Origin of the sequence: Sporomusa sp. (genome assembly GCF_035561155.1) — a bacterium.
Classification (GTDB): Bacteria; Bacillota; Negativicutes; order Sporomusales; family Sporomusaceae; genus Sporomusa.
Genome location: NZ_DATMYD010000153.1, coordinates 57,495 through 143,896, shown reverse-complemented (window position 1 = coordinate 143,896; position 86,402 = coordinate 57,495). Strand labels below are relative to the sequence as shown.

Sequence of the window (86,402 nt, the reverse complement as noted above, 5' to 3'; positions counted from 1 at the left end):
TGGGCTCACACGCAGGGGATCGCGAGCCTAATTGTCAATCAGGCTGTTATTCCGCCGCATTTAATACCTTTAAAAGGAGCAATGCTGGATAAATCAATAGAGTTGCTGATTGACGGGCTCATAGCGGCATCCCGGAAAAGTCAAAAAACTCCAGACGGTGAATAGGCCGTTGCATCGCCAGATGATTCTTCTAAGCCATCCATCGGTGGAGTTCCATACTTTCCTGCCAAAAATCTGACAGCAGGAACCGCAGATTACTCTACCCGCAAAAGGATTGGTTCTGGTGCGAAAATTATACAAAGGCAAAGAGGCCCTATCTTTCACAAGAAGATCAAGCTACGATACCCATAATCTTGTTTATAAATTCAACTTCAGAAAGGACACGTTGAATTTCTTCAACCTGCCCCTTTCTAATCATATGCATGGTCTCAATTCCACAAATTGTTTTCTCAGCAGTCTCAAAGTTGCCAAACCCAAGCTTTAGTTTGACTTTTCGTTTAATAAACCGGTGGTCTTGTTCAATTATATTGTTTAGATATTGTACTTTCCGGAGTGTTGTTCCGACTGAAAGAGTTCCACTATAAATCATTTCATGAATAGCAATTTCAGTTGCAGCATACTTGTCAGTCGTTATTACTCTTGGGTGCTGATTATGTATGGCTTTCAGAGCCTTTTTGAAGAACTTCTTCGCTGCATCTTTATCACGATGTTCAGACACAAAAAAGTCGATGGTATTTCCTGCAGAGTCTACAGCTCTATATAAATATGCATTTTTACCCTTAATCTTCAGATACGTTTCATCCATCCTCCACGAATCATTTGTTGGTCTAAGATGTTTTCTGACTCTGTCGCTAATAATTGGAGAATACTGATGTACCCATCTCATAATAGTGGTGTGGGCTAAATTTAAGCCTCTTTCTTCAATCATTTCAACAAGCATCCTATAACTTAACGGGTATTTGAGGTACCATCGAACGCACACCATTATAATATCTGACTCGAAATGCTTCCATTTAAATACGTTTTGTGACATTCTCTTTACCCCGAATTTCAAGTTTTGGGTTAGATTGTATCACGGCTTTATTTTTTGCACCAGAACCCAAACTATTACTATTCCTGGGCTTTCCGTTCTATCACCGCAACTGACTCAACGTGAAACGTCTGCGGAAACATATCAACAGGCTGAATCTCCCGTGCCACATAACCCAAGCTGCTCAAAACAGCCAAATCACGGGCCAGTGACGCGGGATTGCAGGATACATAGACAATACGCTTTGGTTCCATGCGCACAAAGGTCTCCAGAACTTTTTGCTCACAACCGGCACGGGGTGGATCGACGACAATGACGTCTGGTCTGATGCCCTGTTTAAACATGCGCGGCATAATGTCGATGGTATCGCCGACAATAAACTCGACGTTACGCACATTGTTGGTGACGGCGTTTTTGCGGGCGTCGATGATGGCCGGTTCGACGATTTCAATGCCGTATACCTGTGCGGCTTGGCGGGCTAGGAACAGGGTAATGGTGCCTGTGCCACAGTAAGCGTCAATGACTGTTTCAGCGCCGGTCAAGCCGGCGTACTTGACGGCCTGGTTATAGAGCACCTCGGCTTGGGACGTATTAACCTGAAAGAATGACCTTGCCGATATGGCAAAACTAAATTCGCCCATCTTGTCGGTGATCGTGTCGCGTCCCCAAAGAGTAACCGTTTCATTACCCATTATGATATTGGTGCGCTTAGAATTAACGTTTTGAACAATACTGACAAGTCCTGCTATGTTGCTTTTTAGCCGTTCAATCAGCGCTTCACGCTGCGGCAGGCGGTCAGTTGCTGTTACCATTACTACCATGACTTCGCCTGTAGCCGTACCTACCCGTCCCAGGACATGACGAATAATGCCTTGACCGGTAAGCTCGTCATAGGGTTCAATGCCGAGTTCGCCAATCACTGACCTGACTTCCCGGACGATATCGTTATTGACCTGATGCTGGATCAAACAATTATCTGTATCTACAATATCATGGCTGCCTTGGGCATAGCAGCCTATAAGGATTTCGCTATTTTTATGCCCCACAGGAAACTGCATCTTATTGCGGTAATACCAGGGAGTATCAGCACCGAGTGTCGGATGAACGACGACCTCAGGCAATTTGCCAATACGGGTAACAGCATCAACCACCTGCTGCCGCTTGCTATGTAATTGTTCCTCATAGGTTAAATGCTGCAGCTGGCAGCCGCCACATTTATTGTATATGGCACATTCCGGAGTAATCCGGTGAGGTGACGGGGTGCGAACGGTTACAAGGCGGCCAACAGCATATGTTTTTTTGACTGTAGTAATGACTGCTGATACTGTTTCTCCTGGTAAGGCGTGCGGCACAAATACTGTGAAGTCCTGGTAACGGCCTACGCCCTCACCGCTATGGCCTAGTCCGGTAATCTCGATACTATAGCTTTGTCCTTTTTCTACAGGAACTAATGAAACTTTATTTACCACGAAATGTCACCTTTTCTTCAATATGTTAAATAGAGGGCGGAGATATCCGCCCTCTTTGCTCAATCTTTCTTATCCTGTTAGAAAGGTTAACTTTCCGCCTGGATAAGGGCAACATCGGCTTTCGCTTTCGCTAACGCTCGGCGGAAGCCGTGTTTTCTTTATCGTCTGAAGACTTTCCTAGTTTTATCAGAGTATCGGTGTATTCTTTAAGTTTTTGACTGACAAGAGCATTAACGGTACCAGCAGGATAAGTACTATCAGCGTTTAGTTCACCGGCTGGTGTTCCTGTCAGGATTTCGATGCCTTGATCGATAGTCTTAACCGGGTAGATATGGAATTTACCCTGGCGTACTGCTTCAATAACTTCATCACTCAATTGGAGGTTGCTGACATTTTGGTGTGGAATCATGACACCCTGGTTGCCTGTCAGCCCTTTTAGCTTGCATACTGAGAAAAAGCCTTCGATTTTTTCTGTCGCGCCGCCGATAGGCTGAATCTCGCCTTTCTGGTTAACAGAGCCGGTGACAGCGATATACTGCTTGATCGGCAACTCTGACACACTTGACAAGATGGAGTACAGTTCAGTGCTTGACGCGCTATCGCCGTCAACGCCGTCATAGAGTTGTTCGAAGGTCAGACTGGCAGTCAGTGTCAGCGGATGTTTCTGCGCATATTTTTGCCCCAGATAACCGCTTAAGATGAGCACCCCTTTAGTATGACTGGTACCACTGGTCTTGGTCTCACGCTCAATATTGATTATACCGCTTTTACCAAGATAGGTATTGGCGGTAATACGGGACGGCTTGCCAAACATGTACTCGCCGACTGACAGAACTGCCAACCCGTTGACTTGGCCTACTTTTTCACCCTCTGTGTCAATTAACAGATGCCCTTCGGCAAACATCTCCTGCAGGCGTTCTTCATATTTATTGGCACGGTAGCGTTTTTCTTCAATCGCTTTTTTAATATGATCTGCGGTAACGATCTGGCTGTTATCCATGGTAGCCCAGACATCGGCTTCGCACAGGATCTCAACAACATCATTAAACCGGGTGGTAAGTTTGTTCTGTGACCCGGTCAAGCGTGAGCTGTATTCAACAATCCGGGCCACTGCCGACTTGTCAAAATGCTTGAGTTTCTCCCGGCTGACAGTTGAGCTGATAAAACCTGCCAGTTTTTGAATATTGACAGGATTGTTCTCCATAACAACATCAAAATCGGCATGGGCTTTAAACAATTTCCGGAAATCCTCGTCATAGTTGTATAAAAGCTGGTAGATGTATGGATTACCAATTAATACGACTTTTACGTTGATTGGAATGGGCTCTGGCTTTAGCGAGGCCATGGCCAACACGCCATATTGCTCACCCAGATTCTCAATTTGCAGTTTTTTGGTCTTGAGCACCCGTTTTAATGCTTCCCAAGCACCGACATTTGCCAACACATCACGGGCATTTAAGATTAAGTAGCCGCCATTGGCCTTGTGTAAAGCTCCTGGCTTGATCATCGTATAGTCGGTGCTGACGACGCCCATACGGGTTTCGTATTCAGCCCGCCCCACTAGATTGTAATAGGTGGGGTTAATTTCAACAATGACAGGTGCGCCCTGGGTCTCCCGATGCTCTACTAAGAGATTGACATTGTACTTATCTTTGGCGTCTTGGGCAGGCCGTTTAAATATAGCCAAAGGATTATTGTCTTCTTCAGGCTGCGGCTTAAATTCGTTGACATTTTTTGATACATCTTGCTTGATGGCCTCCAAGTAATCGACAACCGTCTTGTGTCCATCGTACTTGGCTTTAAGTTCATCAACCAAATTTCCGGCAGCATACAGTCCGATTTTGATATCAAGCTGTTTTAATTCTTCGCGTGTTCCCCGTTCCAGCAGTTGAATACGACGAACAACATCCATACCTTTTTCATGGACGGCAAACAAGTTTTTCTCAATCGCATCACGCTGTTCTTTTTCCAATTTTTGAAAATCTTCAGGAGCTAATGCCTTCCCGTCCACCATCGGCAGACCAACAAAACCTGTTGAACTCCATTGTGGAGAAATCCCCTGTGATTCAGCGTATTGAGTAAACTCTTCAACCATTACTGACCGTTGTTCCTGGTATTGTTTTAGCAAGCTTTGCTTGGCCTGCTCATAATCCTCACTGCTAAATACCTTAGGAATATTAGTTTTCAAGTCCTCAACAAGCTCTTTCATGTCTTGCTTAAACTCATGCCCCATCCCAGCAGGCAACGCTAAGGCAATGGGTTGTCCGGGGGTTTCTAAATTATTTACATAACACCAGTCGTAGGGAAGTTCCTGCTGGCTGGCCACTTTCTTAACCGCAGCTTCGGCATACGTAATCTTACCAGTGCCGACTAAACCAGAGATGAAGATATTGTAGCCGGGATTTTTGGTAAACAGGCCAAATTCAACGGCTTTTACCGCCCGTTCCTGACCAATCATGACCTCAAGCGGCGACACTGTTTCCGTTGTAGCAAAGTTAAACACGCTGTCATCACAGTTAAAGCGGAGTTTTTCGACCGGCAATTCCTGACTTATGGTCATGAAAAGAAGTCCTCCCTTTGTTTTCATCTACCCAAGCATAAGCGCCGCAGACCCGCTTTTGTGATTACTTGCTAACAAGCGCGGCCATACAGGCTGTTGGACTACCATTGGCGCGGTGAATTGACACACATTTGCAGCACTGCGAAAAGTTGTCACATTCAGTTTTAGGGCATGGACAGTTGACATCAGGCTTAAGGCAGCTGGCTTCTTGCTCTTTACACATCATCATCACTCCATCTATGCAAATTTAGTCACATAGATGTTTTTTTCTACTGCCTGCCAAAAAAATCCTGCTAAATGAGCGGCACACCCAGGTACATCATAACTATTTTGCTGGTATTTATGAAAGAATGTGCCGTAATCGAGGTTATTAAGGACCCTGTCCAAAAATACAGTAAGGCAAAACCTATGCCAACAATAATCATCTCAACAAGCCAATAGGCGTTGAAATGGAACAGGGCGAAAATTGCGGCACTGAATAAGGCTCCGCCCCACAGCCCCCACTTGTCTTTCAGAGGAAGAAATGTAAATAGTCGATAAAGCATTTCTTCCGTAACCGGTGCAGCAATACCGGCCAGAAACAACGGAATAACAAGCTGCTGCCAGGACCAGGCTGCCTGTACCTGGGCTACTATCGGGTGCTGGGTCGGTGAAACCAAAAGCACTGTGGTATACAGGCGCTCACTATAGAGGCTGATAAATAATAGTGCCAGCCCGCCTGCCAGACCTTTCACGATATTTCGCCCCCAGTTGTTTAACGAAAGCCCCAGCGCTCTCAAGTCACCCCTGGTATCGCGGACTTTCCACAGCACTAAAGCCAGTACAATCAGGCGATCAGTCAGTTCGATGACCAACGGACTCGCCTTGAAAAAAAGCGGATATACCAGCCGCACAATGAGTATTCCGACTGCCAGGCGCAAGATATGGACAGATAATACGGCTCGTAAATCCCAGGTAGCTTTTAGCATGATAATAACCTCATTTTTAGGCGTATCAATACCATTATGCGCGGTCAGATAGGCTTTCATGCAAAAAAAGGACGCGGAAAACCGCGCCCTGTCTGGGAATTTATGCTTATATTACAGTAAGGACAGTCGATCTTTTAACAGCTTATTTACAAGCTCCGGATTAGCACGGCCTTTGCTTTGCTTCATAACCTGACCGACCAGGAAGCCAATTGCTTTTTCTTTACCGGCTTTAAAATCAGTCACTGACTGCGGATTGGCGGCAATAACACCGTCAACTATGGCAACAATAGCGCCTTCGTCACTGATTTGGACAAGCCCCTGTTCTTTCACAATGACCTCGGCATCTTTGCCGCTGTCCCACATGCCTTCAAATACTGTTTTGGCAATCTTGCCGGAAATAGTACCTTTAGTGATCAGTGCAATCAAACCAGCCAACTGCGCTGGCGCAACAAGGCAATCCTCTACAGATTTACCGGCAGCGTTAAGATGCTTGGATACATCGCCCATCAGCCAGTTAGCTGCCGCCTTGGCATCAGCTCCAGCCTTAACGGTGGCGTCATAATAGTCAGCCATGGCACGGCTGACAGTGATGGTCTCAGCATCATAGGCCGACAGACCGTAGTCTGCCATCAATCTGGCCTTGCGGGCATCAGGCAATTCAGGCAGGCTGGCCCGGATACTTTCCACCCTGGCCGGGTCAACAACGATAGGAACAAGTTCAGGTTCAGGGAAATAGCGATAATCATGCGCCTGTTCTTTGTTGCGCATCGATAATGTTATCCCCTTATTTTCGTCCCAGGAGCGTGTCTCCTGAATGACGCGGCCGCCCTCTTCCAGCAGCTCGGTCTGGCGTTCTACCTCATACTCAAGACCACGCTGCACTGACCGGAAGGAGTTAAGGTTCTTTAATTCAGCCTTAGTTCCAAAGGGCTCGGTGCCGGCAGGCCGGAGCGAGACGTTGGCATCACAGCGTAGGCTGCCTTCTTCCATCTTGCAGTCAGACACATCAATGTATTGCAGGATAGCCTTGATTTTTTCCAGATAAGCCTTGGCTTCTTCAGGTGACCGCAGGTCAGGCTCGGACACAATCTCGATCAGCGGCACACCTGTCCGGTTATAGTCAACCAAGGCATACTCACTATTGCTGATAGTACCTGAGTGAACTAGCTTGCCAGCGTCTTCTTCCATATGTACACGGGTTATCCCGATGCGTTTGGTCTCGCCGTTCACTTCAATATCCAGGTAACCGTTGACAGCGATCGGCAGGTCATACTGCGAGGTCTGATAGTTTTTGGGCAGGTCAGGATAATAGTAGTTTTTGCGGTCAAATTTACTGAACGGCAGGATTTGGCAGTTGAGAGCCAAGCCTGCCCGGACAGCGAACTCCACTACTTTTTCATTAATGACCGGGAGCACACCCGGCAGCCCTAAGCATACCGGGCATACGTTAGTATTCTGATCGGCGCCGAATCTGGTGCTGCAGCCGCAGAATATTTTAGATTCGGTTTTAAGTTCTGAATGGACTTCAAGTCCAATAACTGTTTCATATTTCATGGCGTTAAACCTCCCCCAGCGGCGCAAAACGCGTATGGTAATCATTAGCCTGTTCGAAGGCGTAAGCCGCCTGAATAATGGTGGCTTCTGCCAACGGTTTGCCGATGATCTGCATACCGACAGGCAGACCCTGAACAAAGCCGCAAGGTATTGATATACCTGGCAGACCGGCCAGGTTAACCGGGATGGTGCAGACATCCTGCAGGTACATAGCCAGTGGGTCGCTGAGTTCGCCAATTTTGAAAGCGGTAGTCGGTGCTGTCGGCGTAATCAGGATATCCACCTCGGTAAAGGCTTTGTCAAAGTCTTGCTTGACCAAGGTGCGCACTTGTAAGGCTTTCAGATAGTAGGCATCATAATAACCTGAGCTTAGGGCGTACGTGCCGAGCATAATGCGGCGCTTAACCTCAGGGCCAAAGCCTTCACTCCGGGTTTTCTTATACATATCAATAATATCGTTGCCTACCGCACGATGGCCAAACCCTACGCCGTCATACCGGGCCAGATTGGAGCTGGCCTCAGCCGGGGCAATCAGGTAATAGGCAGGCAGAGCATACTCGGTGTGCGGCAGGGACACTTCCTTGACCTCAGCACCCATGGCAATCAGCTGGTCAACAGCCTTTTTAATGGTCGCGGCGACTTCCGGCTGAATACCGGCGCCAAAATACTCTTTCGGCAGGCCAATCTTGAGACCTTTGACATTGTTTACGAGCGCCTTGGTATAGTCAGGGGCGTCGATATTAATGGAAGTAGAGTCTTTAGCGTCATAGCCGGCGATCGCATTAAGCACAAGGGCGCAGTCGGTGACATCCCGGGTAAAGGAACCAATTTGGTCAAGCGACGAGGCATAGGCCACCAGGCCATAGCGGGATACACGGCCATAGGTTGGTTTAAGGCCGACATTGCCGCAGTAAGCAGCCGGTTGGCGGATGGAACCGCCGGTATCTGAGCCGAGGGCCCAAATAGCCTCACCGGCTGCCACCGCCGAGGCTGAGCCACCGCTTGAACCGCCGGGCACACGGTCAGTGTCCCAGGGGTTGTGGGATACAAAAAAACCCGAGTTTTCCGTAGAGCCACCCATAGCAAATTCGTCGCAGTTTGCTTTACCTGTCAGAACAGCGTCCTGCGCCGCCAGCTTGTCTACAACAGTGGCGTCGTAAGGCGGAACAAAGTTAGCAAGAATCTTGGAAGCACAGGTAGTCTTAATCCCTTTGGTACAGATGTTGTCTTTGAGCGCGCCAGGAATTCCGGCCAGTGGCGCAATTGTCTCGCCACGCCCAATTTTAGCGTCAACGGCGGCTGCCTGAGACAGCGCTTGTTCTCTTGTCTCAGTTATGTAGGAGCGTATCTTAGATTCGACATCGTCTGTTCTGGCAAATATGTTCTTTGCCAGCTCAACGGCCGATATTTCTTTTTTTACCAACATGCCGTGCAGAGCATGTGCAGTCTGTTTAAATAATTCCACTTCTTGACCTCCAATCCTTACCCTTCCATTATCTTCGGAACCTTAAAGTAGCCATCCTCAGCCTCTGGCGCATTTGATAATGCCAGTTCCCGCGGCAGTGAAGGCTTGACCACATCAGGCCGCATGACATTCTTGAGCGGTAAAACGTGGGCAGTCGGCTCGACACCTTTGGTATCAAGCTTATTTAAAACATCAGCGTATTCTAAGATAGCGTTAAGCTGTACAGCATACGCATCCAATTCCTCGGGTGCCATCTCCAGCCGGGATAACAGGGCTACATTTTCTACAGCTTGGCGGTTTATTTTCATATTATCACCTTCCTAAAGGCAAATGTGCCAATATTTTCAATAACAGATATTATATCATGCCTGCGGCTTTTGCACCAGCGTCCGGAACTGTTCTTCGTCCAAGACAGTGATGCCCAGTTCATTGGCTTTGTCCAGCTTGCTGCCGGCCTCAGTACCAGCAACAACATAGCTGGTCTTTTTGCTAACAGCTGACGACACCTTGCCGCCGCAAGCGGTGATAAGCTCTTCGGCTTCTTTGCGCGCCATCGACAACGTTCCTGTCAATACAAAGGTTTTGCCAGCCAGTTCCTGACTTACAGTGGCTTTACGTTCCTCTGTCAGCTTTATGCCAGTTGCCTTGAGTTTTTCAATATATGCCAAGTTATCGGGATCGGCAAAATAGTTTGCCGCACTTTCGGCAATCTTGGGGCCGATCTCGTCAATTGTCATCAGCTCTTCAGCACCGGCTGCAGCCAGTCTGTCAATGTCGCCATACCTCTGGGCCAGAATTGTCGAGGCTTTGGCACCAACATATCGTATGCCAAGAGCAAACAGCGCGCGGGCTAAACCTGCGTCTTTACTGGCGTCAATGGCTGCGACCAGATTTTTGGCCGATTTTTCGCCCATACGTTCAAGGGCGGCTAGGGCTTCCGGCTTTAGGCTGTATAGGTCGGCTGCATCCTGTACAAGCCCGGCTTCCAGCAGACTGGCAATGACAGCCGGCCCCAAACCGTCTATATTCATGGCATCACGGGAAACAAAGTGGATCAATCCTTCACGGAGAAGCGCCGGGCAGCGGGGGTTGACACACTTATGGGCCACCTCCCCCGGCTCGCGCACAATAGGCTTGTCGCATTCCGGACATGCGGCCGGCATAATAAAGGGCTGCTCACTGCCTGTGCGACGGTTAGTCACAACCGATATCACCTCAGGAATAATCTCCCCGGCTTTATGCACAATCACAGTGTCGCCAATGCGAATGTCTTTTTCTTCAATATAATCAGCGTTGTGCAGGGTAGCCCGGCTGACAGTACTGCCAGCCAGCCGTACCGGCCTCAGTACAGCCGTTGGGGTCAGTGCACCGGTGCGCCCTACGCGTACAAAGATATCTTCGACAACGGTGGTTGCCTGCTCTGCCGGGAACTTATAAGCAATCGCCCAACGCGGATCTTTGGCTGTCGAACCCAAGACGCGCTGGCTGGCCAGGCTGTTGACCTTAATCACTAAGCCGTCAATATCATACGGCAAGTCAACCCGCTTTTCGGCCCAGCTTTCACAATATGCTGCAACATCCTCAATGTTATTAAATAGCCGGTAATTAGGGTTTATTTTGAAACCCAGTGTCTGCAGCTTTTCCAGCATGGCAGAATGGGTTGTCACACCAAGTCCCTCTTCCGTCCCTAAGCCGTGCATGAAAATATCGAGAGCCCGCTCAGCCGTGATTTTGGGGTCAAGCTGGCGGATAGAACCGGCGGCCGCGTTCCGGGGATTGGCCATTAGTGCTTCGCCGGCCGTCTCCCTGAGTGTGTTAAGCCGGTCAAATTCGCGCCTGGGCAAATATACTTCGCCGCGCACCTCCAAAAGTGGCGGAATACCGCCATCCTCATGCAACACCAGTGGCACCGACCTGATGGTACGGATGTTTGTTGTCACATCTTCGCCGAACGTACCATCGCCCCGGGTAGCGCCCCGGCTGAGTCTGCCTTGTTCATACACCAGATTCATAGCCAAGCCATCAATCTTGAGTTCAACAACATATTCTACGTCGGCACTGTCAAGACCGCTTCTAACCCTGGCATCAAAACTCCTCAGCTCGCCGGCGGAAAAAGCGTTGCCTAAGCTAAGCATCGGCGTTAGGTGGGCTACCCGTTCAAACCCGTCAGCCGGAGCCCCGCCCACGCGCTGGCTAGGTGAATCAGGCGTAATGAGCGAGGGGTAGGCTGTTTCAATATCAATGAGCTGTCTGAGCAGGCGGTCATATTCAGCATCACTAAGTTCAGGATTATCGAGCACATAGTAGCGGTGGCTATGATAATGAATGGTTTTTCTTAGGTCTTCAATTTCTTGCGCGGCAGCAGCTAAGCTAGCCGGTATCACTGTATTCATGCCTCTAACCCCCGAAAAGAGTGTATTAGACTCTGCTGATTGGCGCCATTTGGGCCAGTAGTTTTTTTATGCCTTCATTGGGAAAAGCAATACTAAGCTGCAGGTTGCTGCCGCTGCCAGTAACAGCAACAATCGTGCCTGTGCCCCACTTAGCGTGATATACCTTTTCGCCGGGCTTCCAGTCGGTATTGCTCGACTGTGCCGTAGAAAGAACCGGGTCTTTAAGAAGGATCAGTTCCGGTTTAGGCATGGTCGTAGGCGGCGCCATAGTCGCGGCAGCCGGACGGCTTTGCATCGGCGCTACATAGCTGGGCCGCTTCGGCGCATAGCGTTCGATAAGCTCAGGCGGAATTTCATCTAAAAAGCGGGATGGCGAATAGCATACTGAATTACCATAGATCATGCGCTGTCTGGCATTTGAAATATAAAGCTTGCGCTCGGCCCGGGTGATACCCACATAGCATAACCGGCGTTCTTCCTCCACTTCACGTTCGTCCATGAGGGTACGGACATGCGGGAAGATCCCTTCCTCCAAGCCAGCCAGAAATACAGTGGGAAACTCCAACCCTTTGGCTGAGTGCAATGTCATAAGGGTAACTTTATCATCGCTTTCTTCAGACTTATCGGTATCTGTCAATAGGGCCACATGGCTCAAGAAGTTTTCCAGCGTGTTGTCCTGCTCGTTCTCAGCGAATTTTTTGGCATCACTCTTGAGTTCTTTCAGGTTTTCAATCCTGGTCTCTGACTGGGGGTCATCGTCGGCTTCAAGTTCAGCCAAATAGCCTGAGTCGCGCATGACTTTCTCCACTAGATCGGCAACAGCTAGTGTATGCTGACAGGCCATTAGGTTGAAAATAAGCGCAGCTAACGATTCCAGCTGATTTTTAGCACGCGCGGTAAGGCCTGGAACCAAATCAGGATTCGATACAGCGTCAAACAGCGGCACATTGTTTTTGGCTGCATAGTCAGCCAAACGCCCAATCGTAGTATCACCAATTCCCCGGCGCGGCACATTAATAATGCGGAGCAGGCTGATGGCGTCAGACGGGTTGAAAACCAGTTTAATATAAGCCATAATATCTTTTATTTCTTTACGGTCATAGAACCTAAGTCCGCCAACCATAGTATACGGTATCGCGCCATTTCGCAACCCTTCCTCAATAACCCGTGACTGCGCATTAGTACGGTACAGGATGGCGATATCTTTATAGGGTGTGCGGTATACTGTATTGAGCTTAATGATATTATCGGCGATATAACGGGCTTCGTCCCGCTCATCCATTGCCAGGTAGTGTGTTATTGTATCACCTGCTTGATTATCGGTCCATAGTGACTTTGCCTTACGATTGCAGTTATGTTCGATAACAGCGTTAGCAGCGTCCAGGATAGTCTGCGTTGAGCGGTAGTTTTGCTCAAGTTTGATTACCTTGGCGTCCGGGTAGTCTGTTTCAAAGTCCAGGATATTTTGAATGTCTGCACCCCGCCAGGCATAAATGCTCTGGTCAACATCACCTACCACGCACAGGTTCCGGTATTTAGCGGCCAGCGTCCGGGCCAACAGATACTGGGCACGGTTAGTATCCTGGTATTCGTCAATGAGGATATAGTGAAACTTATCCTGATATTTTTCCCGAACCATGGCATTATATTCCAGCAGCTCAACCGAAAGCATTAGAAGATCATCAAAGTCCAGAGCGTTATGGACTTTTAACTTGTTCTGATACAGCTTGTACACCTCGGCTACTTTGAGGTTATAGAAATTATCGGCCTGGGAGGTAAATTCCCGCACATCCTGCAGCGCATTTTTGGCATTAGAGATGGTAGATTGAACACCGTTGGGAGTAAACTGCTTGTCATCAAGATTGAGTTCCTTAATGCAGTTCTTGACAAGTGTCTGGGAGTCACCGGCGTCATAGATAACAAAATTGCGATTGTACCCGCCCAGATTTTCAATCTCCATACGCAAAAATTTAGCACAAAAGGCGTGAAACGTGCTAAGCCAAATATCCCGGGCAGCCAGACCGACAATGCCAGTCACCCGTTCTTTCATTTCAGCGGCCGCTTTGTTAGTGAACGTAATGGCAAGAATATTGTAAGGCGCCACCCCCTGCGCCAGCAGGTTGGCAATCCGGCTAGTCAGTACTTTGGTTTTTCCTGAACCGGCGCCTGCCATAATCAGGAGTGGCCCGTTGGTGTGGGCGACAGCTTCCTGCTGAGCCGGATTCAGGCGGTCAAAAATTTTATTCATAGCTTCCTCCCAATGTTAAGTAGGGTTAAACATATTTATTTTCTCCACACGTTCCTCTTTTCCTGTCGCACTCTAAAGAAAAAAAAATAAGAGCCCGCTTTTGCAGACTCTTAGCGAATTAAAAATACGCCATAGGTGTCGTGGGATTAATAGGCTTTAATCAACTTGACACCCTTTTGCAGCATGGCAACTCCTTTGGCCCCCAACACCTCGACTGCCTTGTCAACCTCTTGCTCGGCAACTTGGGCAGCCAACCCTTCACAGGAAGCGCTTAATTCACGCGGCACCGGTATTAACTCAGCACTGATGCCGTGCTCTTTCAATATTTTTTTGGCCCGGAATGCGTGATAAACTGAAGGAAATGTAATTACACAACTGAGCATATACTAACCCTTTCATAAAATCGGCGTAGTCGTTTACCCTATTTGGATATGTTAATAGTATATTCGCCGCCTGCCTCAAAACATTCAACACGGAAATTTTGAGACTTAGCATATTTAATAATGTTTTCTTTCGCTGGCGGTTCGTCAACCAAAACGCTGACAATATCGGCAGCAGTCAGCGCAGCCTTGGTCTTAATCAGTAGTATTGGGCAGCTTAGGCCTCGTACATCAAGAACATTCGCCATAGCTTATCAAACTCCTTTACCTACTGGCACAAGTTTTTCTCTGAATAGACAATACCACCCCGGTGATAATAATTAACCAGTTCACACCATCACCTCATAGAAAATATTTTTAGTACATAAATAAATATTATATATTAACAATAATATTCCTGCCCTGCCAGGCTTTAACAGGAAAATTTATCTTACTCTGCGAATTAATTACTGTAGTTTAATCCGCACTAATTAATTGAGGTGAAAGCATGTCTTATATACAATCTTTAACTGTATTCTCATATGTTGCCGAAGAGGGAAGCTTTTCGGCTGCCGCAAAAAAACTGGAGCTTACGCAGCCAACAGTTTCATTTCACATTGACAACCTGGAAAAAAATTTTGGATGCCCGTTGTTTATACGGACATCCAAAGGGGTCTCCTTAACAATATACGGTGAAAGACTGTATGAGACTACCCGAATAATAAACGACCTGATTGCCGGTACCCATAAAGAAATTCAAGCCATGGCGCAGGGTTCAGCCGGCCGGATACTTCTTGGCGCCAGCACAATTCCCGCAGATTATATCTTACCGCCGCTGCTCTCCCATTTCCTAAAAGACCACCCCGGCCTAAGCATATCCTTAGTAACAGACGACAGCCATACTATCCTGGAAAAGTTTAATCATGGTGAATTTCCCATTGCCGTAATCGGCACTAAGCCGGATGACAGCCTTATTAGCCAACCGCTCTGGACTGATAATCTGGTGCTTGCAGCCCACCCAGACTACAAAACAGTGGCCCAAAGCTCCCCGGCCAAAGACTGGTTGCTTACTTTGCCGTTTATTTTACGAAAAAAATCGTCAGGCACGGCAAGCTCGGCCCTAGACGCACTAGGCCGCTTCGGTGTTACCGCGGACGAGCTTACTGTTGTTATGGAAGCAGGCAGCAATCAGGCTGTAAAAGCCGCCATTATGAATAAGATTGGGGTTGGCTTTATCTCGGCCTGGGCCGTTGAGGCTGAGCTTGCATCCGGACAGTTAATTGCACTGCCGCTGCCCGAGCCGGTAATCGAGCGCCAATTTTATGCTATTAGCCGCCAGCCGCTGCTGCCGGCATGCCTGGACCTATTCTGGCAATACCTCATTACTCAGAGGTAGGCAGTAGAAGTAGACACTTTTACCTGATTGCGCCCGCTGTTTTTCGCCTCATACAATGCCTTATCAGCCTGGTTAATCAGTTTAGGGGGCGTGTCTGTCAACGTCACCTGGCCACCGGCAACTCCAATGCTCACCGTTACATGGTCAGACACTTTTGAGGCACTGTGCGGTATATTACACTCTTCGACAGCAGCGCGAATGGTTTCAGCCAATGCCTGAGCGCCTTCGATACCTGTTTCCGGCAGAATAATGACAAACTCTTCACCGCCAAAGCGGGCTAGCAAATCACCTGGCCGCTTCAACACACTGCCGGCGGCGGCTGCCACCTGCTTTAAGCACTCGTCGCCTTCCTGGTGGCCGTAAGTGTCATTATAAAGTTTAAAAAAGTCGATATCGAGAAAGATAACCGACAATTCCTGCCCTGTTCTGACTGCCCGCCGCCATTCCATATCATACATCTGATCAAAATGCCGCCTGTTCGCAATGCCGGTTAACCCGTCCAGCGATGACAGGCGGCTTAGTTCTCTATTGGCGTCTTCCAGTTTTTCCAGCACTTTTACCAGATCAGCCTCCCGGGCTTTGCGCTGATCTGTTTCGGCTTTGATTTTCAGCGCTGAATGAACTCGTGCTTTAAGTTCAAGCTGTTTAACAGGTTTGCTGATAAAGTCCATCGCACCGGCGGCAAATGCTTTGTCTAACGTCTCGGCGTCAGCGCTTGCTGTAATCATGATCACTGGTACATCTTTGAAACATTTGTGTGATTTCAAGAGTGAGCAGGCCTCGATCCCATCCACACGCGGCATTATAACATCCATCAGGATAAGATCAATATGCTCTGCCACACAAGCCGGCTGATCTAACCCTAGCAAGGCGAAGGCATCAGTTGCTGATTCGGCGGTAACGATCTCGCTAAACCCATTATTCTCTAATGTTCTTTTTATCAGCGTACGGCTGTCAGCCGAATCATCCACAAGCAAAATTGCCACTCTTTAAAAACCTCCACGCCCGCTATTCATAGCGAATTTCAACAAACTCAAGATATTGTTTAAGTTCTTGCGCCAATTCGTACGCTGCCACCGCATCTTTACGTTTACCGGCCTGTTCAACGGCGGCCCCGATTTCGGTCACTCGCTCAAAGCCATAGCCGCCGCCAATGCCCTTTAGGGTGTGACCAATAACTCTCACTGATTCGTAATCTTGAACGTCAACAGCTGCCTTAATTGCACTAATATCTGTTTGGCGATTGGCTAAAAATCCCGGGATTAAATCCTCCAGATCCCGATCAATGACAACAACATCTTTCATGTTTGCTTCCCTCCGGCATAGCGCGCGATAGCTTCTAAGAGCACGCTTTTTTTGATTGGCTTAGTAAGATGGGCATCACAACCCATTTCCCGGGTCTTGGCTGTGTCTTCCTGCAGAGCATAGGCTGTTAGTGCTACAATGGGTGTACGCTCAAGTCCTTGTTCACGTTCCCAATTTCTGATGGCTTTTGTGGCCTGGTACCCGTCCATTACCGGCATCTGCATATCCATAAACACCAGGTCATAGCGGCTTAACTTAAACTTTGCAACAGCAATCTCACCGTTGACAGCCATGTCTAATTGGTGAGATGTCTTTTTTAGATAAGATTCGATCAGTAATCGATTATCCACCGAATCTTCTACAAGTAAAATTTTTACTGGTATTTGCTGCCTCTCGTCAGTCATCTGCTGATCATGTAAAGTGCTTGCTCCAGGTAGCTGGCATCGTCCCAGAACGTTCAGTATTGACTGCCGCAGCTCTGAGCGTTTAACAGGCTTAACCAGATAGCCGGCAATACCCAGTTCGGTACACCGCTGGATATTACCGCTGCGGGCATTTGATGTCAGCATCATGACTGTAGTTCCGGCAATATGCGGCGCTGCCTTGATGTGCGCCGCCACCTCAAAGCCATCCATTTCCGGCATGCAGCCATCTAGAAGGACTAAACTATAGGGTGTATCATTTGCGCTGGCAAGTTCAAGTTGCGCTAATCCCGCCTGACCTGAGCTGACTTCGTCCACCTGAGCGCCCCAAGCCGTCAGCGTTTCCCGCAAAATCAGCCGGTTCGTGGCATTATCATCGATGATCAAGACCTTCTGGTCTTTTATACAGTCAATAGATAGCTGGCCCGCGCGCGCTTGCTCACTGCCCCGGTCAAATAGCGCGGTGAAAGAAAAGATGCTGCCGGCACCAAGCGTGCTTTCGACCCAGATACTCCCGCCCAGCATCTCTATCAGATGCTTCGATATCGCAAGCCCCAGCCCGGTCCCGCCATATTTGCGGGTATCGGAGGCATCCACCTGAGTAAACCGTTCAAAAATATGGTCAAGTTTGTCTAGTGGAATACCAATACCGGTATCACGAACAATAAAGCTCAATTCCAGTCTGCCGTCTTGTAATTGGAGACCTTCCTTTATTTCTAAGACAACCTCACCTGATTCAGTAAACTTTACGGCATTACCTACCAGATTGGTAATGATCTGGCGCAACCGCGCCGGGTCGCCAACCAGATTGACAGGCGTACCTGGCGCTATATACTGACTAAGCTCAATATCCTTTTCATGGGCTCTTAGTGCCAGTATCTCACAGGTTTTTTCTACAATATCAGTTAAATCAAACTCTACCTTGTCTAGCGAAAAATGCCCTGCTTCTACCTTAGAAATGTCAAGGATATCATTAATGAGATTAAGCAGGTTTTCTCCCGCCGATCTGGATACTCTAACATACTTTTCCTGTTCTGTGGTAAGCGAGGTATCCCAGAGCAAATCGCCCATTCCTAATATTGCATTTAGCGGGGTACGGATTTCATGGCTCATATTCGCCAAAAACTGCGATTTAGCCACTGAAGCATCAAGCGCTGTGTCCCTTGCTTCGGTTAACGCCTGGTTGGCACAGTTCAGGGTTTCAGTTTTTGTGCTGATGTTTTCAGCCATATAGTTAAAGATATTACACAAATCTCTGATTTCGGAAACTGAACCATCAATAAGGCTTTGTTCAACACGATAACTGTAATCACCAGTCCGCATTGCATCAGCCCCGGCAATTAATCGCCTGATGGGGGTTTCCAATCTGTTTGCCAAAACCATGGATAAGGGCAATGAAGCGGCCATCAGCGTCAAGAAACACACAAACATAATACCGATCTCCCGGTAGAAAGGTTCTAGTATCTCTGTCTGCTCAACCTCGCCAATAATGATCCAGTTGCGGCTATTCAGCCAGCGGTAAGCGCCAAGGACCTCATGACCACGGTAGTCTGTATAGGCGGCATAACCAGCTTGTCCCTGACGGGCCAAACGAAAAGCTTCGGTGTTGATACTGAGGTTTAACCTACTGGTATCTTTGATCACACCTGTTTTTACCATCTGGTCTGTAAACCTGGATTCGGTAATCATTAACCCATCCTGGTTGACCAGATATGTTTCGCCAGTCCGGCCAAAATGGAACTGCTGCATAATTTTATCAATTGTGGTCAGTTTGACAGAGCCTGCAATAAGGCCTTTAAACTGACCCTTTTCATCAAAAACCGGCGAAGAAAAAACAATTACAGGCTGGCCGGCAGCTGCCCCCCGGCCGATAAGCACATCGCTTATGTATTCTTTTCCCTGCTTGGCAACATGGTAATAAAGGCGGTCAGACACATCACGTCCAGGCGCTGCTAATGGATTGACAATAGTAATACCGTCCTTATTAATATACCCGACATTAAAAAACTCGTCCTGACTTTGCAAAAACTGTTGTATTCTGTCATTAATGGCCGCAATATCCGGTTCCTGTGCTTTAATAACAGGCCAGTTTGTCATATCTCTGATTACCGAAGACCGTTCGTTAAACCACTTGTCAATTGTGGCATGCTGCATAGTAATCATCAGCTGCAGATTGTCAATTTTTTCGCGCTTGGTATTCTGCAATTCGTAATACGTGAAAACAAGCATTAAACTTACACAAGGCAGCAGCACCAGCATAAACCCCCAAAACCGCAGCTGAGATTTGAGTGTATTAAGTTTGAGTAAATAATTTACATAATTATATAAGCGGTCAAGGATTTGCATGTATACCTCCGAAAAAGTGGTAGTTGTTTGTTCGACGCGCTAACTGCCTATTCCTTCCGCTATACATGCTTTTTGTCTCCTTTTACACATCGGTGAAAATATGGTTATACTCCTTTACTAGAACATATGTTCTGGGTTATAATAAAGGCAAGTAAGGGAGTTGATGTACGTGGATGTTTTTGATAAGTTGAAGATTCTAACCGACGCGGCAAAATATGATGTGGCCTGCACCTCGAGTGGAGTGAATAAAAAGGCGGCTGCCGGAGGAATTGGCAGTGCGGCCGCTAGTGGTATCTGTCACAGCTTTTCAGCAGACGGGCGGTGCATTTCCCTGTTAAAAGTGCTGATGACCAATGTTTGCGCTTATGATTGTAAATACTGCGTTAACCGCTTGTCTAATGACACGCCTCGGGCTTCCTTCACGCCACGGGAATTAGCTGAGCTGACCATCAATTTTTATCGTCGTAATTACATTGAGGGCCTTTTTTTAAGCTCTGGCGTGCTGAAAAGTCCAGACTATACCTGCGAACAAATGATTGAGGCACTGCGTATTCTGCGAGAGGAGTATCGTTTTTCCGGATACATCCATGCCAAGGCCATCCCCGGAGCAGACAGTGCACTGCTCACCCGCCTTGGTATGCTGGCAGACCGGATGAGTGTGAATATTGAACTACCCTCTCAGAACAGTTTGCGGCTCTTGGCACCAGACAAGTCAAAGCATTCCATTTTTACACCCATGGGCTATATTCAAAACCGCATACAAGAAAATTCGCGAGATATAGTAAAGTATCGGCACGCACCTAAGTTTGTTCCCGCCGGACAGAGCACGCAGATGATTATAGGTGCTACACCAGACACAGATTTTCAAATTTTGAATTTAGCAGAAGGTCTTTACAAGAAATATAAACTGAAGCGCGTCTTTTTCTCTGCCTATATGCCGGTAGTTGAAGATAGCCTCCTGCCTACTTTAGATACAAAACCACTGCTTTGGCGTGAACACCGGCTTTATCAGGCGGACTGGCTGCTCAGGTTTTACGGGTTTGCCGCTAACGAGCTTCTCGATCAGCAGCATCAAAGTTTTAATCCCTATTTAGATCCTAAATGCAACTGGGCACTTAATCATATGGATTCTTTTCCTGTGGATGTCAACCGTGCTCCCTATCGCGACTTGCTGCGAGTGCCAGGCATCGGCGTAACCAGTGCCAAGCGGATTGTAACTGCCCGTCGTACAACGGCTCTCCGTTTTGATGGCCTGAAAAATCTAGGGGTTGTCCTCAAACGCGCGCAGTATTTTATCACCTGCGGCGGAAAAACAGCGGACGGCATAAAAATTGCACAAAATGCGGTGCTCCGCTCGTTACTATCCGAAAAAACGCTGGAACTATATCATTCGAGCTTCTCCTTGCAGACAGAACAGCTTTCCCTTTTTGACCAACCGTCGATGCTACCCTTGCCACAGGAGGATATACTAAAATGCATAACCAGTCAGATCTGATTTACCGTTATGATGGAAGTTTTGACGGATTATTGTGCTGCGTATTTGAAAGTTATGAAAAAAAAGAAATTCCGATGGATATTCTTTTGCCTGATACATCCCAGCCCCTGCTCTTTTCTGTAAAAGAAATTCCGACTGATTTGCAAAAAGCAAGCCGGGTATTGGCCTCCATCCCTAAAAAGCTGGGGACTGTAGCACTAAATTTTGTACGACACGCCTTTTTAACTTGTCTTGTTCAAAAAGAGTTAAACATCCTGCTATTCCTGCGGCTAGGGTACCGTCATGGCCCGTCTGTAATCAATATGCTGACCAACGGACGTGGTGAATACACTCTTTAAAGCGGTTAATCATTTAGACAGGGAAAGTCATTTGCTAAAAGGATTCCTGCGATTTTCTATTTTCAACAACGTTCTCGTGGGCGAAATCGAGCCGAAAAATTACGTACTGCCGCTGCTGGTGCAGCATTTTTGTGAGCGTTATCCAGAAGAGCGCTTTTTAATCCATGATAAAACACATGGCATGGGACTGGTGTATCAGCCATACCAGTCTGCGGTCATTCCTATCGGCGCCCTTGAACTGCCTGAAGTAGATGCACAGGAGCAAACCTTTCGCGAACTATGGCAGCTATTTTACGATACCATTGCGATACAGGGACGGCATAACCCACAGTGCCGCATGAGCCACATGCCAAAGCGTTACTGGACATATATGACAGAGTTTGGCCGCACACAAAAAAATATCCCGCCAATACAGCCTAGCTCTAGTGTGAAATTATTGAGCATTTCTGCGAATGAAAAATTGACCTGGTAATAAAGAGGAAAACTATGGATATTTATCGAATAATACCTCAATTTGAAAGCGAGGGATTATGCTATGGCATCTCCAGTTTTGGCAAGACATTCAGCATCTCCTCCCCGTCAGATAACGAAAAAGTTGAGCTAGATGTACCTACAAATTATCATTTACGAATGAACATAGCCCTCCAGAACAATGGCTCAACCCTGCAAAGTGTCGCCTATATATCAAAAAACCCGATCAAACAGTCTAATGCCATTTTTACCATTGTCCTTAAAGCACCTGAGCCGCAGCCAGTATCAATAGCCTCTGACGATTTTGAGATTTCCCGCCCATAAGTTGTGAAACGGAAACACCCCGCTAACGAAGAAGTAGCTGACAGGCTTCTTCGCTAGCGGGGTGTTTTTTTGGCATTTTAGGCTCATACTAAACTATCTGTAACTTCGCTATAAGGAGCTACGTCATGCAGGCATCCATATTAGTCTATCGCTTATTTGACACTGCTAACTCTATTGATCTGGCTAAGGCCGAATCCCTGCTGGCTATTGGCGGTCATGTATCCCGGCTGCGCCTGACCCGTGTATCACCTAAGGCCATCGCTTTTAAAGATCCGCCAGTCACAGTCATGCTCGCACCGCAGCAAATCCCGATCGGTAACAGCACTTTCTCAGCTGATGTCCGCGCCAGGATATATGTTTTCGGCGTCATCAGCATTATTATAAAGGTTAACCTGCCCGCTAATTATACTTATCAGGATTTAATTAACCTGGCCCCGGTCATCGACCATATTCCTGATGCAATTTTCCTTAGTACGCTTGAGGCAGTCTTGTCCGGCATTCGTCCGGCACTTAAGGGCGAGCGCGCGCCTGCGGTTGAAGAAGACTTAGTCGTTTACTATTTCCGTGAATGGCAGCAGGACTGGGATCCTGTGCCTATTCTCCTTTCTGAGAAAGAGCCTGTCAGTCCTGAAACGCGGCGGGAAACACTGGCAAACCGTTTATCTTATGCTGATGACTTTACCATACTCGGTTGGACCACCGTAATTGTTTATGACCCGTCCGGCAGCCCGGATATCCCCGATCTGCTGGAGTTTGCCAATGCCCAGTTCCTGGAGTTGCGCTACTATGATCTGATGCTCAATCAGGAAATTGACAAAATGTATGACGCTATTACCGAAGCCGAGCGCACCATTGTCTACCGGCGGCTTGGCAAGTATCGCCGTATCAGGCGGCAGCTGTTAGAGCTGATGGCTGATATTACCTCTATCACCAGCGAAATCGAAAACTCGTTAAGAATCACAGAAGATGTTTTCTACGCCAGGGTGTATACAACCTACCTGCGCATCTTACGAATCCAGGATTGGACGGCCAGTATTGATCAGCGGGTAGAGGTCATTCAACGCAGCTACAACCTGCTGACTGATGAAGTAGTGACCAACAGATCCGAAATCATGGAGGTTGCCGTCATCCTCCTTATAGCTCTTGAAATAGTATTATCCCTCATAAGAGTTCATTGACTAGAAGCAGGAGCAATCAAACTATCTAACCAGCTGATCCGCATATACCAGCCGGATACCGGCTGCTTCCATTTCCGGTATCATGTCCCGCACGGCGATGACCGTATTAGGCCGGGCATGGCCAATGACTGTTACGTTGCCATTTTTGTGAGCCATATCAACTGCTTTACGCAGTTGTTTTTTTATTAGTTCAACGTCAGAGCTGTTGTCTAAAAACAGCTCATTTTCTCCTGTCCGCAGCCCTAGTTGCCTTGACACTTCAGCGGCCACCGTTTTACCGTTGGTGCGGCTATCAATAAAAAACAGATTATGCGCTTTGATAACACTCAGCACCGTTTTCATAACCCGCCTGTCTGCAGTTGCCTTAGATCCCTGGTGATTATTGACGCCTTTGAGGCCAGGTATAGAGGCAATGGCTTTGTCCACTGTCTGCCTGATGTCTTCATCACTCATTTCGACCCGTATCACTGTTGGCTCAACCTCTTCAGCTGTTGACAGCGGCTCAAGCGGCAGGTGCAGCATAACCAAATGGCCGGCACTGAGTGCCCTGGCTGCCGCCTCGTTACTATACTGGCGGTATGGCAGCACCGAGAAAGTGATGGGCCGTCCCATATCGGCAAAACCGGCAATCGGTTCCCGGGTATAGCCGAAATCATCAATTACGATTGCCATGTCACCCTGGCGGGCCTCAGCCTTGGGTTTAGCAGGCAGTACACCTTTATCTTTAACAATATAGATCCGGTCAGTCACTAGAGTAAGCGGTTCGCTGTTTAAAATATCCTTGATACCGACATCAATCCGCACTGCCGGCGCTCCGTTATAAGTATCCGGTTCAGTACCGATTACCTTGCCGCCTGCTGAAGCCACAAACGGGGTTAAAGCTTGTTCCAGGCCTTCTGGCGATACATTTTCCGGGAGTACAACGAGCATACTCCTGGTATGCCAGCGGATAACGCCTTCTACCCCTTTGCGCGGAACCTCCCGCTTAGCTTCTTTAACCTCTTTCGGGGTTAATTTAGCATTTGTCAAACCGCTATCAACAGCAGTATGAACTTTAGCAGCAGTTGCTGTGAAATCAAGTACCACACCGGCCCCTGTCTTTTCCAGATTATAACCGGGTTCAGGCTGTGCTGGAGACCTTTCTGGGGGGTGACCTGTTTGATAAAAGATGATAGCTGCAAAAATGGCCACCAGCGCCAGTATCCATTTAAAATTATTGCTTTTTTTAGCTTTTTTAGCCATAGAGGTTCTCCTTGTGCGTTTTTTGCTATATTGATTTTTCATAATAATTATATATTTTTGCTGACGCTTATGTCTACACGATTTCTATTGATTCTGTCATTATAACCGGATAACAGAAACTTAACATAAAGTTAACGCTACCTTAAAATACCAGTGAAGGATAATCCCTTGCCAAAGACTAACATTTTATAGCAATAGCAAATATGACCAATGAAAAAAATACACGAATGTAAAGGAGTACAGCGTGAACTTATTAAAACGGATTGCAGCCAGTAACAGGCTTCCAAAAAAATTCAACATTAAAATACCTGCTAGGTTACGCTGTCAACTAAAACTGCCCAACAAGCTAAGACTGCCCAACAAGCTAAAAGAACTACAGGAAAAGGTCTCTTCTAGTTTGTTACGCCACTTAAGCCTGAGAGCAAAGTTGCTCATCGTTGTAGCCATTTTTTCGCTATTGTCTATTGTTATCGGTATAGTCGGGTTACAAGGTATAAAGACCTCCAACGATGCCCTTAAAAATATGTACACAAGCCGGATTATCGCTCTCCAGGAGCTAAAAATCATGTCTGAGGCACTCACGGTAAATGTTGTAGATACCTGCCACAAAGTCAGCGATGGCCACATGGCCTGGGCGCTAGGCAGAAACAGGCTGAGCGAAGGGGCCCAAATTATCAAAGACCAGTGGAGTACCTACAAAAGCCATGTATCAACAACTGAAGAAGAACAAATGGTCGCTCAGATTGACGGTTTCATGGGTATTGCGGACGGAGCACTGACCAAAGCAGCGGATATTATGGTAAAAGAAGATAAACCGGCCTTGAGAGCTTTTATGATCGAAGAGTTGTACTCAAGTATTGAGCCAGTCTCAGGTAAACTATCCGAACTTATCAACCTTCAGCTCGAGTTAGCCAAAAGAGAATATCAAAGCGCTGATAATCGGTACAATTGGCTGACCATGCTATTTTCGGGCATGATTGTTACAGGATTAAGCATCGCCATTGCCATTGCGCTCTTCATCCTACGCCAAACGCTCCGGGAAATTCATAATATGGTTACTTGCGTCGAACAAGTTGCCTCAGGCAACCTGGCATTATCAGCAATTACCGTCACAACCACAGATGAAATTGGCCGCTTGGCTACAGCTATAAATTCCATGGTCACGAACCTGCGCTCACTTGTAAAAACAGTCTCTTTATCAGCCGAGCAGGTAGTGGCGGCCTCCGAGGAAACGGCCGCTTCGGTTGAGCAGGTATCCACTACAGCCGCCGAGGTAGCAGGTAACAGTTCCACGCTGGCCGCTGACGCTCACGTCGGCACAGCCTTGGTTGTAGAAGTCTCTAAGTCGCTGTTAGAACTCTCCTCACTGGTTGATATAGCCAAACGCGAAGCCACGTCAGCGGCCGCCAACTCCAAGGCAACCCTGAACACAGCCCTGGAAGGCCGGGACACAGTGGCCAACACAGTAGCCTGTATGGGCCATATTAGAGACAAAACCCTTGAGACCGAAGAATTAATGATCACACTTAATCAATATATTGCAAAAATCGGGGCTATTACCGATACCATAACCGGTATTGCCTCACAAACAAACCTGCTTTCATTGAATGCTGCCATCGAAGCCGCCCGGGCCGGTGAGGCTGGCCGCGGTTTTGCTGTGGTAGCACAAGAGGTCAAGAAACTGGCTAATCAGTCAACCAAGGGAGCGTCTGAAGTATCGGCACTCATTCAAAGGGTAAAGGAAAGTACCACAGCCGCCGCTCAGGCCATGCAAGGCAGCCGGGCTGAAGTGGAAGACGGCGTAGCCAGCGCCAGCCAAGCTCAGAGTGCTCTGGAGAATATTTTTTCAGCCATCAACAGCACAGTAACTGACATTGAGGCCGTAATGGCAATCACCGATGAAGAGGTCACACAGTCAGACCGGATTATTGATCTGATTGACTCATTGGCTACTGTTATAGAAAACACCGCTCACCAGGCTGAAGAAGTCTCAACAGCCACCAACCAAACAGCAACCGTCATGGACTCCCTTGCTGCCAACTCGACTGGCACCAACAAAATGGCTGCCAACTTAAAATCTGCCATTGCATTCTTTAGAACCGAACAGTATGTGAATAAATTGGAGGCGTGAAAATGGAAAACCAAGAGTTTCTTATTGAAAACTGCCAGGTTATCGCAATTCTTGCAGGAAACCTGCAAGGAGAACTGGCCGCCCGAGTCCGTGAAACTATGCTGACATATATAGCCGACGGCTACTGTAACTTTAATGTTGATTTTTCCAAGGTAAGCAATATTAATTCAACCGGTTTAGGCATGCTTGTCAATATTCAGAAACGTGCAGTGCAACAGGGTGGCGATATCATTATTTACGGTCTGCACGGTACTGTTAAAGACGCCTTTGACCGTACCCGGCTGAGTAAAGCCTTTACGATCCTTGATTGTAACAACGCGGTAGCGTAAACATAGTACAACAGACAGCAAGATTGCTTCACTGTGTTTGGAGTGAATGACAAACACCAGTATGGCAATCTCACTTAAATTTGGAACTTAAATTCATTAGCAACCCACATATTAAAATTCCATAATCTGCAGGATTTGCTAAAAATATTTAGAATATGTTAAAAGATTACATTTGTTAACTGTTAACGGAAGGAGTTTTTATGGTGAATACTTGTACTTCCAAGGTATTAATCTGTGACGATTCAATGCTTGTTCGCAAAAAGCTTCGTGATCTATTAGAAGAAATGCACTGCCAAGTGTATGAAGCAAAAAACGGTGTCGAATGTGTAGAACTATTTAAAAACCATAAACCAGGCACAATTTTTATGGATATTGTTATGCCTGAATTAGACGGTTTGGAAGCGCTTAAGCAGATTAGAGAGCTTGACAAGTGCGCTAAAGTTATCATGCTATCATCTACCGGCACCTCCTCTAAAGTACTGGAAGCGCTCAAACACGGCGCAGCTGATTTTATTCAAAAACCCTATAACAGAGACCAGATTGCTAAGGCTGTCGGCTATTCTAAATAGTAAGGGAGGCAACCATGTTTACTCAATATTTTGGCCAATATCTTTTCAATAAAGGCATTATCTCAGCCGATCAGCTTTGTGATTTACTCGCTTATGAACAATCCACCCGGGTAAAACTTGGTGTATTGGCTCTCAACTCAGCGCTAATGACAGCAATTCAAATCGAAGAGGTTCACGAGCTGCAGCGAACCATGGATCGACGTTTTGGCGAAATTGCTTTAAGCAAAGGCTATCTCACCCAATTGCAGCTTGACAACCTGCTTAAGCAGCAAAATAGTCGTCATTTAGGCTTAAATCAGGCCATTATTGATAAAAAATATCTCACACTAAGCCAGTTGGAAGCCGCCCTCGAGAGCTTTAAACAAGACAACCACCTGTCACAAGATCTACTGCAATCATTACAAAGCAACGATATTGACCAAATTGTTCGCTTATTCCTCGACTTTCCCCAAGATGAATTAGGCCGTTTGCATTATGAATATGTGGCCCTTCTCTTAAAGAATATCGTCCGGTTCCTTAATGACCAGCCGCTACTGTCTCGTCCTCTGCCGCTAACCAAGCAACCGGAAGGTTGGATTATTTCCCAGCAAGCTGTTGGCAATCAGACTCTTTCTGCCTCCTTAGTGCTAAGCGATTCATCACTAATCGACCTTGCCAGTCGTTTTAGCCAGGAAGAGATAACCCAGGTTGACGAGTTGGCGAAAGACAGTGTAGCCGAGTTTTTGAATCTGCATAATGGTATTTTCTTAATCAATATGGCAGACAGAGGTCTAGAACTCGACCTTAAACCTCAGACTGTTCAGGCCTATTCCGATAGTATCAAATCCACTGGCTGCCGGATTCCTATTACCCTCACCTTCGGCTCTATTGAACTCTTACTCTCCATCACCTGATTTAACAAAATCAGAGCACCAAAAACCCCGCTAACACTAAGTTAGCGGGGTTTACATTTACGAGCGGAAGTTAATATACTGCAGATCTACTCCGAAATCTTTTTCTCTAAGCTTTTGAATAACTGCCTGCAAATCATCCTTTTTAGCGCCGGTTACCCGCAATTGGTCATCCATAATTTGCGCCTGGACTTTAAGCTTCTGTTCTTTAATGTAAGCAATTACCTCTTTGCCCTTTTCCTTACTGATGCCTTTTTGTATGGTAACCGTTTGCTTGACCGTACCGCTAAATGCAGACTCAATTTTACCAACATCCAGACACTTTAAAGGAACGTTACGCTTAACCATTTTGGTCCGCAGAATGTCGAGCATTGCTCCAAGCTTATACTCATCTTCAGCTGATAATTTTAAGGACTCTTTATCCATAACGATTTCAGCTTTGCTGCCTTTGAAATCGTAGCGCTGCCCAATCTCCTTAGTAGTCTGATTGACAGCATTATCCATCTCCTGCATATCTACTTCTGATACAATATCGAAGGAACAGTCTTTCGCCATAATAAGTAACCCCTTTCACACAATAGCATTAGTCAAAAATATAATACCATATTTCTCTATTTTGTCCAAAAAACCTGCTGAAGTAAGCGAAGTCACCCTTTATTCTCCATAATCATAGTCTAGTGAAGGCAAGAATAAGGAGGGAACTATGTGGATTGGTCAATTTTATTAAGTGTTATAGCAGTTAACCTGTTGCTCTCAGGAGATAACGCCCTTGCGATTGCTATGGCGAGCCAGGGGCTAAAACCAAAACACCAGAAAACCATCTTGTTACTGGGCAGCCTTGGTGCAGTCTTAATGCAAATTCTCCTGACATATACAGCCTCAATTTTATTAGATATTCCTTATCTTAAAATAGTGGGTGGAGTTGTTCTCACAGGGGTTGCCGTAAGGTTATTAATTTCAGATGAAGCCGCTCTAACACAACCGATTGAGAACCTGGATTTGCTCCCGACAATTCTCAAGATTATGATTGCCAATACAATCATGAGTCTGGATAACGTGTTAGCAGTCGCGGCTATTACCGAGGGTAATCCGTTATTGTTAGGTATAGGGCTATTGATAAGTTTTCCGGTCATTATTGGCGGCAGCTCCATCATCGCAGGTATTCTAGACAGATTCCCGTTTATCATGTGGATTGGAGCACTATTCTTAGGCTGGACCTCCGGCGGCATCATTGCCTCAGATGCCTTCATCGCGCAGTATCTGGACTTGTATGATGTTAATCATGCCGATATAGCCGCGCTGTTTGCTATTATTGTTGTTGCCATTGGTTTAGTATTGGGCAAGAATAAAGCGGCAGCTTCGAATGGTAATGAAAATAAGGAGCAGGGCTGTGATTAGCCCTGCTCTTTGGCATTTAGTGATACCAACTGGATTTCATATTCTCGAATTAACTTAATGGAAATGTAAGATTGGCCAAGAACCTATTTTGAAAACCAGGCTGCGCTGCCAATTCTATGTAGTTGGCTTTGCTTGCAATAGCCATGCATCTTTGCATTTTCGCTGCAGATAGTAACGCCTGAACTGCCCCTGTACCAGCCGCATTGCCGACAGAGCAGATGACCTCTTTCTTAAGTCCTGGCAGCATTCCAATGGTTAATGCACTGTCAATGTCAATATAATTGCCAAAGGCGCCAGCTAAACATACTGTTAGCTCGCTTTCACTATGCAGCCTTTCCATTAAAAATTGGATGCCTGTACATATTGATGATTTCACCAGTTGAATCTGACGTACATCGGCTTGAGTAATCGAGATATCAGCCCCACTGGCACTATTCTTCCCTTCTACAAGGACAAACTCCCATTCCCCCCCCTGCTTCTTCAAGCGGTGTTGCAGGGGTATCGGCAATTTCGCGGCTGATTTAGTAAACCGTCCGCTTGTCTCTACTATGCCAGCTTTCAATAGCTCGGCAACTGCTTTAACAATCCCTGATCCGCATATACCGGCAGGTTTGCCGCTGCCAATTACCTGTACCAGGACATCCTGCTCTGTTATAGCAACGTCTGTGATGGCACCATCGGCTGCACGCATACCATCGCGTATATGAGCCCCTTCAAAGGCAGGTCCGGCAGCGGTCGAACAGGCATACAGCATATTGCCATAGCCTATAACCATTTCGCCGTTTGTTCCTAAGTCTACCAATAACATTGGGTTATCCGAAATATCCTGGTCTACAGCCAGAATCGCGGCCGTCGTATCTGAGCCAACGAAGCTTGCAATATTAGGCAATACCATGATTTTTCCTTGCGGGTTTATCTCCAGTTCAATATCCTGCGGGTTGAGCGGCGACATATACTTAAATAAAGCGGCATAAGGCTTACGTACCAGCGTTGACGGAGAAATCTCCAGGACCAAATGAGACATAGTGGCATTACCGGCAATAGTCACAGCATACACATGGTTTGCAGCAACGCCTACCGAACTGCATAATTCAGCAATGATTTGATTTAAACAACGCCGGATGAGCTGAGACAGCCCCTCCAGTCCACCAAGCAGTTCGTGGGTTGCTTGAATCCGGGAAATAACATCTGCCCCCATCGACGCTTGCGGGTTATTTTTCGAGCACACGGCAACGACTTTTCTCGCATTAAGATCTACCAGCATGCCGACGACTGTAGTTGTACCAATATCAAACGCCACACCATACAGCACGCTTGATGTATCATTTGCTTCAACCGCTATGGCTTGATTATCCAATAGCGTAATCGTGATAAGCTCGGGTTTTGTTTCTACCACTTCACTTAACCGTCGCAGCATGGCTGCATTATCGATGAGCCCTGTGCTATCAAAACTACTGCCTGCTGTTGTCTGTGCCGCCAATGCTTGCCGAATCATCTCCTGCAAAGAATAATGATTATCTACTGTAGGATAGGCAGGAGCCAAAATCACTTTCTTTACAAGAGGCAGACTATCATCAACAATTATTTCGGTGGCTTGACCTTTTTGACTGGCTTGCTCCTTCTTCAGTACAATCGTGATGTCGCCCTGAGGATAAACCTGGCATGCCAAATAAGTATTATCGTTGCCGGGTTGAACTTGAAGTCCGTTTTTACCTATAACCTGACCTTTAAGAACCTGTATCTTACACTTACCACATGTACCTCTGCCGCCACAGTTCGCTTCCAGAAACACGCCCCCGTCAATGAGTGAACGCAAAATGGTTTTTTCCCGTGAACACGGCAGACACCTATCATTACCTGCAATAAGTAAAGTATAGGTTGAGGATGCTTCAATCATCAGTAAAACCTCTTTCCTATTGATCATTATATAGAAACCAAAAAGAAGAACTACTATTATATTAGTAGGTAGTTCTTCTTTTGGCGGAATGTATGTAGCGCGCCTGTCTACTGGGACAGGCGTCGAAACAGCATTGCTGTATCAATTAGCAACCATCTTCACATATACCCTCTCTGCGTAAAACGGCGAGTGAAGCATCCACTAATTCTGCTATGACTGCTCTACTATACCCAAAGACTAATACGTTGATATCCAAATTGATACTATTAAATTCACTGGCTAAGTCAGTAGTCCACTGAGCTGAAAATTTTACATCGACCCTGTCCAGCCGTGTAAGCGATAAAAAGATAAATTCCTCATTCGACAATTTGGCAAGCACCTTAATATGCCCCACGATAATACCATTATGGGATAACGGTCTGCCAATGTCTTGTATCAGCCGCATTACCAGTTTCTCAACGCCGGGCTTCGTAACAGCCTTTTCAAAACCAATGTGATGCGTCTTACTAAAAACCGAAGCATCGGTTAGTTTATTCAAAACCAATTACCTCCTCTATTACATCCAGAGGCAATTTATTTGCGGCACTGGCGACCCTAATCGGTGCGGTGCTGACTAGTTCCCTAATATCACGGATAATTTCCGCCTGGTCAGAACCGGCAATATCTGCTTTGTTAATGATAACAAAGTCTGTTTTTTCTACCTGCCCGGTAACAAGCGGCCCAAGGACTTCTTTTAGTTCTGGCCAACGACCCATGTCAACAATAGTTATTGTTTTAAAGCCAGTGTAGAAATGACAATATTCGTTAATCAACTTGGCTATATTGCCTGGAATCGCTAAACCAGTCATCTCAATGACAAGCCAGTCTGGCTTTATCGTATCATGGATCTCCCGCACTGCGCTTATCAGGTCACTGGTAATCTGGCAGCATACGCAGCCGCCAAAAAGCGGTCTTACTTGTAAGCCGCTATCAGATAACAGCTTATCATCAATACCGGCTTCGCCAATTTCATTTTCAATAAGCGCAACCGTTTCCTGCTTGTTTTCAGTAATATATTTGGCAACTTGCAATATTGTCGTTGTTTTACCAGAGCCTAGGAAACCGCCGAAAAGCAAGATATGCATATTTTCCTCCGCTTCTAGACATGAATTTATTGTTGTAACACCGCCATTATCAAGCCTGGCAGGGTTCTTGTTAAGTTCTCCTATGCAGGAAATCCGGATTGCTAAAGAGCAACCCGGATTGAGTTCACCTTTTGGATTGGTCCAACATATTATTTATTTTACTTTTGGAAAGCCTTTTGCGACATGGGGAGCTTCTACAGGGACTTCCAGCTCAGAAAGACAGCAAATTTCTTTTGCAATGCTCAATATCCTATCAATAATTGGAGCTATCTCATCCCGATCGTACTTTATATCCAACTGTGCATGTGCGTCCTGGCTATCCGGCAAGGTATCAAACTCATTCTCGCTGACGCTGGCTTTTGGTTTTTTATTCTCACAATCCATATAGAGAAGACACCCTCCTTCAACTCAAATCATTAAATAATTAGACGCACATCCAAGGTATAGACGAAAGGAATAACTACAGTTTTAGTTAACGCCTGAAGCCTTTTTAGACATTTCAACTGCGTCGTAGGCATTCTTACAATAGCCATCTGCGCTACACCATTTAGCAACATTTTCATCAACCGGACCGCCACCAACCAGAACAGTGGTTTTAATACCAGTAGCCTTTACGGCAGCTACAGTTTCTTTCATAACATCAAACGCAGTAGTTAAAAGGCAGAACATGCCAACTACGTCAGGTTTATGAGTTTTTACTGCGTCAACAAATGTTTCGATAGGAGCGTCTACGCCGATATCCACTACTTTGAAACCGTTGCAGCTTAAAATTGTGGAAACAATATTTTTACCAATATCATGAATGTCGTCTTTTACAGTGCCAAGGATGACTGTACCGATGGTTTTGCTGTCGCCGGAGTCGGCAAGAGCTGATCCAAGAAGACCGGCTGCATTAGAAAATACCTCTGCCGACATAATCAATTCTGACAGGTAGTAGTCGCCAGCTTCATACAGCTTACCTACGCCTTCCATACCAGCCTGGAGTTGTGCAAGAATTTCAACTGCGGGTACGCCAGCTGCCAGTTGTTCGTTTACACCAGCAATTACTAAATCTTCCTCTAACTCAGTTACCGCTTTTACAACATCAATCTTTGACATACGATCTCCCCCTAATTATATAATATATACTTATGAAGTAGGCCCGATTCCGTAGTAACTTACTCGTAAAGCCCTTTTCTATGAGCCTTCAGATATTTAGTGCAGTATCTATCATTGCCCAGCAGAGCCTGTCCTGCGTATACCACGCCCATCATGGCTTTGTCGGTTGGGTTCAGTATGTAACCGTCCATTCCCACTGTCATGGTTTGTACTACAAACAGCCGGTTGAGAACGGCCCGATTCGGAAAGCCATAGGAGATATTGCTCAAGCCGCAGGTTAAGTGTACGGCAGGATATTTTTTCTTAATGGCATAGATGGCGTCTAATACTGACTTGCCGTACTTGTCATTAGTACTTAATGGCTTGATCAGTGGGTCAATATAGATGTCATCCTGCTGGATGCCTTCTTTTTCCATGTCATCAATCAGCTTGCTGGCAATGCGCAGGCGATCTTCAGCAGTTTCCGGCATACCGGCATCTTCAATACATAAAGCAACAATCTTAGCATTAAACTCTTTAACTAGCGGGATAACTGCTTGGTAACGCGCTGTTTCAGCCGTTGTCGAGTTTATCATGCGCTTACCATTAGTAGTCTTAGCCAGAGAAAGTCCAGCCCTTAAGGCATTTACGTCAGGACTGTCAATGCACAGAGGCAGGTCTGTAACCTCTTGGATGGTATTTACCAGCCATTCCATACACTCAATTTCCTGTCCGACCATTGTTCCGCAGTTTACGTCCAGATAATTAGCACCGGCTGCCTCTTGCTGTTTGGCAACCTCTTGGATGTATGCTGCGTTCCTTGCTTCTACTGCTTCACGAATCGCCTTGCGGCTGGTGTTAATGAGTTCTCCGATTATTAGCATTTAATCTTTTCTCCTCCAATCCAGTTTCACACGTTGTATATACATCTATATATAGATTACCCGCATGATCTTTCTTTGTCAATACCTTTATCTCATATTTCTAAAAAATCTCAAAATTACTTTTACTACTTTCGATCTCTCAAGATGCAAACTGTCGCATAACGGCTATCTATAAATTAGTTGACCTCAATGAGGAATTTGATCAGCACCCAGCACTTACCGGCTTCAACAACGGCTAAATTAAAAAGCATGAACGCCATTATATCGTTCATAAAAAGGAAAAAAACCAGGATAGCCGCTTCGCTGGACACCTGATTTTTTTATGTTGTATTACTTATTGCACGGCCTTCCCGTCTATATCATTCATAGATTTCCTCTTCAGTAAAGTAAAGCGCAATTTCCCGTCTGGCACTGACAACACTATCTGAGCCATGTACAATATTATTATCCATAGTTGTAGCATAGTCGCCGCGTATCGTACCCGGTTGAGCATCGGCTGGGTTCGTAGCCCCCATCATTTTCCGCACTATACCGATCGCATGCGGTCCGGTAACGACAATTGCCATAACAGGTCCTGAAGTAATAAATTCAAGCAAAGCCGGATAAAAAGGCTTATTCAGATGTTCTTCATAATGCTTGGCAGCAACATCCCGAGTCAACCGCACTAGCTTAAGCGCAGAAATAGCAAGGCCACGCCGTTCGAAGCGGCTAATAATCTCACCACAAAGGTTCCTTTTAACCGCATCCGGTTTCAACAATACAAGCGTACTTTCTATGTTATTCATATATACATTACCTCCGGAATCTAAGAGTGTTAATCGTGTCAATTCTACAGTTTTCTCATTGTGGGTACTTCGTATTCGGATAATGAGCAGATTTCTCTTGCGATCGCACCCATCTGCTTAATAATCTGAGCAATTTCGCGATGCTCCTTTCCAGAATCGCACATTTTCCTGCAAGCCTTTTGGAAACTTTCCGCAAGCAGTTGCAATTCATTGTCAGGCTCCTGTTGGGCGCTCGAAGCATCACTTTGCATTTTCCTTCACCCCCATTATATGTGTTAAAACGAGGAAAGCCATCAGATATGCACCGACGGCTTTCCTCGTTTTTGTCAATTGCCATTTTTCGAGGACTAGAACAAACCAACAATCTTACCACTATTGTCGATATCCATCTTTACAGCGGAAGGTTCCTTAGGCAGTCCCGGCATGGTCATAATTTCGCCAGTAATGGCTACTAAGAAGCCTGCGCCAGCAGCAACCCTTACTTCGCGGACGGTAACATAAAATCCGGTTGGGCGTCCCATCTTAGTCATGTCATCACTCAAAGAATACTGGGTTTTTGCCATACAAATCGGGGTCTTATCAAAGCCCATGGTGGTAAGTTCCTGGATAGTCTTTTCTGCGGCACTCGTGTAGTTAACGCCGTCAGCACCGTAAATTTTAGTGGCAATAGCCGCAATTTTATCTTTTATCGGTGCCTTTTCATCATAAGCGAATGTAAAGTTATTAGGCTTCTCACAAGCAGCCAGCACTTTTTCCGCCAGCACCTGCCCGCCCAGGCTTCCTTTAGCCCATACTTCAGATAGTGCTACTTCAGCGCCCATTGCATTACATTTTTCTTCTACAAAGTTCAACTCTTTGGCAGTATCTGTGGGGAAAGCATTGATAGCTACTACAGCAGGCAGGCCAAATTGTTGAATGTTTTCAATATGCTTGGTAAGATTTGCAAGACCTTTCTCCAGGGCCGCCATGTTCTCACCGGCTAATTCATTCTTGGGAACGCCGCCATGCATCTTGAGCGCACGAACAGTGGCTACGATAACGACTGCACTGGGTTGAAAACCGGCAAAACGGCACTTAATATCAATGAATTTTTCCGCACCCAAGTCAGCGCCAAATCCGGCCTCGGTGACACAGTAATCAGCCAATTTTAGTGCATATTTCGTGGCAGATACACTGTTGCAGCCATGGGCAATATTGGCAAACGGACCGCCATGGACGAAAGCAGGCGTGTTTTCCAATGTCTGTACAAGATTAGGTTTAATAGCGTCTTTGAATAGCAGTGTCAGGGCACCAGTCACTTTAAGGTCAGTTGGAGTTACCGGTTTACCTTCATAGGTATAGGCAATAATAATCCGGCCAATACGTTCTTTCATATCATCAAGGTCTTTAGCCAAACAAAGGATCGCCATCATTTCGGAAGCTACCGTGATATCAAAGCCGGTTTCCCGGGGGACGCCATTGGCCTTGCCACCAAGCCCGCAGACAATAAACCGGAGAGCGCGTTCATTAAGATCAAGCACCCGTCGCCAGGTAATGCGGCGGGGATCGATGCCGAGAGCGTTGCCATGGTGAAGATGGTTATCAATAATTGCAGCCAGCAGGTTATGCGCAGTAGTAATCGCATGAAAATCGCCGGTAAAGTGGAGGTTAATATCTTCCATCGGAACAACCTGTGAATAACCACCGCCAGCAGCGCCGCCTTTAACACCAAAACAGGGACCTAAAGATGGTTCACGCAGGGCAATGACTACCTTCTTGCCTTTTCTCCGCAGAGAATCGCCAAGCCCTACAGTTGTGGTTGTTTTACCTTCACCTGCAGGAGTAGGATTAATGGCAGAGACTAAAATGAGTTTGCCGTTAGGCCTGTCTTTAATTCGTTCCCAGGTTTTAAGAGAAACCTTCGCTTTGTACGTACCGTAGAGTTCTAGTTCCTCAGGGGGAATGTCTAATTCATTAGCCACCTCCACAATAGGATTCATCTTAGCTTCTTGTGCAATTTCAACATCACTTTTCACAAATAGTACCCCCTAGTATGCATTATTATTTTTATCGATTAATCACAGGCCTCTGTCGCTTGGGCTATCTCAGTATTTGAGCCGTGAATTCCGCATATCGGGCACATCCAAGTTTGTACTTTCAACAGCACTTCTTTCTCATCAAAACTGTACTTAACCGTACTGTATTTTGAGGTCTTCTCCTCATGCTCACACCACAACGACAGATTCATATTCAGGGCCTCCCTTAATTTATTATTTTAAGAAAACAATGAGCCAACGCCTCGCTCTCTTTAATCAAGCAGTGCTGGTATTTGTATTTTAACGTATTTTTCATTAAATTCGCATAAATTTCACAAGTTTGAGCATTACAAAAACATTACAAAAGCATAGAAACACCATCTCGCTATAGATGGTGTTCAGCTCCGTCATTTAAATTTGAAACCATATACCCGACGCCAGGATAAGTTACTATAAAAGTGCCATCGAAGTCGGCATTTTTGATTTTCTGGCGTATACGGGCTATAGCCACTCTTAAGTATTCGACATCATCGCGATATTCGCTTCCCCACACGTCACTGAGAAGCTGCTCATGCGTAAGTACCTTACCAGCATTTGACATCAACAACGAAAACAAGTTATATTCTGTCTCTGTTAGCTTCAGTTCCTTATTTCCTATCCACGCTCGCCGTTGGGCCAAATTAATGGTAACTTGGCCATTTTTAATCTCGCTTGTCATATAATTATTGACTGCCCGGCTATCAGACCGTCGCAGAACCGCTTTAACCCGGGCGAAGAGTTCATCCAGGGAGAACGGTTTAGTAAGATAGTCATCAGCCCCCATATTGAGTCCATGCACTTTGTCGTTTGCATTACCCCGCGCTGTTAATACAATAACCGGTACATTGGAAAACGTCCGCAGCCTTTTCAATAACTCAAAGCCATCCAGACCGGGCATCATGATATCTAATAAAATCAATTCCGGGTCCAGTGCATCAAAATTGTCCAGTGCGTCCAAGCCGTTCTGAAATATGTGAGGCTCATAACCTAAGGATTTAAGGTTAGCAGAAATAAAGCGTAATATTTTTGGCTCATCGTCAATAATGAGAATTCTACATTTTTTCATGCTTATCACCAACATATTTATATTTAGGTATTCCAATAGTAAACACACTGCCGATACCCTCACAACTTTTGACTTTGATATTGCCGCCATGGGCTTCGACAATCCCTTTGCAGATGGCCAAACCTAAGCCGGTACCACCGGTACGCCGCTCCTGGCCAGTATCAACACAGTAAAATCGGTCAAATACCCTCTCCAGGTGCTTTTCGTTTATGCCAATACCATTGTCCTCCACATTGATATATACATATCTTTCGTCACTAGCTGCAGAAATTTTAATATATGGTCGACGATCATTATAACGAATGGCGTTAGTCAAAAGGTTTGACAGTACTTGCCCCAAGCGAACTCTATCGCCGTAGATAAACGGTAAATTTTCATCCACAGTTGAATCAATGTTGGCACCACTGGCAAAGTGTTTTGGCAACTTTCGGACTGCATTGTCAACAACGGTGCTTGCCCGCACCGGTTCCCTATCCAAACTAATGGCTTTGGCATCAATTCTGGAAACATCCAGCCAATCATTCACCAATTCTTGAATATGGCCGATATCCTCATGGATTCCTGTCAGCATTTCCTGTTTGAATTCTTCGTCCCAATCGGCATCTAAACGCAGTAACGTTTCGACACTCCCCTTTATACTCGTAATAGGTGTTTTGAATTCATGGGAAACCATGGAAATTAAATCACTCTTAAGCTTATCAACCTCGTGCTCCTTGGTAATATCCCTCCATAAAAACCCTTTACCAATTGTATGGTTTTCATCGTCGGTAACGGGAAAAACAGACAGCCTCACATGCTGTTGATTATTTCCGTTATTAGTTTTAAACCTGTAGGTGCCATAGTCCTGCTTGGCTTGCTGAATAATTTTCTGGTCAGAATCAGACAGCCTGCCTACTAGTACATCAAAAATATAATCCTCTGACAAGCCCCGCATTTTGTCACGGGGAATGTTGAGCATCTTGGCTATACGGCCATTCGCGTATACTACCACCTTCTTTTTATCGATCAAAGTGATCGCATCGTGCATGCTCTCAAGAACGGCTTTAAAAACAGCATGGTTTTGCTGGAGTGTTCGTGACAAAATTTCATTTTGAAAAATACTCCCCACAGAATGGGATAGTGTCTGTATGAACGCCCTGTCTGCTTCACTTAGCGGGGAATTTAGCACTACAAAGTGTCCGAAAGTTGTATTGCCCGAACGAATCGGTTGAATATAATACCGGTGTGCATTTTTGTGACTAGTGTTAATACTTGCTGCATAGTCGTTAACATCGCCCCTAAAATCATCCTCATAAGGACCAAGTAAGGAAAATACCGGTTTGGTAAGATATAATTTCACATTAACGCCAGATACCTCAAAAAACTGTCTGAGAACCTCTCTAATAATACTTGCCCCCCCTGGGTAGGGAGCGATCGGGGTAATGAGCTGATTTAATATTGCTAACTCATGATTGATTCGCAATAAACTCTTGGTTCGTTCTTCTACCCGTTGTTCGAGCTCAGTATTTAGCTGTAGCAGAGCTTGTTGACTCTCTCTAATTTTCTTCGCCATAATAAAAAAATGTTCAGCCATAAAATGAAACTCTTGAGGAGCATATCGCGGAAAACTGACCTGCTTTGTCTCATAGCCCTCACTAATTACATCCTGAATGTACTCCACAAGAGTTTTAATGGTATTATTTATGCGTTTTGCATGGAAGTTGCCCAATAAAAGGGTAAATAGGAGTGTAATAGTCATATTTAAAGCTATAGACTGTAAGGAAGGTTCCTGTGTCTGCACAGCCTGAAGAGTACTAAGAAAAACGACTGGGAACATGGGGATAACTGCAAATGCAATCCAAAGATGAGCTTTTATCGATAAGTTTTTCATAGGCATCACTTTCCCTCCTTGAGAAAAGTTGTGTAATGGCTAAAGATCAATGACGTATCTAGTCATCTTCGAGTCAAAATTGCAATATCCTGTAACTGTCTCCAAAATAAAAAAATCACAAATTGCGCCAGGACTTAGGCCTGCACAAAAAGAGCTAACCTGTCCCACATGACGGTTAGCTCTTTAACAGTTGGGTTCCTATTTACCTGTCTTATTTTCCGGTAGCGGCGGAAATCAGGGCTTTGATATTTTCAACCTTGGCATTCGGCGGTATAGAGCATCCAGAAGAAAGAATAAAACCAGGCCCCATGTCTCTAACCAGTTGTGACGAATAATTATATACTTCATCCGGGGTGCCCAGAGCCAATTTAGCAGCTGGGACATCACCTTTTATGCACATGACGTCGCCGATGACTTCCTTAATTTTATAAATATCAGTGGCATTATCGGTTTCAAAAACGCATTTCCCTTTTGGCAAAGTCCGGAAATATTCCAGATCGCGTTCCCAGTTGGAGTCAATATGAATATCTGCTGCCGCGCCTTCTTCCAAAATTACATCCACTGTTTCTTTTAAATATTTCCAGGTAAACCGCTGCCAAAGTTTTGGTGAGAAAAACTCACTGGCACCACGGGCGGGGGACATAAAAACAATCGAAGCTTTGGTCGCTCGTATCTGCTGCCGCAGCGTTTCAAGACACTCTTGTTGAATAACATCCAGAACGGCCTCAACCTTATCGGGAATTCTGTATAAATCCCTCATAAACTTTGGCATGGAACGACCGCCGCCGAGCAATTCGGGAACTGCGGTAGCAATAATGGGAGAATAAATCATGTAACCGGCATCTTCGAAGTTTTTAACAAACTGAGGCGTTTGCGCCAGTTCTTCCAAGATCTGACCGAGCGGGTAATGCAGCCTGTTTACCAAATAATCCTGCATAAAAGGCCCCCAGCCCTTATTGAGAATAGTGTCATAGTCCTCTACTGTCATGACTTCCTTTTCATCAAGCTGCCATAAGGAATTGTCCGGCAGCTCCTTGCCAGGAAGCTTAACATAGGTCATAAAAATCAGCGGAAACAGCGGTCCTGCCGCATAAGGGGCATTCATACCATCAATATCGCCAAAGGCCTTAGCGGAGTTTAACATTGTTTGGTTCTGAACTGTAAGGCTTGAACAGAAATCAGACAGCTTTACCCCCATATGGTTGGCACAAAACGCATCAGCCATTAATATTACCGGTGTCCTGTCCGGTTTTTCCAAAGCAATGGCTTTATGAACCCTGGTCTTACGCTCCAAAAGTAATTCTTGTGTTGTTTTCATGCTAGCACTCCCTCGTTATATTATTATGAAACATTACTTATCCGTCTGCTGCAGCCCGTAGTTTCAACAGTTTCAGGATTCGTAAAGAAGCAAGCCAGTATTTAAAAAAGCCAGGTTAACTGGGTAACTAAGAAGCTTTGATCCTCATTCTCCCCCCCTTTTTTGCGGTCAGAATGACACAGTCTTTTACCTCAATGTTAATCCGTCCTATAAAATCCGTCAAATTCTCAAAATTCTCAGAACTATTCCCAATTATCATAAGAAGCTGATTTGAATATTTGACTAATGATAAACCTGAATCCCCAATAGCTAAGCCAGCTCAGACCCATAAGCCACTATTTACCGGTAGCTGCCGCAATCATGGCTTTAATATTCTCAGGCTTTGCATTAAGAGGAACACAGCAGCCAACTGCCAGAATAAATCCGTCCGGGCCTAAATCGCTAATTAATTTCCTGCAGTACAGGTAGACTTCCTCCGGATTTCCCAGGGTAAGCATGGCTGCAGGAACATCCCCCATCACACACATGTGACCGGATAATACCTGTTTTGCTTTGTATAAATCGGTATTGCTGTCAGAAGACAAAATGCATTTTCCTTGGGGAAAGTCTTTCAAATAATCGATCGCGCGGGTCCAATTGTTGTCCCAGTGAAGCAAGGCGTAAGCCCCTGAGTCAACAACAAGCTGCACTTGCTTCTTAATCAGCGGTAAGGCAAAACGCTCCCACATTTTTGCCGACATGTATTCAGGTGCGCAGCGTGTTGCCCCGATGAATACGGCAAACGGCTTAACCTTATCAATCTGAGTCTGCAGCCCTGCCAGCATATCAGCAGTCATAACCGCCAGTACGGCCTCGATCTTCTCCGGCATCCGGAACAAATCTTTGGTTAAATTGGCCATTCCCCTCGCACTTGAGAGAACATCAAACGGGATTACGGATATAATCGGGCTAAAGGGAACAATGCCGGCGTTAACATAGTTCGCTATAATTTTGTCCCAGTCAGGCGAGATGTATTTTTGCAGATCGGGGAGGGCGTCCGGGAAATGCTTGATAAGTACTTGCTGTTGATAGTAGTTAAACCCTTTATCCAAAATAATGTCGTAATCTTCAATTGACATCGGCGAGGTTTCATCAATCTGCCACTGATCATCAGGGGGCAGTTCCCTTCCCGGCAATTTTACTTTGGAGAATGTTGCCGCCCCCAAAGCATGAACACACGGAGTTAAATACTGAATACCATCAATCTCCCCCAACTCTGCTAGTGATTTTAAATGGATTTGGCTGCTTACTTCCAGATCCTGAAGATACTCAGCCAAGGGAACTCCCATATGCCGGGCAAAAAAGGAATCTGCCGCAATAATCACCGGTGTTCTGTCCAATTTCCCCAAGGTAATCGCTGTAGTGAGCCTGTTGACGTGCGTGTTGAATAATTGCGCATTAGTTCCCACACAAAATCCCTCCATTTTATGATTTTTCCAGTAATAGAACTGTCATTGCATTACTTCCCGCAATGCAATCATAGCGCTCATACATTGCTTAATTTTATGTTAGACTCATCTTTAAGCACCGTCAAATTCTCATAATTCCGACTACTATTCCTAATCATCATACTAAAAATGATCAACGATCTATCGTTTTGGTGACAGTTATATTATGATATATATATATCTATATATTATAGTTTGGGCAGGCAGGAGGAAAACGTCATGGACATTCGGAATTTGCAGTCCTTTATAACGGTTGCGCAATGCCTGAGTTTCACAGAGGCCGCTAAGCGAATATACATTGGTCAGTCAGCATTAAGCAAACAAATTGCCGACCTTGAATCAGAACTGGGCGTTGAATTGTTTTTTCGCCATCACAGGTCACTTGAACTGACACCGGCAGGTAAAACCCTGCTAAGAGAAGGCCATGGCCTGATGGCTAAAATTACTGATATTGTGGAAAAAACCCGTCAGGCGCAGCGTGGAATCCGCGGCAGTCTGAAGATCGGCTGCTTTGGATTTGAGAATGCGTTTCTCCCCTATTCACTCAAAAGATTTCGTGCGCTTTACCCGCAGATTAGCGTAGATATTCGTGTATTAACCCTGAGAATGATAGAAAATGCTATAGAATCGGAAGAATTGGATCTGGGCTTTACCTTGATTATGGGAAGTGAATTAAAAGCCAATCGATTTTCCCAGCGTTTAATTCATAGAACGCCCATGTGTTTTTTGTTACCCGGCGACCATCCTTACGCCGGAGCTACTTCACTGGATATCTCGGCCTTAGCCGCTGATTCCTTCATTGTACTGTCTGATGCAGAAACACCGGATGGCTTTAACTGGTTTATGAATCTTTGCGCTAACAGGGATTTTACTCCCAATATTGCCAGTAAAACAACCCGTATGGAAAGCGTATACTGGTACGTGGAGGCAGGAGTAGGTATTTCGTTCATGCCTAAGGACCCATCATTGGTTCGTCATGTCCCGGCCTGTATCTCTTTAGTTAGTATGCAGGGCGAAGAAGCTTATTGTAATATTATGGCTACCTGGAAAAAGGAACACAGTAACCCTGCAGTCCCGCTTTTTCTGAAAGTGCTTGAATCACTTAATATAAAACCAGACCAGGACGTACAGCTCGATACGAAAAAATTACCCCGTACAATAGCAGGTAGGTAACCCTTGCCCATAGTCTTTAGTGATAAAAAAACTTAAGTAAACTTATCATATAAATAACAATAGCTCCTGCAAGCTGGTTTAAGCCTGCAGGAGCTATTGTTATATCATAGTCGGGTTTTCAATCACTAGCCATTTAGTTTTTGCTGGACAAGTGCTCCATGCTGATGATTTCCTTTAGATAATCCAGTGTTCCGGGAATGACTTCACATTTTAAATTCAGAAAATCGGCATGTCCCTGCGCTTTTAGCATCAGTTCACCAGCAAGTAAGCGCCCATGCTGAGCGCACCGAAAAAAGGGTTACAGCAATCGCTACAACCCTTGATTTTATTGGCGGAGAGGGTGGGATTCGAACCCACGGTACCAGTCGCAGCAAAAAATACAGACCCCCGGACTTCAATGTAAATGATTTACTTACAAAACTCTTAATCATACACGAAATGCAAGTTCTTGTACTCTTGTTGCTAGACTGGTAAGCGATTCTATGGCTTTACTTATCTCGTAGCTGGCAGCTTTCTGCTGTGAGCTAATTTTATCCACCTCGTCTATTTCTTTTTCTATCTGCGTTATTTCCCCCCGCATGCTTTCTAAAATTTCCTTGATCTCCTTAACAGATACCTGACTATTATTAGATAACTTCCTAATCTCCTGCGCAACCACAGAAAACCCTCGCCCCTGCTCACCCGCTCTAGCCGCTTCAATGCTCGCGTTTAGTCCCAGTAAATTTGTATTTGCTGCTATGTCTTTAATAAACATAAGAATAGAGTCTGACTTGCCAATATTTTGTACCATAGATTGCCCTGTGATCCCAAGCAATTCTAATCTCTTATTAAGCAGTGCCGCATTAGCTGCAAGTTCCTGACTTGATGCCGCCACCTGTTCAGACGCTGCAGCGATCGTTTGCGCAACATCATACAGAATTTCTTGGGTCTCTAAACTACACGCCAACCCGATTGCTCCAATGATTTCACGAGTTTCATTGAAGATAGGCGCGCTAATACTCCTGAAAGGAAAGCCCCAAACGTCTTTAGATACTACAATATCTTGTGTGACTTTACTTGCTATGGCTTCCCACAATCCATCTCCTTTACAAACAGGTTTACCGACAGGAGACTCATGCTGCATCTTTTTGCCTGGGCCATAGTATAGAAAGGTGTCTCTATCAGATATAACGACCATCGAGTCAAACGGAAGCACCGTTTGTATAATAGGTATACATAAAATAAGCGATTCTAATATTTTATCCATAAACCAATACTTCCCTCTTTTAGCTCTAGGTATATCGGTAAGCCGATTAATCCCCCGGGGGAACAGCCGCTGGTGAGTACCACTAAGTATGTCATGAGCAAAATAAAATTTTGTTTTGCCAATAATTCTTGTAGCTTAAAAAATATAAATTCATAAAATTATGACTATTTAATTCGCAATTATATAATTGGCCATTACCCACAGTGATAAAAAGGGGGCAGTTGCCAAGCAACGCAAAACCATACGACGAACTGCACCCCATTATCATCCAGACACTTTAACATTAGTATCAGACTGTACCGTATTTATAAACCCGCGGTTCTACGCCGGGGTTTATTTCATCTTCATCAATCATGGCCCACTAGACGGACAATAGAGCCCTCGCCCATATATCAGCGAAGCGGGAGCCCCTGATGGTTACATGCTTGCCTACAACCATAACGATGTCACCGCCGACATTTTCCCAGCTACTGGATTAAAATCCACCGTATTTGTATACTCTGTCTGGTACTGGATTTAGATCATCTTCATCTATTTCGGCAACACAGCGAACCATAGCACCATCGCCCAGCCACCAGCGAATTGGGAATGCCATGAATTTAAATCGTTTGCCTACAACTTTTTCAAGATCTCCACCGACGTTTTCGACACCTACAATGCCATTACCCATCATATATTTGTGGCAAGGCTCCCAGGTTCCCGCCAGACCATGTTCTTCAAGCTTACCATACGCAGCCATATATTTTTCTTTACCAAATGTTTTGATAAATACATCCTTTTCGAACTCTGCATAAGCCTCAATACCAAATTGCTCAATGTATTCCTCAGTAATCGGTTTGCCTGAATCACCAATAAGATTCATTGCAGGTGGACCGTTCTTACCCATTGTTGTATGGAGAGGATGGTCAAGGGCTTGCATGTCCATAGCTACACATTTGGGTTGATATTTCTCAAACCATTGTCCTGCTTCTCTACCGCATCCGCAGGAATAATGATAATATTCTTTAGTGTCATCAAATTTCAGATGTATACCTGTTCTTAAAACTAGTACCATGCCCTTTACTTCTTCATGTTTTACTCCTGCACGTGCCAAAGCATCATCAAGATGTTTTGCTGTAATAAGGCCCCAGCGCTCAACACGTATATCCAGGCAAACTGCATCTCCATAATAAGCATCCAATGGAAGCTCATGAGTGTAACGTGCGCGCTTACCGTCAAACTCGTATTCCATAACATGGCGCGGTGCATCTGCATGTGTTCCACAATGCATAACAACATCTATTTTTTGAGTTAATACTCCGCTTTTTGCAAGGCTATGCATAGTATCAATTTTAGGTTTTGCAAAATACGGCCATACTGGTATGTCAGCATGGAATGGATGAGTTAAATCTACTAATACCTTTTTTCCCATTTGTTATTCCTCCAAACAATTATTGTTTATATTATGTCAATTTTAACCAGCAGTGCAACCACCGTCAACATACAGAATCTGACCTGTTACAAAGTCTGAAGCTGGCGCAGCTAAGTATACTGTTGCTCCAACCATATCTTCGGTCACAGCTGCCCGCCCGAGTGGAATGCGCGACAGGAATATTTGCTTAAGTTTTTCATCTTCGAGTACTTGCTGAGTAAGCGGAGTCCAGAAGATGGTCGGCGCAATGGCGTTTACAGTAATATTGTATTTAGCCCACTCAGTTGCCAACTGTTTGGTCAAGCCATCAACGGCAGCCTTGCTGGGGCCGTAAGCTGCATAGCCACCAGGATGTCCGGCGAAACCACGCACTGAAGATATGGTAATGATCTTACCAAAGCCCTGGTCTTTCATTACCCGGCCAACATGCTTACAGGTGAGGAACGTGCCTTTAACATTTATATCCATTACCTGCTGGAAGTCTTCAGCCGGGAAATCTTCGGCCGCATGACGCTTGGCAATGCCAGCTACAGTCACAAGAATATCAATCTTGCCGAAGGTGTCCACAGTCTGTTTAACCATATTGATTACATCTGCTTCTTTGCTGACGTCACAAGCAACAGCCAGTGCTTTTCTGCCGAGTTTTTCAACACCCTTTACGGCTTCTTCCAAGGTAGCAATTGTTCTACCGGTAACAACAATATCAGCACCATACGCCGCTAACCCAGCAGCAATCGCTTCTCCCAGGGCACCGGCACCGCCGGTTACTACTGCTACTTTGCCTTCAAGACAAAATAGATTTTTGATTTTATCCAAAATTGCCTGTTCCATTACATATCACCTTTCCATACCCAATTATGCTTCAGGATAATTCATAACCACCAGCATACTTGCGGGTTTATTGGTTTCATTGATAATTTCTCTGCCTTCATTGGCTCCGATGTAGATAGAATCCCATGCCTTCAACACGACTTTTTCCGTCTTGGTAGTAATAGTTACTTCGCCTTCGAGAACAAAATAAATCTTCTCTACAGGGGATGCATCATATTCAGCGCCACCCGCAGGCAAGAAATGCGACAGACCCATCCAGAATTTCTGAGCCCCGGTTTCCTCCTTCCCATGCAATTTTAGCGCAACCATGTTGAAGTGCTTAGGAGCTTGGTATGGCTTTACATCTTTTAATTCGACCTTCTTCATGTTTTTCGCCTCCTCCTTTCTATTTTTTCTATATTTATAGCCCAATTAGCAACATAAACTTACTTAGACCGCCATCTCTTTGATATCAGGAGAAATTATATAATCTGCATCAGTAGATTCCCTTACGGTCTGAAGAGCTACACCAGGCGCTATTTCAGTTAGTACCAGCCCCTGTTCTGTTACCTTAAAGACACACAAATCAGTAATTATTAAATCAACTTCATGTAACGCCGTAAGCGGCAAGCTGCATTTTTTCATAATTTTAGGTACGCCGCCTTTACCGACATGCTCCATGGCGACAATAACCCGTTTGGCACCAACGACAAGATCCATGGCCCCACCCATGCCTGGCACGATTTTTCCAGGAACCATCCAATTAGCCAGGTTACCTTCCTGGTCTACTTCCAACGCTCCTAGCACAGTGGCATCAAGGTGCCCGCCGCGAACGATGACAAATGACATAGCACTGTCAAACGTAGCGCCGCCTGGCAGAATGCCGGCCGGTTGTCCGCCCGCATTGCTCAAATCAGGATCAATACTTTCTCCTACAGGCCCCAGTCCGATAAATCCATTTTCAGAATGCAGGATCACCTTTTTATCATTTGGGATGTAGTTGGCGACAAGTGTAGGTATACCAATTCCCAGATTTACTACATCACCATCATTAAATTCTTGGGCAACTCTTTTGGCAATCAGAACTCTGTTTTCCATGAACGCTCCTCCAATCTCCCACTAAGCTTGAACGATGCTATTAATAAAGATTCCTGGCACCATAACCTCGTCAGGAGCTAATTCTCCCACAGGCACGATTTTTTCAACTTCAGCAATAACAACATCGGCTGCGGTGGCGATTTGGGGATTGAAGTTGCGTGTCGACATTCTGAATACCAGATTGCCGTCCGTGTCAGCTTTATGCGCCTTTACCAGCGCAACATTAGCCCGTAGGGGTTTTTCCAATAAAAACTCGCGGCCGTCAATTGTTATTGTAGGCTTTCCTTCAGCAACAACCGTTCCCACACCTGTTGGCGTGAGCACGCCGCCCAGACCAGCACCACCAGAGCGTATGCGTTCAATCAATGTTCCTTGCGGTGATAATTCTACTTCAAGCTCATTAACATTCATTTGGCGGCCGGTTTCGGGATTTGTGCCAACATGCGAAACAATTGCCTTTTTCACTTGGCGATTAACAACTAGTTTGCCAATGCCCCTATCTGGAAATCCAGTGTCGTTGGCTATTACAGTAAGGTCTTTATATCCCTTGCTAGCCACAGCATCAATTAAACGTTCTGGAGTTCCAACCGCTAAAAATCCCCCAATCATTATAACAGACGAATCTTGTACTTTGTCCATTGCCTGCTCTATACTGATTACCTTAGACATTGTTTCCCCCTCAGTTCTTAGTGTTTATGCCCTTAACTCCTACGCCTTATTTATTTGCAAGAACTATGCCAATTCGAATATTTCGATTGATTATTTAAATGTTTTTTAAAAACAAATAACTACCTCGCAGGTTTGCACAGATTCTCTCTTAAAAACCTCCTTGCATGTAAGCAAAAGCCCCATATCATTGCCCGGGAGGATGCGGCGGTCTCTTCCGTGTCCATTTTCTTCTTGATGAAATTGGTCATCACATTTACCGGATAAATTTTGTTCATATAGCTATAGCCGATATTCCAAGAGATGAAAATGCGCATCATTACTGATGCGCATTTTCATCTCTTAGATTGATTCCAAGCTTCTTGGCTTTCTTCACAATGGTTGATTGGTCTACTTTTAAAACTTTGGCAGCTTTTCTTGTACTCCCACACAATGCTAAGGCCTTTTCGATAGTCTTTTTCTCGATATTACTAACGATTTCTTTAAGACCCATCTCTTCCACAACAAGCTCAGACATATAAGACGGATGTATATTCAACAAATTGCCGATTTGCTCGTTACTAATCGTTCCATCTTGTTCAGATACGATAACAAGTCTCTCAATTATATTTTGTAATTCACGAATATTTCCCGGCCACGAATACTGCCGCATCATTTCAAAACCAAGCGGCTCTATCGCTGTGTTCTTTGCGTATTTCGAGTTGTAGATTTCAAGGAAATGGCGGGCTAGTGTCTCGATATCCTGGTCTCTTGAGCGCAGCGGCGGGATGTGAATAGGAAATACGTTCAACCGATAGTAGAGATCTTCACGAAAACGTCCTTGTTTCACAAGGTCTTTTAAATCGCAATTTGTCGCAGAGAGAATTCTAACATCTAACTTAACAGGTTTCGAGCCCCCGATACGGGTTATTTCCTTGTGTTGAATTACCCTGAGTAATTTTGATTGCAGTTCCATCGGCATGTCCCCGATTTCATCAAGCATTATCGTTCCTTTGTCCGCTAATTCAAACAAGCCGGTTTTTCCTGAACTGGTAGCACCGGTAAATGCCCCCCTGGCATAGCCAAACAACTCAGCTTCCAGCAAATTAGCAGGAATAGCCGCACAATTCACTTTGATGAAGGGGTCATTTTTCCTAGCACTATTCATGTAGATTTCATTTGCTACCACCTCTTTGCCTGCACCCGTTTCTCCCGTAATCAAAACTGTAACATCAAGACCGGCAACTTGTTGAATACTCTTGATGACCTGCCGTGTTTCAAGACTACTTCCAATCATATTCTTGTTTAAATGTAGTTTCCTGAGGTGCTCGACTTCCAGCGCACTCTTTATCTTGTCTTTTTCAACCGCTTTTATCTGTTTTTGCGAAGCTTCCAGGTCAGACTTCATTTGCAGCAAGTCGGTTATTTCCCGATCAATAATAACGACTTTTTTTACATTCCCTTCAGCATCCAGAACCGGACTGCCAGTAATCAGCATTTTAGTTCCGTTCCTTAAACTTTCTCCCATGGAGTTTACTTGTTTTTTGTGCTTAATTACTTCCGGCGTTACGGCATTTAGATAAACGCCCGCCGTCAAGAGCTCATCAACATACTTCCCTACAACTTCTTCAGGATGAATACCGGTTATTCTGGTGTATGCCGCATTAACATACAAGGTCTTCCCGTTTCCATCGGTAATGTAAATCCCGTCATAGAGATGATCCCCAATCTCTCTAAAATCAAGATCCCTGGCTTCAGTGAGCTCACTGAGCACTTTCTTCAAACCAGCAAAGAGCTCCTGATGGGACGAAATATCCCAATTTTGTCTCTCTATCTTTGTTATTAATTCTTTTAAAATAGCCTCGCTGCTATCTATTTTGTTTTTCATTTCATCTCTCCCTACAATTAACTGTTCTTCAACCGATACTTAATAAGTTATCCATTAACCAAATCATAACCAATCTTTAGCAGCTTGTAAACATTCAGGTCTACGTTTATTCGTTACTCTTGGCACGAAAATTGCAGCTGTTTTTGTTCGTAAGCGGTCTCAAACCTTACAACAATCACTAGGAGGATGAAAAGATGAGAGAAGTCGTTATTGCCGCCGCATTGCGGACAGCCATAGGCACCTTCAATGGCGCACTGGCCCCCTTATCAGCGACTGAACTAGGCAGCATTGTTATTCGTGCTGCTTTGGAAAAAGTCAATATAGCCCCAAATGCTGTTGACGAGGTCATCATGGGCAACGTACTACAGGCAGGTCTGGGCCAGAATCCCGCCCGCCAATCGGCCCTAAAAGCCGGATTGCCTGTTGAAGTACCAGCCTACACAATTAACAAGGTTTGCGGCTCCGGCCTCAAAGCCGTTAACTTGGCCGCCCAATCAATTATGGCCGGCGATGCTGACATCATTGTAGCAGGCGGTATGGAAAGCATGACCAACGCCCCTTATCTTCTGGAAAAAGCACGCTGGGGATATCGTATGGGCGACAGCAAGCTTATTGATGTTATGATTCGCGATGGCCTATGGTGCGCAACCAATGACTATCATATGGGAATCACTGCCGAAAACATTGCCGCCAAATACGGCATTACTAGGGAAGAGCAAGACCGGCTGGCTGCCGAATCACAGGAAAAAGCCCTCAAAGCCATTGACAGCGGCGCTTTCGCCCAAGAGATTGTGCCTGTAACCATTAAAGGTAAGAAAGGCGATACCATCTTTGCCACAGATGAGTTCCCTAAACGAGGCACATCAGTTGAGTCACTTGCCACACTGCGGACAGCGTTTAAGAAAGACGGCACAGTAACTGCAGGCAACGCTTCAGGTATCAATGATGGTGCAGCAGCCCTTGTTGTTATGTCTGGCGAAAAAGCCAAAGCTCTCGGCATCAAGCCACTGGCGCGGATTGCCGGTTATGGTTCAAGCGGGGTTGACCCTGCCATCATGGGTATGGGACCTGTGCCTGCCAGCCAAAAAGCGCTAGCTAAAGCCGGTTTGACTGTAGCCGATATCGACCTTTTTGAAGCTAATGAAGCCTTTGCCGCTCAATTTCTGGCTGTCGGCAAAGAACTCGGACTACAGAGAGAAAAAATCAACGTCCATGGTGGTGCCACTGCTTTAGGACACCCCATCGGCGCCAGTGGTGCCCGCATCCTTGTTACTCTTCTCCACGCCATGCAGCAGCGCGAGGACAAACGCGGTTTAGCCACACTGTGTATTGGCGGCGGTCAGGGAATTGCCACCATTGTAGAGCGAATCTAAAAAATAATAACGAGGTGAACCAATCATGGAAAAAACCATCATTACTGTCGCAACAACCGGCGCTTGGCCAACCAAAGAACACAACCCCAATATTCCTTTGACTCCCCAGGAAATTGCTAACGATGTATATGAATGCTGGCAGGCCGGCGCGGCTGTAGCGCACCTGCACATGCGTGACGACGAAGGCAAAGGCACTATGTGCAAAGAGAAATTCCGCGAAACCGTTGAACTCATTCGCAGCAAATGTGACATCATCCTCAACCTTACCACGTCCGGCGACCTTCACGCTACCGATGAAACCAGAATGGCTCATCTAATTGAACTCAAACCGGAAATGGCATCTTATGACGCCGGTTCAATGAACTGGATGCATAATAGCTTGTTTCTGAACCCGCCCCAGTTCCTTGAGAAACTTGGCAAAACCATGATTGAAAACGGCGTAAAACCAGAAATCGAAATTTTCGACGCTGGCATGATCTACAACTCGCTCTACTATATGAAAAAGGGCGTTCTTGCTCAACCGGCCCATTACCAATTTGTTTTAGGTGCAGCCGGCGGTACTGCCGCTACTATTGAGAACCTGGTTTATCTTAAAGCCTTACTGCCACAAGGATCTACCTGGTCAGCTTTGGGCATCGGGAACGGTCATGTGCCAATTATGTTTGCAGCTATTGCCATGGGCGGTCATATTCGCGTAGGCATGGAAGATAACGTGTACTACGCTAAAAACCAATTGGCAAAATCAAACACTGAATTTGTCGCCCGGGCGGTAAGAGTAGTTAAAGAAGCAAACAGAACAGTAGCTTCCCCAGCCGAAGCCAGAGAAATCCTAGGTCTTGCAAAGAAATAATTAGGAGACGAACTATGATTAAGAATATAGGTGTTATCGGTGCAGGCACGATGGGACACGGCATTGCCTTGTCCTTTGCCCTGTACGGGTATGATGTAACTTTGTATGATGCCTACGAAATTCAGTTGAAAAAGGCAATGACTGAGATCGCCGGTGAACTCTCCCTCTTAGCTGAAGAACAATTCATTGAGCCGCAGTCCATTCCAGCCACCCTTGCTCGAATTAAGGTTTTTAGTGATTTAGAGCAGGCTGTTCAAAACAGAGATTATATTATTGAAGCCACTCCGGAAATACTGGAACTCAAACAGAATTTATTCAAACAATTAGATGAACTCTGTCCTACGCATACTATCCTGGCGAGCAATACGTCCAGTCTCAAACTAGATGGCATGATGGCTCTGATTTCTGACGAGCGTAAACAGCGTATGATCGTTAACCACTGGTATAATCCCGCCCACCTTATGCCGATTGTCGAACTTTCTTGTTTTGGCAATATGCCTTTAGAGCTTTATACCGAAGTTGAGCAGTTACACGCTGCAATCAAAAAGCAGACAGTCAAAGTGCTCAAAGACGTACCCGGACTGGTAGCCAACCGTATTCAACAGGGTGTTGCCCGAGAAGTCTTCTCCCTCATTGAATTGGGAGTTGCCGAACCTACCGACATAGATAAAGCGCTTAAATTCGGCCCCGCCTTTCGCTATGCCACTACTGGCCAATTAGAAGTGGCCGATTTCGGGGGGCTGGATATCTGGAGCATTGTCGGCGATAATCTGTTAAAAGAAATGGATAATCGTCAGGGTGCTAATAACCTTTTAAAACAAAAGGTAGCCGAAGGAAAGCTTGGTATCAAAGCAGGCGAAGGTTTTTATAAATATGCCGAAAGTGAAATCCCTGAAATTAAGAAAAAATTTATGAAAAAATTGATTCATCAATTGAAGGCTTCAGAGTATTACACACAGGAATAAACCAAACTCCGAAAAACACAGGTGTCTGCTCATTGCTGACACCTGTGTTTTCTAATCCATCAGTTTATCATTTAGCAAAATCTGCTCAAGAACAATACATATGATTATGCCATCCACCATACCGTTGAGCAGCATATAGCGAAACAGCGGCGGTAAATTATTAAACACTTCCTGCGGCAAAAACATTACCCCGACACCTACCATTAGCGCTATCCCCAATATATACATTTCCCGGTTAGTTAAATTGACCTTAGAGAACTCCTTGATCCCCATCCCTAGAATCAGGCAGAAAACAACAAACATCACCGAATTGCCAACAGCAGGCGGTATGGCGGCAAAAAATATGCCAACCTGCGGAAAAATACCTAAGATAGTTATTAACGAAGCGCCTACAATAAAAGGTTTTCTTGATGCCACGCCAGTCATCGACGTAAACCCGATCGCCGACGCATAAGGTATAAACCCAATGACCGCCCCGAGGCCAGCAAAAATATCTGACACGCCGGTAAAAATTGCTCCTCGATTGAACATCGCTGGTTTAACCGGTTCTCCGGTCACCGCACTCATCCCTAAAATACTAGCAATTAAGTTGGAAAAAAGTAATAAAGCAGCAAAAACACAGGCAAGAACAACCCCGATATCAAAGGTCGGCGTACCCCACGCAAATACTTCAGGCGTAGTTGGCAATTGAGTGCTATATTGGTTTATTTGCGGCGAGATACCAAGGATGAGAGCTGTAATCCAGCCAAAGCCGACGCCTACGAGAACGGCTATACTCTGGAAAAATCCCTTGCCTTTTAAAGTAATCCACATGATCAGCCCGGTTGTAATGACAAAGGCTAGCAAACTATTAAAATCCACCATATGATTGGTGCTGTTTAATCCCAGCATGCCTTTTATCATGGCCGGACTAAGCTGCAGACACATCAGAACCAGAAACACGCCATTTACCATGGGGCTAAAAACCTTGACAACCATCCCCGCCATGCCGGTTAATCCAATGAAGATGCATACAATCCCGGCGATAATAAAGCCCATTTCAATATCGGTTCGCAGCACATCCAGACCTTTTCCCAGACTTGGTGCCGAAGTAGCCAATGTGATTAGTACACCGTACCACAAACCTGCCGGCCCTTCCATAATAGGAAATCGATGACCCCATAACGACTGAAATATGGATACGATTCCGCAGAGAATAAAAGTCCGCTGTACCAAGCTAGCTAAACCCAACTGGTCAAGCCCCAGGTATCCACCCACAATGGCTGGCAGAATAGCAGCATTAGCCAAAAAATATGTCAAATGCTGCACACTATAAGAAATCAGCTCCTTCAGGGGAAGGTTATCATTTAAACCATATCTCATCCCTAACTGCTGCGGCAACTTGCTTTCTTGGCTCATACTGTACTATTTCCTTCCTATATATATAGCGGTTTAAACTCTCTTTCTGCCACCACCTTTTCTTTGGACCAGCAGCTTACTGAGATCTTCGGGCGTATTCAGGTTAAAAAACACTTCTTCCAGGCCATCGATAGGTATAAGCTCCTGTTCGCTGATTGGCCGAACCCTTACCTGCGAATAAAACTTAATTATCTTCCTAACACCCTCTTCTAGGCAATGTTGTATTGCTGGTATGCAATTACGAGAGTATACAGCACATAGCGGCTCCCAATACCCGCCAATATAGGGAGCTATTACATCATAACCAGCCCGCTGCTCAAGCAGATATGAAGCCAGCTGCCCGGAAAACAGCGGCATATCACAGGACACTACAAAAGCGTGCTGATAAGTCATCTTCAGTAACCCTGCGTGCAAGCCCCCCAGCGGCCCTGTACCTGGATAGGTATCGACCACTTCGGTGATTCCAGGTATGTTGTATTTTGCTGTATCGTTGCTAGCAATAATTATTTCGTCGGTGACGTTCTGCATTTTCCTAATTACCCGCTCAATTAGCGTCTCATTGCTTAATACCAGTAACGATTTATCCCGCCCCATGCGCGTACTGCGACCTCCGGCCAAAACTATACCGCTAACTTCCAGGGCTGACCGTTTATCTATCATTTTCCGCAATCGCTCTTGTAAATTTTGATCTGCCTAATACATTTCTGGCGTTTGATCCTTTAATTATTGCTTCTTCACTGAGAATTTCGGCACTACTGTCTAGAATTAAAGCTACGCCATGTTCTCCTGCAGTCAGCGGACCACTCCCTGCGTTGACATCAATGAGCGCATTGCAATCAATCATTGACTTGAGCGCCCCGTTTCCTTGTTCACCGGTCAGTTTAGCATAGACTGTTCTATTTTTTCTATATAATTGTGCACGTAAGAACCTTCGCTGCGGGCTCGATTTATAAAAGCCGTTTGCAAGTACCACAGGTACTGTAAGCGGCAGATGCCGATCTTGTCCCAGCATCTTTTTAATCAACGGTACAACTACCAAATCAAAGGTTATCAGTGCGGCTGCGGGGTTGCCTGAAAGACCAATAATCAACTTATTATTATGGACGGCGGCTACTACTGGCGAACCTGGTTTCATCTCTATCTTCCAAAAGAGCAGGTCTGCCGATAACTCTTTTAGCGCATCTGGCACAGCGTCATAATCACCTACCGACACGCCCCCGGTAGTAATAACAATGTCTGCCAGCCCTAATGCATGAGAAATTTTTTCAGCGATTAGCTGCTTGTTGTCAGGTACAATGCCCATAGGCAAAGGCTCGGCCCCGAGCGCTATACAGGATGCACATAAGCTATGCATATTACTGTTATATATTTTCCCTGGATGTAACGCTTCTGACGGGTCAATCACTTCATCACCTGTACTCAAAATCGCTACTTTGGGCTTTCTGACAACCGGGACCTCGGCAAAGCCCTGAGCTGCTAATACTCCTACCAAGGGGGGCGTCAGCCTACTGCCCTGTTTAGCAATTATTTCACCTTTGACCACATCTTCTCCAGTTAACACAATATTGCTGCCAGCTTTTAACTTGTGAAATAATCTTACCGTATTTTGCTCCCATTCTACATCCTCATATTTGATTACTACATCTGCGCCTTCAGGTATAGGAGCACCAGTCATTATTTTAATTGCTGTTCCAGCAGTTACTTTTTGACGCGGCATGTAACCTGCCGGTACCTCTTCAATAACAGCAAGCGATACAGGGCTCAAAGTGTCAGCTTCTGCGGTGTCTCTCGCCTGCAACGCATAGCCATCTAGCGGGGATCTGTTAAAGGGTGGCAAATCAGTCTTAGCCTGAATATCCTGGCTAAGAATCCGCCCAACTGCCTCAAATAAAGTTACACAACTCGTTTGCAATGAATGGACTTTCTCTAATAATATCTGCTGCGCTTCCTCTAATAGAATTCCTGTTCTCATCTTGTCCCCACGCCTTTCTTACTAATTCCGCTACGCGCCAGTGCCGAAAGAACAGGCCGGATAGTGGCAAACCTCGCATTTGAGACACAAACCACCCATGCCTAACTTTACTATCATTGACCGGTCAATAACCTCTCCTGCCAGCACCTGTGGCAAGATTAAATCAAAAACGGTAACACTGTTATACATTACACACCCAGGAAGTCCTAAAACCGGCACCTTGCCCAGATAAGCAACCATAAACATTGAACCTGGCAATACCGGCGCACCATAAGATATTATTTTCGCTCCGGCTTTTTTAATGCCGCTTGGAGTTACATCATCAGGGTCAACGGACATACCACCGGTTGTTAATATCAGTTCAGCGCCATGGTTAATTAGAGTATTAGCCGCTCGCGCTATTAATTCGACATCATCGGGGACTATGATTTGCTCAATAACCTTACAGCCATATGCTTCGGCTTTCGCTGTAACTACCGGGCCAAATTTATCTTGAATCCGTCCGTGATAAACCTCACTGCCTGTAGTAATTATACCCACCTTGCAGGAGTTAAAGGTCTTAACCGAAATGATGTTAGTTTCACAACCAATATCTTCTACCAATTTTATTTTACGTTCATCAATCACTAACGGTACCACCCGCACACCGGCAATAACTTCACCTTTTTTTACCGGGCGTTTATTGCTGCGGGTTGCAACTACTATTTCTTCGATCATGTTAATTTTCAGTAAGCAATCTTCATCTATCATGCAAATACCATCAGTTGCTGCTACCAGATTAACTTTACCTTCATTAGGTGCAGTAAGCATAAGTCCTAATCCTTGTATTGCCCGGGCAATACGTAGTCCAGCCTCATTTTCATGCACAAAACCTTTTTTAAATTCCCATACGTAAATATGTTCTTTTCCTAGTTTTAAAAGTTCAGGAATATCATCTTTGGTAACAATATGCCCTTTTTTAAAGGCTGTTCCTTTAAATTCTCCCGGAACAATTTTTGTTATATCATGACATAATATATTGCCAACAGACTCTTCTACTCTTATTGCTTGCATATGTTATACTCCTTTTATCATCAAACAAACTTACGACAAAATTGCCACGTCGTACCTCTCACAATGACGCTGGAGAGAAAAACCGTCTCCCCAACGGTCATTGCTAGCGACAGCGTGGCAATCTTCCCCGTTTTACAAGCAGACAGTTCCGATATTCTGGCTCGTAGTAACTTCAACAAAGGCCATTGCTTTCTGATAACCGGTCATCTCAATCTCGATAGTATAATTACCGCTGTTTTCAGGCAGGTTGTCGATCTTGAAATCGCCGAAGTTATCGGTAACGGCCTCGGCTAATTTTTCCTGGCCTCGAAGCAGAGTAACTTTAGCACCTTCGGCGCAATCAATAACACCGCTCTTATTTACCGCCACGCTGCCGGCAACAAAGCATTTATTAAACCGGTACAGGTTCTTGTAATATACGCTAGGACACGTGTTATACTCCGGCTGCAAAACCTCAAAATTCTCTGCCTGGCAGATACGGCTCATTTCGGCATCTTCCACATATTCCACCTTGAGAGCGCCAGTAGGACAGGCTTGCACACAACGCGGCTTTTTCCAGCCTTGATCAAGAAGGTGGGCGCAGAAAGTGCACTTTTGCGGAACATCATGTTCTTCGTTCCACCAGATAGCTTGGTAGGGACAGGCTTTCACCAATTCTTTCTGGCCTTTAGCTTTATTAGGGTCAATGACAACAACGCCGTCAGGACGCTTGGCAATACTGCCGCGTGATACTTTAATGCAGGGAGCATCCTCACAGTGCATACAGGTAGTCGGCCTGTATGCCACATCGACGAGCGGGTATTGCCCCCGTTCTGTGCGCATGATATTTATCCAGCGATGCCCATGTCTGGGCTGGGGCCGGCTATATCCCGGCCAATCATTATCAACATGCTCATCTTTGCAGGATAAGAAACAATTATTGCAGTCTACACACTTTTCAACATCAATAATTAGGTGCCACTTTTTCACGAAACACTCTCCTCTCCGCCCCATTTGCCAATTTCAACAAGACAGGAATTAGCCGCCATGGCGTGGGACTTTTTAATCATCATCCGGCTTGGTGTCAACAGGTTGATACATCCACCAAGATCTGGGGATTTACCGGGCTCTCCTGCCGGCTTATAGACTGCCGAAGATTCGTACGAATGTACTGTTCCCGGTGGAATGCGCTCGGTCAATTGTGCTGCGCAAACAACGGCACCACGATCATTGAATACCTTAACCAAATCGTTTTCCTTGATCCCACGGGCTGCGGCATCACTGGAATTGATTCTCACAATCCAATAATAATGCCCATTGATCAGCACCCGATGGTCCTTAATATCGTTAATGGTGCTGTCTTTACCGTCACTTTGCGTATGGAAGGTGAATTTTGGGTGAGGTGAAATCAGTTGCAGCGGGTACTTTGCAAACAACTCAGGTGAATGAGGACCTTCCCAAGCGGGGTTATATTTCATAATTGGCGGCCGTTCGGGATCATTCGCGTCAAAGCGTTTTAGGCTGGAAGATTCAAACTCGATTTTTCCTGACTGTGTCTGCAGCCCCATACGGTATTCACCTGTATAGTCGGCCGGAGCGGGGAACGGTTCAGGAGTATCTTTCGCGCGGCCTTCAGCATACCAGCGGAAAGACACCGGATCACGGCGATTCTCAGGCAGTGGCGGAATAACATAATAGCCTTTTTTGAGGAACTTCTTCCAGGAGAGACGGTTTGGCAGGTCGGTGCCGTCAAATAAGCGCTTGCACCATTCCAGTTCGCTAGAACCTTCTGAGTAAACTGAACCCAGCCCCAACCGTTTGGAGAGTTCCAGGAAGATTTCAATATCAGATTTTGATTCACCCAGCGGCTCAATACATTTATGTTGCAGCACTGCCACCCGGTGGTTAACTTGCGTAAACGAGTGATAAATGTAACCGCCGCAGTTAGCAAATTCGCTGATATCCCAACGCTCGAAATTGGTGCAGGCCGGCAGGATAACATCGGCAAACTGGGCTTCTCCTTCAAACCAAATCGACTGATTGACAACGCACTCAAGACCATCTGACCGGTACATATTTACATAGCGGTTCGTATCAACCATTGTGCCGATATGTGAGCCGCCATATTTATAGTACATTTTTACCGGGGAATGACCAGGAGACGGGTATTTGAACGGGAAGAACTGGCCTTCGATCGTTTTGGCGTCAGCAGACCAGCCTTCGCAGTGGCCTTCCATAATAGCTTCAGGTATCTTGAGGCGCGGCACCCCTTGGTTAACTGTATTCATGGTCACGATATTGGGCATCCGTTGATATAAGTTAAGGAAGTTGCCTGTACCAAAAATATCGCCGGAAAAACCGCCCTCGGCGTATCCTGGGAAGTAGAAGCGTGTGTCAACAGGTGTTCCTTGTTGCATGCCGCCCATATTGACGCCCGGCTTGCCCAGTCCCTGCATGGCCATCAGACATACCATGCCTCTGGCCCAGTCTGTTCCATTTGCTGTACGGCAAGCACCGCCAAAACCGATGATACCACCAGCAGCCAGATAGGTTTTCTTACTGCCCCATTCCCGCGCAAGTGCTCTGATGTCTTTGGCGGGGATGCCTGTCTCCTTCTCCTGCCATTCCGGTGTTTTAGCCACACCGTCTTCTTTACCCAGAACATAGTCATGCCATTTTTCAAAACCTGTTGTACGCTCAGCCACATAGTCCTTATCATAGAGGTTCTCGGTCATCCAAACATACGCTATAGCCAATACCATGGCGCTGTCGGTTCCCGGCTTAGGTGCCAGCCATTTACCGCCAAGCAAACCGGCAGTATGGTTGTAATACGGATCAATATGTACAATCTTGATGCCAAGGTCTTTCAGCCACTGCCGGCGTACAGTTCCTTCCTGGGCACCATACACACCGCTGGTAGATTCCGGGTCACTCGACCAGAAGACAACCATTTCGCAGTTTTGGAGACAATCTTCCACCAGATTGTAGGTTTCAGAGCCACCGTTGCGGGCGCTTTGTCCCCAGTGGTGAGTTGCCCCCCAGAACCAGCCTTCCCAGCTATCAGGATTATGCACAACTGGTGTCCAGCCGATGGCATTGAAAAATCTCAATCTAGCGCTCAGCCAATAACCTAGCGCCCCCCAGGTATGGTGGGAACCGCTGCCGTTCATAATGGCTCCAGGGCCATGATCCTTTTTTACCCGCTTAATTTCGTTAACCACAATATCAAGCGCTTCATCCCAGCTAATCCGCTCATAGCCGGATATCCCCCGGTTTTGCGGGTTTCTTTCGCCATTCGGATCAAAATCTACCCTCTTCATAGGGTAGAGCAGACGGTTAGGCGAATAAATCATGGATTTCCAAGCTAACGTATGCGGGTTAACGGTAGTTTTCTTGGGCGGTGAAAAAGTTTTACCTCTGGCTTTGACGACCCAGGGGTCGGCGTCCTCTTCATCGAAATCTATAGGGGTAATACGGATGATTTTGCCGTCTTTTACATAAACGAAGACCGGCCCACCGTTGGTATTGCTGGTGTAACGCTTGACACCGTTCCCCACGTCAACACCATATTCCGGGTCAACATTCATTGTCATATTCAAGGTCTCAGCAAACCAGAGTGTCAGTTCGTCCGGCCCTTGCATGTCAATCTGAAAATGTTTGGCCGCACTGATAAATTCCAGCTGAGTCTTTGTCGGGCTCATCAGCCTTACAGCAGTCTCTGCATCTTCGAATATCATAGCAACATCTGGTTTGTCATATATACCTGCTTTGGAAGAAACCTTGCCATCTTTGAAAATGAAATATCTGCCTTGAGAATTATCCCGCAGTTTAATTTGGGCAATCAGATTTTTTTCTTTCAGCCGCTTGGCGAATGTGTTAGTTCGTATTGCTGTCATCTTCAGGATTTTTTCTAATCCAAAAAGAATAACAGAAAATTGCGTACTTTCAAATGCCATATTATTCTTCTCCTTTCAAAATAACTTCCATTATTGCAACCTAATCATACTGCAATCAGCTTTTTATGGGAAATACCGTGTATGTCTAAGCTTATGACAAAAAAGTATTACGGTCTGTGTGCCCGCATATTTTTGCATAAAAGTACTTTCCCTTGGCACACAATCATTTTATACTATTGTTATAGTGTAATTCCGAGGGAGGTACCATGGAAATCCAGTTGTTACGCGAATTCATATGCCTCGCAGAACATTTAAACTTTAGTACAGCTGCCAAGCAGCTTTTCATCGCCCAGCCTGTTCTTAGTAGACACATCGCTGATTTAGAATATGCCCTTGGAGTGCAGTTGTTTGCTCGAAATAAACAAAGTGTTCATCTAACGCCGATCGGCGCAGTGGTGCTTGCCGAAACTAAAGCTATTCTTACTCACTACGATGAAGGCATCCAAAAAATCCGGCTTGCAGTTGCCGGGTTCGCTGGTCAACTAAAGATCGGTTTTTTGGGAGCACCTGTTAAAAACTTTTTTCCAGCACTAATCTCGCGCTTTCGAAGCACTTATCCCAATGTCGATCTTCAATTAAACCAGTTGAATTTGGGAGCACTTGCCAACGCTCTGAAACGCGGGGATATCGATATTTGCTTTACTCTATCTTTTGATTTATCAAATATGACCGGACTTTGCTGGAAGACCATTTATTCTGATTCGCTTGCCGTTGTCCTACGGCACGACCATCCTGCTGCCAACAATCCTAAGATCATGCTGTCGGCACTGTCCCAGGAGAACTTCATCTTTCTGGCACCTGAGGAATCTCCCAGTCTTCATAATCAGATTATGGCTCTTTGCACAGCCAATGGTTTCTCACCTAACATCGCCAAGCTTTCGGCTTTTCCTGAGAACGCCTTACTTATGGTCGAATCAGCAATCGGAGTCGCTATTTTACCACGTCATATTAAGGTATATGCAAGCCCCGAACTGCGGTTTATAGATATCGCTGGTGGCGGCGCTGGGTTTGACGTGGTTGTCGCCTGGGGAGAGGTACATTCCAATCCTGCTGTTCCTTTATTTCTTCAGGAGCTTGAAAGCATACAACTAAATAACAGCATCCGCTAACCTATCTCTAATACATAATAAATTATCCCGTGTTCATCGTGACCACGGGATAATTTTATTTACAATATGCTCTGCTAGCATCCTGGAAACGAGGTCAATATTATGAAATCCGGTTAGAATATATAGGTGACTTGAGCAGTAAAGAAGCTTTGATCAGCATTAGTGGCCAATGACTGCGCCGAAGCTTTCACCCGGTCCAATTTGTCATAGCGCATGTTGAAGAAAGTGCGCTTGGCAATGGTAGTCTCAAAACCGTATTCAAGGCCTTTAATGTTGTCCGCAATACCACCCAAAGCCACAGTAGTATAGTTCAAAGGCGCATTCCAGGCAAACGGCGAAGCAAACGCCAGGGCGTCAAAACCGGGTTCTGCGTACTTATACTGGATAGAATATCCGGTTGACCCCACAACGAACGGATTGGCGCCTTTATATTTGGCCCTGGCAAAGTATGCTTTTGGTGCAGTACTACCGTTGGCTGATTTTGCAAAGGAAGCAGTATTCCTACCCCACTCACCGTCAAGTACAACATCAGAAATCCCTTTGTATTTCAGACCAATCGCCGCCGAATTGTACATTTCCTTGTGCTTGTCCCAATTAAACGACAACGCCATGTCCGTATCCTGTCCCAGGCTGAATTTTGCATCGCCGAGATTATACGTCCGGTGGGGGAAGATGCCGCTAGGATTGGCAGTAGTTATCTGCGAACGATCCCCTAACCTGGCAGAATAGAAGTTCACTTTGACAGCGTTGCCGAAAGAGAGCTTCCCGCCGTCCATGTAGGGGGCACCGCCAATCGTGCCGAAACCGAGGCGGGGGAAGAACCGGCCCAGGCCCACCTCAGCGTTTGCACCTATTTTCTTATTAAAGTTCGCTTCCCAGGCCTGCAATGAGGTAACATTGGTTTTGCCACCTAGGGTCTCCACGCCGAGAATACCATGGAAGTAGGTATCGCCATCAAACTGATTGGCAATATTCAGCCAGAGCAAGGTACGGGAAGCGCTCTTATCATCCGCTCTGCCCGCAGCGCCCGGCGCCGCAAGTCCTAAATCTTCCGCGATCAGCCGGGGATTCTTAGTGTATTCATAACGATACTGCGCAAAGCCGTCGATTGTGAGCGGACCTTGTTTCTTTTCCACGGTATCGACGCGTTTGCCGAGTGCCTTGAGTTCATCAGAAAATTCAGCAGACAGCTTGACAATTAGCACTTTGTTCTCAGCAGTAGCCTTATCCGTTTTTGTCATTGCGTTCGCTACGATTTCAGCCATTTGATACCGGGTCAGTGTCCGCTCGCCCTGGAATGACCCTTCATAACCACTGACAATACCCGCTTGGGCTAATTTGCTCACGGCATCATACGCCCAGTGTTTTGCCGGAACATCACTAAATTGATCACTCGCGGCCAAAGCTATGTTGGCAAAACAAAGCGTTGCCGATGCTACCACTACAATTAGACCTTTTTTCATTAGTCTCCCACCTTTTACAGTTTCTCTGTATTATGTAGATTATTAATACACTTTTGGATTTCTCAAGATCAGTACATCACATAGGCCTTAATTCTTTTTTAAAGATCGATAGGCAGTTATTGCCCCAAATACTAACATCATTACAACAATTGAGGCCATCCAGCTAGTCTCCAGCAACGGACCGCTATTCATAATGAACCCTCCCTATTTTCGATTTTGGTACAAAACGACACATTGCCCGACAAAGCAAACAAAAATCATAACTCCCATATTGGCAAGGAACAAGTCCCAGAAAAGCATTCAAATTCCTCCCCTAAAAAATCTCGTAACTCTCATCACGCCTGAGCTGCCTCAGCCTTTTCTTGCGTCAAAACAGCTTCAGATACTCTAAATATCCCGGGTTTTCCTTCACACAAGGCGGTCATCAGAGCACCAACAACAATAGACACACTCAAGGTCGCATACACATTTGCAGTTGTCAGCATTTCAAGGCCAATAGCAGCAGGTAAACTGGTAAATGACCACAGCATATTAACGATCCAGGCAGCGACCATTGTGGTAATGGCTGCTGTAGTCGACCGCTTCCAAAATAGGCCGATCAGGCACATAACCATTATTGGTGCAGGCCAGGAGAAGAGCCAGTTTATCGCAGTCACAATCGGCGGCAGTATTGGCGCCACAACGGTCGCAAGTATACAGAAGACGATGATGGTGATACGGGCTACCCGATTCTCTTCTGTCGGGGACATACATTTATTACTGGTATAAGCATATATGTCTTTGGTGAAAAGTGTCGAAGTTACCAAAGCGATGATGGAGAAACCGGACAACATCGAGCCGAAGAAGGCAGCCAAAACCAAAGCAATTGCGAAGTTCGGCAAATACTCTAGTAACATCGATATTGCCGCCATTTTGGGTCCAAGTGCGTGAAATTCCGGAATGCTCTTAGCAGCCAAACCCATGGAGATAGTAAACACGGCCAGCATGCCGTTTACGATAACAGCCATCCACATAGAATTGGCCACAACGCGGTCATTTTTAGCAGCCATACAGGGTTGCATGAGCTGCTGACCAAGGCTATGATTGACAAGAATGGCAATAACAGTACTCATACCAAATGAAATAAGGATTTGGGGGGTACCCCAGATACTCAGCATCCATGGCTGCCCCTGGTCAATAAAGTACTGGGACACTCCCGCCCAGCCATGCGGCAGCCTGTTCGTCAGCAGAATCGTGGCCACAGCAAGACCAACATATTTAATAATCGCATTTATGATATTTAACCAGACAACTTGGTTTAATCCAGACAGACATACATACAAAACCCCTAGAACAGCTCCCAGGTATACACCTTGTTCGACCGTAACTCCAGTCATCAAGGCAAATGATATTCCCATCCCCTGTAGTTCCAGTGTCATTACTGCCCAAATGATTGGGATCATGACTGACGGCAGAATCAGCCGCATTTTTTCGCCAAATAACATATGCATCAGTTCAGGCATTGACGATACATTAAGCCGCCTAACCCATCTGCCAGTAAATACGCAAACGACGACCAGCAAAATGGAACAGCCAAAACCAAACCATAAGCTTGCCGCGCCCATAAACCATGCCATTTCAAACATTCCATAAATATGCGGTGTACCCAGAATACTTAAAGCCAATGTTATAGATAACAGCTGCCAATTGAGGCTTCGGCCTGCCAGCAAAAAGCCATCTTGTTTATTCTGTTGCCTGTTCAAGTACCAGCCAACTGCGATTATGCATAAAAATTCAAATGCTAAAACCGCGATTAAAATTCCGAGCTTCATTATTTGTCCTCCTTAATACACATCCGTTTCCCGCTTTTTACTCAAAACCGAATAATGAGAATGATTTCTATCACTCCAGAAACTGTCTACCGCTCCTTTCTTATGAGTTACACCCTTCCTGCCTTTTTCTCAATATTCTGTTATATTAAGAAAAAGGCAAATATCATCCATTTCGCCCATTTAGCACCAACCGGCAAATGTATGATGTAAATCTATTTTTATAATAAACTGAAATCTATTTTTATGGAAATTCACGTTACTCATTGCAGCAATAACAGAAAACAATACCTCGCTTCCCTACTTCCAGTAACTCCTTTCGATGATCATAACCTCCGGTTTATTAATCTGGAAGTTGATGAAGCACAGTTTCTTAATACACGTATGTAATATGCTGAAAAAATAATAAGATTGAAAAACCACCATAACCAATGGTCTTCTAATCTTATTTCTTCCGTGACAGGTACAGAAATAAAACACTATCAAGCCGTTCCTTCAGTAGCAGCAGCCTTCAGGATATATATCCTGAAGGCTTAATCTCAATGATTAGTTATAGCGTCCGTACTTCTCCACCGCATCAAAGTAAGCTTTCATATTTTCGTGTTTCGCGTTCATCGGGACACAGCAACCTGAGGAATAAATGAAACCGCCGCCTTTCCCGACAACAGTCATCAATTTTTTAGCATACTCATCGACATCAGTAACCGATCCTATTGTCAACAAGGCAGCAGGCATATCTCCCATGATGGCACAATGTCCGTCCAATATTTCTTTTGCCCTAAAAATATCAGTATCACCATCGAGCTGTAAAACGAATTTTTTGGCTGGCAACTCTAAGAAATACTCCAAATTTTTAGTCCAATCTGAATCACAATGCAATATAGGAATAATATTTTTTTCGGCCAAACCATTGACAAGGCGTTTCATAATAGGTAATAGTAACTTCTCAAATTTTTTCAGAGAGAGCCATTGAGCACTGCTGCGAGAATCACCTATAAAAGTACGTCTGATACCAATCTGATCTGCTTGGGCCGCAAGTATTGCAATCATACCATCGGTAGTAACTTCCATTGCTTGGTATACTTTATCCGGAACTCTAAAAATGTCTTTAAAGTAACATTCCATAGAACGGGTCATTGATAAAACATCTGGTGCTGATCCACCCAAGATTCCCCAAGTCGAACTTTGCCCCCGTCGCTGTGTACGCTGATTTTCATCCACAAGCAATTGGCCTTTTTCACCCATTGCCTGAAACATTTCTGCTTGAGTTGTGCCAAAAGCAACCTCATTAAATTTTGTTACATATGCCAATAAGCCTTTTTCAATAAGCAAATCATAATCTGCCTGAGTTGTAATCTCAACTTCGTGCATTTGGAAGGAGGCATTGTCAGGCAGCTCGGCCCCAGGCATCTTGGTCCTCATGAGTCCCACTTTTTTCATCAGCGGGGCATAACGCTCACACATAATAAATGGATTGCTATCCCAGATCGGGAAGGCCTCATGAACCTTATCTATGGCATTCATACATTTTTCCCAATCCCACATAAACTCTTTGTTAGTAATTCCTGCAAATTGACCGGCATACTGGTCAATCATCGGCGCACATACTACTCGATCTACTGGTTCAAGGTTAATAGTAGCTACCAGTCTTTCTTCTGGAGTCATTATGTCTTTTTTAGCTGTCATTTCTTCCACCTCATAACAGTTTTTCTTACCCTTTTCAACTAAAATGATATCCTAAAAGCTTATTTTAGGGAAATTCATTATCTTAATTGCAACAATTAGAAAATAAAATCACTTTCCGGTTGCAGCCGAAATCATTGCTTTGACGTTTTCCACTTTAGCGTTTACAGGAACAGCGCATCCTGAAGCAAGGATAAATCCTGACCCCATATCCTTGATCAATTTTGTACTATAATTATATACATCATCAGGAGTACCAAGAGTAAACATAGCTGCTGGCACATCGCCCTTAATACACATGCGATTGCCAAGAACCTCTTTTATTTTGTAGATGTCGGTAGCACCATCTGTTTCAAATACACATTTACCTACAGGGAAATCCTTAAAGTACTCTAGATCGCGCTCCCAGTTGGAGTCAATATGGAAGTTAATTACTGCGCCTTCTTCGATAATTACGTCAGCTACCTGTTTTAAGTATTTCCATACGAAACGTTCCCACAGCTTCCGAGAAAAGAACTCACTCGCGCCGCGGGCAGGCGATATGAATACATAGGAAGAATTGGTCGCACGGATCTGCTTACGCATATTTACCAGAACTTCTTGTTGGATTACATCCAAAACAGCCTCGACCTTGTCGGCTCTTTTATATAGATCCTGAATGAACCGGGGCATGGAACGCCCGCCACTGAGAAGCTCATTGACTAGATTGATAACAAGCGGCGAATATACCACATAACCGGCATCTTCGAAATTTTTAACCATTTGCGGGGTATCTGCCAGTTCTTCCATAAGTGAGTCATACTGAACATTTAGCCGGTTGACCACGTAATCCTGCATAAAAGGCGTCCAGCCCTTATTCAAAATGGTATCATAATCCTCTATTGTCATAACTTCTTTTTCATCAAGCTGCCATACCACGTTTTCTGCTAACTCCCGCCCAGGGAGCTTAATATTGGTCATAAAGCCTAAAGGAAAAAGCAATGCGGCCGCAAAGGCCGAATCGAACCCATCAATGTCCCCCAGGTCTTTTATGGATTCCACCATTACCTTGTTCGAGGCTTTTAGACTTGAACAAAAATCAGATAGTTTAACCCCCATATGCGTGGCGCAGAAACCATCAGCCAAGGTTACTACCGGAGTTCGGTCCGTTTTTTCCAGCGCAACCGCTTTTCTTATCCTTTCTTTACGTTCTTGCAGCAACTCTTGCGGTGTTTTCATGATTTGCCCTCCTAAATGTTAAATTAATGATAATATCCCTAGTTCTACCGTCTTTGTACATAGATGCAACAAATTTTTCTCACTGTTTTTTTTCGCTATTTTGGCAATACTAAATTGCTAGAAATATCAAACATTCTGGCTATTTCCAGCAGTCGGCAAAATATATGATTTAAATCCATATTTATAATAGACTGAAATATGTTCTTATGGAAATTCACTTTCCTCATTGCAGCAATAAAAAAAAACAATACCCTTGTGAGGCGTATCTATCCCATGTTCACAGTAATGACCATTGTATACTTATCAGAATTACACTATAATTTAGTTAATTATTTTCGCATATTTTAGTTTATAGGTTTCCAGCTTTAGGAGGAATTTATGGATATTCGGCAATTGGAAATATTCGTTTGTGTCGCGGAGCGGTTAAATTTTACTGAAGCAGCCAAGCACTTGTATCTCACACAATCAGCGGTAAGTTTGCAAATAGCAGATTTAGAAAAGCAACTTGATGTCAAATTATTTGCGAGAAATTCACATTCAGTCCAATTAACAGCCGCCGGTCAAGTTTTTTTTAAGGAAGCTAAGTTCATTATCACCTCTTCAGAAGAAGCAATAAAAAGAACTCGCCACACCGCATCCGGTTTTGCTGGTACTCTGAAAGTTGGCTTTTTGGAATCCCATACTAAACACTTTTTACCCAAATTAGTGAAAGACTTCCGGAGCTCATATCCAAAAATCAAATTATTATTAACCCAATTAAGTTGGGGAGATCTGAATCTTGCCTTAGAACGTAGTGATTTAGATATAGGTCTTACTATGTCAGTGTCTTTACAAAACATTCCAAAAGTGGTCTGGCAAACACTCTACCAGGATGTTGAGTGTTTTGTAATGCCTTATGACCACCCTCTGGCGAATCAACCTCAATTAGATTTAGCCGCCGTAGCCCGGGAACCATTTGTTGTTCTCAATCGTGAAGTCGCCCCCTGCCCCTACGACTTTACGTTACGCTTATGTGCCAATAGGGGATTTACTCCGAACATTGTTGAACGTCCTTTTCTAACGGAGATTCTACTTACGCTTGTTGAGTCTGGCGAAGGAATTGCAATTCTCCCTTACTTTACCACCAAGCCCTATGCTAGTCCTGGTCTCCGTTTTATTAAGCTGGAAGGTGACGATGCGCAGGTTGAAATGGTAGCATCTTGGAAAAAGACAAACAGGAATCCAGCTATACCATTGTTCCTTAACAAAGCTAAGGGTGCCATTCAGTTCTTTCAGAATGGGATGGATCTTCCCCAACCTGCGACAGGGAACGATTCTTAACGGGAGTTTCCCCTAGAGCTAACACCTATGCCATGGGTACATAAAGAATAAACGTCACCCAGAGTCCAGGTGACGTTTTGTTTGTTTATCTATATCTGTTTCATTGTAATCGAGATTTTTCCAAGACTTAGATAACAACGCCAGGGAGAACCATCCATGTCATATTTTTGTTAATTATACCGTCCATACTTTTCTACCGAATTAAACATGGCTTTGACATTTTCATGTTTAGCGTTCATTGGCATGGTACAACCTGGACGCAGAATAAAGCCGCCGTCTTTGCCAATAACCGTGATTAACTTTTTGCAATATTCATCGACCTCATCAGTGGTACCTAAGGAAAGCAGTGCTGCCGGAACGTCGCCGGAGAGACAGGCATGACCGTTTAATATTTCTTTAGCCTTGAAGATGTCGGTTTCACCGTCAAGCTCGAGAACAAACTTCCGTTTGGGCAGCTGGAGGAAATTTTCCAAGTCCCGCCCCCAATCAGTATCCACATGGAAAACTGGGATAATATCATGTTTAATCAAGTTTTCTGCCATATCTTTGACAACCGGCCAGGTAAACCGTTCAAACATCTTCTTATTCAAGAACGAACTCCCCGTCCTGGTAGCGGGAAAAAACACTCGACGAATACCTGATTTTTCCACTTGCCCAAGGATTCTCGGAAAAAATTCCTGATTAAATCTCCACAATATCTCCACTAGTTCGTCGCCCATTTGAAACATATCTTTAATATACTTATCAAATGATCGGGTAATGGCAAATAGCTCATTGCCAGTAGGGGCAGTACCACCATACAGACAGCTCTGGCCACGCGCATAAGCAGCATCACGATCCATCATCTGATACTTACCAGATTCCATAAAGCGTTGGCCAATCTCCGGCGGATCAATGTCATGTAGTTTTTTCAACAATATCCCTATATACGCCTGAATACCCGCAGTTTTAATCAAACGCAGTTCATCCCTGGACATGACTTCTGGTTCAAGAATTTGATACATGGCGTTGTCTTCAAGATCTCTACCTGGGAATTTACAGTTGTTAAATCCAATTTTACTCATCAAAGTGGCATCACCATACTGATAATGGATACCTGCATAGCAGTCCCATTCAGGATAAGTCTCTGCCAACTTAGCGTAACTATCCATGGCTACATCCCAGTTCCACATAAAGTCTTTGTTGGTTACGCCGGCAAATTGCGCTGCATAGTTAACAATCCAGGGCGCACAAACAATACGGTCTACTGGTTCATGATTAATTGTGGCTACAAGCCGTTCTTCCGGAGTCATTACATTTTTACACATAGCTTCCTCCTGTAAACTTATTTTATCTGCTGTAGAAATTTTCTTAAGATTTCCTATAATTATGATAAAATAGAATTAACAACTAGACAAATAGGTATTTCTTCTTGCGCTTATTGGAAAAACCTATCGGAAAACGAGGTGGCCTAATGGAAATCCGACAACTGCGCTACTTTATAGCAGTGGCACAAAGCTTGAGTTTTACCGAAGCAGCCAAGCGGCTATATATAACACAACCTTCATTAAGTCAACAAATTGCAGCCCTCGAAAAAGATATCGGTGTAAAACTTTTTATCCGTAATAAACAGGGTGTTCAACTAACCTCTGCCGGTTCAGCTTTTTTATTGGAAGCTACTGATATTGTCCACAGATCGGAAGAAGCTGTTAAAATTGCCAAGCAAGCCAGTTGCGGTATTATTGGCAAACTAAGAGTTGGGTTTCTCGGACCTGTCCAAGGACACTTTTTAGCAAAACTACTTGCTTGCTTTAGACGAAAGCATCCTGGTATCGAGCTTACCTTTATTCGACTTTCGGTCGGCGGGATCGACCAGGCTCTGCTTGAAAATAATCTAGATATCGGCTTTAGCGTTCTGACCGATATTGATGACCTGCCGGCGTTTTCCTGGAAAAAAATCTCCACTGACATTGTCTCACTCGTGATGCCTAGTGACCATCCACTTTCTTTTGATAAAAATATAGATACAGCCCTCCTAGCGCGTCATCCCTTTGTTTTTTCTGATCGCGAATCAGCTACTCGAGTCTACAATAACTTACAGCGTGTCTGTAAAAATAGAGGGTTTGCCCCAAACATTGTTAGCACCTCCCCTTATATAGAATCAGTCATGCTGTCCATTGAAACGGGAATGGGCCTTTCCGTATATCCCCGCTATGCTGTTGAAAATTATGCCAGCCCCTTACTTCATATTGTCGAGTTTGCTGGCGAAGATGCTTTCGTTGATACGGTGGCGATTTGGAAAAGAACTAACACTAATCCGGCGATCTCAATGTTGCTAGAAGAGTTAGAACTGCAAAAATCAGAACCCTAAGCACTAACCTCTGGCTTAGGGTTCTGATTTTTTTTACCTCTTCTTTTTCCAAGTACCAACAGGGATTGGCTCATCCGGAGTTTTTGGTTTTACGCTACCCGCCTTGGTAACAGCACTGTACTCAGCAGGACATACCTCTTGACACCTACCGCACTTATCGCAATTATCCTGGTCGATAACATGGATAAGCCCCCCTCCACCATCAATGGCTCCCACTGGGCATTCCTGCATGCACACTTGGCAGCCTTGGCATTTATCGCCAAGGATATGATAGGAGATATACTTCTTACAAACCAAAGCCGGACAACGTTTCCGCTTGATATGGGCCTCGTACTCTTCCCTGAAGTGTTTTATTGTCGTCAACACTGGGCTTGGGGCTGTTTTACCATAAGCGCACAGTGAGCCGGCTTTAATACCCTCACCTAGCTCGATAAGCAAGTCGACATCTTCAGGCCTGCCTTTTCCTGCTGTAATGTCTGTCAAAATTTCAAGCATCTGCGTAGTTCCTTCGCGGCATAAAACGCACTTGCCGCATGATGCAGCCTTGGTAATGGCAAGGCACTCTTTGGCAAAGTCAACTATACAGGTATCCTTGTCGGCAACTACAATTCCGCCTGAGCCAATGATTCCGCCCTCAGTTGCCAAACTTTCATAATCTAAAGAAATATCTAACGCGCTATCAGGCAAACAGCCGCCTGAAGGGCCACCAATAAACACGGCCTTAAGTTCTTTATCGCCAGCAACTCCCCCACCAATATCATAAATCACTTGGCGCAGGGTAATACCCATTGGCACTTCCACAATGCCGCTATTTGCCACCTTACCTGCCAGGACAAGCAATTTGGTTCCTCTGCTCTCCTTGCTGCCAATGCCGGCATACCAGTCTGCACCTTTTTGAAAAATGGCAGATACATGGGCCAGCGTCTCGGCATTGTTTATGAGGGTGGGTTTACCCTTCAGACCCGCAACCGCCGGATAAGGCGGACGCAAACTGGGCATAGGCAGCTTGCCTTCCAATTTGCGCAGCATGGCCGTTTCTTCGCCACTTAACAAGTCACAGGCTTCCGCCTTGATCTTAATATGAAAACTTAAACCTGAGTCAAGGATGTTTTCACCCATGAGACCGTTGTCAAGCATTTGTGCAAGCGCCGTCTGCAGCCACTCAATCATTGACTGGCTGGCAGCATTTATATAAATATAACCTCGATTGGCACCAACAGCGTAAGCTCCTATAAGCATTCCTTCCAACACTGCATGGGGATTGCTTTCTAAGAGCCACCGGCCTACAGGTGCTGCCAAGTCACCATCAGCAGCATTGCATATCAAATATTTCTCACTGCCTGACGCCGCTTGGCACATATGCCATTTGGCAGCTGTAAAAAAGCCAGCGCCGCCGCGCCCCCGTAGGCCTGATTTATTAATTTCTTCTATGACCTCTGCCGGGGTCATTTTTAACGCTTTAGCAAGTCCGCTATACCTGGGCTGCCCACTATCTTTTATCATCTTCCATTCAGTTAATGCACTCGGCTGCAATTGTTCAAAAATCATAAGAAGCTTCCTTTCAGAAATCTATATTATTCACCGTACTTCAATTACTTGCGGGGAAACTCTGACCAAAACTTAGGCACGGCAATGTTTAGCCTTAGGTCACACTGGCTGCAGCGTTCAGCTTCTTTGAGGGCTGCCGTTTCTTGATAGCCGTGATCTACTTGGCTAAAACTATTAATTCGCTCCTCTGCCGCTGCACACGAGCCTTCACAACGAGCTTGACAAGCAAAGTTCTCTTGCCGGCCAATCCAAGCAGCCGGTTTCTCGACAGGTGCTAACTGCTCGACAATATTGCCGTCCCCACCAAGGAATTTGTCGATAGCAATAGCGACCTTTCTACCGGCGGCGATAGCCGCAATAACCGAGTCTGTGCCAGTAACAACGTCACCGGCGGCAAATACGCCTTCTCTGCTTGTTGCCAGCGTATTGGGGTCAACCTGCAGAGTATTTCCCCGACCGATAGTCAGACCAAACTGCTCTACATTCTCTGGTCGCTGGCCAACAGCAAAAATCACCGTGTCAGCTGCCAGAATATGCTCTGAACCCTCAGTAACTTTAATTTGAGCCCGTCTATCAACATCAAATTCGAAGGACTCAACATCAAGACATTCTACCCCGGCAACATGTCCTTGGTCGCCGACAATTTTGACAAAAGACTGTGACGGATGAAGAATAATCCCTTCTTCTTGCCCTTGTTCAATCTCTTCCTGACTGGCAGGCATCTTTTCCTTAGATTCAAGACAAGCTAGATGGACTTCAGTAGCCCCTAACCGGCGAGCCACCCGTGCGCAGTCAAAGGCAACATTACCCCCGCCGATGACAACAACCCTATTACCAATCGCAACCTTATTACCTAAGCTTACCTCTCTCAAGAACGCAGCATTTACTAATACCCCTTCAAGGTCAGCGCCGGGAATGGGCAGCATTACTCCCTGGTGGGTGCCAATTGCCACAAGAATGGCATTGTAGCCTTCAGCAAAAAGATCATCCACTGAGTCCACTCGGGTGTTTGTCTTTATTTCCACACCTGCGTTTACAATTTCTTTAACCTCAGCCTCAACAATATCTCTAGGCAGACGGTATTCAGGGATACCTACACGGCATTGGCCGCCGGCATACGGCAAGGCTTCAAATACAGTAACGCCATGACCTTGTTTAGCCAAATAATAGGCTGCCGTTAGTCCAGCTGGGCCTGAACCGATGACTGCTACTCGTTTACCGGTTTCAGCTATTTGTTTAGAGTTCTTCTTCCACTCTTGATCATCATTTTCAGCAGCAAAGCGTTTCAGACGGCAAACTGACACAGACTCATTAAGTTCACTACGGCGACAAGCACTTTCACAGTTATGGTTACAAATGTTACCAAGAATCAATGGAAACGGGACCTTCTCCCTGACAACTGCTGTTGCTGCCGGATAATTTTTTTCGCGCATGTAACGGATAAAGCGGGGTATATCAACATTTGCAGGACATGCACTTCTACAGGGAACAAGGGCTGCTTCGCGGCTTACACCCTCTTTGAAGATTCCCTCTTGGTCTCTAAGTGCGCCGGTAGGACAAACTTCAATACAAGCACCGCAGAATCGGCACCCAGCGTCAGCTAGTGAACGGTCTTCGTCGGTACCAATATGCAGTTCCCCATTATGCTTCTGATAATTTAGCACCTCAGCTCCGCGCAGCTCACGGCAGGCCCGTACACAGCGCCCACAGCGGATACATCGGGTGAAGTCATGTAAAATAAGCGGATTGCTGCTATTCATAGGCACTTCCCGCAGACGTTTTCTTAAGCGGTCAGCACTAATTCCAAGATACTGCACAAGTGACTGAAGCTCACATTTCATATATTTGGGACAGCCTGTGCACTCCGAAGGATGGGACGCCATCATCAATTCCATGGCCAGACGGCGAATCTGGTCAACCTTTGGGGTCTTAGTCTTTACCACCATCCCTGATTCGACTGGTGTCGTACAGGAAGTCGGTGTGTCTTCACAGCCCTCAATCTCAACAACACATAACCTGCAGGCACCTATGGACGGCAGATCTGGGTGATAACAGAGGTGCGGAACATAGATACCTGCATCTAAAGCTGCCTGCAGCACCGACTTCCCTTTGGTGGTCTCAACCTCTTGTCCATCTATATTTACTGTAATTTTTTCCAAGATGTTCTCTCCTTCTACTAGGCATGAGTATTCAGATATAGCACAAAAGGGGCACTCAACAGAGCCCCTTTTACTTAACCATCAATTCTCAACCGTTTACCTTAGACAGATTCACTATAATCTGCCGCGCTTTCACCAGCAATACGGCCGCTATTTAAAGCAAAGCCCATGGTGTTTCCAGGCAGGACAAATACATAGCTGTCACCAAAGATAGAGCAAGCATCAGTGCCTGCGGCATAAAGCCCAGGAATAGGCTTAAAGTCTTCTTTGGCTAATACCTCAGCCTTATAATTAATTCTTATGCCCCCCAGTGTGCCATAAGCGCTGGGGAAGAATCTGCCTGCATAGTATTTTGGTCCTTTAAGCGGCCGCAGATATTTAGCCTTTTTATCAAAAAAGTCGATTTTGCTCTCGCAGCCTTCATTGTATTCATCAACTGCAGCTGTCAAAGCGTCGGCATCCATACCAATCTTTTCTGCCAGTTCCTCTAAAGAATCAGCTACAAATACATTGGGGTTGCCTTCCTCGATATGTTTCTGAATGGCCTGATCAAACTCGTCCATAGGGATATGGGGGTGAACCAGCGACATCAGATCAAGATCATTCTTCTGGTAATATTTCAAAATTGAAGAGTCAAATATCGAGAATGCACAGCGTTTTGGTTGTCTCGCAATGGCATTACCTGTCCATGTGGTATTTTCAGTGAGTTCTTCGTTTAAGAAGCGTTCACCGATTTGATTAAGCCATAGAGCACTAGGTTGACGGAAGGGGAAATCCGTTATATGTGAATCCGCTACTCCTGGAATACCATAAATCATTTCCATGTTCATTTCGGTATCAGCGGCGCCTGCTTCCCATGCCATTTTAATACCTTCACCTGCAATACCAGGAATTCTAAAAGAGAAAATATCTTTGCCCCATTCAAACCCTGTACGCTCTTTAATCATTTCTGGGTTATCACCAAAACCGCCTGTAGCCACAATTACAGCTTTGGCATTTACTTGCACTTCTTCACCAGCTTTATCTAGACCCAACACACCAACAGCACGGCCATCTTCGATTAGGATTTTCTTAGCCGGTGTTTCCAATAGAAATTCAACACCAAGTTCTTCAGCTCTCTCAGCCATATATTTATACATGATGGTCGCTGCTCGTGGACCAGGAACACCTGAAGCTGGTTTTACCATATGCCAGGTTTGCTCAGAACCGGGAAAATATCGGGCAATATCGAACCATTCAACACCCATATCTTCCAGCCAGTGAATCGTATCAGCAGCTTTATTATAATAGGTTCTTACCAACCGGGCATCAACACGCCAATGGGTATAGTCCATATGTTTTTTGAAAGCTTCTTCGACAGTAAGGCCAACCAGCTTACGCTTTTGCAGTTTCGAGCCGATTCCTAAGGGGCCCATACCCATATTACCTGTTCCACCGGTAGTAGGCGCTTTCTCCAAAACAATTACACTAGCACCATTCTCTGCTGCTGTGATGGCTGCTGCCAACCCTGCGGGACCTGCGGCAATGACGACTACATCAGCTTCATAATTTTTCACTGTATTTCCCCCTCGTAAATATGATTAAGGCACCTGACGGTATTTTCTTTTCTTCTTATATAATAGCGCTGAAATTAAAATTGGAGAAATTCTGAATTTTGGTGACTATTATGAAAAAACTTCATTACTCAAAAAAATCACAAAATACTTCAAAAAGTGTTATAATTGTAATATAAATCTACTCAGTCTGTCGGAGGGAACATGGATATTTGGCAATTACGTTATTTCATTTCAGTAGCAGAACATCTTAATTTTACTGAAGCAGCCAAAGAACTTTATGTTGGACAATCGACATTGAGTAAGCAAATCGCTGACTTAGAAAAAGAGTTAGGTGTCCAGTTGTTTACCCGCAACAAACGTTCAGTTCGCCTGACGACAGCTGGAGCAGTACTGCATAATGAAGCCCAGGCTATCTTGGCAAAAATAGATGAAACAATCCAAAAAGTTCGCCAAACTGCATCAGGTTATGACGGAACACTTAAGATCGGAATTATGGGTACATCTGAGAAATTATTAATACCAGGGCTGGTTAGAACCTTTCATTGTCGTTACCCCAACATAGATGTAAGTGTCGAGCGGTATAGCTGGCGGTTAATTAATGAGACTTTAAATAACGGAAATATCGATATTGGCTTCACACTGGCACTAGGACTTGAAGGCGTTTCTGGTTTGCAGAGCGAACCAGTGTATAGGTATCCTCGCTGTGTTGTACTTCCCTTTGATCATCCTTTGGCCAATGAACAAGCCATCAAATTCGCAACCCTTGCCAATGAGTCTTTCCTCATTACCTCACGTTCAGTAAATCCTGCTGTTTATAATGATTTCCATTGTCTTTGCGCCAATCATGGCTTTACTCCGAAAATAGTAAGCCAACCTGACTTAGTGGAAACCCTGCTTTTGTTGGTAGAATCAGGAGTCGGCATTACTGTGTTGTCACACCACATCGAAGGCTTCCTGAGTCCTAAGCTTCGCCTTGTTGAACTTATTGTAGAGGAAGGCTCTGGTGTTGTACCAGATGTACTTTCAGTAGCCGTCTGGAAACAGGATAACCCTAATTTGGCCATTCCTCTGTTTATAGAGGAGCTCAGAATTGCAAAAGCTGCTTCTCCGTGTTTAGTAAGCCAGAAACTACAACCAACTCATGATTGAAAATACAAAGCGAAATATAAAGACCGTGTATCCCGGGATACACGATCTGAAAGGAGCCGTGCTGAAACGCAAGAGTTTTAGCACGGCCCCTTTTATGTTTTGAGACTTACTGAAAAGTTGCTGCTTGCTGTTTAACTTTCTCAGTTGGTGCTTTTGGCATTTGAACAAAGGATAGTGCAATTACACTTACCACGCAAATGCCGAGAATAATTTGAAATGCCATATCATAATTCTTATTCATGTCGAAAATGATACCGCCGATAAGTCCTGCTGGTGAACACACAATTGCTGCCAGCAGCATATGAGCACCATAGATTTGAGGATAAGGCTTGGGGCCAAAGAAGTTGGCAAAAGTCGTCATCATAGCAATATACGGCCAGCCAAAACCTGCTCCGAACAAGGCAGCCGCGATCAGTGCCACTGCCGGGGTCGAAACATGCATATTGAGAAGTGCGCCGATTATTGTAGGAATAATTCCAAGAGCGAGACAATAGCGTGCAGGGAACCTATCAGTAAGATAGCCTGATATAAGGCGTCCCACTACCCCGCCAAGGGTAAACATGGCCATCGACCAAGGGCCAAATTGTGGCGGTAATCCTAGCCCTTTAAGATGCATAACATTATGAGCTATGAAAAAGAAGAAGGGGAAATTAAAGCCCAAAGCGCCAATGAATATTATCCAGAAGGCAGGAGTCTTAAAAGCTTCCTTCTGCGTCCACTCATAATCAGAATAAAGCTTAGGACCTGTCTGACCGTCAGCGTCGTCAGTAACACCATCAGGTATCTGTCCTACTGCTTCTGGGGATTCTTTTATCAGGAACCAGTTGGCAATAAAACCAAGAGCAGCCACAAGACCGATCACTGCCCAACTCAAACGCCAGTTACCACCACTATTCTGTAAAACTATGCCCAAAATCGGTGCAGCCACAAAACCGCCGAAGCTAGCAATCGCCATCATATAGCCGTTAGCTCTGCCCCGGAAACGCTTAAACCATCTGGCAACCCAAGTCCCGTATGGAACCATGGTAGCAGAACAAATACCGATAGGTAAAAGAACACCCTGCACCAGCAGGTAATGCCATGGTTCAGTAATTACTTGATATAAAATTCCTACCAATATAATTACCGAACAGCCGAATAATGCTGTACCTCTGATACCTAGCCGGCCAATCAGCGGGGCAGCAATAACGGCAGCTGACACACCAATAAATAAGTTCATCAAGGTGAAACCGAGCCCAAATATCGCACGGCTCATAGGAATCTCTTTTAGCAAGAACGGACTGTTAACAGGTCCACCATACTGAGGGAACCCCATCATAAACAGATAAACCAGTCCAATTGGAAAAAGCATCTTCCAACCAGAGAACCGTTTATCATACACCACTTATATTCCTCCCTTACACTTAAATTAGACAGAATGAAGAAGATTGCCGCGAATTGTTGTAATGACCGTTTGTGTACACCTTCCGTTATTGCGGACGCACCGGAGCAATCTTCCTTTCCAATAAAGCGCTTTTATTATTCTAATCCACGTACCTTATAGTCTCTGTATTTGCCAAGTCTTGCTTGAACTGTTTCAATATTACTGAAAAACTCTTTCATATGTTTTTTTATTTCATATAAATGGTCATTACGGGTTTTATCATCCATCCGGGTAGTTCTCTTACTTTTTTCATCAACAACAAAAGCAACATCACCTTTTTCATTGACCTGTATATTCCCACCAGCTGCACATACGGCACATTCCACCGCATAGTGCTCACCATCCCATCGCGCTTGCCCCTTATAAATCAGGTTGGAATGACAAACAGGACATAACCCTTGATCTTCGCCTAAGTATTTTACTTGCTCATATGGAGTTTTCATCGCCTCCACAAGATTTTGTCCCATTTTACGTGCTTTTGCCAAGGTATCTTCTTTAAGGAGAACATGACCGGGTCTGCCTACACCTGTCGCCAGTAACTGGTCAACAATTTTGACAGATTGCGTCAGCATGGAGATGTACAAAGACGGCAGTGCCATATTCATCCAAGCCAAAGTTGAACCACCTGACGCAATCAAACCGGCTACCCGCTTAGGGGCGTGTTCTATTGCACCGATTTCCGCCAGAAACGACGTTTCATAAGGTATAAACCTATTGGCGAAAACATTATAAAGTGCAGCAGGCTGCATTTCATAGGTTGGAGCGCCAATAATCAGACCATTGGCATTTAGTGCTATATCCATGATCTTATCCATATCATCCTTGTCTTTATGGATACATTTTGGACGTTCGCCTTTGGCCATCATCATAGTACACACTTCACAGCCCGTACAAGGCTTTATATTACAGTCATGCAAATTGATCATTTGTACTTCGGCGCCAAGTTCTTCGGCAGCCATTAAAGCCTCTTTGACGCAAATCTCGGTATTCCCCAGTTTTCTTCCAGCAGTAATAGCAACTAATTTCATTTTTTTCCTCCATTTTCTTATTCTAATTTATGACAGTTCGCCCTTCTGTTCGGCATATAACTTAGGCAACAGAGCCCGTAGATTAGCATATTCGTGAATATTGTGGTAAGCAAGACCGAACGGAGCTATCTCCGGTACTCTTATACCTGGGGGCAGAAGCAACTTAGGTTTCTTGTCAATGATTTGGTAACCCAACCAGAAGCGAGTGCGATATTCAATGCCGCCTTCAATCTCACGGATAAAGTGGCACATAGCGGCCGGTATCTTAGGCGCTCCAGGCGGTGCATCGGCACGAACGGCCAGACCGTTGGCTGCGACCAATGTTCCAACATTGGGTGACTTGAATCTGTCCATATCGAAGCCAAAATCTTCAGGAGTCAGGAAGCTAATGGCAATCTTCTCAACTCCACCGCCGGCGTCTTCAATTACATGGTGGGTTATTCCTTGAAACTTTAAGGTCATAGGCGTGTTAGGATCAAGCACCGTATTGCGGTCTTCCTCACTAATGGAGATACCAAAATGACCTTGCGGCCACCAGATTTTGTAGCGTAGATCTTCGAGACTATGCCAGGAGTACCACCAGTTGATCATGTCAACGGTGACTCCAGGCATTTTGGTGTTTACCGCCACATAGCCGGCCCCATTCGGCAGAACGCAATAACCTGTCTCAACTTCCATATAACCCGGATTGAGTAAGTCGTTGAGATTCTCTATCAGCAACGCTTTGGCTGAGTCCATTGGCTTGCCTGGCTGAATGAGTTCATACATCTCTGGGTAGGGTTTAGCTGGCTCCATATAATAGTACTTAGAATAGGGTTTTTCTTTCTCCTCAGGGGTAAGTTCTTTTAACTCTGACATTGGTAAAATCCTCCTTTAAACATGGCAAGACTCAATCCAAATAAAGCCACTGCGGATACACCCTAGCAAGCAGACTATTGGTCAACTCCAGTATCTACTTACTTGCAGCCGCCGCCATCATTGCTTTAACGTTCTCAGGATTGGCATTGGGTGGAATTGTGCAGCCTTGTGACAAGATGTAACCTGACGGCCCAATCTCGTTAATCAGCTTAGTGCAATAGTTGTAAACCTCGTCCGGGGTGCCTAAGGTTAAGAGCGCTGGCGGCACATCTCCCATAATACACATATGATCGCCCAGAACTTCTTTAACCTTATAAATATTTGTCGCCGAGTCGGTGCCGAAGATGCACTTGCCTCTAGGCAGCTGACGGAAGTATTCCAGATCGCGTTCCCAGTTGGAGTCAAAATGCAGGTAGGCGATTGCCCCCTCTTCGACAACCATTTCCACCATCTCTTTTATGTACGGCCAGACAAACCTGTCGAAAATCTTATGGGAAACAAATTCACTCGCGCCACGTGCGCCGCTTATCCATACGGTGAGCGGTTTAATGGCCCTGATTTGCCCGCGAATCAGTTCTTTGTTCTCAGCCTGCATTACTTTCATTACTGCTTCAACTTTATCAGGCATTTTAAATATATCACGTGTGAACTTAGGCATAGTGCGGGCACCCATCAGCACCTCATACGGCCCTGTTTGAATAACTGGACAGAAAGGCAGTATCCCTTTACCTACCCATGCCATAGCAGCCTTAGGACCATTGTCGATAAACTCCTTGATATCCTTCATTACCATTTTGTCCCGCAGGCGGTTATTGACAATATCCATAGCAACCGGCCAGTAACCCTTGTCCAAGATGGTGTCATAATCTTCAGTCGTCATTGTGCCTGTTTCATCTACCTGCCACACAGAGCCTTCCGGCAGCTCGCGCCCGGCTAACTTCATGTCAGAGAGCCAGACAAGACTAAAAATTTTGGCCTGAATAGAGGTTAATTCAATTGCGTCAAATTCGCCAAGCGATAGCAGCGAATTGATCATGGTCTGGGTAGACAGTTCAGGGCTCACACTAAACTCTGACAGTTTTACGCCCATATGGTTGGCGCAAAACGCGTCAGCCGTTAATACTACCGGTACCCGGTCAGGTTTTCCCAATGCTACTGCAGTGTGAATTCGCGCGGTCCGTTCCCCCAACAGTTCGTGAGGTAATTTCATTGAATATCTCCCCCTTGATTTATTAAAGGCAGGCAACTAAGTGCCGGCCTTCACACCTGTATGAGTTTATAATAACCCTAAAGCTAGCCCTGAGGGAAATTCCTGATTTTGCTGACAATTATGAAAAAACTTCATTAGTTGCCTCCTCCAAGATAAAGAAAACACGGCTTGCGCCGAGCCTGTGGCGACAGCGGAAGTCGATGTTTCCCTTATCCAGACGGAAAGTTATACTTTCTAACAGGATAGAAAAACAGCGCCACGATCTTTCGTTAGCCATAAACATAGGCTTAGTAGGATCGTAGGCGCCGTTTGCTGTAAGGAATAATTACGTTAGTTTAGCTTTTGTTTTCACGTTAAAAGAGATAAGTCAACTGAGTCGTAAAGTAGCTTTGATCCTTGGCATTAGCAAGCGAAATAACTGAGCTTGAAACCCGTTTAAGGTCATTATAGGTCATATTAAACACCATTCGCTTGGCAACGGTGGTCTCGAAGCCATACTCAAAGCCCTTAATGTTTTCAGCCATACCGCCGCCGGAAGGACTTGTGTGATTAAAAGGAGAATTCCAAGTACGTGGTTCGGCCATCCCCATCAGGTCAAAGCCTGCCTCAGCCTTCTTGTACTGAACCCAGAAACCAGAGGTATCTGGAACAAACGGGTTGGCTCCCTTATATTTTGCTTTTATGTAGTATGCGGTCGGGGCATCGCCTGGCACAAGCCCGTTAGCACCAAGTGTACCAGTTGCTAATTTCGCACTATCACCGGAGTTTTTGCCATATTCGCCAGTAAGAGTAATACCGGGAACTCCCTTATATTCCACACCTACAGCCTGGGAATTATACACTGATTTATCTGTGTCAGCAAAGTAAGCAACAGACATTTTAAGATCTTTAGTTAAGTTGAATTTGACATCGCCGTGGTTGAATGTATAGCCCGGCATCTTTATTGGGGTTAGCTGCGGATTCGTGATAGGCTGATGCGTCTGAGGATTGACAAACATCAAGCCTTCACCGCCGAATTTTGTGGAATATAACTTCACTTTCACATCTTTACCAAAAGAAATTTTACCACCATCCATGTAAGGAGCACCACCCAGCGTACCAAGGCCAACATCACTCAAAAACCTACCTGCTGCCAGTTCGGCATTCGGACCAATTTTCTTGGCAAAGAACGCTTCTTTGACCTCCAGGTCGGTATCGGTTGTCCGCCCGCCCAACGTTTCCATAATAAGCATACCATGAAAATAGGTATCACCATCAAAAT

Annotated in this window: 75 protein-coding genes (1 of these 75 only partly in view); 19 read left to right on the top strand and 56 right to left on the bottom strand. The window is 45.3% G+C overall.

The annotated features are described in order from the left end of the window. Positions 1–331: 331 nt before the first annotated feature. The 11 genes from VN447_RS21010 to VN447_RS20960 all read right to left on the bottom strand — a co-directional run bounded on the left by VN447_RS21010 (position 332) and on the right by VN447_RS20960 (position 14,315). Positions 332–1,033, bottom strand: a complete 702-nt coding sequence (locus VN447_RS21010) for an IS6 family transposase (protein ID WP_325527998.1) — start codon at positions 1,031–1,033, stop codon at positions 332–334. Between the two features lie 77 nt (positions 1,034–1,110). After that, a complete protein-coding gene (rlmD, locus tag VN447_RS21005) occupies positions 1,111–2,499 on the bottom strand; it encodes a 23S rRNA (uracil(1939)-C(5))-methyltransferase RlmD (RefSeq protein ID WP_325527996.1) in 1,389 nt (462 codons plus the stop codon). A gap of 130 nt (positions 2,500–2,629) precedes the next feature. Next, entirely contained in the window at positions 2,630–5,059 is a 2,430-nt protein-coding gene (locus tag VN447_RS21000) for an ATP-binding protein (RefSeq protein WP_325527994.1), read from the bottom strand. A gap of 293 nt (positions 5,060–5,352) precedes the next feature. Continuing rightward, on the bottom strand, positions 5,353–6,027 hold the full coding sequence (locus tag VN447_RS20995) for a type II CAAX endopeptidase family protein (RefSeq protein ID WP_325527992.1): 675 nt from the start codon (positions 6,025–6,027) through the stop codon (positions 5,353–5,355). Between the two features lie 111 nt (positions 6,028–6,138). Next, on the bottom strand, positions 6,139–7,581 hold the full coding sequence (gene gatB / locus VN447_RS20990; protein ID WP_325527990.1) for an Asp-tRNA(Asn)/Glu-tRNA(Gln) amidotransferase subunit GatB: 1,443 nt from the start codon (positions 7,579–7,581) through the stop codon (positions 6,139–6,141). 4 nt (positions 7,582–7,585) lie between these two features. Then, positions 7,586–9,046: an Asp-tRNA(Asn)/Glu-tRNA(Gln) amidotransferase subunit GatA gene (gatA, locus tag VN447_RS20985; protein WP_325527989.1), complete on the bottom strand. Its 1,461-nt coding sequence runs from the start codon at positions 9,044–9,046 to the stop codon at positions 7,586–7,588. Between the two features lie 17 nt (positions 9,047–9,063). Continuing rightward, entirely contained in the window at positions 9,064–9,354 is a 291-nt protein-coding gene (gene gatC / locus VN447_RS20980) for an Asp-tRNA(Asn)/Glu-tRNA(Gln) amidotransferase subunit GatC (protein WP_325527987.1), read from the bottom strand. Positions 9,355–9,408: 54 nt separating this feature from the next. Then, the gene (ligA, locus tag VN447_RS20975; RefSeq protein WP_325527985.1) at positions 9,409–11,439 is read right to left on the bottom strand and encodes an NAD-dependent DNA ligase LigA; all 2,031 of its coding nucleotides are present in this window, start codon (positions 11,437–11,439) and stop codon (positions 9,409–9,411) included. Between the two features lie 25 nt (positions 11,440–11,464). Further along, positions 11,465–13,687 (bottom strand): DNA helicase PcrA, encoded by a 2,223-nt coding sequence (gene pcrA / locus VN447_RS20970; RefSeq protein WP_325527983.1) that lies wholly within the window; start codon positions 13,685–13,687, stop codon positions 11,465–11,467. Between the two features lie 146 nt (positions 13,688–13,833). Further along, a complete protein-coding gene (locus tag VN447_RS20965; protein WP_325527981.1) occupies positions 13,834–14,070 on the bottom strand; it encodes a DUF3343 domain-containing protein in 237 nt (78 codons plus the stop codon). A gap of 38 nt (positions 14,071–14,108) precedes the next feature. Then, on the bottom strand, positions 14,109–14,315 hold the full coding sequence (locus VN447_RS20960) for a sulfurtransferase TusA family protein (protein ID WP_325527979.1): 207 nt from the start codon (positions 14,313–14,315) through the stop codon (positions 14,109–14,111). A gap of 239 nt (positions 14,316–14,554) precedes the next feature. Here VN447_RS20960 and VN447_RS20955 point away from each other — a divergent pair, with 239 nt between their 5' ends. After that, positions 14,555–15,442 (top strand): LysR family transcriptional regulator, encoded by an 888-nt coding sequence (locus tag VN447_RS20955; protein WP_325527976.1) that lies wholly within the window; start codon positions 14,555–14,557, stop codon positions 15,440–15,442. Here the strand turns inward: VN447_RS20955 and VN447_RS20950 are convergent. From VN447_RS20950 to VN447_RS20940, 3 genes are read right to left on the bottom strand one after another with little or no spacing between them, the layout of a single operon-like run. Further along, positions 15,433–16,428: a GGDEF domain-containing response regulator gene (locus VN447_RS20950; RefSeq protein WP_325527974.1), complete on the bottom strand. Its 996-nt coding sequence runs from the start codon at positions 16,426–16,428 to the stop codon at positions 15,433–15,435. The genes VN447_RS20955 and VN447_RS20950 overlap by 10 nt on opposite strands. A gap of 22 nt (positions 16,429–16,450) precedes the next feature. Further along, positions 16,451–16,747 (bottom strand): Hpt domain-containing protein, encoded by a 297-nt coding sequence (locus tag VN447_RS20945; RefSeq protein ID WP_325527972.1) that lies wholly within the window; start codon positions 16,745–16,747, stop codon positions 16,451–16,453. After that, positions 16,744–19,515, bottom strand: a complete 2,772-nt coding sequence (locus VN447_RS20940; RefSeq protein WP_325527970.1) for a hybrid sensor histidine kinase/response regulator — start codon at positions 19,513–19,515, stop codon at positions 16,744–16,746. The genes VN447_RS20945 and VN447_RS20940 overlap by 4 nt, the downstream gene beginning before the upstream one ends. 169 nt (positions 19,516–19,684) lie before the next feature. On the opposite strand from VN447_RS20940, the gene VN447_RS20935 reads away from it, so the two are divergent. From VN447_RS20935 to VN447_RS20915, 5 genes are all read left to right on the top strand, one after another. Further along, positions 19,685–21,010: a putative DNA modification/repair radical SAM protein gene (locus tag VN447_RS20935; protein WP_325527968.1), complete on the top strand. Its 1,326-nt coding sequence runs from the start codon at positions 19,685–19,687 to the stop codon at positions 21,008–21,010. Further along, positions 20,989–21,348 carry a hypothetical protein gene (locus tag VN447_RS20930; RefSeq protein WP_325527966.1) on the top strand — a complete coding sequence of 120 codons (360 nt, stop codon included), beginning with the start codon at positions 20,989–20,991 and terminating at the stop codon, positions 21,346–21,348. Before VN447_RS20935 ends, VN447_RS20930 begins: the two co-directional genes overlap by 22 nt. Next, a complete protein-coding gene (locus tag VN447_RS20925) occupies positions 21,329–21,820 on the top strand; it encodes a TIGR03915 family putative DNA repair protein (RefSeq protein ID WP_325527964.1) in 492 nt (163 codons plus the stop codon). Before VN447_RS20930 ends, VN447_RS20925 begins: the two co-directional genes overlap by 20 nt. A 14-nt stretch (positions 21,821–21,834) precedes the next feature. Beyond that, the gene (locus tag VN447_RS20920) at positions 21,835–22,143 is read left to right on the top strand and encodes a hypothetical protein (RefSeq protein WP_325527962.1); all 309 of its coding nucleotides are present in this window, start codon (positions 21,835–21,837) and stop codon (positions 22,141–22,143) included. Positions 22,144–22,268: 125 nt separating this feature from the next. Further along, positions 22,269–23,321 (top strand): hypothetical protein, encoded by a 1,053-nt coding sequence (locus VN447_RS20915; protein ID WP_325527960.1) that lies wholly within the window; start codon positions 22,269–22,271, stop codon positions 23,319–23,321. 21 nt (positions 23,322–23,342) lie between these two features. Here the strand turns inward: VN447_RS20915 and VN447_RS20910 are convergent, their stop codons facing one another. Beyond that, positions 23,343–24,563 carry a divergent polysaccharide deacetylase family protein gene (locus tag VN447_RS20910; protein ID WP_325527958.1) on the bottom strand — a complete coding sequence of 407 codons (1,221 nt, stop codon included), beginning with the start codon at positions 24,561–24,563 and terminating at the stop codon, positions 23,343–23,345. Positions 24,564–24,807: 244 nt separating this feature from the next. Between VN447_RS20910 and VN447_RS20905 the strand changes: the two genes are divergently transcribed. The 4 genes from VN447_RS20905 (at position 24,808) to VN447_RS20890 (ending at position 28,485) form a co-directional block, all read left to right on the top strand. Continuing rightward, positions 24,808–26,694 carry a methyl-accepting chemotaxis protein gene (locus tag VN447_RS20905; protein ID WP_325527956.1) on the top strand — a complete coding sequence of 629 codons (1,887 nt, stop codon included), beginning with the start codon at positions 24,808–24,810 and terminating at the stop codon, positions 26,692–26,694. Positions 26,695–26,696: 2 nt separating this feature from the next. Further along, positions 26,697–27,023 carry an STAS domain-containing protein gene (locus VN447_RS20900; RefSeq protein WP_325527954.1) on the top strand — a complete coding sequence of 109 codons (327 nt, stop codon included), beginning with the start codon at positions 26,697–26,699 and terminating at the stop codon, positions 27,021–27,023. Positions 27,024–27,223: 200 nt separating this feature from the next. Then, positions 27,224–27,592 carry a response regulator gene (locus VN447_RS20895; protein WP_325527952.1) on the top strand — a complete coding sequence of 123 codons (369 nt, stop codon included), beginning with the start codon at positions 27,224–27,226 and terminating at the stop codon, positions 27,590–27,592. A gap of 14 nt (positions 27,593–27,606) precedes the next feature. Next, positions 27,607–28,485, top strand: coding sequence for a hypothetical protein (locus tag VN447_RS20890; protein WP_325527950.1), 879 nt, complete (start codon positions 27,607–27,609; stop codon positions 28,483–28,485). 57 nt (positions 28,486–28,542) lie between these two features. On the opposite strand, the gene VN447_RS20885 is transcribed toward VN447_RS20890, so the two are convergent. Further along, on the bottom strand, positions 28,543–29,037 hold the full coding sequence (locus VN447_RS20885; protein WP_325527948.1) for a YajQ family cyclic di-GMP-binding protein: 495 nt from the start codon (positions 29,035–29,037) through the stop codon (positions 28,543–28,545). A gap of 150 nt (positions 29,038–29,187) precedes the next feature. Between VN447_RS20885 and VN447_RS20880 the strand changes: the two genes are divergently transcribed. Then, the gene (locus VN447_RS20880; RefSeq protein ID WP_325527946.1) at positions 29,188–29,880 is read left to right on the top strand and encodes a YjbE family putative metal transport protein; all 693 of its coding nucleotides are present in this window, start codon (positions 29,188–29,190) and stop codon (positions 29,878–29,880) included. A 49-nt stretch (positions 29,881–29,929) separates the two neighbouring features. Here VN447_RS20880 and VN447_RS20875 read toward each other — a convergent pair whose 3' ends face one another. The 14 genes from VN447_RS20875 to VN447_RS20810 form a co-directional block, all read right to left on the bottom strand. Beyond that, positions 29,930–31,777: an ASKHA domain-containing protein gene (locus VN447_RS20875; protein ID WP_325527944.1), complete on the bottom strand. Its 1,848-nt coding sequence runs from the start codon at positions 31,775–31,777 to the stop codon at positions 29,930–29,932. 145 nt (positions 31,778–31,922) lie between these two features. Continuing rightward, a complete protein-coding gene (locus VN447_RS20870; protein ID WP_325527942.1) occupies positions 31,923–32,315 on the bottom strand; it encodes a hypothetical protein in 393 nt (130 codons plus the stop codon). After that, positions 32,308–32,901 carry a GTP-binding protein gene (locus tag VN447_RS20865; RefSeq protein WP_325527940.1) on the bottom strand — a complete coding sequence of 198 codons (594 nt, stop codon included), beginning with the start codon at positions 32,899–32,901 and terminating at the stop codon, positions 32,308–32,310. The genes VN447_RS20870 and VN447_RS20865 overlap by 8 nt, the downstream gene beginning before the upstream one ends. Positions 32,902–33,054: 153 nt before the next feature. Then, positions 33,055–33,285, bottom strand: a complete 231-nt coding sequence (locus tag VN447_RS20860) for a hypothetical protein (protein ID WP_325527939.1) — start codon at positions 33,283–33,285, stop codon at positions 33,055–33,057. Between the two features lie 84 nt (positions 33,286–33,369). Continuing rightward, the gene (locus tag VN447_RS20855; RefSeq protein ID WP_325527937.1) at positions 33,370–33,999 is read right to left on the bottom strand and encodes a cobalamin B12-binding domain-containing protein; all 630 of its coding nucleotides are present in this window, start codon (positions 33,997–33,999) and stop codon (positions 33,370–33,372) included. A gap of 59 nt (positions 34,000–34,058) precedes the next feature. Further along, entirely contained in the window at positions 34,059–34,862 is an 804-nt protein-coding gene (locus VN447_RS20850; RefSeq protein ID WP_325527935.1) for a methyltetrahydrofolate cobalamin methyltransferase, read from the bottom strand. Between the two features lie 359 nt (positions 34,863–35,221). Then, positions 35,222–35,647, bottom strand: a complete 426-nt coding sequence (gene ndk / locus VN447_RS20845; RefSeq protein WP_325527933.1) for a nucleoside-diphosphate kinase — start codon at positions 35,645–35,647, stop codon at positions 35,222–35,224. Between the two features lie 44 nt (positions 35,648–35,691). Beyond that, positions 35,692–35,898, bottom strand: a complete 207-nt coding sequence (locus VN447_RS20840) for a hypothetical protein (RefSeq protein WP_325527931.1) — start codon at positions 35,896–35,898, stop codon at positions 35,692–35,694. A gap of 96 nt (positions 35,899–35,994) precedes the next feature. After that, entirely contained in the window at positions 35,995–37,662 is a 1,668-nt protein-coding gene (locus VN447_RS20835) for a formate--tetrahydrofolate ligase (protein ID WP_325527929.1), read from the bottom strand. Between the two features lie 38 nt (positions 37,663–37,700). Continuing rightward, positions 37,701–37,874, bottom strand: coding sequence for a hypothetical protein (locus VN447_RS20830; RefSeq protein ID WP_325527927.1), 174 nt, complete (start codon positions 37,872–37,874; stop codon positions 37,701–37,703). 173 nt (positions 37,875–38,047) lie between these two features. Then, positions 38,048–38,767 (bottom strand): response regulator transcription factor, encoded by a 720-nt coding sequence (locus VN447_RS20825; RefSeq protein WP_325527925.1) that lies wholly within the window; start codon positions 38,765–38,767, stop codon positions 38,048–38,050. Next, a complete protein-coding gene (locus VN447_RS20820) occupies positions 38,754–40,643 on the bottom strand; it encodes a sensor histidine kinase (RefSeq protein WP_325527923.1) in 1,890 nt (629 codons plus the stop codon). The genes VN447_RS20825 and VN447_RS20820 overlap by 14 nt, the downstream gene beginning before the upstream one ends. Positions 40,644–40,848: 205 nt before the next feature. Then, positions 40,849–41,955: a uroporphyrinogen decarboxylase family protein gene (locus VN447_RS20815; protein ID WP_325527921.1), complete on the bottom strand. Its 1,107-nt coding sequence runs from the start codon at positions 41,953–41,955 to the stop codon at positions 40,849–40,851. Between the two features lie 335 nt (positions 41,956–42,290). Then, complete coding sequence (locus VN447_RS20810) at positions 42,291–43,403, bottom strand: uroporphyrinogen decarboxylase family protein (protein ID WP_325527919.1); 1,113 nt, start codon at positions 43,401–43,403, stop codon at positions 42,291–42,293. A gap of 258 nt (positions 43,404–43,661) precedes the next feature. Between VN447_RS20810 and VN447_RS20805 the strand changes: the two genes are divergently transcribed. Next, entirely contained in the window at positions 43,662–44,615 is a 954-nt protein-coding gene (locus VN447_RS20805) for a LysR family transcriptional regulator (protein WP_325527917.1), read from the top strand. A 427-nt stretch (positions 44,616–45,042) separates the two neighbouring features. Here the strand turns inward: VN447_RS20805 and VN447_RS20800 are convergent, their stop codons facing one another. The 7 genes from VN447_RS20800 to VN447_RS20770 form a co-directional block, all read right to left on the bottom strand. Continuing rightward, positions 45,043–45,861: a methyl-accepting chemotaxis protein gene (locus VN447_RS20800; protein WP_325527915.1), complete on the bottom strand. Its 819-nt coding sequence runs from the start codon at positions 45,859–45,861 to the stop codon at positions 45,043–45,045. A 475-nt stretch (positions 45,862–46,336) separates the two neighbouring features. Beyond that, on the bottom strand, positions 46,337–47,272 hold the full coding sequence (locus VN447_RS20795) for a cyclase family protein (protein ID WP_325527913.1): 936 nt from the start codon (positions 47,270–47,272) through the stop codon (positions 46,337–46,339). 42 nt (positions 47,273–47,314) lie between these two features. Then, positions 47,315–48,103, bottom strand: a complete 789-nt coding sequence (locus VN447_RS20790; protein ID WP_325527912.1) for a glucose 1-dehydrogenase — start codon at positions 48,101–48,103, stop codon at positions 47,315–47,317. A gap of 24 nt (positions 48,104–48,127) precedes the next feature. Continuing rightward, a complete protein-coding gene (locus tag VN447_RS20785) occupies positions 48,128–48,469 on the bottom strand; it encodes a cupin domain-containing protein (RefSeq protein ID WP_325527910.1) in 342 nt (113 codons plus the stop codon). Positions 48,470–48,532: 63 nt separating this feature from the next. Then, positions 48,533–49,180: a 3-oxoacid CoA-transferase subunit B gene (locus VN447_RS20780; protein ID WP_325527908.1), complete on the bottom strand. Its 648-nt coding sequence runs from the start codon at positions 49,178–49,180 to the stop codon at positions 48,533–48,535. 21 nt (positions 49,181–49,201) lie between these two features. Then, on the bottom strand, positions 49,202–49,849 hold the full coding sequence (locus VN447_RS20775; RefSeq protein ID WP_325527906.1) for a 3-oxoacid CoA-transferase subunit A: 648 nt from the start codon (positions 49,847–49,849) through the stop codon (positions 49,202–49,204). Positions 49,850–50,165: 316 nt separating this feature from the next. Next, positions 50,166–51,713, bottom strand: coding sequence for a sigma-54 interaction domain-containing protein (locus VN447_RS20770; protein WP_325527904.1), 1,548 nt, complete (start codon positions 51,711–51,713; stop codon positions 50,166–50,168). 194 nt (positions 51,714–51,907) lie between these two features. Here VN447_RS20770 and VN447_RS20765 point away from each other — a divergent pair, with 194 nt between their 5' ends. From VN447_RS20765 to VN447_RS20755, 3 genes are read left to right on the top strand one after another with little or no spacing between them, the layout of a single operon-like run. Beyond that, complete coding sequence (locus VN447_RS20765) at positions 51,908–53,086, top strand: acetyl-CoA C-acetyltransferase (RefSeq protein ID WP_325527901.1); 1,179 nt, start codon at positions 51,908–51,910, stop codon at positions 53,084–53,086. A 25-nt stretch (positions 53,087–53,111) separates the two neighbouring features. Beyond that, positions 53,112–53,936, top strand: coding sequence for a 3-keto-5-aminohexanoate cleavage protein (locus tag VN447_RS20760; protein WP_325527899.1), 825 nt, complete (start codon positions 53,112–53,114; stop codon positions 53,934–53,936). 14 nt (positions 53,937–53,950) lie between these two features. Continuing rightward, entirely contained in the window at positions 53,951–54,901 is a 951-nt protein-coding gene (locus VN447_RS20755) for a 3-hydroxyacyl-CoA dehydrogenase family protein (protein ID WP_325527897.1), read from the top strand. Positions 54,902–54,952: 51 nt separating this feature from the next. Here VN447_RS20755 and VN447_RS20750 read toward each other — a convergent pair whose 3' ends face one another. From VN447_RS20750 to VN447_RS20725, 6 genes are all read right to left on the bottom strand, one after another. Beyond that, positions 54,953–56,299, bottom strand: coding sequence for a purine/pyrimidine permease (locus tag VN447_RS20750; RefSeq protein ID WP_325527895.1), 1,347 nt, complete (start codon positions 56,297–56,299; stop codon positions 54,953–54,955). A gap of 33 nt (positions 56,300–56,332) precedes the next feature. Further along, entirely contained in the window at positions 56,333–56,959 is a 627-nt protein-coding gene (mobA, locus tag VN447_RS20745) for a molybdenum cofactor guanylyltransferase (RefSeq protein ID WP_325527893.1), read from the bottom strand. After that, positions 56,949–58,271 carry a gephyrin-like molybdotransferase Glp gene (glp, locus tag VN447_RS20740; protein ID WP_325527891.1) on the bottom strand — a complete coding sequence of 441 codons (1,323 nt, stop codon included), beginning with the start codon at positions 58,269–58,271 and terminating at the stop codon, positions 56,949–56,951. The genes mobA and glp overlap by 11 nt, the downstream gene beginning before the upstream one ends. 30 nt (positions 58,272–58,301) lie before the next feature. Then, a complete protein-coding gene (locus VN447_RS20735; protein WP_325527889.1) occupies positions 58,302–59,324 on the bottom strand; it encodes a molybdopterin-binding protein in 1,023 nt (340 codons plus the stop codon). A 132-nt stretch (positions 59,325–59,456) separates the two neighbouring features. Next, entirely contained in the window at positions 59,457–60,293 is an 837-nt protein-coding gene (locus tag VN447_RS20730) for a 4Fe-4S dicluster domain-containing protein (RefSeq protein WP_325527887.1), read from the bottom strand. After that, the gene (locus VN447_RS20725) at positions 60,290–63,259 is read right to left on the bottom strand and encodes a molybdopterin-dependent oxidoreductase (protein ID WP_325527885.1); all 2,970 of its coding nucleotides are present in this window, start codon (positions 63,257–63,259) and stop codon (positions 60,290–60,292) included. The genes VN447_RS20730 and VN447_RS20725 overlap by 4 nt, the downstream gene beginning before the upstream one ends. Before the next feature lie 206 nt (positions 63,260–63,465). Here VN447_RS20725 and VN447_RS20720 point away from each other — a divergent pair, with 206 nt between their 5' ends. Further along, positions 63,466–64,368: a LysR substrate-binding domain-containing protein gene (locus tag VN447_RS20720; RefSeq protein WP_325527883.1), complete on the top strand. Its 903-nt coding sequence runs from the start codon at positions 63,466–63,468 to the stop codon at positions 64,366–64,368. Positions 64,369–64,481: 113 nt separating this feature from the next. On the opposite strand, the gene VN447_RS20715 is transcribed toward VN447_RS20720, so the two are convergent. From VN447_RS20715 to VN447_RS20700, 4 genes are all read right to left on the bottom strand, one after another. After that, the gene (locus VN447_RS20715) at positions 64,482–65,831 is read right to left on the bottom strand and encodes an S-layer homology domain-containing protein (protein WP_325527881.1); all 1,350 of its coding nucleotides are present in this window, start codon (positions 65,829–65,831) and stop codon (positions 64,482–64,484) included. A 335-nt stretch (positions 65,832–66,166) separates the two neighbouring features. Then, positions 66,167–67,642 carry a sodium:solute symporter family protein gene (locus VN447_RS20710; protein WP_325527880.1) on the bottom strand — a complete coding sequence of 492 codons (1,476 nt, stop codon included), beginning with the start codon at positions 67,640–67,642 and terminating at the stop codon, positions 66,167–66,169. 543 nt (positions 67,643–68,185) lie between these two features. Next, entirely contained in the window at positions 68,186–69,325 is a 1,140-nt protein-coding gene (locus tag VN447_RS20705; RefSeq protein WP_325527878.1) for a uroporphyrinogen decarboxylase family protein, read from the bottom strand. Positions 69,326–69,433: 108 nt separating this feature from the next. Beyond that, positions 69,434–70,540, bottom strand: a complete 1,107-nt coding sequence (locus VN447_RS20700; protein ID WP_325527876.1) for a uroporphyrinogen decarboxylase family protein — start codon at positions 70,538–70,540, stop codon at positions 69,434–69,436. A 378-nt stretch (positions 70,541–70,918) separates the two neighbouring features. Here VN447_RS20700 and VN447_RS20695 point away from each other — a divergent pair, with 378 nt between their 5' ends. Then, on the top strand, positions 70,919–71,860 hold the full coding sequence (locus VN447_RS20695) for a LysR family transcriptional regulator (protein ID WP_325527875.1): 942 nt from the start codon (positions 70,919–70,921) through the stop codon (positions 71,858–71,860). Between the two features lie 170 nt (positions 71,861–72,030). On the opposite strand, the gene VN447_RS20690 is transcribed toward VN447_RS20695, so the two are convergent. Beyond that, the gene (locus tag VN447_RS20690) at positions 72,031–73,167 is read right to left on the bottom strand and encodes a uroporphyrinogen decarboxylase family protein (protein WP_325527873.1); all 1,137 of its coding nucleotides are present in this window, start codon (positions 73,165–73,167) and stop codon (positions 72,031–72,033) included. 146 nt (positions 73,168–73,313) lie between these two features. Between VN447_RS20690 and VN447_RS20685 the strand changes: the two genes are divergently transcribed. Further along, positions 73,314–74,210, top strand: coding sequence for a LysR family transcriptional regulator (locus tag VN447_RS20685; protein ID WP_325527871.1), 897 nt, complete (start codon positions 73,314–73,316; stop codon positions 74,208–74,210). Between the two features lie 33 nt (positions 74,211–74,243). On the opposite strand, the gene VN447_RS20680 is transcribed toward VN447_RS20685, so the two are convergent. The 3 genes from VN447_RS20680 to VN447_RS20670 form a co-directional block, all read right to left on the bottom strand. Continuing rightward, positions 74,244–75,758, bottom strand: coding sequence for an NADH-ubiquinone oxidoreductase-F iron-sulfur binding region domain-containing protein (locus VN447_RS20680; RefSeq protein ID WP_325527869.1), 1,515 nt, complete (start codon positions 75,756–75,758; stop codon positions 74,244–74,246). A 44-nt stretch (positions 75,759–75,802) separates the two neighbouring features. After that, the gene (locus tag VN447_RS20675; protein WP_325527867.1) at positions 75,803–77,917 is read right to left on the bottom strand and encodes an FAD-dependent oxidoreductase; all 2,115 of its coding nucleotides are present in this window, start codon (positions 77,915–77,917) and stop codon (positions 75,803–75,805) included. A gap of 101 nt (positions 77,918–78,018) precedes the next feature. Next, on the bottom strand, positions 78,019–79,473 hold the full coding sequence (locus tag VN447_RS20670; RefSeq protein WP_325527865.1) for an FAD-dependent oxidoreductase: 1,455 nt from the start codon (positions 79,471–79,473) through the stop codon (positions 78,019–78,021). A 201-nt stretch (positions 79,474–79,674) separates the two neighbouring features. Here VN447_RS20670 and VN447_RS20665 point away from each other — a divergent pair, with 201 nt between their 5' ends. Continuing rightward, complete coding sequence (locus VN447_RS20665) at positions 79,675–80,622, top strand: LysR family transcriptional regulator (RefSeq protein ID WP_325527863.1); 948 nt, start codon at positions 79,675–79,677, stop codon at positions 80,620–80,622. A gap of 106 nt (positions 80,623–80,728) precedes the next feature. Here the strand turns inward: VN447_RS20665 and VN447_RS20660 are convergent, their stop codons facing one another. The 5 genes from VN447_RS20660 to VN447_RS20640 all read right to left on the bottom strand — a co-directional run. Beyond that, entirely contained in the window at positions 80,729–82,003 is a 1,275-nt protein-coding gene (locus tag VN447_RS20660) for an MFS transporter (RefSeq protein WP_325527861.1), read from the bottom strand. A 137-nt stretch (positions 82,004–82,140) separates the two neighbouring features. Beyond that, the gene (locus tag VN447_RS20655) at positions 82,141–83,073 is read right to left on the bottom strand and encodes a flavodoxin family protein (RefSeq protein ID WP_325527859.1); all 933 of its coding nucleotides are present in this window, start codon (positions 83,071–83,073) and stop codon (positions 82,141–82,143) included. A gap of 27 nt (positions 83,074–83,100) precedes the next feature. Next, the gene (locus VN447_RS20650) at positions 83,101–83,931 is read right to left on the bottom strand and encodes a DAPG hydrolase family protein (protein WP_325527857.1); all 831 of its coding nucleotides are present in this window, start codon (positions 83,929–83,931) and stop codon (positions 83,101–83,103) included. A gap of 94 nt (positions 83,932–84,025) precedes the next feature. Next, positions 84,026–85,141: a uroporphyrinogen decarboxylase family protein gene (locus tag VN447_RS20645; RefSeq protein WP_325527855.1), complete on the bottom strand. Its 1,116-nt coding sequence runs from the start codon at positions 85,139–85,141 to the stop codon at positions 84,026–84,028. Positions 85,142–85,494: 353 nt separating this feature from the next. Then, positions 85,495–86,402 carry the 3' portion of an S-layer homology domain-containing protein gene (locus VN447_RS20640; RefSeq protein ID WP_325527854.1) on the bottom strand. 502 nt of this gene lie beyond the right edge of the window, so 908 of the gene's 1,410 nt are visible here — the last part of the coding sequence; its start codon lies off the right edge, out of view — the gene reads right to left on this strand; it ends in the stop codon at positions 85,495–85,497.

What these genes read in the sequence shown, in the direction of transcription:
- VN447_RS20755 (WP_325527897.1), top strand. Translation starts at nt 53,951, where the DNA reads ATGATTAAGAATATAGGTGTTATCGGTGCAGGCACGATGGGACACGGC.
- VN447_RS20955 (WP_325527976.1), top strand. Translation starts at nt 14,555, where the DNA reads ATGTCTTATATACAATCTTTAACTGTATTCTCATATGTTGCCGAAGAG.
- VN447_RS20945 (WP_325527972.1), bottom strand. Translation starts at nt 16,747, where the DNA reads ATGAAAGATGTTGTTGTCATTGATCGGGATCTGGAGGATTTAATCCCG.
- VN447_RS20650 (WP_325527857.1), bottom strand. Translation starts at nt 83,931, where the DNA reads ATGTCAGAGTTAAAAGAACTTACCCCTGAGGAGAAAGAAAAACCCTAT.
- VN447_RS20960 (WP_325527979.1), bottom strand. Translation starts at nt 14,315, where the DNA reads ATGGCGAATGTTCTTGATGTACGAGGCCTAAGCTGCCCAATACTACTG.
- mobA (WP_325527893.1), bottom strand. Translation starts at nt 56,959, where the DNA reads ATGATAGATAAACGGTCAGCCCTGGAAGTTAGCGGTATAGTTTTGGCC.
- VN447_RS20840 (WP_325527931.1), bottom strand. Translation starts at nt 35,898, where the DNA reads ATGCAAAGTGATGCTTCGAGCGCCCAACAGGAGCCTGACAATGAATTG.
- VN447_RS20790 (WP_325527912.1), bottom strand. Translation starts at nt 48,103, where the DNA reads ATGGAACAGGCAATTTTGGATAAAATCAAAAATCTATTTTGTCTTGAA.
- VN447_RS20665 (WP_325527863.1), top strand. Translation starts at nt 79,675, where the DNA reads ATGGATATTTGGCAATTACGTTATTTCATTTCAGTAGCAGAACATCTT.
- VN447_RS20940 (WP_325527970.1), bottom strand. Translation starts at nt 19,515, where the DNA reads ATGCAAATCCTTGACCGCTTATATAATTATGTAAATTATTTACTCAAA.
- VN447_RS20825 (WP_325527925.1), bottom strand. Translation starts at nt 38,767, where the DNA reads ATGAAAAAATGTAGAATTCTCATTATTGACGATGAGCCAAAAATATTA.
- VN447_RS20725 (WP_325527885.1), bottom strand. Translation starts at nt 63,259, where the DNA reads ATGGCATTTGAAAGTACGCAATTTTCTGTTATTCTTTTTGGATTAGAA.
- VN447_RS20995 (WP_325527992.1), bottom strand. Translation starts at nt 6,027, where the DNA reads ATGCTAAAAGCTACCTGGGATTTACGAGCCGTATTATCTGTCCATATC.
- VN447_RS20780 (WP_325527908.1), bottom strand. Translation starts at nt 49,180, where the DNA reads ATGGAAAACAGAGTTCTGATTGCCAAAAGAGTTGCCCAAGAATTTAAT.
- VN447_RS21010 (WP_325527998.1), bottom strand. Translation starts at nt 1,033, where the DNA reads ATGTCACAAAACGTATTTAAATGGAAGCATTTCGAGTCAGATATTATA.
- VN447_RS20965 (WP_325527981.1), bottom strand. Translation starts at nt 14,070, where the DNA reads ATGCTCAGTTGTGTAATTACATTTCCTTCAGTTTATCACGCATTCCGG.
- VN447_RS20890 (WP_325527950.1), top strand. Translation starts at nt 27,607, where the DNA reads ATGTTTACTCAATATTTTGGCCAATATCTTTTCAATAAAGGCATTATC.
- gatB (WP_325527990.1), bottom strand. Translation starts at nt 7,581, where the DNA reads ATGAAATATGAAACAGTTATTGGACTTGAAGTCCATTCAGAACTTAAA.
- VN447_RS20705 (WP_325527878.1), bottom strand. Translation starts at nt 69,325, where the DNA reads ATGACAGCTAAAAAAGACATAATGACTCCAGAAGAAAGACTGGTAGCT.
- VN447_RS20695 (WP_325527875.1), top strand. Translation starts at nt 70,919, where the DNA reads ATGGATATTCGGCAATTGGAAATATTCGTTTGTGTCGCGGAGCGGTTA.
- VN447_RS20930 (WP_325527966.1), top strand. Translation starts at nt 20,989, where the DNA reads ATGCATAACCAGTCAGATCTGATTTACCGTTATGATGGAAGTTTTGAC.
- VN447_RS20805 (WP_325527917.1), top strand. Translation starts at nt 43,662, where the DNA reads ATGGACATTCGGAATTTGCAGTCCTTTATAACGGTTGCGCAATGCCTG.
- VN447_RS20655 (WP_325527859.1), bottom strand. Translation starts at nt 83,073, where the DNA reads ATGAAATTAGTTGCTATTACTGCTGGAAGAAAACTGGGGAATACCGAG.
- ligA (WP_325527985.1), bottom strand. Translation starts at nt 11,439, where the DNA reads ATGAATACAGTGATACCGGCTAGCTTAGCTGCTGCCGCGCAAGAAATT.
- VN447_RS20895 (WP_325527952.1), top strand. Translation starts at nt 27,224, where the DNA reads ATGGTGAATACTTGTACTTCCAAGGTATTAATCTGTGACGATTCAATG.
- VN447_RS20715 (WP_325527881.1), bottom strand. Translation starts at nt 65,831, where the DNA reads ATGAAAAAAGGTCTAATTGTAGTGGTAGCATCGGCAACGCTTTGTTTT.
- VN447_RS20865 (WP_325527940.1), bottom strand. Translation starts at nt 32,901, where the DNA reads ATGCATATCTTGCTTTTCGGCGGTTTCCTAGGCTCTGGTAAAACAACG.
- VN447_RS20860 (WP_325527939.1), bottom strand. Translation starts at nt 33,285, where the DNA reads ATGGATTGTGAGAATAAAAAACCAAAAGCCAGCGTCAGCGAGAATGAG.
- VN447_RS20645 (WP_325527855.1), bottom strand. Translation starts at nt 85,141, where the DNA reads ATGAAATTACCTCACGAACTGTTGGGGGAACGGACCGCGCGAATTCAC.
- VN447_RS20900 (WP_325527954.1), top strand. Translation starts at nt 26,697, where the DNA reads ATGGAAAACCAAGAGTTTCTTATTGAAAACTGCCAGGTTATCGCAATT.
- VN447_RS20885 (WP_325527948.1), bottom strand. Translation starts at nt 29,037, where the DNA reads ATGGCGAAAGACTGTTCCTTCGATATTGTATCAGAAGTAGATATGCAG.
- VN447_RS20785 (WP_325527910.1), bottom strand. Translation starts at nt 48,469, where the DNA reads ATGAAGAAGGTCGAATTAAAAGATGTAAAGCCATACCAAGCTCCTAAG.
- VN447_RS20820 (WP_325527923.1), bottom strand. Translation starts at nt 40,643, where the DNA reads ATGCCTATGAAAAACTTATCGATAAAAGCTCATCTTTGGATTGCATTT.
- VN447_RS20775 (WP_325527906.1), bottom strand. Translation starts at nt 49,849, where the DNA reads ATGTCTAAGGTAATCAGTATAGAGCAGGCAATGGACAAAGTACAAGAT.
- VN447_RS20800 (WP_325527915.1), bottom strand. Translation starts at nt 45,861, where the DNA reads ATGGATAAAATATTAGAATCGCTTATTTTATGTATACCTATTATACAA.
- glp (WP_325527891.1), bottom strand. Translation starts at nt 58,271, where the DNA reads ATGAGAACAGGAATTCTATTAGAGGAAGCGCAGCAGATATTATTAGAG.
- VN447_RS20700 (WP_325527876.1), bottom strand. Translation starts at nt 70,540, where the DNA reads ATGAAAACACCGCAAGAGTTGCTGCAAGAACGTAAAGAAAGGATAAGA.
- VN447_RS20910 (WP_325527958.1), bottom strand. Translation starts at nt 24,563, where the DNA reads ATGGCTAAAAAAGCTAAAAAAAGCAATAATTTTAAATGGATACTGGCG.
- VN447_RS20795 (WP_325527913.1), bottom strand. Translation starts at nt 47,272, where the DNA reads ATGGGAAAAAAGGTATTAGTAGATTTAACTCATCCATTCCATGCTGAC.
- VN447_RS20710 (WP_325527880.1), bottom strand. Translation starts at nt 67,642, where the DNA reads ATGAAGCTCGGAATTTTAATCGCGGTTTTAGCATTTGAATTTTTATGC.
- VN447_RS20690 (WP_325527873.1), bottom strand. Translation starts at nt 73,167, where the DNA reads ATGTGTAAAAATGTAATGACTCCGGAAGAACGGCTTGTAGCCACAATT.
- VN447_RS20830 (WP_325527927.1), bottom strand. Translation starts at nt 37,874, where the DNA reads ATGAATCTGTCGTTGTGGTGTGAGCATGAGGAGAAGACCTCAAAATAC.
- VN447_RS20915 (WP_325527960.1), top strand. Translation starts at nt 22,269, where the DNA reads ATGCAGGCATCCATATTAGTCTATCGCTTATTTGACACTGCTAACTCT.
- gatC (WP_325527987.1), bottom strand. Translation starts at nt 9,354, where the DNA reads ATGAAAATAAACCGCCAAGCTGTAGAAAATGTAGCCCTGTTATCCCGG.
- VN447_RS20770 (WP_325527904.1), bottom strand. Translation starts at nt 51,713, where the DNA reads ATGAAAAACAAAATAGATAGCAGCGAGGCTATTTTAAAAGAATTAATA.
- VN447_RS20760 (WP_325527899.1), top strand. Translation starts at nt 53,112, where the DNA reads ATGGAAAAAACCATCATTACTGTCGCAACAACCGGCGCTTGGCCAACC.
- ndk (WP_325527933.1), bottom strand. Translation starts at nt 35,647, where the DNA reads ATGAATAACATAGAAAGTACGCTTGTATTGTTGAAACCGGATGCGGTT.
- VN447_RS20735 (WP_325527889.1), bottom strand. Translation starts at nt 59,324, where the DNA reads ATGCAAGCAATAAGAGTAGAAGAGTCTGTTGGCAATATATTATGTCAT.
- VN447_RS20765 (WP_325527901.1), top strand. Translation starts at nt 51,908, where the DNA reads ATGAGAGAAGTCGTTATTGCCGCCGCATTGCGGACAGCCATAGGCACC.
- VN447_RS20920 (WP_325527962.1), top strand. Translation starts at nt 21,835, where the DNA reads ATGGATATTTATCGAATAATACCTCAATTTGAAAGCGAGGGATTATGC.
- VN447_RS20875 (WP_325527944.1), bottom strand. Translation starts at nt 31,777, where the DNA reads ATGATTGAAGCATCCTCAACCTATACTTTACTTATTGCAGGTAATGAT.
- VN447_RS20750 (WP_325527895.1), bottom strand. Translation starts at nt 56,299, where the DNA reads ATGAGCCAAGAAAGCAAGTTGCCGCAGCAGTTAGGGATGAGATATGGT.
- VN447_RS20815 (WP_325527921.1), bottom strand. Translation starts at nt 41,955, where the DNA reads ATGAAAACAACACAAGAATTACTTTTGGAGCGTAAGACCAGGGTTCAT.
- VN447_RS20720 (WP_325527883.1), top strand. Translation starts at nt 63,466, where the DNA reads ATGGAAATCCAGTTGTTACGCGAATTCATATGCCTCGCAGAACATTTA.
- VN447_RS20850 (WP_325527935.1), bottom strand. Translation starts at nt 34,862, where the DNA reads ATGCTAATAATCGGAGAACTCATTAACACCAGCCGCAAGGCGATTCGT.
- VN447_RS20855 (WP_325527937.1), bottom strand. Translation starts at nt 33,999, where the DNA reads ATGTCAAAGATTGATGTTGTAAAAGCGGTAACTGAGTTAGAGGAAGAT.
- VN447_RS21000 (WP_325527994.1), bottom strand. Translation starts at nt 5,059, where the DNA reads ATGACCATAAGTCAGGAATTGCCGGTCGAAAAACTCCGCTTTAACTGT.
- VN447_RS20685 (WP_325527871.1), top strand. Translation starts at nt 73,314, where the DNA reads ATGGAAATCCGACAACTGCGCTACTTTATAGCAGTGGCACAAAGCTTG.
- VN447_RS20680 (WP_325527869.1), bottom strand. Translation starts at nt 75,758, where the DNA reads ATGATTTTTGAACAATTGCAGCCGAGTGCATTAACTGAATGGAAGATG.
- pcrA (WP_325527983.1), bottom strand. Translation starts at nt 13,687, where the DNA reads ATGAATAAAATTTTTGACCGCCTGAATCCGGCTCAGCAGGAAGCTGTC.